Source organism: Serratia sp. 1D1416, assembly GCF_003641105.1.
Taxonomy (GTDB): Bacteria; Pseudomonadota; Gammaproteobacteria; order Enterobacterales; family Enterobacteriaceae; genus Serratia; species Serratia ficaria.
This window is the reverse complement of sequence record NZ_CP032738.1, coordinates 3,586,524-3,701,866: the sequence shown is the minus strand read 5'-3', so window position 1 is coordinate 3,701,866 and position 115,343 is coordinate 3,586,524. Positions and strand designations below refer to the sequence as shown.

General features: G+C 54.7%; 109 protein-coding genes and 3 pseudogenes (2 of these 112 cut by a window edge). 49 read left to right on the top strand and 63 right to left on the bottom strand.

Going from position 1 to position 115,343, the window contains the following annotated elements; genetic code table 11:
* The 4 genes in view from D7I37_RS17945 to D7I37_RS17930 are tightly spaced (at most 13 nt apart) and all read right to left on the bottom strand, a layout consistent with a single transcriptional unit that may run on beyond the window.
* A protein-coding gene (locus tag D7I37_RS17945; RefSeq protein WP_061799111.1) for a 5-oxoprolinase subunit PxpA crosses the window boundary here: on the bottom strand, positions 1 to 680 show its 5' portion. It extends 91 nt beyond the left edge of the window; the window shows 680 of its 771 coding nt (coding positions 1-680); it begins with the start codon at positions 678 to 680; the stop codon falls past the left edge of the window.
* A 13-nt stretch (positions 681 to 693) separates the two neighbouring features.
* On the bottom strand, positions 694 to 1,677 hold the full coding sequence (locus D7I37_RS17940; protein WP_129544127.1) for a biotin-dependent carboxyltransferase family protein: 984 nt from the start codon (positions 1,675 to 1,677) through the stop codon (positions 694 to 696).
* Positions 1,674 to 2,381: a 5-oxoprolinase subunit PxpB gene (pxpB, locus tag D7I37_RS17935; RefSeq protein ID WP_095097067.1), complete on the bottom strand. Its 708-nt coding sequence runs from the start codon at positions 2,379 to 2,381 to the stop codon at positions 1,674 to 1,676. The genes D7I37_RS17940 and pxpB overlap by 4 nt, the downstream gene beginning before the upstream one ends.
* A 2-nt stretch (positions 2,382 to 2,383) precedes the next feature.
* Entirely contained in the window at positions 2,384 to 3,223 is an 840-nt protein-coding gene (locus tag D7I37_RS17930; protein ID WP_061799108.1) for an ABC transporter substrate-binding protein, read from the bottom strand.
* A gap of 297 nt (positions 3,224 to 3,520) precedes the next feature.
* Here D7I37_RS17930 and D7I37_RS17925 point away from each other — a divergent pair, with 297 nt between their 5' ends.
* Entirely contained in the window at positions 3,521 to 4,441 is a 921-nt protein-coding gene (locus tag D7I37_RS17925) for a DMT family transporter (protein WP_061799106.1), read from the top strand.
* Between the two features lie 146 nt (positions 4,442 to 4,587).
* On the opposite strand, the gene D7I37_RS17920 is transcribed toward D7I37_RS17925, so the two are convergent.
* The 6 genes from D7I37_RS17920 to D7I37_RS17900 form a co-directional block, all read right to left on the bottom strand.
* The gene (locus D7I37_RS17920) at positions 4,588 to 7,677 is read right to left on the bottom strand and encodes an efflux RND transporter permease subunit (RefSeq protein ID WP_129544126.1); all 3,090 of its coding nucleotides are present in this window, start codon (positions 7,675 to 7,677) and stop codon (positions 4,588 to 4,590) included.
* Entirely contained in the window at positions 7,674 to 8,780 is a 1,107-nt protein-coding gene (locus D7I37_RS17915; RefSeq protein WP_061799104.1) for an efflux RND transporter periplasmic adaptor subunit, read from the bottom strand. Before D7I37_RS17915 ends, D7I37_RS17920 begins: the two co-directional genes overlap by 4 nt.
* A 328-nt stretch (positions 8,781 to 9,108) precedes the next feature.
* Entirely contained in the window at positions 9,109 to 9,861 is a 753-nt protein-coding gene (locus tag D7I37_RS17910; protein ID WP_242502712.1) for an ABC transporter substrate-binding protein, read from the bottom strand.
* Positions 9,831 to 10,064 (bottom strand): hypothetical protein, encoded by a 234-nt coding sequence (locus tag D7I37_RS27415; RefSeq protein ID WP_242502711.1) that lies wholly within the window; start codon positions 10,062 to 10,064, stop codon positions 9,831 to 9,833. Before D7I37_RS27415 ends, D7I37_RS17910 begins: the two co-directional genes overlap by 31 nt.
* 45 nt (positions 10,065 to 10,109) lie before the next feature.
* Entirely contained in the window at positions 10,110 to 11,690 is a 1,581-nt protein-coding gene (locus D7I37_RS17905; RefSeq protein ID WP_129544125.1) for a rhodanese homology domain-containing protein, read from the bottom strand.
* 2 nt (positions 11,691 to 11,692) lie between these two features.
* Positions 11,693 to 12,292, bottom strand: coding sequence for a cysteine dioxygenase (locus D7I37_RS17900; RefSeq protein WP_095097049.1), 600 nt, complete (start codon positions 12,290 to 12,292; stop codon positions 11,693 to 11,695).
* A 110-nt stretch (positions 12,293 to 12,402) separates the two neighbouring features.
* Between D7I37_RS17900 and D7I37_RS17895 the strand changes: the two genes are divergently transcribed.
* From D7I37_RS17895 to D7I37_RS17860, 8 genes are all read left to right on the top strand, one after another.
* Positions 12,403 to 13,320 (top strand): LysR family transcriptional regulator, encoded by a 918-nt coding sequence (locus D7I37_RS17895; RefSeq protein ID WP_129544124.1) that lies wholly within the window; start codon positions 12,403 to 12,405, stop codon positions 13,318 to 13,320.
* 143 nt (positions 13,321 to 13,463) lie between these two features.
* Entirely contained in the window at positions 13,464 to 14,546 is a 1,083-nt protein-coding gene (locus D7I37_RS17890; protein WP_061799094.1) for an LLM class flavin-dependent oxidoreductase, read from the top strand.
* Positions 14,547 to 14,569: 23 nt separating this feature from the next.
* Positions 14,570 to 15,736 carry an acyl-CoA dehydrogenase family protein gene (locus D7I37_RS17885; RefSeq protein ID WP_095097042.1) on the top strand — a complete coding sequence of 389 codons (1,167 nt, stop codon included), beginning with the start codon at positions 14,570 to 14,572 and terminating at the stop codon, positions 15,734 to 15,736.
* 13 nt (positions 15,737 to 15,749) lie between these two features.
* Entirely contained in the window at positions 15,750 to 16,724 is a 975-nt protein-coding gene (locus D7I37_RS17880) for an ABC transporter substrate-binding protein (RefSeq protein WP_061799090.1), read from the top strand.
* Complete coding sequence (locus D7I37_RS17875) at positions 16,721 to 17,770, top strand: ABC transporter substrate-binding protein (RefSeq protein ID WP_061799089.1); 1,050 nt, start codon at positions 16,721 to 16,723, stop codon at positions 17,768 to 17,770. The genes D7I37_RS17880 and D7I37_RS17875 overlap by 4 nt, the downstream gene beginning before the upstream one ends.
* Entirely contained in the window at positions 17,751 to 18,749 is a 999-nt protein-coding gene (locus D7I37_RS17870) for an ABC transporter permease (protein WP_095097039.1), read from the top strand. Before D7I37_RS17875 ends, D7I37_RS17870 begins: the two co-directional genes overlap by 20 nt.
* The gene (locus D7I37_RS17865; protein WP_061799086.1) at positions 18,743 to 19,531 is read left to right on the top strand and encodes an ABC transporter ATP-binding protein; all 789 of its coding nucleotides are present in this window, start codon (positions 18,743 to 18,745) and stop codon (positions 19,529 to 19,531) included. Before D7I37_RS17870 ends, D7I37_RS17865 begins: the two co-directional genes overlap by 7 nt.
* Positions 19,532 to 19,585: 54 nt before the next feature.
* Positions 19,586 to 20,383 (top strand): class II aldolase/adducin family protein, encoded by a 798-nt coding sequence (locus tag D7I37_RS17860; RefSeq protein WP_129544123.1) that lies wholly within the window; start codon positions 19,586 to 19,588, stop codon positions 20,381 to 20,383.
* Between the two features lie 207 nt (positions 20,384 to 20,590).
* On the opposite strand, the gene D7I37_RS17855 is transcribed toward D7I37_RS17860, so the two are convergent.
* Positions 20,591 to 23,152 carry a glycosyl hydrolase family 18 protein gene (locus tag D7I37_RS17855; protein WP_207205538.1) on the bottom strand — a complete coding sequence of 854 codons (2,562 nt, stop codon included), beginning with the start codon at positions 23,150 to 23,152 and terminating at the stop codon, positions 20,591 to 20,593.
* Positions 23,153 to 23,631: 479 nt separating this feature from the next.
* Between D7I37_RS17855 and D7I37_RS17850 the strand changes: the two genes are divergently transcribed.
* The 5 genes from D7I37_RS17850 (at position 23,632) to fabF (ending at position 29,203) form a co-directional block, all read left to right on the top strand.
* Positions 23,632 to 24,309, top strand: a complete 678-nt coding sequence (locus tag D7I37_RS17850; RefSeq protein WP_129544122.1) for an ABC transporter ATP-binding protein — start codon at positions 23,632 to 23,634, stop codon at positions 24,307 to 24,309.
* A 14-nt stretch (positions 24,310 to 24,323) separates the two neighbouring features.
* Positions 24,324 to 25,718, top strand: a complete 1,395-nt coding sequence (locus tag D7I37_RS17845; protein ID WP_129544121.1) for an ABC transporter permease — start codon at positions 24,324 to 24,326, stop codon at positions 25,716 to 25,718.
* Between the two features lie 22 nt (positions 25,719 to 25,740).
* Complete coding sequence (locus D7I37_RS17840; RefSeq protein ID WP_129544120.1) at positions 25,741 to 26,526, top strand: outer membrane lipoprotein-sorting protein; 786 nt, start codon at positions 25,741 to 25,743, stop codon at positions 26,524 to 26,526.
* A 3-nt stretch (positions 26,527 to 26,529) separates the two neighbouring features.
* Positions 26,530 to 27,810 carry a hypothetical protein gene (locus D7I37_RS17835; RefSeq protein WP_129544119.1) on the top strand — a complete coding sequence of 427 codons (1,281 nt, stop codon included), beginning with the start codon at positions 26,530 to 26,532 and terminating at the stop codon, positions 27,808 to 27,810.
* A 124-nt stretch (positions 27,811 to 27,934) separates the two neighbouring features.
* Positions 27,935 to 29,203 carry a beta-ketoacyl-ACP synthase II gene (fabF, locus tag D7I37_RS17830; RefSeq protein ID WP_207205537.1) on the top strand — a complete coding sequence of 423 codons (1,269 nt, stop codon included), beginning with the start codon at positions 27,935 to 27,937 and terminating at the stop codon, positions 29,201 to 29,203.
* A gap of 161 nt (positions 29,204 to 29,364) precedes the next feature.
* Here the strand turns inward: fabF and D7I37_RS17825 are convergent, their stop codons facing one another.
* From D7I37_RS17825 to D7I37_RS17780, 11 genes and pseudogenes are all read right to left on the bottom strand, one after another.
* The gene (locus D7I37_RS17825) at positions 29,365 to 29,895 is read right to left on the bottom strand and encodes a hypothetical protein (RefSeq protein ID WP_129544117.1); all 531 of its coding nucleotides are present in this window, start codon (positions 29,893 to 29,895) and stop codon (positions 29,365 to 29,367) included.
* Between the two features lie 151 nt (positions 29,896 to 30,046).
* On the bottom strand, positions 30,047 to 30,520 hold the full coding sequence (gene afaD, locus D7I37_RS17820) for an AfaD family invasin (RefSeq protein ID WP_165283110.1): 474 nt from the start codon (positions 30,518 to 30,520) through the stop codon (positions 30,047 to 30,049).
* A gap of 17 nt (positions 30,521 to 30,537) precedes the next feature.
* Positions 30,538 to 33,036: a fimbria/pilus outer membrane usher protein gene (locus tag D7I37_RS17815; RefSeq protein ID WP_129544792.1), complete on the bottom strand. Its 2,499-nt coding sequence runs from the start codon at positions 33,034 to 33,036 to the stop codon at positions 30,538 to 30,540.
* Positions 33,037 to 33,155: 119 nt separating this feature from the next.
* Positions 33,156 to 33,674 (bottom strand): molecular chaperone, encoded by a 519-nt coding sequence (locus D7I37_RS27730; RefSeq protein ID WP_371415232.1) that lies wholly within the window; start codon positions 33,672 to 33,674, stop codon positions 33,156 to 33,158.
* On the bottom strand, positions 33,668 to 33,922 hold the full coding sequence (locus D7I37_RS27725; RefSeq protein WP_371415231.1) for a hypothetical protein: 255 nt from the start codon (positions 33,920 to 33,922) through the stop codon (positions 33,668 to 33,670). The genes D7I37_RS27730 and D7I37_RS27725 overlap by 7 nt, the downstream gene beginning before the upstream one ends.
* A 673-nt stretch (positions 33,923 to 34,595) precedes the next feature.
* Positions 34,596 to 35,243: a hypothetical protein gene (locus D7I37_RS17805; protein WP_129544115.1), complete on the bottom strand. Its 648-nt coding sequence runs from the start codon at positions 35,241 to 35,243 to the stop codon at positions 34,596 to 34,598.
* On the bottom strand, positions 35,236 to 36,294 hold the full coding sequence (locus D7I37_RS17800) for a hypothetical protein (RefSeq protein ID WP_129544114.1): 1,059 nt from the start codon (positions 36,292 to 36,294) through the stop codon (positions 35,236 to 35,238). Before D7I37_RS17800 ends, D7I37_RS17805 begins: the two co-directional genes overlap by 8 nt.
* A gap of 40 nt (positions 36,295 to 36,334) precedes the next feature.
* Entirely contained in the window at positions 36,335 to 36,685 is a 351-nt protein-coding gene (locus D7I37_RS27410; RefSeq protein WP_242502924.1) for a FimD/PapC C-terminal domain-containing protein, read from the bottom strand.
* A pseudogene (locus D7I37_RS17790) lies at positions 36,680 to 38,955 on the bottom strand (fimbria/pilus outer membrane usher protein); the annotation flags it as partial. The pseudogene D7I37_RS17790 and the gene D7I37_RS27410, both read right to left, overlap by 6 nt.
* Positions 38,956 to 39,094: 139 nt before the next feature.
* On the bottom strand, positions 39,095 to 39,544 hold the full coding sequence (locus D7I37_RS27595) for a molecular chaperone (RefSeq protein WP_256369334.1): 450 nt from the start codon (positions 39,542 to 39,544) through the stop codon (positions 39,095 to 39,097).
* Positions 39,535 to 39,843 (bottom strand): fimbria/pilus periplasmic chaperone, encoded by a 309-nt coding sequence (locus D7I37_RS17780; protein ID WP_129544110.1) that lies wholly within the window; start codon positions 39,841 to 39,843, stop codon positions 39,535 to 39,537. Before D7I37_RS17780 ends, D7I37_RS27595 begins: the two co-directional genes overlap by 10 nt.
* Positions 39,844 to 40,272: 429 nt before the next feature.
* Here D7I37_RS17780 and D7I37_RS17775 point away from each other — a divergent pair, with 429 nt between their 5' ends.
* Together D7I37_RS17775 and D7I37_RS17770 are read left to right on the top strand one after the other, a co-directional pair.
* Positions 40,273 to 41,094 (top strand): hypothetical protein, encoded by an 822-nt coding sequence (locus D7I37_RS17775; RefSeq protein ID WP_129544109.1) that lies wholly within the window; start codon positions 40,273 to 40,275, stop codon positions 41,092 to 41,094.
* Positions 41,095 to 41,135: 41 nt separating this feature from the next.
* Positions 41,136 to 41,939, top strand: a complete 804-nt coding sequence (locus D7I37_RS17770; protein WP_129544108.1) for a hypothetical protein — start codon at positions 41,136 to 41,138, stop codon at positions 41,937 to 41,939.
* Between the two features lie 153 nt (positions 41,940 to 42,092).
* Here D7I37_RS17770 and D7I37_RS17765 read toward each other — a convergent pair whose 3' ends face one another.
* Positions 42,093 to 42,503: a hypothetical protein gene (locus D7I37_RS17765; protein WP_129544107.1), complete on the bottom strand. Its 411-nt coding sequence runs from the start codon at positions 42,501 to 42,503 to the stop codon at positions 42,093 to 42,095.
* A gap of 1,099 nt (positions 42,504 to 43,602) precedes the next feature.
* Between D7I37_RS17765 and D7I37_RS17760 the strand changes: the two genes are divergently transcribed.
* The 5 genes and pseudogenes from D7I37_RS17760 to D7I37_RS17740 form a co-directional block, all read left to right on the top strand.
* Positions 43,603 to 44,307 (top strand): fimbria/pilus periplasmic chaperone, encoded by a 705-nt coding sequence (locus D7I37_RS17760; protein ID WP_129544106.1) that lies wholly within the window; start codon positions 43,603 to 43,605, stop codon positions 44,305 to 44,307.
* Positions 44,308 to 44,324: 17 nt separating this feature from the next.
* Complete coding sequence (locus tag D7I37_RS17755) at positions 44,325 to 46,904, top strand: fimbria/pilus outer membrane usher protein (protein ID WP_129544105.1); 2,580 nt, start codon at positions 44,325 to 44,327, stop codon at positions 46,902 to 46,904.
* Between the two features lie 42 nt (positions 46,905 to 46,946).
* Positions 46,947 to 47,420, top strand: coding sequence for a hypothetical protein (locus tag D7I37_RS17750; protein WP_129544104.1), 474 nt, complete (start codon positions 46,947 to 46,949; stop codon positions 47,418 to 47,420).
* A 471-nt stretch (positions 47,421 to 47,891) separates the two neighbouring features.
* The gene (locus D7I37_RS17745; RefSeq protein WP_129544103.1) at positions 47,892 to 48,452 is read left to right on the top strand and encodes a hypothetical protein; all 561 of its coding nucleotides are present in this window, start codon (positions 47,892 to 47,894) and stop codon (positions 48,450 to 48,452) included.
* A gap of 85 nt (positions 48,453 to 48,537) precedes the next feature.
* Positions 48,538 to 48,645 (top strand): annotated as a pseudogene (locus D7I37_RS17740) (IS6 family transposase); the annotation flags it as partial.
* Between the two features lie 113 nt (positions 48,646 to 48,758).
* Here the strand turns inward: D7I37_RS17740 and D7I37_RS17735 are convergent.
* From D7I37_RS17735 to D7I37_RS17695, 9 genes are all read right to left on the bottom strand, one after another.
* Entirely contained in the window at positions 48,759 to 49,571 is an 813-nt protein-coding gene (locus tag D7I37_RS17735; protein ID WP_129544102.1) for a hypothetical protein, read from the bottom strand.
* 246 nt (positions 49,572 to 49,817) lie between these two features.
* Positions 49,818 to 50,390, bottom strand: a complete 573-nt coding sequence (locus D7I37_RS17730) for a fimbrial protein (protein WP_129544101.1) — start codon at positions 50,388 to 50,390, stop codon at positions 49,818 to 49,820.
* A gap of 11 nt (positions 50,391 to 50,401) precedes the next feature.
* A complete protein-coding gene (locus D7I37_RS17725; RefSeq protein WP_242502710.1) occupies positions 50,402 to 50,911 on the bottom strand; it encodes a fimbrial protein in 510 nt (169 codons plus the stop codon).
* A gap of 12 nt (positions 50,912 to 50,923) precedes the next feature.
* Positions 50,924 to 51,415 (bottom strand): fimbrial protein, encoded by a 492-nt coding sequence (locus D7I37_RS17720; RefSeq protein ID WP_129544100.1) that lies wholly within the window; start codon positions 51,413 to 51,415, stop codon positions 50,924 to 50,926.
* A gap of 10 nt (positions 51,416 to 51,425) precedes the next feature.
* The gene (locus D7I37_RS17715; protein ID WP_129544099.1) at positions 51,426 to 52,028 is read right to left on the bottom strand and encodes a fimbrial protein; all 603 of its coding nucleotides are present in this window, start codon (positions 52,026 to 52,028) and stop codon (positions 51,426 to 51,428) included.
* A 37-nt stretch (positions 52,029 to 52,065) separates the two neighbouring features.
* Complete coding sequence (locus tag D7I37_RS17710; protein ID WP_129544098.1) at positions 52,066 to 52,845, bottom strand: fimbria/pilus periplasmic chaperone; 780 nt, start codon at positions 52,843 to 52,845, stop codon at positions 52,066 to 52,068.
* Positions 52,845 to 55,397, bottom strand: a complete 2,553-nt coding sequence (locus D7I37_RS17705; protein ID WP_129544097.1) for an outer membrane usher protein — start codon at positions 55,395 to 55,397, stop codon at positions 52,845 to 52,847. Before D7I37_RS17705 ends, D7I37_RS17710 begins: the two co-directional genes overlap by 1 nt.
* Before the next feature lie 60 nt (positions 55,398 to 55,457).
* Positions 55,458 to 55,988: a fimbrial protein gene (locus D7I37_RS17700; protein WP_242502709.1), complete on the bottom strand. Its 531-nt coding sequence runs from the start codon at positions 55,986 to 55,988 to the stop codon at positions 55,458 to 55,460.
* Positions 55,989 to 56,071: 83 nt separating this feature from the next.
* Positions 56,072 to 56,617: a fimbrial protein gene (locus D7I37_RS17695; protein WP_129544096.1), complete on the bottom strand. Its 546-nt coding sequence runs from the start codon at positions 56,615 to 56,617 to the stop codon at positions 56,072 to 56,074.
* An 886-nt stretch (positions 56,618 to 57,503) separates the two neighbouring features.
* Between D7I37_RS17695 and D7I37_RS17685 the strand changes: the two genes are divergently transcribed.
* The 3 genes from D7I37_RS17685 to D7I37_RS17675 all read left to right on the top strand — a co-directional run bounded on the left by D7I37_RS17685 (position 57,504) and on the right by D7I37_RS17675 (position 60,286).
* Complete coding sequence (locus D7I37_RS17685; protein ID WP_129544095.1) at positions 57,504 to 57,914, top strand: hypothetical protein; 411 nt, start codon at positions 57,504 to 57,506, stop codon at positions 57,912 to 57,914.
* On the top strand, positions 57,911 to 59,248 hold the full coding sequence (locus D7I37_RS17680; protein WP_129544094.1) for an FKBP-type peptidyl-prolyl cis-trans isomerase N-terminal domain-containing protein: 1,338 nt from the start codon (positions 57,911 to 57,913) through the stop codon (positions 59,246 to 59,248). Before D7I37_RS17685 ends, D7I37_RS17680 begins: the two co-directional genes overlap by 4 nt.
* Before the next feature lie 87 nt (positions 59,249 to 59,335).
* Positions 59,336 to 60,286 (top strand): LysR family transcriptional regulator, encoded by a 951-nt coding sequence (locus D7I37_RS17675; RefSeq protein ID WP_129544093.1) that lies wholly within the window; start codon positions 59,336 to 59,338, stop codon positions 60,284 to 60,286.
* Positions 60,287 to 60,675: 389 nt separating this feature from the next.
* Here D7I37_RS17675 and D7I37_RS17670 read toward each other — a convergent pair whose 3' ends face one another.
* Positions 60,676 to 62,391: a M12 family metallo-peptidase gene (locus tag D7I37_RS17670; protein WP_129544092.1), complete on the bottom strand. Its 1,716-nt coding sequence runs from the start codon at positions 62,389 to 62,391 to the stop codon at positions 60,676 to 60,678.
* A gap of 342 nt (positions 62,392 to 62,733) precedes the next feature.
* On the opposite strand from D7I37_RS17670, the pseudogene D7I37_RS17665 reads away from it, so the two are divergent.
* A pseudogene (locus tag D7I37_RS17665) lies at positions 62,734 to 62,844 on the top strand (DNA recombination/repair protein RecA); the annotation flags it as partial.
* 455 nt (positions 62,845 to 63,299) lie between these two features.
* On the opposite strand, the gene D7I37_RS17660 reads toward D7I37_RS17665, so the two are convergent.
* Both D7I37_RS17660 and pgtP read right to left on the bottom strand, forming a co-directional pair.
* Positions 63,300 to 64,190 (bottom strand): YadA-like family protein, encoded by an 891-nt coding sequence (locus tag D7I37_RS17660; protein WP_129544091.1) that lies wholly within the window; start codon positions 64,188 to 64,190, stop codon positions 63,300 to 63,302.
* Positions 64,191 to 64,610: 420 nt separating this feature from the next.
* Positions 64,611 to 65,984, bottom strand: a complete 1,374-nt coding sequence (gene pgtP / locus D7I37_RS17655) for a phosphoglycerate transporter PgtP (RefSeq protein WP_129544090.1) — start codon at positions 65,982 to 65,984, stop codon at positions 64,611 to 64,613.
* A gap of 523 nt (positions 65,985 to 66,507) precedes the next feature.
* Here pgtP and D7I37_RS17650 point away from each other — a divergent pair.
* Positions 66,508 to 67,230: a phosphatase PAP2 family protein gene (locus D7I37_RS17650; protein ID WP_305792262.1), complete on the top strand. Its 723-nt coding sequence runs from the start codon at positions 66,508 to 66,510 to the stop codon at positions 67,228 to 67,230.
* 170 nt (positions 67,231 to 67,400) lie between these two features.
* Here the strand turns inward: D7I37_RS17650 and def are convergent, their stop codons facing one another.
* The 7 genes from def to hypA all read right to left on the bottom strand — a co-directional run bounded on the left by def (position 67,401) and on the right by hypA (position 74,035).
* The gene (gene def / locus D7I37_RS17645) at positions 67,401 to 68,105 is read right to left on the bottom strand and encodes a peptide deformylase (RefSeq protein WP_129544089.1); all 705 of its coding nucleotides are present in this window, start codon (positions 68,103 to 68,105) and stop codon (positions 67,401 to 67,403) included.
* A 213-nt stretch (positions 68,106 to 68,318) separates the two neighbouring features.
* Positions 68,319 to 70,382 (bottom strand): formate hydrogenlyase transcriptional activator FlhA, encoded by a 2,064-nt coding sequence (gene flhA, locus D7I37_RS17640; RefSeq protein ID WP_129544088.1) that lies wholly within the window; start codon positions 70,380 to 70,382, stop codon positions 68,319 to 68,321.
* Between the two features lie 90 nt (positions 70,383 to 70,472).
* Positions 70,473 to 71,486 carry a hydrogenase expression/formation protein HypE gene (gene hypE / locus D7I37_RS17635; RefSeq protein WP_129544087.1) on the bottom strand — a complete coding sequence of 338 codons (1,014 nt, stop codon included), beginning with the start codon at positions 71,484 to 71,486 and terminating at the stop codon, positions 70,473 to 70,475.
* Entirely contained in the window at positions 71,483 to 72,610 is a 1,128-nt protein-coding gene (gene hypD, locus D7I37_RS17630; protein WP_129544086.1) for a hydrogenase formation protein HypD, read from the bottom strand. The genes hypE and hypD overlap by 4 nt, the downstream gene beginning before the upstream one ends.
* Complete coding sequence (locus tag D7I37_RS17625; RefSeq protein ID WP_129544085.1) at positions 72,594 to 72,890, bottom strand: HypC/HybG/HupF family hydrogenase formation chaperone; 297 nt, start codon at positions 72,888 to 72,890, stop codon at positions 72,594 to 72,596. Before D7I37_RS17625 ends, hypD begins: the two co-directional genes overlap by 17 nt.
* The gene (hypB, locus tag D7I37_RS17620; RefSeq protein ID WP_207205536.1) at positions 72,881 to 73,675 is read right to left on the bottom strand and encodes a hydrogenase nickel incorporation protein HypB; all 795 of its coding nucleotides are present in this window, start codon (positions 73,673 to 73,675) and stop codon (positions 72,881 to 72,883) included. The genes D7I37_RS17625 and hypB overlap by 10 nt, the downstream gene beginning before the upstream one ends.
* 15 nt (positions 73,676 to 73,690) lie before the next feature.
* On the bottom strand, positions 73,691 to 74,035 hold the full coding sequence (gene hypA, locus D7I37_RS17615) for a hydrogenase maturation nickel metallochaperone HypA (RefSeq protein WP_129544083.1): 345 nt from the start codon (positions 74,033 to 74,035) through the stop codon (positions 73,691 to 73,693).
* Positions 74,036 to 74,263: 228 nt separating this feature from the next.
* Here hypA and hycA point away from each other — a divergent pair, with 228 nt between their 5' ends.
* The 13 genes from hycA to D7I37_RS17550 all read left to right on the top strand — a co-directional run bounded on the left by hycA (position 74,264) and on the right by D7I37_RS17550 (position 88,493).
* Positions 74,264 to 74,731 carry a formate hydrogenlyase regulator HycA gene (gene hycA / locus D7I37_RS17610; RefSeq protein WP_129544082.1) on the top strand — a complete coding sequence of 156 codons (468 nt, stop codon included), beginning with the start codon at positions 74,264 to 74,266 and terminating at the stop codon, positions 74,729 to 74,731.
* Positions 74,732 to 74,819: 88 nt separating this feature from the next.
* The gene (locus D7I37_RS17605) at positions 74,820 to 75,434 is read left to right on the top strand and encodes a 4Fe-4S dicluster domain-containing protein (protein ID WP_129544081.1); all 615 of its coding nucleotides are present in this window, start codon (positions 74,820 to 74,822) and stop codon (positions 75,432 to 75,434) included.
* Positions 75,434 to 77,278 carry a proton-conducting transporter membrane subunit gene (locus D7I37_RS17600; protein ID WP_129544080.1) on the top strand — a complete coding sequence of 615 codons (1,845 nt, stop codon included), beginning with the start codon at positions 75,434 to 75,436 and terminating at the stop codon, positions 77,276 to 77,278. The genes D7I37_RS17605 and D7I37_RS17600 overlap by 1 nt, the downstream gene beginning before the upstream one ends.
* 10 nt (positions 77,279 to 77,288) lie before the next feature.
* Complete coding sequence (locus D7I37_RS17595) at positions 77,289 to 78,224, top strand: respiratory chain complex I subunit 1 family protein (RefSeq protein WP_129544079.1); 936 nt, start codon at positions 77,289 to 77,291, stop codon at positions 78,222 to 78,224.
* 21 nt (positions 78,225 to 78,245) lie between these two features.
* Entirely contained in the window at positions 78,246 to 79,949 is a 1,704-nt protein-coding gene (locus D7I37_RS17590; protein ID WP_129544078.1) for an NADH-quinone oxidoreductase subunit C, read from the top strand.
* Between the two features lie 12 nt (positions 79,950 to 79,961).
* Positions 79,962 to 80,507: a formate hydrogenlyase complex iron-sulfur subunit gene (locus D7I37_RS17585; RefSeq protein WP_129544077.1), complete on the top strand. Its 546-nt coding sequence runs from the start codon at positions 79,962 to 79,964 to the stop codon at positions 80,505 to 80,507.
* The gene (locus D7I37_RS17580) at positions 80,504 to 81,301 is read left to right on the top strand and encodes an NADH-quinone oxidoreductase subunit B family protein (RefSeq protein WP_129544076.1); all 798 of its coding nucleotides are present in this window, start codon (positions 80,504 to 80,506) and stop codon (positions 81,299 to 81,301) included. Before D7I37_RS17585 ends, D7I37_RS17580 begins: the two co-directional genes overlap by 4 nt.
* Positions 81,298 to 81,714 (top strand): formate hydrogenlyase maturation HycH family protein, encoded by a 417-nt coding sequence (locus tag D7I37_RS17575; RefSeq protein WP_129544075.1) that lies wholly within the window; start codon positions 81,298 to 81,300, stop codon positions 81,712 to 81,714. Before D7I37_RS17580 ends, D7I37_RS17575 begins: the two co-directional genes overlap by 4 nt.
* A complete protein-coding gene (gene hycI, locus D7I37_RS17570) occupies positions 81,707 to 82,177 on the top strand; it encodes a hydrogenase maturation peptidase HycI (protein WP_129544788.1) in 471 nt (156 codons plus the stop codon). Before D7I37_RS17575 ends, hycI begins: the two co-directional genes overlap by 8 nt.
* Before the next feature lie 157 nt (positions 82,178 to 82,334).
* Complete coding sequence (gene hydN, locus D7I37_RS17565; RefSeq protein ID WP_129544074.1) at positions 82,335 to 82,877, top strand: electron transport protein HydN; 543 nt, start codon at positions 82,335 to 82,337, stop codon at positions 82,875 to 82,877.
* A gap of 11 nt (positions 82,878 to 82,888) precedes the next feature.
* The gene (gene fdhF, locus D7I37_RS17560) at positions 82,889 to 85,045 is read left to right on the top strand and encodes a formate dehydrogenase subunit alpha (protein ID WP_129544073.1); all 2,157 of its coding nucleotides are present in this window, start codon (positions 82,889 to 82,891) and stop codon (positions 85,043 to 85,045) included.
* 117 nt (positions 85,046 to 85,162) lie between these two features.
* Complete coding sequence (gene hypF, locus D7I37_RS17555; RefSeq protein ID WP_129544072.1) at positions 85,163 to 87,460, top strand: carbamoyltransferase HypF; 2,298 nt, start codon at positions 85,163 to 85,165, stop codon at positions 87,458 to 87,460.
* Position 87,461: 1 nt separating this feature from the next.
* A complete protein-coding gene (locus D7I37_RS17550; RefSeq protein ID WP_129544071.1) occupies positions 87,462 to 88,493 on the top strand; it encodes a HoxN/HupN/NixA family nickel/cobalt transporter in 1,032 nt (343 codons plus the stop codon).
* A 75-nt stretch (positions 88,494 to 88,568) separates the two neighbouring features.
* Here D7I37_RS17550 and D7I37_RS17545 read toward each other — a convergent pair whose 3' ends face one another.
* Positions 88,569 to 89,048 carry a hypothetical protein gene (locus tag D7I37_RS17545; RefSeq protein WP_129544070.1) on the bottom strand — a complete coding sequence of 160 codons (480 nt, stop codon included), beginning with the start codon at positions 89,046 to 89,048 and terminating at the stop codon, positions 88,569 to 88,571.
* Between the two features lie 490 nt (positions 89,049 to 89,538).
* Between D7I37_RS17545 and D7I37_RS17540 the strand changes: the two genes are divergently transcribed.
* The 5 genes from D7I37_RS17540 to D7I37_RS17520 all read left to right on the top strand — a co-directional run bounded on the left by D7I37_RS17540 (position 89,539) and on the right by D7I37_RS17520 (position 93,866).
* Positions 89,539 to 90,138, top strand: coding sequence for an ECF transporter S component (locus tag D7I37_RS17540; protein ID WP_129544069.1), 600 nt, complete (start codon positions 89,539 to 89,541; stop codon positions 90,136 to 90,138).
* Entirely contained in the window at positions 90,110 to 91,054 is a 945-nt protein-coding gene (locus tag D7I37_RS17535) for an energy-coupling factor transporter ATPase (protein ID WP_207205535.1), read from the top strand. Before D7I37_RS17540 ends, D7I37_RS17535 begins: the two co-directional genes overlap by 29 nt.
* Before the next feature lie 87 nt (positions 91,055 to 91,141).
* Positions 91,142 to 91,999 carry an energy-coupling factor transporter ATPase gene (locus D7I37_RS17530; RefSeq protein ID WP_165283109.1) on the top strand — a complete coding sequence of 286 codons (858 nt, stop codon included), beginning with the start codon at positions 91,142 to 91,144 and terminating at the stop codon, positions 91,997 to 91,999.
* A gap of 1 nt (position 92,000) precedes the next feature.
* Positions 92,001 to 92,792 (top strand): energy-coupling factor transporter transmembrane protein EcfT, encoded by a 792-nt coding sequence (locus D7I37_RS17525; RefSeq protein ID WP_129544066.1) that lies wholly within the window; start codon positions 92,001 to 92,003, stop codon positions 92,790 to 92,792.
* Positions 92,793 to 92,825: 33 nt separating this feature from the next.
* On the top strand, positions 92,826 to 93,866 hold the full coding sequence (locus tag D7I37_RS17520) for a uroporphyrinogen decarboxylase family protein (protein ID WP_129544065.1): 1,041 nt from the start codon (positions 92,826 to 92,828) through the stop codon (positions 93,864 to 93,866).
* A 727-nt stretch (positions 93,867 to 94,593) separates the two neighbouring features.
* Here the strand turns inward: D7I37_RS17520 and D7I37_RS27720 are convergent.
* Genes D7I37_RS27720 through D7I37_RS17505 form a run of 3 tightly spaced genes read right to left on the bottom strand, consistent with a single transcriptional unit; the run spans position 94,594 to position 96,333 of the window.
* Positions 94,594 to 94,698 (bottom strand): DUF3789 domain-containing protein, encoded by a 105-nt coding sequence (locus tag D7I37_RS27720; RefSeq protein ID WP_129544064.1) that lies wholly within the window; start codon positions 94,696 to 94,698, stop codon positions 94,594 to 94,596.
* Between the two features lie 43 nt (positions 94,699 to 94,741).
* On the bottom strand, positions 94,742 to 95,341 hold the full coding sequence (locus D7I37_RS17510; RefSeq protein WP_129544063.1) for a hypothetical protein: 600 nt from the start codon (positions 95,339 to 95,341) through the stop codon (positions 94,742 to 94,744).
* 35 nt (positions 95,342 to 95,376) lie between these two features.
* Complete coding sequence (locus D7I37_RS17505) at positions 95,377 to 96,333, bottom strand: LysR family transcriptional regulator (protein ID WP_129544062.1); 957 nt, start codon at positions 96,331 to 96,333, stop codon at positions 95,377 to 95,379.
* Between the two features lie 1,137 nt (positions 96,334 to 97,470).
* On the opposite strand from D7I37_RS17505, the gene D7I37_RS17495 reads away from it, so the two are divergent.
* The 3 genes from D7I37_RS17495 (at position 97,471) to D7I37_RS17485 (ending at position 102,045) form a co-directional block, all read left to right on the top strand.
* Positions 97,471 to 98,694, top strand: a complete 1,224-nt coding sequence (locus D7I37_RS17495; protein ID WP_129544061.1) for an MASE1 domain-containing protein — start codon at positions 97,471 to 97,473, stop codon at positions 98,692 to 98,694.
* 22 nt (positions 98,695 to 98,716) lie between these two features.
* Positions 98,717 to 99,322 carry a response regulator gene (locus tag D7I37_RS17490; protein ID WP_129544060.1) on the top strand — a complete coding sequence of 202 codons (606 nt, stop codon included), beginning with the start codon at positions 98,717 to 98,719 and terminating at the stop codon, positions 99,320 to 99,322.
* 221 nt (positions 99,323 to 99,543) lie between these two features.
* Positions 99,544 to 102,045 carry an ATP-binding protein gene (locus D7I37_RS17485; RefSeq protein ID WP_242502708.1) on the top strand — a complete coding sequence of 834 codons (2,502 nt, stop codon included), beginning with the start codon at positions 99,544 to 99,546 and terminating at the stop codon, positions 102,043 to 102,045.
* Here the strand turns inward: D7I37_RS17485 and D7I37_RS17480 are convergent.
* From D7I37_RS17480 to gspG, 16 genes are all read right to left on the bottom strand, one after another.
* The gene (locus D7I37_RS17480; RefSeq protein WP_129544059.1) at positions 102,022 to 102,306 is read right to left on the bottom strand and encodes an A24 family peptidase; all 285 of its coding nucleotides are present in this window, start codon (positions 102,304 to 102,306) and stop codon (positions 102,022 to 102,024) included. The two genes, D7I37_RS17485 and D7I37_RS17480, sit on opposite strands and share 24 nt — an antisense overlap.
* A gap of 17 nt (positions 102,307 to 102,323) precedes the next feature.
* Positions 102,324 to 102,770: an A24 family peptidase gene (locus tag D7I37_RS17475; RefSeq protein ID WP_129544058.1), complete on the bottom strand. Its 447-nt coding sequence runs from the start codon at positions 102,768 to 102,770 to the stop codon at positions 102,324 to 102,326.
* Entirely contained in the window at positions 102,771 to 103,289 is a 519-nt protein-coding gene (locus D7I37_RS17470) for a type II secretion system protein (protein ID WP_129544057.1), read from the bottom strand.
* The gene (locus tag D7I37_RS17465) at positions 103,276 to 103,635 is read right to left on the bottom strand and encodes a type II secretion system protein (protein ID WP_129544056.1); all 360 of its coding nucleotides are present in this window, start codon (positions 103,633 to 103,635) and stop codon (positions 103,276 to 103,278) included. The genes D7I37_RS17470 and D7I37_RS17465 overlap by 14 nt, the downstream gene beginning before the upstream one ends.
* A complete protein-coding gene (locus D7I37_RS17460) occupies positions 103,622 to 104,095 on the bottom strand; it encodes a type II secretion system protein (RefSeq protein ID WP_129544055.1) in 474 nt (157 codons plus the stop codon). The genes D7I37_RS17465 and D7I37_RS17460 overlap by 14 nt, the downstream gene beginning before the upstream one ends.
* 9 nt (positions 104,096 to 104,104) lie before the next feature.
* Positions 104,105 to 104,761, bottom strand: a complete 657-nt coding sequence (locus D7I37_RS17455) for a type II secretion system protein GspD (RefSeq protein ID WP_371415263.1) — start codon at positions 104,759 to 104,761, stop codon at positions 104,105 to 104,107.
* Positions 104,762 to 104,772: 11 nt separating this feature from the next.
* Positions 104,773 to 105,978, bottom strand: coding sequence for a secretin N-terminal domain-containing protein (locus tag D7I37_RS17450; protein ID WP_129544053.1), 1,206 nt, complete (start codon positions 105,976 to 105,978; stop codon positions 104,773 to 104,775).
* A gap of 4 nt (positions 105,979 to 105,982) precedes the next feature.
* Entirely contained in the window at positions 105,983 to 106,486 is a 504-nt protein-coding gene (locus D7I37_RS17445) for a hypothetical protein (protein ID WP_129544052.1), read from the bottom strand.
* A complete protein-coding gene (locus tag D7I37_RS17440) occupies positions 106,483 to 107,016 on the bottom strand; it encodes a hypothetical protein (protein WP_129544051.1) in 534 nt (177 codons plus the stop codon). The genes D7I37_RS17445 and D7I37_RS17440 overlap by 4 nt, the downstream gene beginning before the upstream one ends.
* Entirely contained in the window at positions 107,009 to 107,503 is a 495-nt protein-coding gene (locus tag D7I37_RS17435) for a hypothetical protein (protein ID WP_129544050.1), read from the bottom strand. Before D7I37_RS17435 ends, D7I37_RS17440 begins: the two co-directional genes overlap by 8 nt.
* Positions 107,504 to 107,698: 195 nt before the next feature.
* Positions 107,699 to 108,352, bottom strand: coding sequence for a hypothetical protein (locus tag D7I37_RS17430; RefSeq protein WP_129544049.1), 654 nt, complete (start codon positions 108,350 to 108,352; stop codon positions 107,699 to 107,701).
* A complete protein-coding gene (locus D7I37_RS17425) occupies positions 108,345 to 109,982 on the bottom strand; it encodes a GspE/PulE family protein (RefSeq protein ID WP_242502706.1) in 1,638 nt (545 codons plus the stop codon). Before D7I37_RS17425 ends, D7I37_RS17430 begins: the two co-directional genes overlap by 8 nt.
* Positions 109,885 to 110,298 (bottom strand): type II secretion system F family protein, encoded by a 414-nt coding sequence (locus tag D7I37_RS27395; protein WP_371415262.1) that lies wholly within the window; start codon positions 110,296 to 110,298, stop codon positions 109,885 to 109,887. Before D7I37_RS27395 ends, D7I37_RS17425 begins: the two co-directional genes overlap by 98 nt.
* A 17-nt stretch (positions 110,299 to 110,315) precedes the next feature.
* Positions 110,316 to 111,146 (bottom strand): type II secretion system F family protein, encoded by an 831-nt coding sequence (locus D7I37_RS17420; protein ID WP_242502704.1) that lies wholly within the window; start codon positions 111,144 to 111,146, stop codon positions 110,316 to 110,318.
* Positions 111,147 to 111,150: 4 nt separating this feature from the next.
* Positions 111,151 to 111,606 (bottom strand): lytic transglycosylase domain-containing protein, encoded by a 456-nt coding sequence (locus D7I37_RS17415; RefSeq protein WP_129544048.1) that lies wholly within the window; start codon positions 111,604 to 111,606, stop codon positions 111,151 to 111,153.
* 3 nt (positions 111,607 to 111,609) lie between these two features.
* Complete coding sequence (gene gspG / locus D7I37_RS17410; protein WP_242502703.1) at positions 111,610 to 112,101, bottom strand: type II secretion system major pseudopilin GspG; 492 nt, start codon at positions 112,099 to 112,101, stop codon at positions 111,610 to 111,612.
* A 159-nt stretch (positions 112,102 to 112,260) separates the two neighbouring features.
* On the opposite strand from gspG, the gene D7I37_RS17405 reads away from it, so the two are divergent.
* Positions 112,261 to 112,944, top strand: coding sequence for a response regulator transcription factor (locus D7I37_RS17405; RefSeq protein ID WP_129544047.1), 684 nt, complete (start codon positions 112,261 to 112,263; stop codon positions 112,942 to 112,944).
* Between the two features lie 266 nt (positions 112,945 to 113,210).
* Positions 113,211 to 115,103: a carbohydrate-binding protein gene (locus D7I37_RS17400; protein ID WP_129544046.1), complete on the top strand. Its 1,893-nt coding sequence runs from the start codon at positions 113,211 to 113,213 to the stop codon at positions 115,101 to 115,103.
* A gap of 170 nt (positions 115,104 to 115,273) precedes the next feature.
* Here the strand turns inward: D7I37_RS17400 and D7I37_RS17395 are convergent, their stop codons facing one another.
* Positions 115,274 to 115,343, bottom strand: the 3' end of a protein-coding gene (locus tag D7I37_RS17395) for an ATP-dependent Clp protease proteolytic subunit (protein WP_061799078.1). It continues 524 nt past the right edge of the window; only the last 70 of its 594 coding nucleotides appear in the window; the start codon falls outside the window, past its right edge; it ends in the stop codon at positions 115,274 to 115,276.

The window sequence follows — 115,343 nt, the reverse complement described above, 5'->3', positions numbered from 1 at the left end:
GGGGTATCGCTATGAACCAGGATAGAACGCGCACGTACCGGCAGCGTATTGCCGCTAAAGGTGGTCACCGTACCCTGTTGCAGAAACTGCCGTACTCTGGCGCGCACCGCCGTCTCCTCTTTGATCAGGGAACCGGCGATACCGCGCGGGACCAGCTGCCCGCGATCGTCGTAGGCCCGGTCAGCGAGAAACAGCGTCAGCGTCGGCAACCCTCTGGCCTGCGCCGCCCGTTCAATGATAGTGTCCGGCTGGCAGAAGATAATCAGTTGCGAATCGATCCGGGAGACGGCCTGCATGACTTGCAGCGCCAGGGCATCGTCGCGGTTAATCATATTCCCCATCGCCGCGTGAAAGCTCAGATGGGCGACGCGGGTGCCCTCGGCACGGGCAATGGCGGAGAGCGCGCCAAGCTGATAAACCACCTGTTGGCAGATTTCATCGGCGGAGAACGACATCTCTTTGCGCCCAAATCCCTGGCGGTCCGGCAGGCCGGGGTGAGCACCGATACCTACGCCGCGCGCCTGCGCCAGACGCACCATTCGGGTCATAATCGCCGGATCCCCCGCGTGAAAACCGCAGGCAATGTTGGCGGAGGAAACAATATTCATTAGCGCCGAGTCATCACATAACTGATAGACGCCAAAACCTTCTCCCATATCGGAGTTCACATCAATTTTCATACGGAGTTCCTTATCAACCGACAACCCTGGTCAGCGGCGCTACGCTGGCGCGCAGGCGCAGCAGCCAGCCTTCAATCTCCTGACGCACCGCGATGGCGGTACGCGTATCGCCCTGTACCAGTTGAATTGACTGACCCGCCTGCAGTTGGCCCAGGCGCCAGAGGTCTTCTTCAATCACGCAGGCAATTTTGGGATAACCTCCCGCAGTGTTGGCATCGCTCAGTTGAATAATCGGTTCGCCGGCCGGCGGAACCTGCACGATACCCGGGATCAGGCCGTAGGAGCGTATTTCAACCGTTTCGGCGGGCAGGAGCGGCTCCCCCGCCAGGCGATAGCCGGTACGGTTGCTGTGCTGCGAAATTTTCCACGCCTGGCTCCAGAAGCGCGGTGCATCGGCGGCAAACAGCGGATACTCGCCGGCGGGGATGGCGCGGATCTGAACGTCGCCCTGAGCGTTGAGCGGAAAAACGGCGCTCAAGGCCACTTCCGGCGGCTCAAGGCCGATCCCCGAGGCCGGGAGCGGCGCCCCCAGCCTCGGACCGCACGACAGCACATCGCCGCGCTGCAGCGGCCGGCCCTCGAGTCCGCCGAAGCCACCACGCAGAGCGGTACTGCGCGAGCCCAGCACCAGCGGAACATCAATACCGCCGGCCACACACAAATAGCCGCGCGCGCCGCGGCGGGGAAAGCGTAGTTCCAGCATCTGGCCTTTACGTACCGCGCAGCCCCACCAGGCCGGTAGCTCTGCGCCGTCAAGCCTGGCCCGGCAGTCGGCGCCGGTGAGCGCGATCCAGGTATCCGCCAGGAAACGCACGCGGAAGGGAAACATCTGCACTTCGATTGCCGCCGCGTTTTCCTCGTTTCCCAGCAGCGTGTTGCCGGCACGCAGCGCCAGCGGGTCCATCACGCCGCTCACCGAGACGCCAAGGTGGCGCCACGCCGGGCGGCCTAAATCCTGGATCGTATTTAGCGATGCGCTTTGTTCAATCTCAATCACAGTTCGACTCTCTCCGGCAGAAAACGGATGATATCGCCTGGCGCCATCAGCGCAGGAATGGCGGCATGGGGGTTGAATACCTCAATTTCCGCGTAGCCGATGGCGTTCCAGCCGTTCGGCCCGGTCAGCACCGAGACTCCGGCCTGCGGCCCGCCGATGGTGACCGTCCCCTTGAGCATATTCAGCGAAGGCACCTTTTTACGCGGCGTCGCCAGGCGCGGATCCAGGCCGTGCAAATAGCCGAACCCCGGCGCGCTGCCGAGCGCCACCACGGTGTAGACGCCCTGCGAATGCCGACGAACGACCTCCCGGGCGGAAAACCCGGTATGACGACAAACCGCCTCCAGGTCGGTGGCGTGTTCCCCGCCGTAGCACACCGGGATATCAATCTGCCGTCCTTCGACGTTGAGCGCCTGCGCCGCCAGCCAGCACTCGCGCAGACGGCGCTCCACCCCCGTCGGCTCCTCCGGCGTATCGCGTAGCAGCACCAGTAAATTGGTCACGCCGGGGATCAAGGACTCCACCTCCGGCCACTGCTGCAGGCTTTGCGCCAGCGACCAGATGCGCCGCTGCGCCGGAAGGTCGAAGGCGCCGGGCGCTTCGATAAGCCAGGCTCGGCTACCCATCATGGAGATCCGCGCCGGGGCGCCGGCATGAAGCTCAATGCGGCGCTCGGGTAACAAGGTTTTCGATGTCGGCGTCATACTTATTCCAGCGGTTCAAACGTGAGGCTGGATAGCGGCTGTACCCGTTCTTCGCGGGCCATTTTGTATTCGGTGTTCGGTCCAATCCAGGTATTCCAGATTTTGTCTATCGTCCCGTCGTCATCCATCGCCTTCAGGCTTTCATTGACGCTGGTCAGCAGCTGCGGTTCGCCCTGTTTCATCCCCACGCCGATGGGTTCAAGCGCCATCGGCTCTTTAATCATCGCCAGATTGATGCCGTCCTTTTTCGCCTGGCCGATCATTTTGATACCGGTCATGGTGTTGGTGACGAAGCCCTGCGCTTTATTCTGTTCAAGGGCAAGGAAGGCCGAAGCGGCGTCCTGGAAGGTAACCGGCTTGCCGCCCTTCAGCACGATGGATTGTTCTGAGGTGGTGCCCTTGGTAGCGCTGATGCGCTTGCCTTTGAAATCGGCGAGGGTTTTATCGGCATTCGCCTCTTTGACCAGCAGCATCTCTTTGGCGACGTAGTAAGGGTCACTGAACTGGATCTGGCGGCCGCGCGTTTTGGTATAGGCAAGGTTGGCGATCAGCACGTCGGCTCGCCCGGTGGCGATGACCGCGATACGCGCTTCAACGGAGGTGGGAACCAGCTGCGCCTTGACCCCCATCTGTTTCGCCAGCGCATGGCAGAGCTCAACGTCCATCCCGACCAACTGACGGGTTTGCGGATCCGGCGCAGAAAACGGCGGCACATCGGAATAGACCGCGCACCTCAGCTCACCGCGCGTATGAATATCCGCCAGCATGTCGGCGCACGCGGCGCCGGACACCGACACCAGCGTCAGAGCCAGCGCTAAACCCGCATTTCGCTTCAGTTTCATTATTGTTTCCCTCGGTCTGGATAAAAGAGTACCGACGTCCGGTAAGGGGTTCCCCGTTTCGCCAGTATGGCTAACCACTTGTCGCGACTATATCGGCATTGTTTGCGCGGCGGGTAAGAGGGAAACGCTGTCGGGAGATAGGTGATTTATATGACCGCGCCGGCGGGGAGAAATAAGCAAAAATTATCCTGACAGAACGAAATTATCTTATCTACCCACCTTGCGCACCCTCTACTGTAACGCCAAGCGCGACATCCACGCCGCGCCCCACCGCGACCGTTAACCGAAGGTAGTCACATGAATGCCCGACCTGGGATTTATCTAAAAATACTCTCCACCCTGTGCGCGACCTTAATGCTGGCCTGCGTCAAAGGGCTACAGGGGGCGATTCCGACCGGCGAAGTGATTTTCTTCCGCTCCTTTATCGCCATGTTCCCCCTGCTCATCTGGTTAAAAATTCAGGGCAACGTGCTGGCCAGCATTAAGACAAAAAATATTTTCGGCCATTTGATTCGCGGCTTTTCCGGTACCGGCGGGATGTACTTCAACTATCTGGCGCTGGTGTCGATTTCCCTCGCCGATGCCACCGCCCTGAGCTATGCCGCGCCGCTATTCACCGTCATCATGGCGGCCTTACTGCTGAAAGAGCGGGTGCATTTTTCCCGCTGGCTGGGGGTGCTTGTCGGTTTTTCCGGCATCCTGTTTATGCTCTCCGCCAGCTTGACCGCCAGCGGCTCCCTGTTCGCCGGCGGCCAGCCGCCGTCCGGAATGGCCCTCGGGGTCGTCTTCGCTCTGCTGGCCGCGCTCTGCACCGCCACCTCCAACATTCAGATCCGTTTTCTCAACGGCATCGAAAAACCCGGCGCCATCGTCTTTTACTTCTCGCTGATGACCAGCCTGATTGGTCTGGCAACCAGCCTGTTCGGCTGGGCACGGCCAACGCCGGGGCAGCTTCTGTTGCTGGTGGGCTGCGGTTTTTTCGGCGGTATGGCGCAGATTCTGGTCACGCTAAGCCTGCGCTTTGCCGACGCCTCGCTGCTGGCGCCGTTTGATTACACCACGCTGGTCTGGTCGATGGCGATTGGCTACCTGTTCTTAAACAGCCTGCCCGGTTCGTCAACGCTGATCGGTGCGGGGATGGTGGCGCTGGCGGGGATCTTCACCCTGTGGTGCGACCAGCGGCGGCGGCGGGCGCATATTGCGCGCGCCTCGTCATGATTTTGCAGATGACCCGCGCTGGCTGCGGGGGACTTGTCATCCTTCAGGCTAGCAGGACGATAGTCCGCGATCCCTACTCGCCGGCAAGAATGGCCTGTTCGTGCGAGCGCCGTTCGGACAAAGTCGCTGGGGTAAACAGGCGATCGTCACACCGCCGCCTGCGTTTCCGTACGCTTGCGATCGTCAGGACCTATCCTGAACCAGATGGCATACATGGCCGGCAGGAAGACCAGCGTGATGATGGTGCCGCCAAAGGTCCCGCCAATCAGGGTATAGGCCAGCGTTCCCCAGAACACCGAGTGCGTCAGCGGGATAAACGCCAGAATGGCCGCCATCGCCGTCAGCAACACCGGCCGGGCTCGCTGCACCGTCGCCTCCACCACCGCATGGAATGGCGCCAGCCCTTCCCGTTCGTTGTGATGGATCTGACCTATCAGGATCAGGGTGTTACGCATCAGAATACCCGACAGCGCGATTAAGCCTACCAGCGCATTGATGCCAAACGGCTGGTTGAAGAGCAGCAGCGTTGGCACCACCCCAATCAGCCCCAGCGGCGCGGTGAGGAATACCATCACCATCGCCGACATCGATCGCACCTGCAGGATGATAATCAACAGCGTCATGGCGATCATGATAGGGAACAGCGGCGCCATCGCTTTGGTGGCTTTGCCGGATTCTTCAATAGAACCCGCCTGTTCAATGCGGTATCCGGCCGGCAGCTTATCGATGACCGGCTGCAACTGTTTCATAATGGCCGTGGAGACATCCGGCGGCTGCAGATTTTCGGCGATATCGCCCCTGACGGTAATGGTCGGGGTACGATCGCGTCGTCGCAGCACAGGCTCTTCCATTTGCACTTCAACCTCCCCTATCTGTGAGAGCGGAATGCGCTGGCCGGAAGCCCCCACCAGGGTAAAGCCCGCTATTTTTGCCGGATCGAGCCGGATATCCCCCGCCGCACGCCCCATCACCTGCACCGAACGAATGTCTTCGCGCACAGAGGTGATCGGCACGCCTGAAAGCAGGAACTGCAGCTGCTGCGCGACCGCGTTCGATGTCAACCCCACCGCCTGCAGGCGGTCCTGATTGAGCGTGAAATGCAGCGTCGGCACCCGCGGCCCCCAGTCGGTGTTGACGGTTCTCATCATCGGGCTGGCCTGCATCACCTTTTCTACTTTGTCGGCAATTTCGCGCAGTTTAGTCGGATCCGGCCCCATAACGCGCCAGGCCACCGGATAAGGTGAATACGGACCAAACACCAGCTGGGTCACGCGCACGCGCGCCTCAGGTGCCAGGCCGCCGGCCGCCGCTTCGCGTAGCCGGAACTTAAGCGCCTCGCGCGCATCCTGGCTGGCCGTCAGTACGACAATTTTTGCGAACGACGGGTCGGGCAGCTCGGGCGCCATGGCCAGATAAAAACGCGGCGACCCCTGCCCGATGTAGGACGTGACGATTTTTGCCTCTTTCTGCTTTTTCAGCCAGGCTTCAATTTTCGCCGTGGTGGCACTGGTCTCCTCAATCGAGGTGCCGTAAGGCATCTGCACTTCAACCAGCACCTCCGGGCGATCGGATGTCGGGAAAAACTGTTTTTTCACCACTCCCATGCCGAGAATAGCAACGGTAAACACGGCAACAACGGTGCCGGCCACTATCCATTTTCGCGCGATAACCCGGGTCAGTATCCGGCGGAAGCGGTTGTAATGGCGGGTGTCGTAAATGGCCGCATGCCCGCCCGCCACCGTTTTGATTTTCGGCAGCATTTTCACGCCCAGATAAGGCGTAAACACCACCGCCACAATCCAGGAAGCAATCAGGGCGATACCGACAATCCAGAACATGTTGCTGGTGTACTCACCGGCAGTGGACTGCGCAAAGCCGTTGGGCATAAAACCGACGGCGGTGACCAGCGTGCCGGCCAGCATCGGCGCCGCCGTGTGGCTCCAGGCATAGGCAGAGGCTTTGATGCGGTCGTAGCCCTCTTCCATTTTCACCACCATCATCTCGATGGCGATGATGGCATCATCGACCAGCAAACCGAGCGCCAGGATCAATGAACCCAGCGTAATACGGTCGAAGTTCTTGCCGGAAGCCTCCATCACCACAAAGACGATAGCCAACGTCAAGGGTACGGCAGCGGCAACCACCACGCCCACGCGCCATCCCATACTGACGAAGCACACCGCCATGACCACCAGCAGCGCGACAAAGAATTTGATCATGAACTCGTCAACGGCTGAGCTGATGTTGACGGACTGATCGGTCACCTTCGTCAATGTCATGCCGAGCGGCATGCCTTCGTTGATTTTGGCCGTTTCCTCATCCAGCGCCTTGCCCAAATCCAGGCCGTTCCAGCCCTCACGCATCACGATCCCCAGCAACAGCGCCGGTTCATCCTGGTTGCGGACCAGGAAGGTCGCAGGATCTTCATAGCCGCGCTCAACGGTTGCCACGTCGGAAAGCTGCAGGGTTCGGCCCTGTGCGACGATGGGCGTTTCGCGGATCTTTTCCAGTTTGTCGAAGGCGCCATCAAGGCGAATAAACACCTGCGGCCCTTTGGTGTCGATCGAGCCGGCGGGCGTCAATACGTTCTGGCTGTTGAGGGCGGCGAAAATATCCTGAGGAGAAATGCCCAGCGTGGCCAGCCGGTCATGCGAGAACGAAACAAAGATGCGTTCGGCCTGCTCCCCGATGATATTGACCTTCTTGACCCCGGGGACATGCAAAAGGCGCTGGCGCAACGATTCCGCATCGCGCACCAGCCGTCGCTGCGGCTCCCCTTTCGCCTTCAGCGCAAAGAGCGCAAAGGTCACATCGGCGAATTCGTCATTGACCATCGGCCCGATAACGCCCGCCGGCAGGTTTTCGGCCTCATCGCCGAGCTTCTTACGCGCCTGATAGAATTCTTCCTGCACCTGCGAAGGCGGCGTACTGTCCTGCAGTGACAGCATGGTAAAAGCCAGGCCGGGGCGGGTGTAAGTTTCACTGCGGTCATACCACTTGAGTTCCTGCATGCGCTTTTCAAGCGGTTCGGCCACCTGATCCTGCATTTCCTGCGCAGTGGCCCCCGGCCAGGCGGAAATAATGGTCAGCTGCTTGACCGTAAAGGGGGGATCTTCAGCCCGCCCCAGCTCGAAGAACGAAAGAATCCCGGCCACGGTAATCAGGATAATAAGAAACAGTGTGATTGAGCGCTCACGCACGGCGAGCGCTGAAAGATTGAATCTCCCCTCGCTCATGGCTGGCTCCCGGCGACGCCGACGTCGCGCTGTTCGGTACGGACGGCCTCACCGTCGTGCAGCAAATGCGCCCCCAGGGCAACCACCTGTTCACCGGGTTTGAGGCTACCGGTTACCCTTGCAGCATCGTCACCCACCCCCAGCACCTGAACGGAACGCCATGACACTTTGGCGGGTTTAGCTGAAATGCTCCAGACGCCCGGCCCCTTTCCCGGATCATAAATTGCAGCCAAAGGTACCTGCATCACCTGGTGGGCCGCCTTATCTTCTGCAATATGGAGCGTAACGGTGGAGCCGAGCGGTGCGCCTGCCAGCGCCCCCTCAAGCACATATCTCGCCTCGAAGGTGCGTGTTACCGGGTCGGCGGCATCGGAGAGCAGGCGCAGTTTCGCGGGAGATGACCGTTTTCCGGTACCGTAGAGCGTTGCCTGCGCCTCGCTTCCTGGAGCCGGTCGTAACGTCTCAGGCAGCTGCACGATGGCCTCGCGTTGACCGGCTCTGGCCAACCTGACCACCGCTTGCCCGGCACTGACAACCTGCCCGGGTTCGGCCAGCGTATCCATGACCACGCCGTCGGCATCGGCCAACAGCACGGCATAGCCCGTCGCATTTTGCGCCACATTCGCCTGCGCCTGGGCAGCGCTGAGTTCTGCTTTGGCCGTATCGGCGGCGGCTTTTATCTGATCGTAGGCCGATGCCGACACCGCGCCTGTCGCGACCAGGCCGCGATAACGCGCCTCATCATCAGCGCTCTGTCTGGCGCGAGCCCGTGCGGCCGCGACGGCCTGTTGCTGAGCCTGCGCCTGCAGGCGCAGGTCAACGGGATCCAGGCGCATTAACGGCTGACCACGTTTAACGGTCTGCCCGGTATCGACCAGACGTTCAAGGATCTTGCCTGGTACTCTGAAACCGAGGTCGCTTTGCACCCGGGCGACAACGACGCCGGTAAATGCGCGGGAGGCATCGACGGCACTTGCTACGGTTGCCGCCCTGACCAGAGGCGGCTGAGTGCGAGGATCGTCGGTGCCGGAAGGCTCGCCGCAGCCCATGAGGGCAAGCGGCAACAGGCATACGGCAAAGGTGACAGGTTTGAGCCTGAGCATGGGTTCCCTTCTTGATTTGACAGGACAGTAACCGCATTCTCAGATCAGTGACCATTAATGTCAATGGTCACTCGGGATGACAGACTTCTCAATAAATGCTCGGCCGCGGCTGCCACGACCTGATCGCGGATACTGTGGCCCCATCACCTCGTGTGGGATATACATTTTCCTGCCTGGTCATTTTTCCATGCTTAGCCCAATGCCCCTGGTTGACAATGAGTAACCATCCTTAAATTAAGTCACCTCACTAAACTGAGCCAAGGATATCGGCATGATTCGCGAGAAATAACCCAGGCTATTAACAGGACAGCAAAAAATGACGCATTATTCACTTCGCCAGAGTGAACTCCTTATCGATCAAGTTATTAACATTCACCTGATGTGGCAGTATTTTTAACCGATAAAACAAATCGGCCACTGGCTGCAACACATTAATGTCCTGCTGATTGACGCTATGCGCGCCCTTTGACGTCCGATCCGCAATGTGCCGGGCGGTTTCCGGCGGCAAACGCGTCAGTTGAGCGTAAACCCTGGCGTATTCCTGCGGATGATCGATCGCCCACTGCCGCGCCCTGGCGACGCGTTCGGCAAAGTCTTTGATGGCCGCTCGCTTGTCCGGATCGGCCAACGAGGGCGTAGTGGCGGTTAAGAAACCGAGCGACGGGGTCAATCCCCGACCATCGCGCAGCAGGCGCGCGCCGCTTTGCTCCGCAACGCCCAAATAGGGATCAAAAACCGCCCAGGCCGCCACCTTGCCAGTGCTGAACGCTGCGCTGGCATCGGTGGGCATGACGAATTGAATCTTCACATCCTCCCGCTTCAGCCCAGCCTCCTGCAGCGCCGCGTACAGCAGGTTTTGCGAGATGCTGCCACGCGCCGAGGAAACCACCACCGTTTGCCCTTTCAGCTGCCGAACGCTGCGCAACGGCGAATCCTTCGGCACAATAATCCCGTTAGACTGGCCATAGCCGACGTTGGTCTGAATCAGCTTAAAATCCACCCCGCCCGCCGCCGCCATTAATACCGGCAAATCCCCGGCATAGGCCGTATCTACGGCTGCTGCGCGCTGCGCTTCAAACAACGGCGCCGCCCCTGGAAATTGGCCCATTGATATTGATAGGGCGCATCCTTCATCACGCCGGCGGCTTCTACCAGGCTACGCAGCCCACGGGCCTGATCGCCCAGAACCAGTTTGGCATCGCCGATTGCCCCCTGTGCCAGCGATGCGGTTAATAACAAGGCGCTCAGCCCCACGCCCCTCAGTAATACCGAAAAATGCGCCATACTTTTCCTCTTTGCCGGTGATGGTCATGCGTATTGTCGGATGATTCAAAGCACGGTAAAACCATGGGTTGCATCGCGCTCAAGCTGTTCCACCAGCCCGAACTCCCAGTCCAGATACGCTTGCATCGCTTCACGCGGATTGTCCGTGCCTTCGTACGGGCGGCGATAACGGTCAATGCGCGGCGCGGCCAACCGCCCTTCGCCCTTTTCCAACGGCCGATTTTCGGCTATCCACGCCTGGGTGCCGCCGGCAAGCAGCTGCACCGGCTTGCCGCTCAGCGCCACCACTTCCGGTACCGCGTAGCGCGCCAGCTGGCTGCTGCCGCAGGTCAGCACATAGCGTTTCGCCGGCGGCAGGTTTTCCAGCGCCAACGGCAACTGTGAACGAAGGACCCAATGCGCGCCGGGAATATGGCGCGCCACATAGTTGGCGCTGGTGGTGAAATCCAGCAGCACCGTGCCTTCCTGGCCCAACAGTGCGGCCAACCGCGCCGGGGCTATCTCATCCGCCGGCGGCGGCGGCGGCAGCTGCGCCGCCGGATCGCCCCGCTCGCTAAAGTCGGCGTCCTCCAGCCCATCGAGTACCGCCGCATCCCAGCCCATTTGCGCCAGCCAGGAAGCGCTCATATTGGCACGCACGCCGTCGTCATCCACCAGCACCACGCGGGCGCCGCGCACGCTGGCATAGTGATCCGTTTCCTGCACCAGCTGCCCGCCGGGCGCACCGTAACTGCCCGACAAATGCCCGACGCGGTACTCCTCGGGGCTGCGCACGTCAAACAGATAGGTGGTGCGCGCCGCATCCTGCTGCCACAGCCCAAGCGTCTCGCGGTCAATGCGCCGTACGCCGGCCGCGTCCGCCACTCGCCGCGCCCGCTGCTGCGCCAGCGCCAGGTTGTCCACCTTCTCGGTGTAACGCCGCTGCCGCTGACTTTCCAGCGCAAACCCCGCCAGCCCCCAGCCGATTGTCCCGTTGCGCAGCGCCGCCACCGGGTTGCTGATGCCGGCGTTGATCAACGACTGGGCGCCGATAATGCTGCGTGTACGGCCGGCGCAGTTAACTATCACCTGCGTATCAGGATCCGGCGCCAGCGCATTGATCCGCAGCACCAGCTCCGCCCCCGGCACGCTGGTGCTGGTGGGGATACTCATGGTTTGGTATTCATCAAAACGGCGCGCATCGACGATCACCACATCGGCATGCCGATCGATCAGGGCCTTAACCTGCTGCGCAGTCAGCGATGGCGTATGCCTGCGGCTTTCCACCCATTCGCCGAAGGCCTTGCTCGGCGTATTTACGTCCTGGAAAAGCTCGCCACCAGCGGCTTGCCACCCCGCCAGGCCGCCAGTCAGCAGGGCGACATCCCCATAACCGAACTGCCGTAGCCGCCTGGCCGCCCGTTCAGCCCGCCCATCGCCGTTGTCATAGACGGTAATCGGGGTACTGCGGCGCGGAATGCGCCGGTAGACTTCCAGCTCCAGCTTGCTCAGCGGGATGTTCACGGCGAACAGCGGGTGGCTTTCAGCAAATTCGGCTTCTTCACGCACATCGATCAGCGCCAATTCCCGGCGGGCCAACAACGCGGCGCGCAGGGTGGAAAAATCACGGTAAACAAAGGCAGGCATAATTACACTTCCTTAGAAAGGTCCCAAATATTAGGCAGTTGAGTATTGGAATAACCGGAGATAAAGGGCTTCACCGCGCCACTTTCGCCATACACGGCGCGCTTAACGGCGCCGATATTGCCGCCATACACATGAATGCTGATTGACACGCGATCGTTAAACGCATTGCGGACCTGGTGAATGTCGCCGTCCTGTTCGGACAGTTTCGCCACCTGCCCGGCGGTTAACCGCTCGGCGCCGCCTTCAGGCTGGGGCACGCCCTGGCCGTCAAGCAGGTAACGCTGGTTGATTTCAGCCCCGCGCAGCATGCCAATCAGCCCCCACACCCGGTGATCATGGATCGGCGTGACCTGCCCCGGCCCCCAAACGAAGCTGACGATGGAAAAACGCTGGGCGGAATCAACGTGCAGCAGGTACTGCTGGTAATGTTCAGGGTGTGGGCGGGAGTACTCTTCTGCCAGCCAGTCATCCTTGCCGACCAATTCGGCAAGCCATTGCGCCGCGTTATCGAGCCGCGCCGCGTCGCCCAGCGGCTGTTGGTGCAATTGGGCCAGCCGCGCGATGAACTGGCGTAAACGGTCTAAGCGTAAGGGCGTTGTCATGAGGCATTCCTGTCTGAAGGACTGCTTATCACGCTAACAAAGAACTTTTTATTATTTAAATGCATTTTTGTAATAAACTAAAATGCAAAATACACATAAAGAGAATTTCCATGCGTACAGATGATATTGACGCACTGCTGGCGGTGGTGCAATTCGCTTCGCTTAACCAGGCCGCGGAATACCTTGGCATTAGCCAATCCGCCATGACCCGCCGCCTGCAAAGCTTTGAACAGAGCCTGGGCGCCACGTTGCTGGATCGCCAAACCAAACCACTGAAGCTGACGGCCATCGGTCACCGCGTCTATGAACAGTGCCTGACGATCAAGCGCGAAACCAAGCGGCTGGAAAGTTTGCTTAATCAGGATGCGGAACCCAGCGGCCCGCTGCGCCTGGGGATCCCGCAAAGCCTGAGTGAGATAGCCCTGCTCCCGGCGCTCATTGCCCTGGGCGAGCATTACCCGCAGTTGCGCCCGCAGGTGACCTGCGGTTGGGGCGGGCAGCTGATAAAACGCCTGGAAAACGTTGAGCTGGACAGCCTGCTCGCCATGGGGCCGGCGCAGCAAATCTTCGATGACCACCTGGTGACGAAGGCACTGTGCCCGTTAGAGGTTGTCGTGATCGCCGGCAAAAGTCTTCGCATCCCCGCCGCCCGGCTCAGCGGTTGCGCCCATTATGGCTGGGTGTTAAACCCTGATGGCTGCGGCCTGCGCGCCGGGTTAGACCGCGATCTGCAGGCGCAAGGGTTAGGGCTGAAAATCAATGTGGAGACCACCGGCACCCAGTTGCAAATCGGCCTGGTGGCCCAGGGGCTCGGGCTCGGGTTGGTGCCGAAGGCAGCGCTGGCGCACAGCCCGCATCGAGGCGACATCGCGATTGTTGAGCTGAGCGATTTCCGGCCAAAAGTTCAACTGTGGCAGGTCAGCAGCCCGGGGCTGGGCAACCTGCAAAGGCCCACCACCTTTTTTGCCGAAAAGATCGTTCGGGGCTTAGCATTTAATTCCATGAATGATAAGGAGTTAACTTTATAATTAACTTTATGCATATTAAGATATGATAAAAATGCATTTAAATCATTAGACCATCGCGTATAGGGTATAAACACCATGCTGCTTATTGCCAGACATTATGGCCGGCAGCCAGACCCTATCACGATCCCTGACAAGGAGTTCTAATGAGCGTCCAATTTTTAGGCATGATCGGTCACCGTCTGTCTTCGGAAATCATCCCTCCGGCTGGCCCAATATTTGACCGCGATTACATTGTGCGTTTTGCGCAAACCCACGAGGCCGCCGGTTTTGATCGCCTGCTGGTCGGGCATTGGTCCGATCAGCCCGACGGCTTTTTAGTCACGGCGCTGGCCGGGCTATCCACGCAAAAAATCAACTTCTTGCTGGCGCACCGGCCGGGCTTCGTCTCGCCGACCTTGGCGGCGCGTAAATTCGCCACCCTGGAACACCTGTTGGGCGGACGCCTGGCGGTGCATATCATTAGCGGCGGGAACGACGCAGAACAGCGCCGCGACGGCGACTATCTCGACCACGATCGGCGCTATGCCCGCACCGAAGCATTTTTGGAGATCGTGCGCCAGGTCTGGACCCAGGAACGGCCGTTCGACGCCCATAATGACTTCTATCGGGTCGAACAGGCTTTTTCGGCAATAAAACCGCTGCAACAGCCCCATATCCCGATTTTCTTCGGCGGCTCATCCGACGCGGCGATCGCCGTGGCCGGCAAGCATGCCAATGTGTTTGCCCTGTGGGGCGAATCGCTGGCGCAAACCCGGGAAACCATCCAGCGCGTGCGGGCCGAAGCGGCCAAACACCAGCGCCAAATCGACTTTAGCGTGTCATTCCGACCGATTATCGCCGCCACCGAAACGCAGGCTTGGGAAAAAGCCAAAGAGATCCTGCATGTCGCCACTGAACATGCCGCGCAAACCGGCGCGGGCCATAAGAACAAGCCCAACAGCGTGGGCGCTCAGCGTCTGCTGCAAACCGTGGCGCAAGGCGATGTGGTGGATAAACGTCTGTGGACCGGCATCGCCAGGTTGGTCGGCGGCGGGCACAACTCCACTGCGCTGGTGGGTACGCCGGAGCAAGTGGCCGATGCCCTGCTTGATTATTACGATCTGGGCGTGCGCAACTTCCTGATCCGCGGCTTTGATCCCCTCAACGACGCTCAGGAATACGGTAAAGAACTGTTGCCGATCGCCCGCGCCAAAATCGCCCAGCGCGGCGCCAAGCAAAGCGCCTGATGGGTAACGGAAGAGACGCCGGTATGAATTCTGTCCAGTCTACCCGCCAGCTTGCGCGGCGACGGCACATGCAGCCGCCGCTTGAGCAGATCACCGAGCAACTGGCGCAGCAGGCTGCGGCGCTGGATCGCAGCGGCGCATTCCCGCACGCCAATCTGGCCTTGCTGCATGAATATGGGCTGCTGGGTCTGGCCTGCGAGCAGCGTTATGGCGGCGCCGAAGCCAACCTGTTCACTTTGCAGCAGGTTGTCGGCGCCATCGCGCAGGGCGAACCCTCAACGGCGCTGATCGTCTGCATGCAGTACCTGCACCACCTGCGCCTGGCTTCCAACCCCAGTTGGCCAGAATCGCTGCGCGGCGCAGTCAGCCACGGCGCGGTGCAGAACGGGGCCTTAATCAACAGCCTGCGGGTAGAGCCGGAACTGGGTTCCCCTGCGCGCGGCGGCTTGCCCCACACCGTGGCGGCTCGCACGTCCGCCGGCTGGCGGCTCAACGGCCATAAGCTCTATACCACCGGAATCGAAGGGCTGAGCTGGCTGGCAATCTGGGCTCGCAGCGATGATGCCGACCCGCAGGTGGGCACCTGGCTGGTTCCGCGCGATAGCCCGGGCATCACCATTAAACGCAGTTGGGATCATCTGGGCATGCGCGCCACCGGCAGCCATGAGGTGATACTGCGCGATGTGCTGGTACCGCTGCCCCATGCGGTGGAGATTTATCCGGCCGATCGGCCGCCGGCGCCGGATACGGCGCAGATCCAGGCCGCCGCCAATGCGCATGCCGCCCTGCTGCCGGCCATCTATGACGGCGTCGCGCGGGCGGCGCGCCGCTGGCTGATCGCCTGGCTGCAGCAACGGGTGCCGGCCAGTCTGGGCGCCCCGTTAGCCAGCCTGGCCCGCGTGCAGGAAAACCTTGGGCAAATCGATGGCTTGCTGCTGGTCAATCAAAGTCTGCTGCGCCAGGCGGCGGCGCGGGCATTCAGCACTGAACAAGCCAACCTGGCAAAAGTGACCATCACCGAAAACGCGATAGCGGCAGTGGAAAAGGCGCTAACCCAGAGCGGCAACCACGGCCTGAGCCGCCACAACCCGCTGGAGCGCCACTACCGTAACGTACTCTGCGGCCGGATACATACCCCACAAAACGACAGCGCATGGATCAACGCCGGCAAGGCTGCGTTAAAACCATAGGACGATAATCAACATGTTGCATATTAAACACACCCTGGGCGCCCTATTGCTGTTCGGCCTGGCAGGCCAGCCGTCGTTCGCCGACGCACGCATCACCCTGCATATCGCCGATCAAAAAGGCGGTATGCGTTCACAAATGGAAGCGGCCAACGAACTCGCCAACCTGCCTTACGACATCAAATGGGCCGAGTTCCCCGCCGCCGCACCGCTTGCCGAAGCATTGAACGCCGGCGCGGTTGATGTCGGCATTATCGGCGATGCCCCATTATTGTTTGCCCTTGCGCAGGGCGCGCCGGTTAAAGCGGTCGCGGTGGACAAAAGCAACCCGGCAGGCACCGCGGTGCTGGTGGGCGAACACTCGCCGCTGAAAAGCGGCCAGGATCTGCAAGGTAAACGCATCGCCACCGGCAAAGGTTCTATCGGCCACTTTGTGGCGTTGAAGGCGCTGCAGCAAGCCGGCCTGAGCGCGGCGGACGTACAGTGGGTCTTTTTGGGGCCAGTGGACGCCAAGGTCGCGCTGCTTAGCGGCTCGGTCGACGCCTGGGCCGCCTGGGAACCTTATACCACCCAACTGGTTAAAACCGGGCAAGGCCATGTGCTGGTCAGCGGCACCGGCCTGCTGCCGGGAAATACCTTCCTGGCGGCCACTGATGCAACGCTCGCCGATAGCGCGAAACGCCAGGCGCTGCAGGATTACCTGAACCGCCTGGCAACGGCGGAGCGCTGGGCCTATGCCAATCTCGACAGCTACGGGAACACCCTGGGGAAAATCATTAAATTCCCGCCCGATATCGCGCGCGAACAGTTCGCCAGCCGCCAACTGCGCTGGCAGCAAATCGATGAGACGACCGTACGCCAACAGCAGGCCACGGCCGATTTTTATCAGGCCAACGGTCTGATCCGGCAACCACTCGACGTTACCCATACCTTTGATAATGGCTTTAGCGTGCCGCCGTTGGCGCAGACACAACAGGAAGGTCGACCATGAACCCCATTGCTCATCATTCGCGCCGCAGATTCCTCCGGCTGGCCGGCAGCCTGCTGGCGGCCCCGGCGTTGGCCGGCATCTCGTCGCAGCTGTTCGCCCATGATATGGCAACCCGGCATCAGGGTAGCGACCACGCACTGCGCCTGCCCGAACCTTACAAGTTGAAACTCGCCATCAACCAGAGCGCGGTATGCATTGCCCCCGTCACCGTGGCGGAGCGGCAGCGCTTCTTCAGCAAGTACAATTTGGACGTAGAATTTGTCAACTTCGGCAACTCGACCGATCTGCTGTTGGAAGCGATCGCCACCGGTAAAGCCGATGCGGGCATCGGTATGGCCCTGCGCTGGCTGAAGGCGCTGGAGCAAGGCTTTGACGTAAAGCTCACCGCCGGCACCCACGGCGGCTGCCTGAATCTGCTGACCGCCAAAAATGCGCCCTTTACCAGCCTGGACAAGCTGAAAGGCCAAACCATCGGCGTGACCGATATGGCCGGCCCGGACAAGAACTTTTTTGCCATTCTGCTCAAACGCCACGGCGTAGACCCGATCGCCGACGTGCAATGGAAGGTTTATCCCGCCGATTTATTGAGCGTCGCGTTGGATAAACAGGAAATTGCCGCCATCAGCGGCAGCGAGCCCTTTAGCTACCGCTTATTGGAGACCGGCAAATACCAACTGCTGGCAAGCAATATGACCGGGGAATACGCCAACCTCAGTTGCTGCGTGGTTGGCGTCAGCGGGTCGCTGGCCCGCCAACACAAAGCCGTAGCGGCGGCGTTAACCCAGGCGCTGCTGGATGCCCACAGCTATGCGGCAGAGCACCCGGAGAGCGTTGCCGAAGCCTTTATGGCCCACGCGTTAAACACCAACGTCGAAGAAGTGGCCGGCATTATCCATGGCCAGGCCCATGGGCATCATGCCGTTGGGGAAGCCTTCGTCCAAGAGCTTACCCAGTACGTCAGCGATTTACAGCGGGTACAGGTGATTAAACCCGGTACCGATGCCCATCAGTTTGCGGAGAGCATCTATGCCAACGTATTTGCTTGATCGCACCATAAAAGGTGAAAAAAACGCCGGCGAACGATGCTGGCTCACCGGCCTGCTTGCCGCCGCGGCGTGGCTGGCGGCCGGGCTTTTCACCACCTATTGGCCCGACGCCAACCGCCAGTGGCCATACAGCCAGGCCTGGGCTTATCTGCAACTGGCGCTGGGGGTGGCGTTGCTGGCCCTGGCGCTGAGCTATCGGCGCTGGAACGGCCGCGGGCAGCGCTTGCAGCGCGCCGGACAATGGCTGGTCGCGCTGCCGCTGTTTTTCAGCCTGTGGCAGCTGCTCACGGCGAAAACCGGGGTGCTGCCGGTGCCGTTCTTCGCCCCGCCGCAGGCGCTGATTGAGGTTTACCTCACCGACTGGCCGCGCCTGCTGAACAGCCTGTATCACTCGCTATCGTTATTGTTGCTGGGGGTAGCGATCGGTACCCTGGCCGGCTTTGTCAGCGGCGTGGCGATCGGCTGGTCGCAGCGCATTGGCTACTGGGTGCATCCGATACTTCGCATTCTCGGGCCGGTGCCTTCAACCGCCTTGCTGCCGCTGTGCCTGTTTATCTTTCCCAGCAGCTTTGGCGCCAGCGTGTTTCTGATCGCTCTGGCGACCTGGTTCCCCGTTACCGTTCTCACCTGGTCGGGCGTCGCCAACATCGATAAGGCCTATTACGACGTGGCGCGCACCCTGGGCGCCAGTCAGCGCTTTTTGATTTTCCACGTGGCGATCCCCGCCGCCCTGCCCAGCGTGTTTGTCGGCCTGTTCATGGGGTTAGGGGCATCTTTCTCCGTGCTGATCGTCGCGGAAATGGTTGGGGTCAAAGCCGGCATCGGTTTTTATCTGCAGTGGGCGCAGGGCTGGGCTGCCTATCCCAATATGTACGCCGCGCTGATTGTGATGGCCTTTCTGTGCTCGGGGCTGATCAGCCTGCTGTTTTTCATACGCGATCGACTGCTCGGTTGGCAAAAAGGAGTGATGAAATGGTAGCGCAAGCCGCACAGGCTCAGATAAAAGCCACGGGTACGGCGATTGACGTGCGAAACGTCAGCCACAGCTTCACCCTGGGGAAACGGGAAATCGCCGTACTGGATAACATCAGCCTGAGCATTGCCCCCGGTGAAAGCGTCGCACTGCTCGGCCCTTCCGGCTGTGGGAAATCCACGCTGCTACGCCTGCTGGCCGGACTGGAACCGTTGCAGACCGGCCAGCTGCTTGCCGATGGCCGCCCACTCGGCGCCCCCAGCCCCGAGCGCATTCTGGTGTTCCAGGATCCCACGCTTTACCCATGGCGGACGGTGCGGCAGAACGTGCTGCTCGGGCCGCAGGCGCAGGGGCTGAGCGGCCAGGAACGGCAGGCAGACGACCTGATTAGCCGTATCGGCCTCGACGAGTTCGCCAACGCCTACCCGAAGCAACTGTCCGGCGGGATGGCCCAGCGCGCCGCGCTGGCGCGCGCGCTGCTCAACGAGCCGCGCCTGCTGTTGCTCGATGAGCCGCTGGGAAAACTGGATTCACTGACCCGTATCGGTATGCAGCGCGAATTGATTAACCTCTGGCAAAGCCAGGGCTATACCAGCCTGCTGGTCACCCACGACATCGAAGAAGCGCTGCTATTGTGCGATCGGGTGATCGTGCTGTCGCCGCGACCGAGCCGAATTCTGGCGCAGTTTGCCGTGCCGCTCGCCTACCCGCGCCACCGGGACGCCCCGCTGCTGATTAAACACCGGCAGGACATTTTGAAAATCCTGGGCCAAGAGATCGATTGGTAACGTTACTGCCCATCGCTGCCGACACTTATCAAACCACCATTAACGGGAGTTGTTATGTCTTTGGTATCTACCCCTACCGCCAATGCCGGCGAGGTAAAAAACGGCGTCAGCCAGGAAGAGTGGCAGGAGCGCGTCAAGCTGGCCGCTGCCTATCGGTTGGCTGCCCTGTATAACTGGACCGATCATATTTATACCCATTTCTCGGTGCGCGTACCGGGTGCGGAAGAGCATTTCCTGATTAACGCCTACGGCCTGTTGTTCAGTGAAATCACCGCCTCCAACCTGGTGAAAATCGATTTGGACGGCAACATTCTCGCCGACCCGACCGGGTTCGGCATCAACCGGGCCGGCTTTGTGATCCACAGCGCCATACACCGCGCCCGGCCCGATCTGAAAGCCGTGCTGCACACCCACACCAAAGACGGCGCGGCGGTATCGGCGCAAAAAGACGGCCTGTTGCCGCTGTCGCAACATGCGCTGGCTTATTATTCGCGTATTACCTATCACGAATACGAAGGCGTTGCGCTTGATCTGGATGAGCAGGAACGGTTGGTCGACGATCTGGGCCACAGCAACGTGATGATTTTGCGCAACCACGGTTTGCTGGCCGGCGGCGTAAGCATCGAGCACGCGTTCCGCGAACTGCACGGTTTGGAGCGCGCCTGCAACATTCAGGTGGCGGCGCTCGCCGGCGGACGGGACAACTTGCACTACGCGCCGCCGGTCGCGATCGAAAAGGTCAAGGCGCAGTCTGTTCGTTTTCGCGGCGGCTCGGATGAAATCACGCAAAAACACTGGGCGGCGGCCATCCGCCAGCTGGAAGCCAGTGGTTTATCCCGCTTTAACCAGTAACCTGTTATCGAGACATAACCTCCGTGGTGAACGGCGGATCCCTCTTTAACGCGGTGAGTCAGCGCAGGATGTTGTAGTGCGGGATCGGAAAGATTTGGATGGGATTTTTTAACCGCGAAAAGAAATTTTATGCCGTGCGAGATGGGCACAGCGACAGGATGTAAAAAAGGTGGCCTTAACGGCCACCTTGTGAATTAATCTTTAATGTTACTTCGCTTTCCAAACGTCGCTGGCGCCGGGCTTATCGCCTTTGGTCCACCATTTGGCGACCCAGCTTTTACCCTGATACGACACTTCGTCGCCACCGAGGTAAATACTCTTCATATTCCATTCACCGCCGATTTCCTTATCCTGGTTATCCCATACATCGTTGGTGCCCGGTTCATTATTCTGCGTCCACCATTTGGCTTTATAGGTCTTGCCATTCCAGGTCACCGTATCACCGCCATGATAGACCTTCGAACTGCTCCATTGGGTATGGTCATCGCTTTTCTCAGGCAGTACGTTGACGGTATAAATTTCAGAGGTGACGCTGTCTTTACCGTCGCTCACCACCAGCTGGAAGGTAAAGGCGGTCTTTTGGGTCACCTTGGGCGCAACGAAACTCAGCACGGACGAGTTCTTGCCTTCAAGGGCGGGATAGGTAACGCCTTTGGTCGGGGTTTCCCAGCGGAAAGTCAGCTTATCGCCATCGGCGTCGGCGGTGTTAGACGCGTCGAACACCACCTTCTGCCCACCGGCAACGTCCCGTTGTTTGGCGCCCGCAATATCAATAACCGGTTTGTTGTTTTCGATCTCGCTCTGGGCTTTGACGACCACGGTAGTCACCGCCGGTTTTGAATGCAGCTCGCCGTCACTGACGGTCAGAGAGAACTTCAGTTCACCGGCATCCGCAGGCGCAGAAAAATGCGCAACCTCGGCGGAAGCGTCATCAAGCGTCACTGCCGTGCCTGATACCTGCTTCCATGCATAGCTCAATGCATCCTGGTCCGGGTCATAAGAAGAAGAGCCGTCCAGCGTGACATCGTCATTGGCATTTACCGTTTGCGTGGCAACGCGGGTTACGGCGATCGGTGCCCGGTTTACTGGGTCAACCGTACCCTCTCCGTGGCCTAACCCTTCATGCATGGCATTCAGCAGATCGCCATTGCTGTTGCCGATTTCCCAGGAGAAGAGGCCACCCAGCTTATGTTTCTGCACAAAGTCGCCCTTTGCCTTTACCGATTGCGGCGTATCGTAACTGATTAAATCCCCGTTGCTGTCGTTAAAGATATAGGCGGCCTGCGCATTGCTATCGTAGAATTTTTTATAATCGCCCGATGAGTAATGGTTTACGATCTCGTTATACAACAAGACCCCTTTAGCATCGGCGCCCAGCGCACGGCCAATCATCGGCCCGGTCGCTTTGCCGGTAAAAGGCTGGCCCGGCTTATAGCCATGGACACCGGTCCAGGCACGGCCATACTCCGCCACGCCAACCACCAGCTTCTCTGGGTTAACCTGTTGCTTCAGCAGCGCATCAATCGCCTTCTCGGTACTGTGCTCGCTAACCGTACCGATATCGTTATTCGTATACAGCGAGGTCTGGTGATTGAGGTTGTTCAGATCGAAATGGCCCGCAAAGTCATAGTTCATCACAAAGATGTAGTCCATGTACTCTTGCGCCGCCTTATAGTCCACTGCCGCGATTTTTTGCACCCCAGCGCCGATAGCCGAAGTCAGTTCATAGGTGCGGTTATCCTTCTTCGAAAGATCATCAAGCATCGCGCGCAGTTCTTTCATCAGCAGCGTATAGGTTTGCTTGTCCCGGGCATTACCCACATCCGGGTTGGCACCGCCGCCGCCCGGGAACTCCCAGTCGATATCAACGCCATCGAAGAACTTCCAGGTCTGCAGGTACTCTTTGACCGAGTTCACGAAAGTGGTACGTTTTTTCTCATCATGCATGTCGAAGAATGGGTCGGAAAGCGTCCAGCCACCAATCGACGGGAGAATTTTAAGATGAGGGTTCGCCTTCTTCAGGGCAATAAGCTTGCCGAAATTGCCGCCAATCTGCTCGTTATACCCCAGAGCGCCGCCCATATCATGAATAGACACCGTGTAATCGGGCTGCCCATGGCAGGATTGCTGAAGCGTCCGGTAACTGCTTGGCATACCTTCAATATTCAGGCTTTCGTTATTGCCGCAGATAGGCACAAAACCGTACAGGATATGCGTCAGGTTTTGCGCAGGGATTTTGTCTACCGGGAAATGTCGGCCGTATTGGCTCCATTCGGTAAAATAGGTGCCAACCACCTTACCGGATGTGTTTTTATAAGGCTTATTATTGTCCTGCAATGGATTATCGAGCGCCTTTGCGCCGCTACCGTCGGTATCAACCACCACCATGTCCAACGCGTCGCTGAGGGTGCAGCCATCATCATTACAGACTTTTACCGTTAACTGGTAGTTACCCCCCTGGGTAATAGTCACGGGCGCAGACTTGACGCTGCCGGCCCCTTCCCAGACCGACTTTCCGTTCAATAATACGCTGGCGGTTTTGGCATTGTCATTACTCCACATGTCCCAGGCAATATTTAACTTCAGCCCGTCTGGATCACGAATGATCCGCTGCTTATAGCTTGTTGCACTCGGATTGTGTTTCAACATGCTTAAATTTTTCAATTGCCAACCGTCTTTAATCGACGGTTTGCCTGGCGCTGCAGCCATTACAGACGAGCATAGCGTTGCTCCAATAATGAGGGTAAGCAGAGATAATTTAGTTTTCACAATAATCCTTTCACAAAACACAATGGGTTAATGACTCACACAAATTGTAACCGATAGAAACAAACGAGTGCATAAGATGTCGCCCGGCAAAAAAAAGAAAGTCGATAAAAACCTTGAGAATATTCCAATCGCTAATAATAAAAATGGAATTGTACCTAAAGGAATTTCTGGCGAGGTTGCGAAAACAGGTCGTCCCGTCCTGCTAACGGCCGCGCGATCAAGATTAGCTCACCGGCAGCTCGCTCACATACTGCCAGTGTAGATCCCGTTGGGCATCACCCGTCACTTTCTGCGGAGTAGGCATTTGAACGAACCGCGTGATTTTCACGACGTCTTTCGCTGTGACTGATGAAAAATGAACGTCTGGAGCGACATAAAATTGCGAAAAATGACCGCACAAAAAATAACACACGAAAAATGTGGTTATCTGTGATTATAATAATTTGTTGATGCCAAAGAGGTAATATAAAGGAGAGCGCATGTGGGAAGTTGAGATGGAAAACATATGTAAGGATTATTACCTCGGCGAAACCAGGGTAAACGCGCTGAGAGATGTCAATTTAAGCATTAGAAAAAAGAAATTTACCGTTTTGTCCGGGCTTTCCGGCAGTGGGAAAACGACATTGCTTAATGTCATTGGCGGCATTGACAGCATAGACAGTGGAAAACTGTTTATTAATGGCCAGAATATGGCGGAGCTTACCGATAACCAATTAAGCGCCTTCCGCTCCCGTTGCCTTGGGTTTATCTTTCAGAATTTTAACCTTATCCCGGTGCTTAGCGCTTATGAAAACATCGAGTTTCCCTTGATAATGCAAGGCTCCCCCGCCGGATATCGCAGAAGGGCCGTGCTGGAAATGCTGGAAAACGTGGGTTTACAGAGCAAAGCAGGCGTATTGCCCGGCCAGCTTTCTGGCGGGCAGCGGCAGAGGGTCGCCATCGCGCGGGCCTTGGTTCACCGGCCATCGCTGGTGCTGGCTGATGAACCCACGGCAAATCTGGATAATAAGACCAGCATGTCGGTTCTGCGATTATTACGCCGATTACAGCAAGAGTACGCGGTAACCGTTATCTTCTCCTCCCACGATCCGCAGGTTATTGCTGAAGCTGATAATAGTTATATCGTGCATGACGGCGAGGTTAACCAACAGTTTTAAGGCAGGGATGCGCTATGAAAATCGTAAAGCTCGCTATTCGCAATCTTTTTCGCAATCGTCGCCGGGCGCTATCCACGCTGTGCGCCATTGTTGTCGGCATGGTGGGGATCCTGCTATTTGGCGGGTATAATCAGTCAATAAAATATAGCCTGCAAACTGCCTTTGTCAGAGATATGGGGCATCTGCAGATCCAGCAAAAAGACTACATGCTGCACGGCACCAGCAACCCGGCGAAATACAGCATTACCCATTACCAATACATTATGAAAATCTTGGCCAGCGACCCGGTATTAAAACCGCTGCTGGTTGCCAGCACGCCGGTGCTGGTAATGACCGGCATTGCAAGCCATTATTCTGCCGGCACCTCCCGCTCGGCATTGATCTACGGCAGTGAAGTCGCAGGTCAAAAATTATTAAACAAGTGGGATGAATACTCTCTCGGCGATTTACTGGATAAACGCCAAACGCTTAGCGCAACCACCTCTGACGCCGCCTTAATTGGCTCGGGTCTTGCCCAGCAGCTGCAACTTTGCGGACCAGGCCCGGTCTCATCCTGCCGGCCGCCTTCCAGGGCTAAACGCGATCGCCCTTCTGAGGTTATCCCGGCAGATCTGGCTCGGTTATCAGCGGCCAGCCGAAAGGCGCACGGCACGGATAAGGGGTCGCATATTGAACTGCTGGCGGTTTCAACCGGGGGGGCGCCAAATATTGCGCGTGTCAAGGTGGCCGGAATACAGCCCCAGCCAGCGCGGGAGCTGGATAACAGCTTCGTTGCAATTCATTTAAAACAGGCCCAGCAGCTGTTATTTGGCTTTGGCGAACCCGGCGTCACCGCCATTATTTTACAACTCCACAGCACCTCTCAACTAGCAACCGCACGGAAAAGACTGCAGCATCTTTTTGACACCACATTAAAAGCCCAAGACCTTACCGTTTATGATTTCTCAGAACTGCAACCCTTGTATTCACAGATACTCATCATGTTCGGGAAAATATTTAGCTTCTTGTTGGTGCTGATCCTTTGCCTGGCGCTTTTCACCGTGGGCAACACCATGAGCATGGCGGTAATTGAACGCACCGTGGAAATTGGTACGCTACGTGCCATTGGATTAAAGCAGCGTGATATTCAGTGGCTATTCCTTTGCGAAGGAATATGGCTTGGGATTATAGGATCGCTGTTCGGTATCATTATTGCCATAATCTCATCCTACCTGATAAATCACTCTGGATTAACATGGCAGCCCCCGGGCGTTATTGCACCAATACCGATTCAGATTAGAGTCTGGCATGAATGGACAATGATTTTAAGCGTGGTTGGCATATTACTTTTCGCGACTATTCTCTCATCCTGGTGGCCGGCGCGGAGAGCGTCGAAAATCTATATAGCACGAGCGTTGCGTCATATTTAAAATAAAAAAGGAAGGGGTTAATATGATTTCATTCCGCCATATCTATCATCTGACTATTTTTTTAACCTTAATCGCCGGCACGCTGCCTGCCTGGGCAAACAATGACGCCCAGCGCATTCTGGAAAAAAGTGACGCGGTGCGTAACCCGCAGCGCTCTTTCAGCCTGACGACAACGCTGATCAGTTATAAGGATGGGAAATTACTCGATACCAGCAAGGTGCAAATTTATTCCCGCGCGGATCCCGCAGGCGGGCAATTCCGCAGTCTGTTACGCTTTCTCGGTCCGGAACGTGACGTCGGGAAATTAACCTTAAAAAGCGGGCGCAATTTATGGCTTTACGATCCCGTCAGCCATGCCAGCGTGCCGATCTCCCCACAGCAGCGTTTATTAGGGCAGGCGTCTAATGGCGATGTCGTCACGGAAAACTGGGCTGCGGAGTACCGGGCGACGCTCAGCGGCGTTGAACAGATCCAGGATGGTGATAGACAAACCCGTGATTGTTATCGCCTGCACCTGGTTGCCCAAGGCATAGATACGACATATCCGGCAATGGATCTTTGGGTCGATAAAACCGACTTCAAAAGTCGCAAAGCCGAATTTTATGCGGTTAACGGCAGCCTGTTGAAGACCACATATTATCGCCGCTATCGGCCGGTACTTGGCGGGGTACGCCCCACAGAAGAAGTGATCATCGATGGCATCGACGCCGGCCTGGTCACCGTGATGCGCCAGCAGGATTTTACCTGGCGAGAGGTGCCGGAGACCTGGCTGCAGCGCGATTTTTTACCGCAGTTTAGGGGAAACTAACCCATGGCGACTTCCTCTGCGTCCGTCTATTTTGCCTGCTTGCCCCTGATATTTGCCTGCGGCCATCCGCTGTTTGCTGCAGATAAAGCGACCTCATCGGCGTTGAGCCTGGCCGATAACAGCAAGTTTGAAGAAACGGAATATAACGCCCTGAGCATGTTTGCAGAATCAGTCGCCCGTTTCAATCAGAGCAGAAAAGACCCGGCGCAGCGTTTCTCTCTGGATACCCGATGGGATACGCCGATATTGCGTCATGATATGAACCACTGGCGTTTGATGGTATCTCATCGCCTTGACAACTACTTTTCCCGTCGAATGCATCACAACCAAACCGTCAGCGCCCTGCGGGAAGCTTATATGGCTTATCAGCTGACGCCACAAACACTGATAAATATTGGGCGTGTCAATACCCGTTATGGCGTGGCTTTTGGTTATAACCCTACCGATTTTTTGGGCAAGGGAACGGCGCAAAAGGTGGACTCAGGCGATCCTGACGTACAACGCTTCAACCGCCTGGGGAATGCAATGATACAGCTGCAGCAACTCTGGTCCCGTGCCTCTGTCACCGCGATTATTTCTCCTGAGCTTGGCGCAGATTCCGGGAAAGGGAACCGGGGGCTAAACTGGAGAACCAGCAATCCCGATAATCGTCTGCTGCTGGTGGCAAGTTATCAGGTTACGGATAATTTCAATCCGCAGGTTTTATTTTATCAGGAGCGGCATAAATCCCCTCAGCTGGGCCTGAATATGTCATACGTATTGTCGCGCTCAACGCTGGCCTATCTAGAAGGCGCAGGGGGTAGAGAGCCCGAGCCCTGGGCAAGCATGGCGCCCGGCAGCGGTAAAGAGACGGCATGGCACAACCGGGTGGCCTTCGGCGCCACCTGGTCCGGTGCCGCCCACCAGACGCTGCGTTTAGAAGGCCACTATAATGGCGCGGCAGACAGCAGACGGGCCGACAAGGCGTTGTCCTCGCTTGCCTACTACGCTTCAACCGGCGGGCGCCCGATGCGCAGGCTCTCAGAGCAACAAACGCAGGACTACATGATGTCCCGCCGTGCCCTGTTAGGCCAGTTATTTTGGAAAGACGTCTTCGACCGGTATGACCTCAATTTTCTGTGGCAACGCGATCTGCAACGCCATAAAAATACCGGATTCATTGAATTGCGCCGCCATGCCGGCCCGGTAGACATTGCCGTTCAGTGGCAAAAAACCTACGAAATGAAAAACAACGTCATCACCCCGGATCAAATATGGCTATTGTCGGCAAGCTATTATTTCTAACAATTAATTCTTAAATATAAAACACCCCATGACACCTAATTAAACGGGGGTTATTTCCGTTAGATATGCCGGCCACTTTATGCCTACCAACTAATGAAAGGAATTAATACCCATGGAGAAAAGAATGAATAAACGCGTGGTCGTGACGGGCATGGGCCTGGTCTCCCCGCTGGCTGCTAGCCGCGAAACGTCCTGGGAAAGATTAATCGCCGGCGTGTCCGGCATTAAAGCGTTATCCGCCGATGATTACGGCAACTTCGCCGTTCGCATCGGCGGTACGGTGCCGTCGTGCCATGATGACCAGGCTGGGGGTCTGGATATCGATAAACACATTCCGCTGCGGGAGCAAAAAAGAACCGACCGTTTCATTCACCTGGCTTTAATTGCCGCCGAAGAAGCCGTTATCAACGCCGGGCTTTTGACGCTGAGCGAAGAAGAGAAGCTGGATGTCGCCACTATTATCGCCACGGGCATTGGTGGCGTGCATGCTATTACCCGCGCGGTAAACTCCGTCTACGGAGAAGGCAATAAAAAGCTGTCTCCGTTTACCATCCCTTCATTTATTGCGAATCTCGCCGCAGGGCACATATCGATCAAATATGGCTATAAAGGCCCGATCGGGACGCCGGTATCCGCCTGTGCGGCCAGCATTCAGGCGATTGGGGACGGGTTCAAAGCCATCCAGGAAGAACGCGCCAATATTGCCCTGGTGGGAGGGAGCGAAGCCTGTATCAGCCCTGTCGCACTGGGCGGTTTTCATGCCGCACGCGCGTTGAGCACCGGTTTTAATGAAGAGCCGGCCAGATCCTCACGCCCTTTCGATTCAATGCGTGACGGATTCGTCATGAGCGAGGGGGCCGGAGTCTTAATTCTGGAAGAACTGGAACATGCGCTAAACCGGGGCGCCGATATACTGGCGGAGGTTAAGGGATACGGCACCACCTCTGACGCCTGGCATATAACCGCCGGGCCTGCGGATGGCGCCGGGGCGGCGAGAGCAATGGAAAAAGCCCTTGCTGATGCAGACTTATTTGCAGAGGATATCGATTACATCAATGCTCACTCAACCTCTACCTATGTCGGCGACCTTTCTGAGATTGCCGCCATCAGAGCGGTATTTAAAAACAATTACCCCTTGATATCATCCACAAAGTCATCGACCGGGCATATGCTGGGCGCCGCGGGCGCCGCGGCATCTATATTTTCAATTATGGCCATCAACAGAGGGATCATACCTGCATCCATCAACATAGAGCAGATTGACGCATCGGCCGAATGCCTGAACATTATAAAAAACCAGCCCAGAATAGACGACGTTTCATACGCACTAGTGAATGGCTTCGGATTCGGCGGGGTAAATGCCTCAATTATCTTGGCTGCGTTTAAGCAGTAGGGGTAATGATCAGACCGGTCTCGTTCAGGATGGTCAGTTCTGAGGCTTCCTACCTTGTTGTCAAAATAAGTAAAAAACCTTTCATCTTTGGCTGGGATCGCGTTTTTTAAGATATTTGCCGGATATTTCACCGGCAAATATTCTTCACTCAACCAACGCTATTATACTGATGGTGCGAACAACTCAACGGTTGTTGTATAGCTACCGACAGGAATAACATTAGGAACAGGGTAAATATAAAACTCATCCGAACTGTTAGCTGCGACATCGTTAACCGACACATATTTATTACTGTCACTATTCCAAGAGAAATTCTGAGTACTTTTGCCCACTACTTTTGCAGGCTTGATTTTAATTTTGCTGTTATCAGCATCATTAACCATATACATATCACCATCATCGCTAACAGATGTTCCCACGCCTGTAATACTATATTTAGCAGCGGTATTTGTTAAATTCGATACTTTGAACTGAGCAAATTTCCCTCCACTGATTGAATTGGCAACCAAGGCGTTACCACTATCAACAAAAAAATTACCATCCTGAACCTTCTCAATCTTCCACTCCTGCATGGCATTCACCGTCATCTTCGCGGTCGCCGTACCGTACGACTTGTCTTCCGCATGTACAGCGGTGCTCGCCGCACACAGGGCCAGTGCCACCAGGCTCAGTTTGCTCATCATTTTCATCATTGCTCATCCTTATTCGCAGTACTCTGCGTTTACCGTGTTATCCGCGCCGGCCCGCACGTTTCGTGCAGCCGGCACATCGTGATGCGCGTTGCCGCGCCTTTTTTATCGCGGGTGCCTGTATGGCCGCCCGGAATTCTTTTTTGCCGGTCCGTCACCCCGCAGGTGCCGCCCGGACCCTCAGATCGTACTCGTCCGGCGACGCTTGCTGGTCGCCGTCCACCACTACTTCATAGCGCACCTGCTCTTCCGCCGTCCGGAGAATGCGCCCCTTGCCGTCTCGGCTGTCCGCCTCGCTGTCCCGGGCAGACAGCCGCACCCGCAGCTGGTGCGCCGGATGGTTTCTGCCGCTCAGCACGTAACGGTCCGGTGCGTCACCGCTCTTCACCGCATCCAGCCATACCTGAACCCCGGAGTGAGCCTCCCGTACTCTCACCCGGCCTTCTGCCACCAGGGCGCCGTCGCGCAGACGCGTATCCCCCTGGGTGCGCGCCGTCAGGCTGACCTCCGGCTCTGCCGCCTGCACGGATCCGGCACTGAACAGGCTGAGGCCTATCAGCAGCCCGCCCGTCAGCTGTGCCACTGCGGTTTTCAATACCCGGCTTTTCTTTCCGACTGTTCCGTTCATTTTGCTATTCCCGGTTATCATCTGCGGCATACCCCGCTGAAGCGGTATACCCCGGCCGGACCGGGCTGCGCCGGAAGGCGGTAAGCCGCCCGACACCGGCGCCCGTCGCCCCAAGCGGCGATCAGCTCGCCTTTTTCCGCCAGCCCGCTCATGTACACCTCACCATCACCGCCGACCACGCCGCTGCCCTGCCGCTCATCACCGGCCAGCGTCACCAGGGCGCCAAAGGGCACCGCACGGCCATCCGCCTGACGCAGGGCGATTACCGCCCTGCCACCTACCCGGGTAGGGAAACGCACCGGTATCACCGCCCCGTCCGTCGGCACCACCTTTATGCCGGTCTGCGGCAGCTCCGCGTCGGCCGGCAGGGTTGCCGGGTTCAGCTCCACCAGATTCTCCTGGTAGGCGCCAAGGCCACTCTGCGTGGTGTAACCCCGAAAATCGGTTTTGACACCCGGGCTGCCGTTTACCCCCACCCCGTTGATGCCCGGGGCCATCACCAGCGCCGTCGTCCCGCTTATCGGCTGGCCCAGGGTGACGCCGTGCTCATGCACCACCACCCCGCCGGACAGTCCGGCGTTCATCTGCCGGGTGTCGCCACTGTAGCTGTAGCCGCCATCCACCACGCCATAGGCCCCGTTCCAGGTCAGGTTCATCAACCCGCCGTAGCGGTTGTCGTTGGCGGCACCGGGCTGGTACTGCTGCCGGACGTTCCAGCGCAACTGCTGGTCAAATCCGTCGCCGCTCAGGCCGACGTCGTGGCGCACCCGGCCGTCGCTGCCGGACTGCATCTGGTAGGTGGCATAGCTACCGCCGCCCAGCCAGCCGGCAAGGGGAATGTTGAACCACAGGCTGACCTCCTGTTCGCGGCGATAGCCTCTGGCGTGCTGGTCGCCGTATTGCGGCGATCTGCGCTGCGACCAGTTCAGCGACCAGCCGATCCCCCGCGTTACGGAACTCAGCGAGGTGACCAGCTCATCCCTGGCGGTACCGTTGCGGTATTCTTCCCTCGACCCGGTCAGGTTGATATAGCCCAAACCGGCAAGCGACTGGCTCAGACTGAGGGTGTGCCGGGCTTCACGCTGCCGGTCACTGCGGGAATGAAAGCGCGTGCTTCCCTGCTCCCCCCGGGGCGTGTCACGCCAGCGGCTCAGTACCGATCCCAGCGAGACCTCTCCGGCCGGGGAATAGCGGCTGCTGCTCAGCGAGATACCCGTGCCGGTGGTATCCAGCACCTTGTTGTAACGCAGGCGCCAGGTCTGCCCGCTCTCCGTCGCCCCGTCCGGCAGGTCACCCTGCCCCCGGGTGCCATCCACGGACAATGCGCCCAGGTCACCCAGTTGCATTCCCAGCCCCAGCGAGGCCCCCCGGTAATGCTCCGCCCACTGCAGCCCCCCGTAGGTCGTCAGCCCCCACGGGAGGCCATACATCAGCGTCCCCTGCGCCACCGTCGCCGGCGTGACACTCCGATCATCCGGGCGATACTGGCCGGTCATCAGGCTGTATTTCAGATACCCCTCCCGCAGGGCAATGGCCGGCGCCGTCCAGGGTACCGTGAACACCTGGGGCGCCCCGTCGGTCTCCACCACCGTGACCTGCAAGTCTCCGTTACTGCCGGCCGACAGGTCGGTGAGGGCAAACGGCCCCGGCGCCACGGTGGTGGTATAAATCACATAGCCGCCCTGGCGGACCTCAACCCGGGCCTGGGTGCGGGCAATACCGCGAACCACCGGCGCGGATTCGCGCTGGTTATACGGCACCATCAGCTCGTCAGACTCCAGCATGGCGCCCCGAAACGGCACGCTGCTGAAAATATCGGATGAGGTATAGCGCTCACCCAGCGTCAGGCGGCTTTTCAGTCCGTACAGCCCGCGCTCGGCCCAGGTGTCGGCGGTCTGCCATTTGCCGGGCTGCCGGCCGGTTTTTCGCCAGGTGGTCATGTTGCGCAGGCGCCAGGCCCCCAGGTTAATGCCCGGGTCAAGACGGGCGAAATAGGCTTCGCTGCCGGGCCGGGCCGCCCGCCGGGTTTCGGTTCGGGTGGCGTTTGTCTGGTAATTCATCAGATACACCGGGGCCCCGTCATCCCACAACTGCTGCGGGGCAATGCCCTTCTGCGCCGGCGTCAGCGCCACCTGGGGCACCGACAGCAGCAGTTGCTGGCTGTTGAACTGCAGCTCCTGCGAGGCCTGCGGAATGGCCGACAGATGCGCACACTCTCCGTCAGTGCCTTTAGGAAACAACGCCGGGTAGGCTTCCACCCGGATGCCGTAACCGGCCAGCTGCGGCCGGGTCAGGCAGGTTTTCAACGCCGGGTGCCCGCCCGCGTCGGTCTCCTGATGGAACACCATTTCCCGTGAATCCACCCGCTCACCGTTAAGCATGACATCCACCAGGTAGGTGCCCGGCAGCTGGCCGCCTTGGTTGAACACGGAGATATCCACATCCTGCCCGGCCTGCCCCAGCTGCGCCGCATCAAACGACCAGCTACGGGCAGGGGCCGGCAGCGGTGACAGCATGGTCGCCAGCAGCCCACCGGCGCAAACGGCGCGGCATATCCTTTTGTTTTTATTCACGCAGTAACCATTAATTCAGCTAAAAGAACGACGGCAGGGCTACACCCCGCCCCCTGAGGGTGTTATTTCGCAGGAGCCTGCATCAGAGGGCTTTCACCGCCGTAATCGTTAATGATTTTCCAGTTCACCGCGCCGCCCACCTTCCCGCCTTTCACTGTGTACTCGTGGCTGCCGAACGGCGCGATATAATGTGGCGTATCCACGTTGACATTCCCTGCCTTCAGGCTGGTCAGGTTGATATAGAACGGGGAGTTATTGGTTCCTTTCAGTTTATTTCCCTGCCACTGCCAGCTGACATTGCGCGCCGCCTCGGTCGGCGAGCCCTTCACGGCTGCGGGGCGAACGAACAGCTTGATGCAGCTGTTAATAGACAGCTGAACATTCATTGACACTTTGTCTTTTGGCGCCGCAGGTTTACCATCGCCACCCTTTGCCCAGGCGTCATCGGCTTTGGGCGGAATGCCTTTGGCACACAGCCACTGGAGGCTTTCCCGGTCAGCGGCAAAATTGCCACCGGTACGTACAATGCGCAGGCGGCTCTGCTGCTGAGGGTCAAGGCGCATCAGGGGCGGAGTCACCATAAAATCCCCCGGTCTTTCATGTTTTCCGCCAGAGCTTCAGACTGCAGCAGGATGGGGTAATTCTGCGGGTTCACCAGCGGCAGCGTGGTGCCACCGGATGCCGGATTATAAATCACCCGGGTGGCCCCCAGGCGGACCGAAAAGGACTGCGTGGTCGTTTCCATATCGGCAGGTGCGGCAAATACAGTGCCGGCGGACTGGCACAGCAAAGCGCCGGCAATGGCTAATGTGATAATCGTTGTTTTCACCGTAAAACTCCTGACTAAAACAATACCGGCGTGAGTTGCAATGGGTAAATAACCCACCACCGTTATATTCGGTCATTATTAGCGTTGCACTTTAGTTATTACCGGGAAAGCATACGCCCCGGAAGTTGAATACGGGCAATTATCATCACTTCAAAAAAAAAGTAAATAAGCAAAATAAAAAGAATAGATTTGCAAAATGGAAAACAAATAAAAACACCACAAACAAAAAAACAATCAAAATCAACAAAAAAACAAAAAGCACAATAAAAACAACGAAATAAACTGACAGAACGGTGAGAGCAATCGGCCTAAAAGCGACATCATTCACATATTTATAAAGATATTTCTTATATATATTAACCACATTCCAATCTGATGATAGAAATAACCAAGTCAAATCACAGCCGTCATCCGCGGCGAGCAAACCCAATCCAATCAAGAGAACCGGTTGCTCCCCCCCCCAAAAAAAATGACACCCTGCAGTGTCATTTATAAAAAACCTTCTTGTCATTTCGCCATAACGCATATTTTGAATGTTTTAATAGCCGAAAGTAGCGGGTTTTCACGGCGTTCCCTTGCCGCCACGAAATATATGCAGGTGACCGGAGGAAGGTTTTCATCAAGTGCATGCTGTAGCGGCTCGCCCAGATCCCAGATCAATGAGCGATTGGCATTATCGGTAACTCACCTGCAGTGCAAACGCGGATTCGAGCTCATCATCCGCTGTATGCCCCCCCGCGCCGGTGCTGTGCAGCGACACCACAAACGGAATAACCAGTTCCCCTTGCCCCTGCGGTATCCGGTCGGCGCTGTACTCATAGACCACGCCGTTCAGATTGAAATATTGCCCTTGCGGGTTATCCCTTTCCGTCGGCGTATCCTTTACCAGTTCGGCGGTGTGTGCCGCGAGGGACAGCGGCCAGGATTGCGACTCTGCCGGCAGCCTTTCCTGCGCAGGTGCAGGCGCCAGGCGGAAATGCCATACCGCGGAAGGCCGCCGGGTACTCCTGCTCTTCAGTATTCCCCGGTCCGGATAACCCGGCCAGGTGGCGGCCCGGAACATAATGTTGAGCCCTTCGATATCACACTGGCTGAGGCGCAGAAACAGCCTCTGTGACGCCTGATCCGACAACTTGTCTTTACTGAATGTCAGACGGTCAGCGCCCGTATGGATCTTGCAGGATGGCACCACCACCGTGCCATTCAGCGAAATATCCTGCTCAGGGAGGAAAGTCTCGGCACATACCGGCTGGAAAACTATCCAGACCAGTACCACGGGGCGCAGTACCGCGCCCAGAAAACCCGTGATGCGATCAATCATAAGACACCTGGTATAATCCTCTGGCGGTGATCGCCCCGGCGCCAAGCGGCAGGCTATTGTCCGGTCTGGCATAAAAACCCTGTAATGCCACCGTAATGCCTTCGCTCAGCTCATCGCCACTCGGTGCAGGATGTGGATTGGTCAGCACCAGCGGCAGGGCGCGGTCCCAGTGGACCACCCCCTGCCAGGTTCGCCCGAACCCGCTGGCGGCATAGGTCGTCAGAAACCCGGTCCCGGTATCCCGGTTGTCGGCATCGCGCCCCACCAGTATCGTGGCGGGGCCGGCCACAGAGTCCGCCACCGCCCCGCCGGGAATGAAACGGATACGCAGATTGCGGGTGTTCTCCGAACAGTTTGCGACGACCAGCTGCGGGGCCGAGCCGAAACGATCGGCATAATGCCCCGGGACAACGTTGTTACGTAACCAACCCCGGTCGATATCAGGCAAACGGATACTCAGACTCCGCGTTGAACTGGTACAGGTCGGTACCCGAAAATCAGCGGACACCTGAAAGGTATCCCGTTGCACATATTTCACGCTGCCTGCCGGATCACGAAAGGTGGTAACCCGGGTAAAATCGGTTGCGGGCAGGTCGACTAACCCTGCCCCCACATCCCGGGCCAGTCGCACCAGCCCGACGCTGACTTCACCGTTTTCATCGAGCCGTGCGCCGGTTCCCTCCCGGGTCTGGCGCGTCCCGGGGGCCGTTCGTACCCCAATACCTATCCCTTTCAGCCCACTGTTAAACAGGTACCATCCTTTATCCAGCTGGGTATGGTCCCGGTTCAGTGAAATGTGCGATACCGACCAGTCGCGGGTCCAGCTGTCTTGCGCGGAACAGGTCGTGCATACCACCGGAGGTAACGTCAGCATCTGTGCCACAAAGGCCACCTGCGGGTTAACCTGCGTGTCCGGCGTCAGCGCCCGCACCCCGAACGCCACATTGACCGGCGTACTTTGGTGTTCGACAACGCTGTTTGCCTGTACGGGTCGTAGCTGGCACGACAACGCCGCGGCTATCAGAAGCAGCGAATATTTCATGATATCCATACTCTTCACCTTGATGTCCTCTTTATGGTGTCTGCCATCTTCACGAATGGCATACCGCCGCCACTTCAAGCGGATGCCCTTTGTCTGCGTTTGCCGGCAGTTTGTAGTCTGCAGTGCACTGTTCATCCGGAGCATTGCCCCAGTTGACAACTACGGTGCCGCCGGCAGGCATCCCCGACAGGTAGGCCTGCCCGTCTTCCCCGACGATGCCGGATATCGGGTATCCGCCGGATGTCTTTTGCTTCAGCGTCACCACCGAGCCAAAAAGAACCGGTCTGCCACGGTACTGTAGGCCCAACAAGATCCGGTATCCCGTTTTGCCGCGAAACGGCACCCTGACCAGGGCGCCGCGCGTCGGCACCACATTTTTGCTGGAAGCATCCAGCTCCATATCCTCCGGCAGCTTGAGCATATCAACGCTTACGCGGTTACGGTCATAGGGCGTCATGCCCCCGATCAAAGCCAGGCCATGCCAGTCGGTGGTGGCATCGCCAACCCGCACGCCCGGCGCCCCGGGGATAACCACCAGCGCGTTGCCCCCACCCAGCGCCAGGGATTTACCCAGCGTCACCCCCTGTGAATGCAACGCCAGCCCGCCGTTCATGCTGTATGAAAGGGTGTCGTTGCCACCATAACTGTAACCGCCGCTGAACGACGCAGACTCGCCTTCGTAACCCAGACTGAGGTTGCCCCCCCGGTTACCCTGCAAACTCTGTGACAGCGAGTAAGCCAGCCGGTTGTTCATGGCTGAACCGCTGAATCCCGCCTGCTGACTGACGCTGCCGCCAGAGCGGCTCCATGAGTAATGCCCTCTGCCGGAACCCAGCCATTTACCCAGAGGAAGGGAGATATTAAGAGCGACGGTGCGCTGCGTTTTTCTGTCTGACGCCAGGTTATATACCGGCTCGTCAGAAAATCCATGGCCTGCACTGCGGTAACTTTCCGTCATACTGCTGACGCCGGCGGACAAGCTGACCCCCACATCCTTTATGGTGGTGTTATATCCCAGCGTGACATTCTGCTGTTTTCCGCTCCCCCCCATGAGGTGGTGCGGGAACCATTCAAAACGATGCTGCCCCAGTTCCCCAGAGCGCGGGACAGGGTCAGCGCCAGGCTGTCATGCTCCCCCTGATGGCGCCCGGCGGCTTCAGCTGGGGTTTCGGCAGACAAACCCAGCAGCGTGCTGTAGCCGTATGCATTTTCGGTCAGGCTGCGGCGATAGGCGACGCCGACTGAGGTGTCGCCGAAACTGCGCGACCAATTCAGATCCTGGCTCAGGCCCCGAGCGACGCCATAGCGCCCCGGCACGGCGGCAAGGCTGGCGCGGGAGCCTTTCAGGGTGTAGGTAAATGCCCCCCAGCGCCCGGCGTAAAATCCGCCGCCGAGCGCCAGAGCCTGATAATCACGCGACAGCAGCATGCCGGTGGTTATCGTGGTATTGGCGCCGGTTCCGTAACTCCCCCCCCCCTGTATAAAACGGTCATCGACATATCCCCGGCTCTCAGAGGCTTTGCCGGCGGAGAAGCTGTAGCTGCGCGCCCCCTGCCGCATCAGTACGCCGCTGCTGGCCTGCGCCAGGGTAAAATGCCGGACTGTTCCGTCGGTCTCACGGACTTCCACCTCCACATCCCCGCTGCCGCTACGATTGAAATCTGTCAGCGAAAAAGGCCCCTGGGGAACATTCTGCTGAAAGATCACCTTACCGTACTGGCGCGCCGTGATGGTGGCCGGCGTGCCGGCAATCCCGGTAATCGCCGGCGTATACGTCGTAAAGGCCGGATCCAGCATCCCGTCATCTGAATCCACTTTGATCCCCATAAACGACACCGAATCCACGCTGCCGCCGGATGATGACGTATATCCCAGCGTCATCTGCCCGCCGCCAAAACGGGAAAATCCATGCTGGGCATACCCTCTGGACAGATTCCATTCGATCATTCCCCGCTGTTGCCGGTAAGCCGTCAGGTCATTTCGCAGACGCCATCCCCCCAGATTCAGTTGACCGTTCAACCCGACAAAATCGCTGCCGGCTTTCTGCGCCCCGCGTAGTTGCTGACTGCCGGTATAGTTGTAATTCATTAATAGTGCGGGGATCCCGTCATCCCACAGATGCGCGGGAACACGCAACCGCGAGGCCGGCCCCAGCGACGCCTGCGGAACGGTCAGAGACAACAGGCGGTGGTTAAAATCAAAGGTTTCCTGCGCATAAGGAACCAGGGCGGTAACGCCCCCGGTAGGGCAGCTGACCGCCTTTCGCTGGGCCGGCTGCTGCTCCCTGGCGCCCACGGCGGGAGGTAAAGAGCCAGCGCCCGACAGGTCTTCCTTCCCTGAAGCCATAATGCCCCACCAGTTCAGTAATTCGTCAGCGGTGACGCAGGCATACAGCTTTCCAGGCTGGTCCGGCCGGGAGCTGAAAGTGACCAGCCGGCCTTCGTCCACCGTTTTACCGTTGACGCTGACCGCCACAGAATAGCGCCCCGGGCTCATCCCCCCCCGGTGAGCGAAATAGGACAGATCCACATGTTTTTCGTCGCTGGCATCATCCTGGCCCAGGGAGAGAAAATCACTATCAAACGTCAGCGCCGGTGAATCTTCTACGGCGCTGTCGGCTACCTGCCTTGTCCCTGCCAGCGGGGGGGCAGCGACGATATCCCGACTCATCATCATGGTGAACGCGAGAATTCCGACTACATACCTGGACCGCGTCATACTCCGACATCCCAATAATCAAAAAAAACGGCTTTCCCCCCACAAAACGTGATAAGCGAGACAAGCCAAATAAAATAATGCGACAAAGCGGTCAGAATGTTTTTTTAAGCACCGGAGTGGTCATGCCACGATCGTCAATGGTGCTGTAGCTCAGGGTGCCATGAGGAGCCCCCGCAGGGAGCCGGATGTCGCCAAAGGGGGGCACCATGGTGTCTTGCTCTGTCTGAACCGGCGCGCCGTTGATGGCAATCTGACTTAGCGTGATAAAGTACGGCGTCGGGTTGTTGATCGACATCGCCTTACCCTTTACCGCGACCGACAGTTTGTTCGGCGCCCCCTTCACGGCAGCGACATTACTGACCGCCGCCGGGCGATAGAACATTTTGATACGCGTGTTAACCGCAAACTGCAGCCCGCCCTGCACTGATTTCTGGAAGTTTTTTTCCCCTTTCTTCGGCGGAATAGCCAGGCTGTTCAGGTAGAATACCGACTCGCGATCTTGTGGCAGGCTGTCCTTCATCTGGTTAACTCTCAATTGCACCGTTGCGTCTGGATCCAGCCGATACAGCGGCGGGGTAACCACGAAGGGGGCTTATTGTTTTTCCCTTGCTCTTTATCCGCTTTATCCCCATAAGGCGATATCCAAAAACGCATCAGCCAGACATCATCGGCAGCGGAATTAGTCACGGTTATGCCCGCAACATTTTTATTCCCGTCGTAGATCAGGCGAGTGCCGCTCAGCATCACGCCGCCGTTATTCGTTTCGGCCTGGGCCGCCGTGGCCCCCAGCACCGTCAAAAGAAGCCACAGTGCCGTATGTTGTTTAATTTTACTTTTCATTATCTGGTTTTATACCTAAAAAATAAATAGCCAAGCATTCGTCGGTTAACCGGCAGAGTGCTGAAAACGTTATCTTAGAAAACAGCCTTCCAAAGATCGGGGTATATTACAAACAATATTAAATTAAAAACAAATTTCCAAAATGGAAACATACTCTGCATTGAAAAATGCGAACCCAGAAAAAACCAAAAATATAATGATGGCCGTTGGGACGTATCCTGCCGCCCGCACACTGCATGAGCTTTCCATTTGGGAAATTTGTTTTTATTCTGGTTTCGTTTTACATTCGCCAGCGAGGGGGCACAATAACACCAGGAATATTCACCTATATGTTCATAACTGCATCGTTGATGTCCTCATCACGGTATATGTAATCGACCAATAATTTTCGGAATTTTTATTAACCTAAATAAGGTAATGGTAAGAAAAATGAAAAATAAACTTCACCTATCAACATTGGCCGCGCTGGTTATGGTTTGCAGCGGCGGCGTGTTTGCCGAGGGCAACTCCGTAACGCTGACTACCACCCTGAGTGTGGAAGCGGTGGACACCTGTGCTATCAATGTCGCTCCCGTGGGGAAAACCGCCTGGTCACCTAAATGGACGCTCGCTAAAAACGCCCAGAGTGGGAATTTAACCAAAGGGGAGAGCGACAGCAACAGCCCACTGCTTATCAGAGTGAAGTTAACCGATGACTCCAGCCCGGGTTGCAGCCTGGCAAATTTGAGCTTTGACGCAGATGCACCGAGTGCACTTAAGGAGCCGGATCTGGCTAAGAAGGTATACTTAATTGCCACCCAGCATGAGGGGTACTGGCGTTATATGCCGGTGGCGACCAAGCTAGCGTTGTTTACTGATACGGCAGGCACGGCAGCGAAAGCCATCGCCCTGAGTAAAGTCACGGTCAAGGATGCCGCAGGTGACAGTCATACGCAATCAGAAAGCGTTGTGCATTCAGCAATGGCGGAAGTTACCGGCGTGGCTGATTTTGGTAGCAACACCGCGATCCCGCTAACCGACAGCTATCTGGCCGCCAATGGCGTTGCCCCTCTCGCAAAAAGGGGGAACAGTGCAGCCCTGAGTTATTCGGCCACCCTGGAAGCCGGCCAGAAAGTTAAAAGTGCGCTGATTGGCGTGGGGGTGCTGCTGGCGAAGAACCCAGAAAAAAGTGATGGTACGGTGAAACTGAGGGCGGTTGAGAATGGTGAGACGATCAGCCTGCCCTTCACGCTGAATGTGACGCTGCAGTAACAGAAGCCCGAAAATTTAACGACGGGAGTGTGTGGCGTTATATGAACACTGAAAAAATGAAAAAAAGACGGTATGTTCCGCAACAACTAACCCTGGCGCTGGTGTTATCAGCAGCGGCATTACAGGCTTCGGCTGAGGGCGTGAATCTTCACTCAGATATCAGCATTACCAAGGAAGACCCGTGCGGCGTCACGGTCACTTCAGAGGGGACGACTATCACGGGGAGCATCAGGGTAGATGATTCGGGGCGGAAAGAGCTGCGACTGAATGATACCGGCGGCGCAAAGATAACGGTACAAGCATCAGGGGGAGAAGACTGCCGGGTTGGCACCCTAAAACTGGCATTTACCCCTGGAACGCAGATACGCGGCAGTTCAGCGCTTAGCTCAACCAACGGTTCTCTGTATTTTCCGTTTGACTACGCACTGGGGCCTACTCAGGTCACCAATTCCCAGGGTAAAAATGAGGATGAATCGGTGGTCTTCGCACAAATATCCACATACCGTTTCATGCTTAATGAGTTCTGCAGACCATCCTTTAGTCGGGAGATAAAAGATAGTCTCGTTCCCAAAGACCGTCAGTATCATTTACATGATGGCTATATCGGGTGGCAGACGAATGGAGAAAAAGTATATCTCGACAAATATAATATACCATTCTGGCTAAACACCATGTTTGAAACGGTGGTATTTCATGGCGAAACGAGTAAAAAAGTCAAGTTCAGTTTCATACCGGTAACAGCTTCCGATGGATACGATAAAGCAACGGGGAAACGAAACCGCGGTAAGATTAACAGTGATGAAAGTTTTTCTTACACCGCGTCATTGATTGTGACTACCATATAAATTTAGGAGTAAAAACAGGCATGGTCAGGAATTTTAGAACAGGTTTCTGACCATGAATGCCCTCTACTGTTTATAAGGGCCACGAGGTAGTGAGCAGCTGCATTACAATTAAGTGCCGCATCGGGAAATATGGCGTTTGGAGTACATTATTTTTCAGCCGGCAGCCATACCCGCCACCATGGCTGATGCCAGAGATACGGTTAAGATGGCAACAACCAGGGTGGTGGCCGCAATGCCCCCACCGACGGCCGCGCCGGTTTTCGCCGCGGAAACCGCCTGTTTTTCCAGCGAACTGAGCTCTGCTGCCGGAAGCGTTACGCCATTCTGGCCCACAATCGCCTGCGGCGTGAGGCGGGCTACGACCATCTCGCCTTTTTGCCCGTTGTTAAGCTGATAGCGTATTTTATCTCCGGCATAGAGAGGCGGATCGGTCACAACGTAGCTACCGTGGCTGAGGGGTTTATGGCTGACCGTTACCGCGTTGTAGGATGTACAGCCGTTTAACGCCACCAGCATCGCCACCAGCAACATCAGCGCCCTGATTCTGACATGTTTTAGCATCATATAGTCTCCGAACATTCAATATAATACCCCGTTGTTACAAGGATCATTTAACTAATCATCAACACCAGCCCCAGGGTGACAATTGCCCAGAACAACGCGCAAGATAAAAGCAATAACCGCCAGACGTAGCAAAATAATGTTTTTTTAAATTTCTTGGTTAACATGTGTTATTTAAACCCGTTTTTCAGATGATTGACAGGGGGTTAATGAACATCAATAAACAACCAACGCGGCTCTTACCGGGCAATATAGGGTCTCACAGAGCACACTGCCCCTGCCTTTATAACCTACCGAGCCGGCGCAGCCTGTTGGCGTATTTACCGTTAGTTAATATATATGTATCGTCTATCATATTCATTAGAACAAATCAGAAAGTCCTTAGCTTTGACCGCGGCATTCTGACACTGCCGCTATTCCGCCACGCGGCATATATCGCCACTGAGCCACCTGCCGAGAGCCTGCCGCACCATCCCATGATTGCCATGACAGTTTCCCTGAGGGTCACTGCGGCACTGGCCGCAGTGCTTTTTGTATATTGCGCTTAAAAGACGAATGCGGTGCCTGGTGCGAAACGCATGTCCGTTGACATCAGGCGGGATAACACAATGAGATACCGACGAAAAAACGTATTTTACACCCTCGCCTTCCGGCCTCTTTTTGCTTTCGTACTTGTCAGATTGAGTGTTAACTTTCTGTGTGGATAATTACCCCCATCGCAGCAGGGCAATATTCAGAGCGGCATTTCACCCTGCTTATATTATTTAACTCTGCGGTGGAATATCTGCACCGCCATGGCACCCGGGATGATTACTTTACCGACCTGAGACGGCTCCATCGGGAGCTCAGCAACGCGGTGACTCATCATCGCCGCATGCCGTTATAAACAGGCATCATGTCACCCTGCCGGACGTTATTGAAACTTCCATAGGGATACATGGCAAAAATATCTATTGTCGCAGTGAAAACAGCCGGGAAATATAAATCCTCACTGAATAACATGCCGGAGCATGGCCACGGCATAACGGGCGGACTGCGTCCGCATTCGGGAATGAGGGAATTTAATCACCTGACTGTTCATTACATAAGGTGAACTAAAACCATGAAGCATTTTTCACAGAAAATTATCGCTACCGTACTGCTCAGCCTGTCAGCCCTGTGCTGCGGGCCGGCTGCCGCCGCCGGCGGTATCTCGCTCGGCGCCAGCCGGGTGGTGTTCCCGGCGGATGCGCAGCAGAGCACCCTGTCCGTTAAAAACGGCACCGCTTCCTCCACCTATCTGATGCAGTCCTGGGTGGAAAAAGCCGACGGAACCAAGACCGGTGACTTTGTGGTCACCCCACCGCTCTACACCAGTGCGCCGGGTAACGAAAATACCCTGCGCATCATCTCTGCCGGCGTGCCGCATCCGCACGACCGTGAGAGCCTCTACTACATGAACGTCAAGGCCATCCCGTCCGTGAACCGGCAGGCCATGGAGAAAGCCCATGGCGGCCTGGTGGTGGCCACCGTCTTGCGCATCAAGCTTTTTGTCCGCCCGGCCGGGCTCAGCCCGGCCCGTGAAAAAGCCACCGATGCGCTGGAATTCACCCGCCGCGGCGGAAAGCTGGATATCCGTAATCCGACCCCCTATTACCTGACCCTGACGGACCTGCGTGCCGGCGGAAAAACGCTGGAGAATGTGATGGTTCCACCGCTGGGCAGCGCTTCCGTGGCCCTGCCGGCCAGCAGCGGCGGCGGCACCGTCACCTGGAACGCGGTTAACGACTACGGCGGCACGGACCCGGGCCGCGGCACGCTGCGCTGAGTGGCCGGGGAGACGACATGAAACTGACACGACACCCCGCACTCCGCCTGGCCGCCGTGGCTGCCGCCCTGCTCTGCAACCACGGCGTGGCGGCAGAAGACCTCTGGTTTCCGCCCGGGCTGATTTCCGAGACCGGAGAAGGCATTGACCTGGCCCGCTTCACCAAGGGGGAGCAGTTGCCCGGCAGCTATAAGGTGAGCGTTTTTATCAATCAGGAGCCGCTGGGCATCCGCGACCTGAACTTTATTGCGGCGGATACCGATGAAAAGCGTGCCGGTGTCACCGACGGCACCGGGCTGATGGCCGCGCTGACCCGTCGTGATTTGACGGAGATGGGGGTGCGGCCTGAAGCCTTCGGGGACAGTACGCCGGCAGAAAAGAATAACGGACAGCCGCTGTCGCCGGGCAGCGTTATCCCACAGGCCACTACCCGGTTCGATTTTCAGCAGATGCGTCTGGATATCAGCATACCGCACAAATGGATGCAGAAACGCCCGCGTAACTGGGTATCGCCGGAGCGCTGGGATAACGGTATCACCGCCGGGATGCTGAACTATGACTTCAGCGGCACCAACGGCGCCGGGCGCTATGGGCGCAGCAGCAGCCATTACCTGCGCCTGAATGCCGGCCTCAATGCCGGGCCGTGGCGGCTGCGCGACGAGCGCACCATGAGCGATTACCGCAGCGGCCAGACCCACAGCCGCGAATGGCGCCACGGACGCACCTGGCTGGAGCGCGGCATTCCCACCTGGCGCAGCGCGTTGGTCGCCGGCGACACCACCACGGACGGCAGTATTTTTGACTCTGCCGGGCTGCGGGGCGTCAGCCTGATGACGGACGACAGCATGTACCCGGACCAGGAGCGGGGCTATGCCCCGGTCATCCGCGGTACTGCGCTGAGCAATGCCCGCGTCCGCATCCGCCAGAGCGGATACGTGGTGTATGAGACCAACGTGGCCCCGGGTGAGTTTGTGATTGATGACATTAACCCGATGTACTCCAGCGGTGACCTGGAAGTGACGGTCACCGAAGCGGACGGCAGCGCCCGTATCTTTACGGTGCCTTACGCCACCCTGCCGGTTCTGCTCAGGGAGGGGCGCACCCGCTATGCCCTGCATGCCGGTCAGCTGCGCGAAAGTGGCCGCCATGACCCGCAGCATCCGGGCGTGGTGCAGGGCACCCTGTCACGGGGGCTGCCATACGGCGTGACCGCCTACGGGGGAATGCAGTATTCCCGGAAATACCGCTCCGCCGCCCTGGGCAGCGGTATCAATATGGGAGCCTGGGGGGCATTTTCGGCGGATGTGACCCATGCGGATAGCCGGCTTGCCGACGGCAGCTGCCACCGCGGGCAGTCCGTGCGCTTTCTTTACAGCCGGGCCTTTGACACCACCGGCACCACCTTCCAGCTAGCCGGTTACCGTTACTCCACCCGGGGTTTCTTCACCCTGGAGGAGAGCAACCGGTCGTACATGAGCGGCTGGATGAGCGAACAGCAGCGTGACGCGACGGGCAGGCTGCTGCCTCGCCCGGTGAGCGACTGGTACAACCTGAAGGACAACCGTCGCGAGAGGATGGAAATGAACGTCTCCCAGCGAATGGGAAACAGCAGTTCACTGTATCTCACCGGCAGCCGCCAGACCTTCTGGAACAGCCGGGGGGCCAGCACCTCTCTGCAGGCCGGCTACAGCAGTGCCCTGGGCCCGGTCAGCTACAGCCTGGGCTACAGCGAGAGCTACAGCCCATCGCAGCACCGTACGGACCGCGGGATGAACCTGTCGCTGTCCGTGCCGCTGAGCAGCCTGTTCGCCGGTGCCGGTAAAGCGCTGTATGCCTCCGCCAGCGTCAGCCGTGACGGCGACGGGGAAATGGCACAGCAGGCGTCGCTGAGCGGCACGGCGCTGGAGCAGAACAACCTGAACTGGACGCTCTCACAGGGCCATTCCCGCCGCAGCGGGGAGAGCGGCAGTGGCCGCCTGGCCTGGCGCGGGGCATACGGTGACCTGTCCGCCGGTTACAGCCAGGGGCGCGACCACCGCCAGTTCAGCTATGACACGGCCGGTAGCCTGCTGGTGCATCGCGGCGGGATAACGCCCGGCCAGCCGCTGGGCAGTACCAGCGTGCTGGTCTCTGTCCCCGGGGCCGCCGGTATTCCGCTGGAAGGCGGCAACGGCGTGAGAACCGACGGGCGGGGGTATGCCGTCCTGCCGTGGGCCAGCGAGTATCACGAAAACCGGGTGGCGCTGGATGTGGCACATCTGGATACGCAGACCGAGGTGGAAGCGCCGGTAACCCGGGTGGTGCCATCGAAAGGCGCCATTGTACGGGCAGAGTTTGTGGCGAAAACCGGCCTGCGGGCACTGATGACGCTGACGAAGGGCGGAAAGCCGCTGCCGTTCGGCGCGACGGTGACCGCCGGCGACAGCGGCGGCATGGTGGGGGATGACGGCCTGGTTTACCTGACCGGCCTCGCCCGCAGCGGAACCCTGACCGCGAAATGGGGAAGCGGGGCGGGCGAGACCTGCCACGCGGACTGGCACATCAGCGAAGCGGATGCGGCCCGGTCACCGGTCAGAGCCACTGCGGTCTGCCGGTAACACTGAATTTATTAAACTGACTGACAATACTGAGGAAATATCATGAAACACACGTTTAACAACAATATCCTGGCGCTGCTGGTTCTGGCAACGGCAGGGATGTCTGCCGGCGCACAGGCTAATAACAGCGCCACCGTGACCATCACCGCCAACATAACGGAGAAACTGGAGCTGGCTGTGGATAAAAACACCGTGGGCTTTACTGAAGGAAATATGGATGCCGATATTGTGATTACCACGTCAAACAACCATGCAGCAAAAATCACGGTGACCGGGGACGAGACTGCAACAGAAGACCATTTCAATCTGAAACAGGGTGATTACACCATTCCGGTGAAGGCCACCATTACAGATGATACCGGGGCGAAATTTGATGAGAAGCATGTCATGACACATAACCTGGATGGCAATAAGAATGACTTGCGGACAACGTTACATCTCACTGCGACCCCCGCAGACACTCAGGAAGGCGGTACCTACAACGGTATGCTGACCATTAAAATCGAAAAGCAGTAATCCTGCCTGCTGAACAGGCTGGGGATTACCAAGGTCAACCCAAAGTGACCGTCGGCACAGCCTGATTCATCGCCCCTCACGGCAGGCCAGGGAAGGCCGATGCCCGTGACTGACAGTATACTGCAGCGGCCCAGCATTGACATAATGCCCTGCTATATCAGGAAACAAATCATGTGCATATTAATATACCCTCTGATTCGTGCTCTGGCCCGGAAGCACCTTGTTTTAGTGACCGCGTGTTCCCGGGGCCTGCAACGAGCAATTACGCTTCTGCTCCTGCTACTGACAACCTCACCCATGGTGTCCCATGCCGTTCAGCTGGACGATGAAGTCAACCGGTGGTTCGTACGGGAAGCTGAGTCAGACAAAAGAACCGGCCAGAGAATTGGGCTGGATATTACCCAGGTGGCGGTCACGGTAAGCGCGCCGGCAGAATGTGACATGCACGTCAGCGATGTCCGGATGCGCCTTATGGACAACACGACAATACGGTCTGACTTTCACCGGGTAATTAACCAGCCTGACACGTTGATCCCGAAAGGGACATCACGCACCTTTACCGCCTCTGAAAGGATCATTACCAGAGGTTTGTGGAACACCATCCGCTTACGGTTTGCCGGTGAGGGGATCAGTATGGACTGCCCCGGGTACATTGGGTCAAATGGGGGAACGGCATTTCATGATACCATCACTTACTCTTACACCACCCAGGATGGCGTAACCTACCACTCTGGCCCCCTTGAAAACAACTTCAAGTCTACGACCTCAAAAAATTTACGTTCCTTGCACGCTTCTGTTGAAAGTACGATCCCCCTCCTGACATTGACGGGGACGCAAAAAATAGCAAGCGGTGACACAGTAAAATTCAGGGAAGCTGCTGACGGTAATATCAAGCTGGTAAACGACGCGCATCCCACCTCGACCGTCATTATCCGCTACGATGAAAAAACGGGGGAGCTGACATGGGACCTGCGACGCGCACAAGCCGGCGCCTACCACGCCGAGCTCACGGCATATATCGCGCTGGAATAAGTCGAACGGTAACCGAACAGTAACGTTACGGCCAACTGTTGTGTCGCATTAAGGACGCGTTGGGTAATATGCTGCTTTTTGTGATATGCCTCTGCTCCGAAAAGCCTTACGTCGTCTGCATTATCCCGTTGATATTATTGCTCAGTGTGTCCGCTGGTCTCTCGCGTATGCTCTCAGCCTGCGTAACCTGGAATAAATGATCAGCCCTTAACTTTGATGGCGGCATTCCCACACTATTTCCATTCCGCCATAACAAAAAAGCCCCCACCGCAAGACCGGCAGGGGCCACGTTGTGATAAAAACAATTTACGGGTATTCAAGCTTCAGCGTTGTGCTGCCCTGGTAGTTGCCGGGGGAAGTACCGGAAGGCACATGCAGGTTACTGGTTATAGTTAAGGGGTTGTTTCCTTTAATAACGGAGAACACGCCTCCCGTCCCAACATTCATACTCAGCGAGCTGGTTATTCCGCCGCCGAGGTTTACTGTTGAATTGGTTAATGACAGCATGACACTACCCGATTGATTACAGTCGACGTTAGCGTTTTTCGTGATCGTGGAGTTATGCCCTGCAGCTGTAGCAGAGTGCGTGATCTCAACAGATGCAGGAATATTGCAATGGAGGATCTTTGGGTTGTTACTAGTGCATACTGGCGTGGTGTAGCACTGCTGCCGTTCTAATCCAATGCAAAGACACATGCCGTCGATTGAACCACCGAAAGACCCGCTATACCAGTCTGCTTTCGACAATTTCCCCTGAAACGCGCCATAAAGCTCTTCCAGAGCTTTTCCGACGGTGCGAGTGTAGTGGGTATCTATTTTGACTTGCCAGCCATTCATTTCATCCATGCCACGGGTCCAGGGCTCGCCCATAGTCCAGTTTTCTCCTTTTATTTTATACCCGGCGCTCAGGAGGCCAAATGTACTACTACTACCCAATAGTACGGGAAGAGGCATCTTTTCCAGGCCAGGATTGTCGTAGTAGCTAACTGACACAGTTCCTTCTTGGTACGCCTCGTTGAATGTCATCTTAGGCGCGGTGAGTCGCGGTATCTGCGTCGCGTTGGCTTGTATCGAGACTATCCCAGCAACAATTGTTAGAGCTAAGTAGGTCCAGCGCATTTTTTAATCCTTGAGGTTTACTGTAAGTGGCAAAGGGAAGTAAAATAGGCGTCGTACACATGATATGAATCTTCCGGTCTGCAGCAGGGTGTCATCCAGTGATGTTCCGTTACAGGCCCGCTCAAAAAGCCGCAGGCTTCGCTCACGATGGGTTTACCGACGCAAAGACCGGGTGGCGCAGTCTGCGTAAACCCTAAGACATTATCTGTACATTTATCACATGGTATTTCCGGGCAGGCAGCCACCTCATTCATATTCCAGCGCGAAGGTCGCCGTGGCGCTGAACGCTCCGGGGGTAATCTTCTGCTGGGTAATCGCCTGCGGCTCACCCTGCACCCAGGCCCTGAACGGGATGCGGTTATCCCCGGAGCGCAGCGCAAATTTATCGCTCGCCTTGTTGATTTTTACCGCCTTTGCCTCCGGCGTTTCGATGCCTATCGCTATCCCTTTGGCGCCGCTGCCTGCATCCATGGCCAGCAACCCCGGCAGAGCCGCGCTCTCCGTGCCCAAAAAGGTCATCCTGACCGTTGAGCCCAGCGACAGGTCACATTCCGCCAAATGAATGAAAAAAGGCTGCGCCGGCGTACGGCTGTACTTATACAAAAACTTCTCCACCACCGTGCCAAAGCCCAGGGTGATTTCATCCTCTCCCGGCGGGATGACGCACGGCTCGGCAACCAGCGTGCCGTGCATGTACACCAGGGTTTCGCCGGCCGCCTGCGCGCCGGTGAACGGCGTGGCGGCCAGCACGCACAGCAGCGGGATAATCCCGGCGTACAGACGCCCCCGAGGGCACTGCCTGATGGTCTGATATGTCATAAAACCCTTCCTCACTGGTAGTCGGCCCTCAACGTTGTCCGTGCCACAAAGGGGCCTTTCTCCAGGGTATACGTGGGATCTTTTACCGGCACCACCTCCAGCTCCGGCGGGTTGTCCAGCCTGATGGCAATCGTGCTGTTAGGGGTGAAGGATTTGTTGTTCTGGTACATCCGGATACCCACCCCCCGGTTTGACATCAGTGCTTCCTTGTCAAAATCGGTCGGATTTCCGCCCAGCGAGAGTTTCAGGGCCCAGGCAGTACTGCCCTTTTCGCAGGTTATCCGGTAGTTCAGCTTCTGCCGGTAGTTCACCCCGTTTATCTTCTTGATCCCAATGTTGCCAAAATCAACGTCAATCTGGTTACCCTCGCTGATGGTGCAGGGCGGCGGCGAAACCAGCGTGCCATGAAAATTCATGGCGACCTCCCCCGGCGTCGCCTGTGCCGCCGGCATCACGCCCGGGCCGGCCAGCAGGGTGATGCCGATCAGCAGGGCGATGCGGGTTATTGCGTGTTTTTTCATTGCCGGCTCCTTTTACTGGTACGCCACTTTCAACGTCGCGGCGGCGGAAAACTGACCACCGGCCAGGGTCACGCCGGATTTTTGCACCGGGACCGCCCACAGCGCCGGCTTGTTCGGATAGGTGAAGTTCACCCAGCCGTTCACCGACAGGTTGCTGCTGCCGTTCTGCAGCCGGATACCCAGCCCGGAGACCGAGGTGCCCAACAGCGCACTGTCGAACCCGGCGGCGGTGCCCTGCACCTGCAGCTTCATCGCCTTGCCTCCCCCGCCCTCACACGACAGGCTGTAGCCGATCTGTTTGCGGTAGTTCGTGCCGTCCACCCGGGTGGTCATCACATCGCCAAAGTTAACCTCAATGGCCTTGTTATCGTTCACCGTGCAGGGGGGCGCGGTCACCGTGACCTTCACCGTCACGTTGGTGACGGCCTGCGCCATCAGGGGGGCAGCACACAGCACCCCGGCCAGCAGGTAGCGTCGCTTCCGCCCTGTTACTGTTTTGCCCATACGGCCCGCCTCAGTCATAACTCAGGTGAAAATCCACCACGGCGCGGTAGCTGCCCGCCACCAGGTCCGCCGGGGTACGCTCCGGGGTCACGATATAACGCAGGGTGTTTTGCCCGGGCGTCAGCGACAGGGGCTTCCCGCGTTCGCCCAGGCGCACGTCCTGGCCGTTTTCGTCTTCCAGCCGCAGCCCCAGGCCGGAGACCCCCTGCGCCTTTACCAGTGCCGGGTTGTCCGCGTCGCGCGGCGCCTGAAAACTCACCGAGACCGCCGGCTGCCCCGCCGCCCGCGTCAGCCCGCCGGTACGGTCATCCCGCACCGCGGCCTGCCCCGGCAGGCAGTCTTCCAGCCGCAGCTCGACATACACCGGGTGGCCCTGCGCGCCCGGCGAACGCAGCCGCCCCGTTCCGGTCTCGCCCAGCGCCACGTCCTGGCGCGCGCTGTTCATCGCCAGCCGGCAGGCGCTCTCCGTCAGGACGCCATGGACGTACAGCTGGCCGTGCGCCCCTTCAACCTGCCCGTTATCCACGGCCTGCGCCGGGGGCAGCAGGCAGAGCAGCATTCCGGCGACCAGCGCCGTCTGCACTACCGGCCATTTAGCTGTTCCTGTGGTCATATAGCCCTCCACTCCTGTAATAAATCCTGTCCGGTGGTTATTGGTGTGCTTTATCCGGCACCACGCGGCATGACTCCCCGGCGCAGTTAAAGGTCAGCTGCGGACGGCCGCCGTAGTCATCGACGTACGTCAGCACGGGGCTGCTCCCCAAACCGGCGGCGCTGACCGACAGCGGCTGCGTTCCCTTTGGCGGCACCATCACCGGTTCAAAATCCTTCGCCCCGGCGGCGCCCTTACGGCTGCCCGCATCCACCAGGGTGATGTAATACGGCGTCGGGTTATTGACGGTATACCTGTCCCCCTGGCGGCTGAGCGTCAGCTGCTCCTGCGGCGGCGGGGCATTCTTGTCGACCGCGACCGGCGCCGGGCGGTAGAACAGCTTGATGCGGGTCTGCAGCGCAATCTGCAGGGTATTGGGCTTGGTACTTCTCGGCGGAATTTCGCGCAGGTTGAAGTAGTACAGCGTTTCCCGGTTCTGCGGCAGTTGCCTGGCCGCCGGCAGCGCCTGGATTTTTATCTGGCTCGGCTTGCCCGGCTCAATCCGCTGTACCGGCGGCAAAACCGTCAGCGGACTGGTGATTTTGTTGCCCTTCTCGTCTTCCAGCCACCCCTGCGCCAGGTACGGCAGCTGTTTGTTCTGGTTGCTGATGTCCAGACTCACCGAGTTCATGGCGCCATCGAAAACCACCCGGGTACGGTCCAGTGCTATCGCCGCCTGGCACTGCTGGCCAACCAGCGCCGCCAGCAACAGCCCCGCCGCAGCGGATTTCACCGGGGTGGAGCGCACGGCGTCTCTGCCGCTGATGTGTTGTTTCATTACTCTGTTCTCTCTTTTAAGGTGTGTGCCTCCCCGGCACGCAGGGGATGGCAGGGCAGTAATAGCGCCTTCTCTAACATGCCGGCAGGCAACGGAGCGGGTAAACGCACCTCACACTGGGCTGCGCCGCTCCAGTGCACCGTCATCCTTTCACCGGCGTTGATGCCGGTCAGGTACACACTGCCGCCGTCATTAACCAGGCCGGTAACCTGCTTGCGGGCATTCATGACCGTGGCGCCAAACGGCGGCCGGCTGCCGTCGGCCAGCCGCAGGATGGCCATCGCCTTGTCGCCGGCGATAACGTCAAACTTCCGGTAGCCGATGGCCCCCTCCGTCAGCGTGGCCTGTACCACCGACGTGGTGGCATCCGCTTTGTCACCCAGCTGGTTCAGGTCAATACTCGCGTTGTTGCGGTAATAACTGCTGATATCGCTGATGACCGCCTTGCCCCAGGCGTTGCTCCGGCTGGTGCTGCCGTAACCATGGACCGGGACATTCGGCACGCCGCTGGTATCGACCAGCATCCGGGTGCCGCCATTCACGCCGCTGCGGTGCAGCGCCCCGCCCTGCGCCGTCAGCGTCATCCCGCCCTGCGCGGAGAGCCCCAGGGCGCTGTAGCTGCCCGCCTGATAGCCGGCATTGGCGCTGACCTGCGCAATATCGCCCTCATGGTTGTAATACGCCGCCGCATTGCCGCCGCGGCGGGACGCGCCTGCGCTCAGCTGATAGTTATCGTGTTCATTCACCCGGTCGTAGTACCCCACCTGGTGGGTAGTGTCCGAACGGCTGGCCGTGGCGCTGTAGCTGACGGTGGCGCGGTCGCTCCACGGCACCGACAGCGACAGGTAGCCCCCGTCGTCTTTCGTACCATTGAATTCGTTATGGTACGCCGACAGCGACAGGCTCAGGTTGCGCAGCCGCCCCAGGTCGAAGTAGCGCGACAGCGTCAGGTTGTAGCGGTCGCTCTCCGGCCGGTCCCAGTAAGTCTCATGGCTGTAGTTGAGGTAGGCGCTCAGCCCCTGGTCACGGAAGTTTTTGTTAAAGGAGACGGTGTACATCTCCTTGCCGCTCCCCGCCCGCTGCCCGTACTGACGGGCGTCCAGATATCCGCTCATGCTCATGAAGTTGCGCTCGGAGAAGCGGTAGCCGGCAAAGGTCACCTGGCTGTCGTACTCATCGAAGTTCTTCGAGTAGCTCAGGCGGTACGAGCCCCCGGTCAGCGCCGCCTTCTCCTGCGGCAGCTTCGCCCGAGACTGCGTCACGTCGAAGGAGAGCGCACCCAGCGCCAGCAGGTCGCGCCCGGTCCCCAGCGCCAGCGCGTTGTAGTTGCCGCCGGCCAGCGCGCCGCCGTACAGCGACCAGCCGTTACTGACCCCCCAGGAAAACTCTCCGGTACCGAACATCGGCCCCTGCAGACGGTGGTCAAAATCAGAGGGTTTCCCCGCCGCCACTTTAAAGCGGACGGAGCCCGGGCGCGTCAGGTAAGGGACATTCGCGGTATTGACGGTGAATTCCTGTGCCGTACCGTCCTGCTCTTCAACCCGCACATCGAGCCGGCCGCTGACCGAGTTGCTGATGTCCTGAATGCGGAACGGCCCGGCGGCCACCGTGGTCTCGTACAGCACCCGCCCCTGCTGGCTGACCACCACCCGGGCATTGGTGCGGGCTACCCCGCTCACTTCCGGCGCATAGCCCCGCAGGTTGGGCGGCAGCATGTTGTCGTCCGATACCAGGCTGGCGCCGGTGAACTGGAAGGTGTCAAACATGCCGGAATCCAGAGAACTCTCCCCCACCGACAGCTTCGAACGCAGGGCGGTGACGGCCCGGTAGGCGTAGTAACGGCTCCAGTCGAGCCGCTTCTGCGTCGGGCGCTGCGAGCCGGTCTGGTGGTCAAGGTTGGCCTGCCAGTCCGCGCGCAGTCGCCAGGCGCCCAGGTTGGCGCCGGCCGTGCCGTTGCCGCTGAGCGCATAGCTCCCGGCACCGCTATCCTGCTGTTTCTGGGTGCGCAGGTTGACGTTGTAGTCAAACAACACCCCCGGAATGCCGTCGTCCCAGCGGGACGGCGGGTCCCAGTTATCGGCCGTGTATTCCAGAAACGCCTGCGGAATGCTCAGGTACAGCGACGAGGTGGCCAGCTCCCCCCGGACAGACATCCCCTGAACGCTGCGTTCATCCAGGCACTCCCCGTGGTGCCACCAATTCAGTTTTTTCAATACGGCGTCCCGGAAGCCCAGCTGACCGGCCAGCGCCTTTCCGATACAGGCCCGGCTGCCCTTCGGGTCGTCCTCCGGGGCGTAAAAAGGAACAGGTTGTTCCGGCAATTCACTTTTATTGACATGCACCACCATCCCGTAATTGCCCGGCATAATATAGCCGCCACGGGAAAACTGGCTGAGGTCAATGTTATTTCGATCGTTAACATCCAGCACATCGGTATTAAACTGAATATTCTCTGCCGAATAAACGACGGTGACCGGGCATCCCAGTGCCAGAGCTACACATAATGCCGACGTCTGAATGCGTACGAATTTCCCGCCTGGCGACAGTTTCATATTATTATTCCGTTATATCCACTTTCATAATCCGGTACCGCATCCGGCACCGCAGCGCAGTCAGAAATAATCCAGCCGAAATCGTATTATCGAAGAATAATCACCGGCCTTCAGGGCATGGCGGTTCGCAACCAGTTTCAGGGTGTAATTTAACAGCATGTCGCCGGGAACAATATCCGTTGCCGGGACGACTGCCCCCGGCGTGATAACGCGTCCGTCATCGGCGGTTATCTGTAACCCCACGCCGGAAGCCTGCCCGTGAACACCGAATAATGCGCCATCCGCATCACCGTCAAACACAATCCTGAACTGGCGCCAGTTTATTTTCCCCGGTCGCTCCAGGACGCAGTTAATCAGTTTAATTGCGAAGTCTTTACTGCGCCCCTGCCCGTTGCGGATAATATCCGACAGCGGCACCCTGCCCATATCAATGGTCTGCTCCCGGCTTTCAACCGCAATGGCGCAGGCGGAATCGATAACCGCCCCCTGCATGCTGACACGCCCGTGATTGCCCTGAAACGGCGCCGACTGCGCAGCGAATGCCGCCGTAAAAAGAAAGCAAAAAAGCACATTCTTCCGGTTATTTTTCACAGTCTTCCTTTCGCTGTTTAACCGTCATCTGCAATGCATGTGAGCCGCCGCATGCATTGCAGTGATATCAGACGTTGAAGTGATCAGTTATAGGCCAGCGTGAAGTCCGCCACGGACTGGAAGTCACCTTCGGTGATGGCCACCTTCTCATCGGCGACACCCTGCACGTACGCCCCAAAGCTCAGGGTGTTGCTGCCCTCCTGCAGTTCCCGTGCTTTGGTGGCTTTGCCCAGTTGAACCACGCCACCTGAATTGTCAGTGATAGCCACGGCCACGCCCTTGGCCTGGCCGGTGGTAGCCAGCAGGCCGGTAACGGCATCAGACTCCGCGCCGGTAAAGGTGACGGTCACCTTATTCTTGGTGGCAGGCGTACCGAAGGTGCAGTTTTCCAGCTTGATGGAAAAAGGGCGCGTGGCAGACGTGCCGCCTTTTTTCAGGGCGGCGTTAGAAATCTGGCCCAGTGGAATGGTCTGGTCGAGAGAATCCGGGTGGATGGAGCAAGGCGCATCCACGACAGAACCGGTGAAGGTAACTTTACCATGCCCCTGATCGGCGGCATTGGCCATATTTGCCACCAGACCAAACGCCACCAGTGCGGCAAGCGCCGCTTTATTTAACTTTACGGACATATTTATTAATTCCCTTATCTTTCGGTTTTGGAAAAGTTATTTATTCAGAATAGACGACAGTAAATACAGGTTTTAAGCCAATTGCGCCGAACGCCTTTAATTTCAGCTAATGATATTCAATGCCGCCTTTCGTTATTAATACTCACAGAACGAAAGGGTTTAGTAAATATCAAAACACCCAACCAAACAAAAAATGAGACATTATTCTTTTTGCTGACTTACACTTATATAAAAAAAGGACAAGTGATCGTTAAAAAAATGTAATCAGCACATTATTCCGATTAATGATAATGGAATGGAATTAATTAACGGAAACCGCATCCATCCGATACAATAAATCGCAAAGGAGAGTCACACCTCCTCGCAGACGGCTCAAAAACACAACAGAAAGCTAACCCTACTGAAAAACCAGAAGTAACAAAAAATAAACATTTTGGCTTATTTATCCAAAAAGTAAAAATAAACTTTCGGAACTATAAATAAACATAATTCAGTCAATTCCTGAGTAAGCAGCCAATGAACATTCATTATTCAGTAACCTACACCGGCCCTGATAATTTACAGCTAAGCGTATTAAAATCGTTATTCAGCATAGCCTCGCCTGTCGGCGGCGGATTACCCCCGCCGGCCGACTGGCCGGGCACACGACAAATTGCCGATGCCAATGACGTCAGTATTTATCGGGCCCGGCTGCTGTTGCTCTCCCTGGTGAGTCAGGGGCGGGCCATCGTCAGCAAGGTCACCATCAACAAATCCCTGCGCTGGTACCCCGTCATCCTCTGGAACGATGTCGCCTGGTGGCCGCTGCAGGGCACCACTTTTTGTCGGAACGGAGGGGCCGTTCCGGCAGACGTATGCAGTACTGTTAAACATAAGGGAAAAATTAATGATGAAAGCCACCGTATTCACGGTCCGTACCGCTATTGTGTGCCTGCTGGCACTGAGCATTACCGCCTGCCAGAAACAGAAACTGAATCCCCTTTCGGTTACCGGGCAGAGCAAAACCGCACAGAGGCTAGCCGACGACGCCGCACGCAGACAGCGTGAGGAAGACCGGCTGCAGCTGTGCCACAAACAGCTGAGTGCGCTGCACAATATCGACGTAAAGCAGTACCAGCATTACAAACAGGCCTTCGACAGCCTGATGAGCGGTGCCTCGCAATATGCGGGGCTGCGTACCCGGGTGAACAGCGACACCCAGGATACGGTGGACGCCCTGTACCGGTATAAAGTGAGCTACCTGTGCGCCGGGGTGGACAATGCGGTGTTAACCGGGCTGGCGGGGCAGGTGAAATGAGACCGGGAAGATGGATAGGTACCGGCTGTTTGATCCTGACCTTTGCCGGTGTGGTGCACGCGGATGACGGCATGCCCGCCCTGCTGCAGTTCGCAGAAAAATATCAGCAGGGACACACGCCTCCGGCGGCGGAAAAGCCGGCCGACGACACCGAGAAAAAAAGCCGGCCCGCGGTAGCGGCGCGGAAAAAACCGGATGCGCCGCCCCGCCCCCTCCTGCAGCGTGACGGCGGCTCATTCAGCCTGCGCAGGGACCTGCAGGCGCGGGAGCAGCAGCTGGCGCGCCTGCAGGCGGAGCTGAATGCCCTGCATCAGGAGGTGACACGGCTGCGGGCAGAAAAAAAGGCCGCCCCCTTGACCAGCGCGCCGGCGCTGGCGGAGCCGACGCTACTGCGGCAGTGGGCCACAGACCTGGGGCGAGCCTGGCGCGCAACGCCGGATGAGGCACGTACCGCACTCCTGCTAAAAACGATGAAAAAGGACCTCGCCGATGTGAAACGGGACGCAGATCTTGCCCGCCGGCAGTCAGCGGCCTTGAGACAACAAGCCGAGACCGCACAGCAGGCGCTCGCAACGCAGCGGCAGGCGGACCGGAAGGCGCAGGATAGCCTGCGGGGGATCATCAGGGATAAAGAACAGGAGCTGGCCGGGCAGAAAAAGTTACAGACCCGGCAAGAGCAACAACCCTGGGCCGTTACCGCGGAACAGCTGAAGCAGAATGCACCGTTGCGCCTCTCCTACGCCGCCGGCAGTGCGCTGGGCGGTGATATTCTGGCGCTGCTGGATGAGCGAAAAAGCCAGGGCGTCCCGGTTGAAAAAAATGCGCTGTTCGCCGGGGTGTTTGACAGCGTATCGGGCCACCTGCTGCTGCCGCAGGCACAGCTGGACCAGCTGAAGACCGAGGCGGACAACGCCGCCGGGGCTGCGCGGGCCGAACAACTGCGCGTACAGCAGCTGGAGGGCAAAGACTACCTGGCTAAATTCAGCAGGCAGAAAGGGGTCAAGAAGTCGGATATGGGCTTCTGGTACCGGGTGGATTACGCCGGCAAAGGCGCGCTGACCGCGGATACCGTTGTTGATGTGGTGGTCAAAGAACAGCTGACGAACGGTACGGTGATCCAGGACATGGGGCTCAGCGGTAAAGTGCTGTCGCAGCCGTTGTCGGCCTTTCCGCCGCTCTTCCGGGAAGCGATGGGCCACCTGCAGGATCATGGCTCGATGACGATGGTGGTGCCCCCTGAGCTGGCGTACGGCGACACCGGCTATCCGCCCAAGGTACCGCCGGGCGCCACGATGGTGTATCAGCTGCGCATCGATAACAGCCAGTCCCCCTGAAACCGGCAGGCGGCGCTGACAGGAAGTCATCCCGGCAGGCCGCCGTACAAGGGCAGCAACAAATCACTTATTGATAAGGAGGGATCCATGAGAGATATCAGTAACCGGATTATGCGCGACTGGGTGGTGTTTATCACGGTGGTGGAAGCGCGCAGTTTTACCACTACCGCCCGGAAACTCCACTGCAGCATAGCTGCGGTCAGCAAGTCCATTTCCCGGCTGGAAGAGACGCTGGGCGTCATACTGCTCAGCAGAAACGCCCATAAGGTAGACATCACCGCCGCCGGGCAGGTGACCTATCTCCGGGCCAAAGAAATCCGGCAGTCCTGGCAGGAGCTGTCTTCTGAAATCAGTAACCGGGATGACTGCATCAGGGGGAAAATGCGCTTTTCTGCCCCGTCGGTGCTCTGTGAACTCGCGGCCTGTCACTGGGTCTTTGACTACATGTGCCGCAATCCGGGCGCAGAAATTCAGCTGTTGTCCCGTGACCGGACCGAGCTCACCGTGGCATCACCGGAATTTGATGACCTGGTGTTAAAAAGCGGGATGTCCGACTCGCCTGAGCTGGTGCACCAGCCCATCGGTAATGTCCGGTTCGCGCTGTATGCCAGCCCGGAGTATCTCCGTAAACACCAGGCACCGGATATCCCGGATGACCTGAATCACCACCGGATCATGAAGGTTGCTCACCCGTTTCTGCGCTATCCCCTGACCTTCACCAGAGGAGCGGATACCGCCGAGCTGACCATCGCGAACACCACCAGTCTGGCTTCCAACAACCTCCCCGCCCTGCTGAAGATGACCCTGTCGGGGGCCGGCGTGTGCCTGGCCCTGCCTGACTGGCTGGCACGACAGCACGTGCAGGCCGGGGCCCTGACGCCCGTGCTACCGGACTGGCAGCTGCCGGAGATGCCGCTCTGGCTGGTATGGCGCAGTCGCGATAACTATTCAAAACTCTTTCATGATTTCCGGAAATACATTGCCGGACAGTGGAAAGCGTTGTCCACCGCCCCCCTCCCTGAACCGGACGGGGAGTAAGGAATGACCATGGCGTACTCTGACAGGATAAAAAACATCTGCCGATTATCTGCCTGACTGACAACACCTGGATGCACATGGGGATGGTTGCCCTATTCCCGGGATGACTTTTTCGCATTAGCGTAAACAGGGTAGTTGTCGTATTTTTATGCTACCCGGCGTTCTTTTACCGGGTTTAGCGATAAGTTTTTATCGGTGACCAGTTTCGCGTTTGTTGTGACCAGCGCTCCGGATTCGTTTTTTTGCTGTTTCGTAGATAAATGTACAAATAGGTCATTTTAAATGATTAGCACCCTCCCTGAATGGAGAGTGCTAAATAATGAACTAAAATGCAATATAATCAGTACGTTATACGTATGAAGCCCCTAAGCACTTCTACATAACAACCATCAACGATAAGCTGCAACCGTGGAAGAAAATTCATTCATCGCTTTAACTGCATCAATTTTATCAGGAATACCCATGGGGATACCGTAATCCAATGTGTAACGATGAGGCGTTGCATAATAAGGAAGCGCATTGCCCCCCATTATTGTACCTAGTAAGCCATAGCCTTGATTATAAGAACTGCTCTCGCCAGCATGTTGCAATCCCATATTATGTCCAAGTTCATGCCGCATTACGGTTGTACCACAGTTAATCGATCCTGTAGCTACCATATTGAAAGAGTTAGCCTTCACCCAAGCCAAACCACAGCCATCTTCTGTACCTTCGTAATAAACCCCATCAGCCTTCAGGCTATTTCTCCATCCTTGAACGGTTGGATCGCTGCGTAAATCGCTGAGAGGATCACCCAGTGCTTTCCAACTGTCTTTGGCAGTGATTTTATTTAGCCCACGCATACGGTAACGGAAATTAGCACCTGAATTTTCCAATGCTTCATTGGTAAGATTGAATGCTTCGATTAACCGGTTACGCATGACACTTTCGCCTAAACGGTCCGCAGCTTTATCACTGTAAACCAGCAATAAATCGATAGTAATCGTTTCTTTGTTCCATATATTATTTTTATCAACACTAAAGGCGACTATTTCACCATTGGCGATACTGTAACTCTGCTCATTAGCTAGTACCATGAAATTCCACTCAGCAGAGCTTTGTACCACGATGCGTGTTCCTTCCTGTTGGTTAGATGGCAGTGTCAACACTGACTGCCAATTACCATTGGATACATTAATGAAAGTTCGTGGCCGAGTTAACTCTGGGACATTACCACCAGGAATATCTTTAGCTTGATAAACCGTGTCTGGATGTATCATTAACTGCCATTTTTTATTTTCGGCAATATAAAAAAAGTCATACTGCTCACCTGTATGCAGTTTCATAACACCAGGCAAGTTTACGTTTGATGGATCGATCGTCGCCGTAAAGGTGGCTACTGATTTCAATGAAACCTTATCTCTATCGCCTGCAGTTTCAGGGAGCTTTATTTTCTCAATCCAGTTAGCGTCTGAAAAATAAACCGTTGTGCTTTGTGAGGTTGGAGTGGGCACTTGTAACTTAATACCACCTGCATTTAACGTTCTGTTCGGTGCCGAGTCAACAACCCAGCCGGTAAAAGCCGATAAATACTTGAATACATACTCATCACCCGTGATAACTTGCGTCGTACTGGCATATAGCATATTGTCATTACTTACTTTTGAAGAATACGTGGCCAGAGAGCGGATAATGATAAATGCACCGTCTTTTGCTTTGGCAGGCAATGTTACCCGTGGTTCCCAGTTGCCGTCTGCCATTGAGTAAAAAGTAATAGCATCTGTACTTTCTGGAATTACCCCTCCGATTTTATTAGGAGTCAAGTAGCTAACATCGGTGCCACTAATTAACCATTTATTAATACCTACTTTGTATTCAAATCCATATTCGCAACCAGTCACAATTGCTAGCGAAGATAGCGGAACGTCCACATTAGTGACATCTAATTGTGCGGTGTAACTTGCTGATGAACGAATCACGACCTTGCTTTTATCTTTTGGTTGCGCTGGCAAAATAATTTTTTTAGTCCAATTACCATCTGAAAGTGTAAAGACGACTTCATCGTACCCTGATGGTAAGTTTCCACTACCGAGTTGGTTAGGTGTAGTGTTTAATATATTACTCATAGATACTCTCCAAATGTAAATTTACTTTCAATGAAATGAATTGTAATAACGTCCCATATCAGGTTAGGTCGTTTGATTGGGAAAGTTATTATGAGATAGAAAAATCACTTTTAACATTTGTCCATGTTTTGCTGTGAACCATACAAATTTATCGAACACTGATTCGATGACGCACCTATTCACGCTGTTGTGTAACCACATCCCGATGGAAACCGCCGAACGCCCCCCAGATCGTTCGCTGTCCTTTCATTTTTCCGATCTCATGCACGTACGAGTACACTCCAACCAATGCATTAATTTCTCGGTAGCTGACGGAAAGCGGTGAGGGCGTTGCTGAACGCCATTATCCCCACCGGTTCGCTCAGCCTCGACATCGCGCTCGGTGGCAGCCAGCCGGTCGGCCGCATCACCGAAATCTACAGCCCCGAGTCTTCCTGCAAGACTACCGCCGCTCCCCCTCCTCCCTGAACCGGACGGGGAGTAAGGTTCGATGCCGGCCTGGATAATCTGCGCTCGCCAAAACGCTTTGTACGCCAGCATCTGCCGGACGTGATGTTTACTGTTCCGGTGATCCTGTTCAGTCAGGTTGTTCAGCTGCTTACTCTGTCTGTTCCCGACCGACGACGCGGTGAAAAAGGGGATAAAGGGGCTAAAGGGAGTAAAGGGAGTAAAGGGAGTAAAGGGGCTATAGCTGGCAATCCAGGCGACCCCACTGCCGCTGAGGGACTGACGGATGGCAATGAGCCGCTTTATTATCGAGTTCAGTGACCGCCTGGACGGTCACTTCTGAGAAAAGTCAGTTACACAAAATCCTGTACAGGATCCTCGTTACGGAGGCCCCAATAATCACGCAGGGTGCTACATTCACGCTCAATGATCCAATTGAGACTCCTAAACCTCAAGTTCAACTACCACTCAAAATTAACGGATGCATTATACATGGTGGAGGACATTCCCCCTGCTGATGTCGCTACCCCCATCTTGGTCGCTACATTTTCACTGAACCTATACCCTGACCCAACAGCAATGGAAGTCTCCCCCTTATACCCACCGACACCTGCGCTAAAGTTAAACTTGCCAACACCATAAGGCTGAAAAAGCCCCGACAATGCAGCAGCCGAAGCCATTCCTTTGTTTACGTTGTTTTCCAGTTTCTGAATGCGCCGATCGGTGTAGGCGTTCGCTGCCCCTAGTGTCCGAGTTGTTTTGTCGTCGGTATAACCGTTGGCCGTCTTCAGCGTCTGCGTGGCTTTGTCGTCGGCATAACCGTTGGCCGTCTTCAGCGTCTGCGTGGCTTTATCGTCGGCATAACCGTTGGCCGTCTTCAGCGTCTGCGTGGCTTTATCGTCGGCATAACCGTTGGCCGTCTTCAGCGTTTCTGTCGCATTGTTATTAAGTTGGGATACATTCACCGCATCGTTATTATCCACCCCATCTTTCACGTTTTTAATTGCATTCCCTGTGACATCCAAATCGGATTTTTTTATTTTCACTCCTTCTTTATCTACAAACACCCCGGTATCCGTACCACCATAGGTAACAGCAGCCGCCTTATTGCCTGCCCACAAACCTCCTTTTTGTGAATCGTTCGTTGGTGTGACATATCCAAAACTACCCCCCATAACATCAGTCACACCTTTTCCCCAACGTTCTGTGTCCTGAATACTGCCGTTATTATAAGCATCAGACTTAGTGGATGTCTGCGTTCCTATATAAGGCATTGTTACATCCGTTTGCGCGAAAGTGCTATTGCACAGAGCCGCCCCCACCAGAAAAAGGTTTATTTTATTTAACTTCATTAATCACACCTATAAGCAACTTCATCACACTCACTCAACAATGTAATTTCGTTGCCACTAGCAAAAGATATAAAACAGTCAAAACTCACAGCGACGAACATGACCGCCTTAAGTAAAAATAACAAAACACTATATTTTTACTAGATTTTTTCTTGATATTTAATATTTCACTTTTGGAAAAGTAAAAAAGAATCATTATAAATAAACTAATTCGTTACGTATTCTAAAAGCTGGGATCATTTCGGTAACAACACCCGCCAAGCGATTTTCAGCATGACGGAAATCGATTTGAATGCGTGCTGTGTGGAGGGCGTCCGGTGTATCGCCACATGCTGGCGGGCTTGAATGAGCAGGAACCGGCAAAGGATCAGTTATACGGCAGAACCAGCCCCCCCAGGTGCTGCCGTTATCTCCGGGTTATCAGGCCGGCCTCAGCTCTCCGGCCTCTTCGCGACGCTTTTGCTCCAGCTCCAGCGCGCCACGGTGCGACAGCCAGCAGAACAGAATGCAGCACAGGGTTCCGCCCATCAGCAGATAAAATCCACCGTTCCAGCCCATCCGGTCCACCATCACACCGAACAGACTGGTTCCCAGCGATGCCCCCAGAATGTAACTCATAAAACCGCGTAATCCGACCGCCGAACCCACGGCGAAAGACGGCACAATGTCCATGCACTGCACTGAAGCAAGAAACTGTGGAACATAAATCAGACAGCCCACGATGGCGGCGAAAAACGTCACCACCCACAGTGAATCACTTTTCCAGTAGCCGATGAGGCAAAAAAATATCAGCGCCATACATATCATGGCCAGCGGCATACGACGCCCTTTGAACAGTTTATCGGACAACCAGCCGGCAAGGAGTGTGGAAGGAATGGCGGCCCATTCAAAAAACAAGAACGCAATGCTCATTTGCTCTCTGGAGAATTGTTTTACCGACAGCAGGTAAATAGGCAGCCAGCTAATCATGCCAAAGCGTACCATGTAGACAAAAACATCCACCATCGAGACATACCAGGCATGCTTGTTTTTCAGTACGTAAGTGCAGAATATCTGAAACGAACTCATGTTCTCCGGCGCCAGGGTGTTTTTACCGGTACCGAGCACCACTTTTTCTTCCGGCATCATTTCCTCCAGTGAAGGCAGGCCTTCACTGCGTGGTGAGCCCTTCCCGAGCATCAACACCACGGCAGCGAACAATATCGCCACCACGGCCGGCACCATGTAACTGGCGACCTGCCAGTGTTCGGCACCCAGTACGGCAAAGGCTGCACCCACAACGGGTGCGACAATACCGCCCCCCACATTATGGGAAATGTTCCAGAACGCACCAACGCGGCCTCGCTCCCGTCGTGGAAACCAGCCGGCAATGGTGATGAATGAAGGGCCTACCCCCATTCCCTGAAACAGACCATTAATCACCACCAGTACGGCAAAAATCCAGAAGGCGCCGCTGAATCCCAGCCCCAGGTTTACCAGGGCACACAGCACCAGGCCCGTCGCCATAAAGACTTTCGGACTGGCCTTGTCCGCCAGACTACTCATAATGCCTTTGCTGATACCGTAAGCAATCAGCATGCAACTGCTGAGCATCCCGATTTGCGTGGCGCTCAGCTCAAGGTGCTCCTTAAGATAAGGCGTCGACAGGGTGAAATTATTACGGACGATGTAATAGGCAAGATAGCCGAGAAAGACACTGAGCAGCGCCTGTAGCCGGTATCGCTTATAGGTGGCGTTTATCTGTTCGTCAGGAACGGTAAGCGACTTATTTTTTTGTTTTAAAAATGAGAGCATAGAGACTACCTGTGGTTGTTATCAATATGGGAATAAATATCATTCCTGGCAGAAAAGACGTAAAGCAGACCAGGCATCGGTGGGAAACACGCTTGATTTACGTTCGAAGCATCCTGCGGGTGGCTGGACTGTCATTAATATAATACCGGGATACTGCCTGAAACATTATTTACCATAACGCCCTCGGCAGGTACATAAGCATATTCTCCCTCAGAACAAGAATCGTCTTGATGCAAAACACCGATTACTGATTCTGCTTTCCCCTATGGTATCCTCCGCCAGAAACAGACTGGGGAAATTTCTACGGATATCTGTGGGTATGTTAACTCCATCACATTAACCACCCTGAACATAACACTAATATAAATACTCACAGGCAAATTCCTTTCCAAAATGGAAAGTATATATTCAGCATTATTTTCAGTTTTTTCGCTCAAAGAAAGGCGGAACTTTATTCGTCGGAGTGATTGCCACGGAGCGCTTGACTCCGCCATGTTTAATCATCATATACAGGAAAGTTGAAGTGAAATTTAAGATCTTATTTCTGTCCTGCATTGCAGGTAGCCTGATGTTCACCTCCAGTGCCCATGCCCTGAAAAACGAAGGCTTTCTGAGCCGCCAGGCGGCTCCCGACAGCCTGGCTATCTTGCCGCCACCGCCACAGGAAGATTCGGTGGCATTTCTTGCCGATAAAGTGCGTTACGAATCAGGGCATGTGCTCCGCAATCCACAGCGGGTAAAGCTGGCGGCAGAGGATGCGCATTATACACATTTCGGGCGCGCCTTTTCTGCCGCCTTCGGGATGGAAATTTCACAGAAGAATACCCCGGAACTGTATCAGTTACTGAGCCGAGTGTTACAGGACAGCCATGATTACGCCATGCGCGGCGCTAAAGATCATTACAAAAGGGTACGCCCCTTTGTTATCTACAAAAATGCCACCTGTACACCGGAAAAAGATAATAAAATGGCCGACACCGGCTCTTATCCGTCAGGCCATGCTTCCTTCGGCTGGGCTGCGGCGCTGGTGTTGTCGGAAATCAACCCACAGCGTGAAACTGAAATACTGCGCCGGGGGATTGATTTTGGTGAGAGCAGAGTGGTCTGTGGCGCGCACTGGCAAAGCGATGTGGAAGCCGGAAGGTTAATGGGCGCCGCCGTTGTTGCCGCGCTTCATCATAATGCCGGGTTTACGCAGAAGCTGGATGAAGCCAAAAAAGAATTCGCAACGCTAAGCAAAAAGTAAAACGGAGAAGGTTTCTGACTGATAAGGAGCGCGGCGACCGGGTTCATCATGTACCCACGCCGCTTCCTTTTTTATGGTTAATATGACCATAAACGGCAGTATGCCGTTAGCCATCATAATGATGACAAATTAACCAGCCAGTCCAGCGCCATGAATGACGCAGGCAAATGCTATTTTTTCCAGACTGGCCGGGAGTGTGAAATTTCATTCTCCCAGGTAATTTTACCGATCGTATCCTTCCAGGTGAAGTTGTCTATATTACCATGCTCCTTTCTCCAGGTACCGATCGCCTCTCTGTAATCATGAAATCTTTTCTGCTGGTATTCAACAGGATCATAAGCATGGCTTAATAAATGCAGGCCTTTAGCGTGCGGATTATGCCTGAATATTACATCAGGATACAAAATACCATTAATATGATCTATTTCATGTTGAAAGACTCTGGCGGAAAATCCAGACAGTTCCAGAAGTACTTCCTTGCCCGTCTGGTCCCTGGCTCTCACCGTTACATTTTTTGCTCTGGGGACCACGCCCACCATCCCCGGAACAGAAAAACACCCTTCGGAATCCAGTTCGCTTTCTCCGGAAGATGTCAGTATTTCCGGATTGATGTAAACGTCAAATGAATCCGGATTTGTGCCATCAGGAATCGGCCTTTGAGATTGCATTGATTTGCTGTTGATAATAACAATCGGCAACGATATACCAATCTGAGGAGCAGCAAGCCCCGCCATGCCAGGTTCCTGCTTTCCGATATCGAGCATCGCCTTGACATAATCCTGAATTGTCCTGTTCGCTATTTCTTCCACAGGGATAGGGCTTGCAACAGTTCTTAACACGGGATGATTGGTAGGGACATAATGAGAAGGTGTCATTTAATGGTTCCTGTGTAGAGTTTAAATGTCATAAATATGTAGTTTCATAAGACAGCGATACCAACCCTCTTTCGCCTTGGGTTATCAGCCCTGCGTTGACTTCTGCACCTCCTGTTTATTTTTGGGTATCTGGGAAAATAAAATCATGATGGATGACGTTGGTACGGAATAAACCGCCATTCACAGCCGGTGTAATGCCACTATAGGAGCTCTTCACTTGACCATAATATTCCACTTTTTCATACGTGAAAGCAGCGTGGTGCGCTTTAGCCCCAGGCGCTGTGCGGCACCGCGCGGGCCGGCAACCACGCCGTTGGTTTCCTTCAGCACCCGAATAATCCGCCGGCGCTCATCCTCTTCCGGTAATCCGGGTTCCGCCGCCGGGGGCAAAACCATCGAGGGAACCGGATATTGCAGTTCGGGCAGCTGTAAATTAAGCACCGTGCCGCGCGTTAGCAATACCGCACGTTCAATGACATTTTCAAGCTCGCGCACATTGCCCGGCCAGGGCATTTGGCTCAGCAGGCGCAAGGTCTCCGCCGGGATACTGTCGATGGTGCGCTTCATCCGCCGCGCAATTTTGTAGGTCAGAAACTTCACCAACTGCGGGATGTCTTCCGGCCGTTCACGCAATGGCGGGATGACGATCGGGAACACGTTCAGCCGGTAAAACAGGTCGCTGCGAAACTCGCGGTCGGCCACCATTTGCTGCAGATCCCGGTTGGTAGCGGCAATCAGGCGTACGTCCACCGAGATCACCTTGTTGCCGCCTACCCGCTCAAACTCCCTTTCCTGCAATACCCGCAACAGTTTTGGTTGCAGCTCGACGGGAATTTCCCCCACCTCATCCAAAAACAGCGTTCCCTTGTCCGCCAGTTCAAAGCGCCCCATCCGTTGATGAGTCGCCCCGGTAAACGAACCTTTCTCATGGCCAAACAGATCGCTTTCCAGCAGCCCGGCGGGCAAGACCGCACAGTTCATTTTCACCATACGCCGATCGCTTCGTTCGCTCAGGTTGTGGACCGCGCGGGCAATCAACTCTTTACCGGTGCCGGTTTCGCCAAGGATCAGCACGGAACAGTCGCTTTTCGCCACCATTTCAACCTGTTTAAGCACCGTGGACATCCCCGCGCTGCGCCCAACTATCTCGCCGAAGTCCGGGTTGTTACATTCAATGTGCTCGGTCAAATAGAGGTTCTCATGCACCAGCCTCTCTTTAAGCCGGTTGATCTCCTGGTAGGCCAGCGCGTTGTCCACCGCAATCGCGATACGTTCGGCGATCTGCCGCAATAATCGCAAATTGGCGGCGTTGAAGTTGTCCGGCTGACATTGCGCCAGCTTCAATACCCCCAGGGTCTTATTGCCAAACACCAGCGGCAATATGCACAGCGTTTGACGTTGGTGATGCCCAAGATCGAACAACTGGCGTTCATCGTCTGCCAGACGATCGGCCTGCTGCAGATTTAACAGCAGCATTTCACCGCTTTGCATCACCTGTTCCAATAAGGTTCCTACCAGCGCCGCGCCGTACTGCCGGCGCTCAACCTCGCCGGCGTGCAAATAACGTGTGGAATAAACCGTTACCTGCTCGGTTTTACCGCTGCAGAGCAGGATGCTGATGGCGTCGATGTTGAAAAAACGGTGGATCTCCGTCGAGATCTCACCGATCAGATCATCCAAATCGAGCTTCGACAGCACCGCGTTGGTGACGTCGACCAAGATACGATAATCGTCGCGCTCATCACTTAACTGGCGCAGGCGTAACCCGGCCTCTGCTCGCAGGGTCAGCTGCTCTGCCGCCAGTGCAACCCACTCCATCAGCGTTTGCAACTGCCCCAGACTGGCGTCGCTGAACGGTTTTTGCTGACAACGCAACAGTTCGCAGCCGCCGATCAGGGTGCCGCCGGCATGCAGCGGCATCAGGCAATATTGGCTAAACGGCTGATACAGCGCCAAGGCGTCGAGTTGCGGATAGCGAGCCTGCAGCTCATCACTCTGCCAGCGCTGTGGCGATGGGCTTTGCCGCAGCCGACTTACCGGACCATGCGCCAGCAGGGTCTCATCCTGATAGTTCAGCGGCTGTTGGCGCGCATCCAGGCCATAGAAGCTCACCCGTTCGCTGCCGGGATCAAACAAAACCAGCGTAATCTGATCTGCCAACTGCCAGCGCTGCAACACCTGACGCAGTTGCAGCAATAAATCGCTGAAACTGCGCTGGCTCAGCAGCGTGCGGGTAATTTCCACCAGTTCTTGTTTTTCTGATTGTGCATTCGACATTGTTTTTCACTTGCCTGAGTCGCGATGGTACTTTTGTGAGTCATAGGGTAAATGTGTCCTGCCGGGAGCGATGTTCTCCCCCGAAGCGGATCAACAAATCCGCGGCAAAGGTTCGGCATGCGGCAAATCCAGCAGGCGGCTGATGCCGTAAGCGCCCTGCAATCTCACCTGTCGCCCGGCCGTCACTCTGCCAATCAGCGCCGCCCCCGCCCCCAAAGGATGAGCATGCAAGGCGGAGAGCACGGCATGCTCGGCCTCCGGCGCGGTCACCAGCACCAGTTTGCCCTCGTTGGCAAAGTTGACGGCATCCAGCCCCAGCAGTTCGCAAATGCCCCGCACTGCCGGTGCTATCGGCAAGTCGTTTTCTTCAACCTCGATCCCAACCCCCGCCGCGCGGGAAAACTCATGCAATATGGCGTTCACTCCACCGCGGGTGGCATCCCGCATCGCCCTCACGCCGTTGATGGCGCGTAACGGCGCGATTAACGACGTTAACACCGCGCAGTCACTGCTCACCGCCAGATGCATGCCCAGCTTTTCGCGCAGATTGAGGATAGTTGCCCCGTGGTCGCCCAGCGTGCCGCTGACTATCACCGCATCACCGACGCGGATGTTTTGTGCCGCCCAATCCAGCCCGGGAGGGATCACGCCGATACCGGCGGTATTGATGAATATTTTATCGACGGCACCGCGCTGCACCACCTTGGTATCGCCGGTCACGATGCGGATACCGGCCTGCTGCGCGGTCAATGCCATGGAGGCGACCACCCGTTGTAACTGCGCCAATGGCAAACCTTCTTCGAGGATAAACCCGCAGGAGAGATAGCGTGGCAACGCGCCGCTCACCGCCAGATCGTTGGCCGTGCCGCAAACCGCCAGTTTGCCGATGTCGCCGCCCGGAAAGAAAATCGGGTCAATCACATAGCTGTCGGTAGTAAACGCCAGCCGATCGCCCTGCTGCGTCAGTTCGGCCAAATCCAGTCGAGCCTGATCTTCGCGCCGATCCAACTGCGAGTTCGAAAAGGCCGGCAAGAAAACATCGTCCAGCAACTGCTGCATCGCCGCGCCACCGCTGCCATGAGCCATAGTAATCACGTTATTCATGCCGGCGTTTCCTCTGTTTCGCGGCGATATTGGTACCAGGCGGCGCAGGCGCCTTCCGAAGAGACCATCAAGGCACCCAACGCGTTTTGCGGCGTACAACCCTGGCCCAATAACGGACAATCGCGCGGTTTGCACCGCCCGGTGAGCACCTCTCCGCAGCGTGAGCGCGGATCGTCGGCCACCTGCCTGTGTTGTGGGCGGAAACGCCGTTCCGCATCGAAGGAACGGTATGTGGGCGTTAAGGCAATGCCGGAGTCGGGGATGGTGCCAAGCCCGCGCCATTCGCTGCCGCCGCCCGGTACAAAAACTTCACGCATCGCCTGCTGCGCCAGCAGGTTTCCCTGCTCCGGCACCACCCGGCGATATTGGTTTTCGGTCTGGCTCTGCCGACGAATAAACTGTTCGACCAGCATCATCACCCCTTGCAAAATATCCAACGGCTCAAAGCCGGTTACCACCAAGGGTTTGCGATATTGCCTGCTGATGAAACGATAAGGCTCGGTGCCGATCACCATGCTGACATGGCCCGGCGCCAGAAAACCGTCAATGCGTACATCCGGTTGCAGCAGCAGGCTGCGCAACGTCGGGATCAGGCTAATGTGTTGGCAAAATACGCTGAAGTTGGCCAACCCCTCCAGCCGCGCCTGTTGCAGGGTAATTGCCGTGAGCGGCATGGTGGTTTCGAAGCCCAGGGCAAAGAACACCACCTGCCGCTGCGGATTTTGCCGCGCCAACGTCAGAGCATCCAGCGGCGAGTAAACCACCCGCACTTCGGCGCCCCGTTCGCGGGCTTGCAGTAGCGATCCCTGCTTGCCCGGCACCCGCAGCGCATCGCCGAAGGTGCAAAAAATCACCTCCGGGTGTTCGGCAATTTCACTGCAGGCATCGATACGTCCCATAGGTAAAACGCATACCGGGCAGCCCGGGCCGTGAATGAACTCAATTTGCGGCGGCAGCAGTTTGTCCAGGCCAAAGCGGAAAATGGCATGGGTGTGGCCACCGCATACCTCCATGATTTGCAGAGGCCGTTCTGCGGTGAAGGACAGCAGCGCGGCGCGACGCCAAATATGTTGCAGCAAGGTTTTCACCCGCTGCGGATCGCGAAATTCATCTACGTAATCCATGGCTGCCCTCCCCGGTCAAAAACAGCGCCACGTCCTGTTCCACTTCCCCCATCGCCTGCAGCGCCGCCAGCATCTCTTCGGCTTCTTGTTGATCGATACGGCTCATCGCGAAACCCACATGGATCAGCACCCAGCAACCTATCATCGCCTCTTTGGCCTCCCCCTCCCGATGAACCAACGCAATGTTCACCTCGCGCCGCACGCCGCAGACCTCGGCCCAGGCATGCTGAGGCTGATGCTGAGCCAGTGCCACTATCTGCCCGGGAATACCTATGCACATAGCTGCCGCTCCAGCCAGGCCAACCACTGTTCCATCCCTGCCCCCTGAACGGCCGAAAGGGGGATTATCTCGATGTCGGGATTGACCAGGCGGGCATTGGCGATACAGGCGGCCAGATCGAAGTTCAAATACGGCAGCAGATCGACCTTGTTCAGCAACATCAGGCGCGCGGCGGCAAACATATGCGGGTACTTGAGGGGTTTATCTTCCCCTTCGGTGACCGAAAGCACCGCGACCTTATGCCGCTCCCCCAGATCGAAACTGGCCGGGCAAACCAGGTTACCGACGTTTTCGATAAACAGCAGGCTGCGGGGTTTGAGTCCCAGACGCTGGGTAGCCTCATGAACCATCTGCGCATCCAGATGGCAGCCTTTGCCGGTATTGACCTGGATCGCCGGGACGCCGGTGGCGCGAATGCGATCGGCATCGTTGGTGGTTTGCTGGTCGCCCTCTACCACCGCGCATTCACGTACGCCACGCAGCCGCAGCAACGTTTCGGTCAGCAGCGTGGTTTTGCCCGACCCCGGGCTGGAAACCAAATTCAGCGCCAGGATCTGTCGCTCGGCAAAATATTGGCGATTGCGTTCCGCCAGACGGTCATTTTTATCCAATACCCGGGTTTCGATTGCCAGCATTTGCCGCTGACTGATCCCCGGCGCATGGGTGCCCGCCACCCCCAAGCCATAATGCAGGTCGCCTTGCCCCTGCCGCTGCGGGCGAAACGGCACCTTTACTTCCCCTTCAGTCGTCGGCTCCCCATGGGCACAACCGCAAGTACTGCACATTTTCATCCCCTTACGTTATTCAATTTCCAGGCGCTTTATTTGCAAACCATCATCGGCCTGCACCCGCAGATTTCGCCCGGCACAGTGCGGACAAACCCAAACCTGCGGGCTCAACAGCTCGACATCGGCCTGGCAGTCATAACACCAGGACAACGCGGGCTGTTCGATCAGATGCAGCTCGCAACCTTCGGCCAGGGTGTCGCGGCACACCATGTCAAAACAGAACCTCAGCGATCCCGCCTCCACGCAAGAAAATGCGCCAATCTCGAACCACACCGCGGTAATACGTTTGGCATGATGTTGCCGCGCCTGTTGTTGCATTATTTCCATCGCATATTGACACAAGGTTATTTCGTGCATCCGGCCTCCGATACTGGCGATAAAATACGCGACACAATCATTGCAAATATGATACCAAGCCAGACGCCGCATATTTATCGAGCAGCATAACGCCGCCATAATCCAAATGATTGCAGACGGTTGACTCAAAAGAAACGATTAAAACCCATCGAGCCTGGCACGCTTTATGCTTATAAGTCGCCGGCCCGAGTTATTTTCGACAATGAACCTAAACCTTGAGCGACGACAATGAGCAGAATCAGTGAATTAACCAGCCAGGCTGATTATATCGCCAAAAAAAGCAACCGCCTGACGACCCAATGGCAAACCTACCGCAATACCTTAACTAAAGCAGTAACGACCAAGAAAAACAAGATTAATCATAAATTTACTTTTGGTAAAGATAAGGACCTGCGCTTTGTTTTGTTCAACCACTTTACGGTCAGCATTGCGTTAAGCGAAGGGTTTTACAGCCGAGATATTTGCTACCGTATTAATTTGGCGATGGCACATGAGGCGGAAAACTTCGTCCCTTTCGCCCATGCCACATTGGATGAAAACGGAAATATTGACGACGTAATAAACAACCGTGACATGCAGGCGGTATTTGAACACTACCTGGATAAGATCGCCATTATTTATCAATGCCTGTTTGATTCTCTGCATGACGGCCATGCCATTCGCGATGCACTGAAGAAATTAACCTTAGCCGTTTGACTGTCAGTCATTATTCACCAACAAAAAACTGTCGAAACGTCATTTTCTACTGACGACCTCGTCAAAAATGACGAAGCAAGGAGTGTGCATGAACCGCTTTATTATTGCGGACCCCAAATTGTGTATTGGCTGTAATACCTGCATGGCCAGTTGTTCCGCAGAACATCGGCAGCAGGGTTTGCAGGCGTTACCCCGTTTGCAGGTGATACGTAACGCCCGCGATTCGGCACCGCTAATGTGCCGTCAATGTGAAGACGCGCCCTGTGCGCAAGTGTGCCCGGTCAACGCCATTCGTCATCAGGACGACGCCATCGTCCTGAGCGAGAGCCTGTGCGTCAGTTGCAAACTCTGCGGCATTGCCTGCCCCTTCGGCGCCATTGGCTTCGGCGGCAGTACCCCGATGGCGATCCCGGCGGGCTGCAGCACGCCGCTGGCGCTGCCGGCGGCCGGAGCGCCGCGGCCGATCGGCCCGTTCCTCGATTGTGTACCCGGCGTTCGGGCCGTGGCGGTGAAGTGCGATCTCTGCGCTTTCAGCCCCGAAGGCCCCGCCTGTATCCGTACCTGTCCGACCCAGGCCATTCGGCTGGTCAGCGACCGCGACGTGCGTAAGGCCGGCGAACAAAAAAGACGCAACGCCATGCAGGCGCTCAGCGCCGAATTGCCGTTCACCGCCGCCCCTGGATCCTGTAAGGAGCCGAATTGATGATCTCCGACCCATTGTTGTTGCTGACGCCGGCCCTGGCTGGCTATGCCCTTGTCGCCCTGTTAAGCTGGCTGCTGCCACTCTGGCCTCGTGCCAGTGCCATGCTGGGCGCCGGTACCCTGGTGTGCGCCATCGCCACACTGCTGGCCGCGGGGGCAATGCTGTTCGCACCGCGGCACAGCGCCCGCCTGCCCTGGCTGAATTATGCGGTGGAAATCAGCGGTCTTAATGCGTTATTGCTGCTGGTGATAGCCCTCTGTGGAATTTGCGCCGCTTTGCATCACATCGGCAGCCTCGCCAAACCAAACGCCGGTGCGCGCGGCCGGTTGGCTGGGCTGGCCAACCTGATGCTGGCGGCGCTGAGCGCCGCCGTGATGGCCGATAACGCCCTGGCTTTGCTGTTGCCGTTAGAGCTGGCGGCGCTGTGCGGTTATTTCCTGATCGTTCATACCCCGAATGCCAACAGCCTGCGAGCCGGGCACAGTCAGTTTCTGCTGATGCGGTTAGGCACGCTGCTGTTGGCGATCGCCTTCGCGCTGATATATTCCCATAGCCATAGCCTGCAGTTCAGCGTGATCCGCGCAACGCCATTACCGGACGCATTGCGTAACGGCGTTTTCCTGCTGGCCCTGGGCGGGTTTGGCATTTTTGCCGGGATAATGCCGTTGCATGGCTGGGTTCCCCAGGCCCACAGCAGCGCGCCCGCCTCTGCCGCCATGTTGTTTTCCGGCGCGCTGATGAAAGTCGGCCTGCTGGGCATTCTGAAGATGGGGCTGGATCTGTTGGGCACGCCGCCGCTGTGGTGGGGGTTATTGCTGCTGTTGCTGGCCGCCGGCACCGCGTTTTTCGGCGGCCTGTACGCGTTGATGGAACACGATCTGCGGCGTTTGCTGGCTTATCACACGCTGGAGAATATCGGCATCATCCTGCTGGGCATCGGCGGCGCCATGGTCGGCATAGCGCTGCAACAGCCGCTACTGACGGCGTTCGCCCTCACCGGTGGCCTGTTCCACCTGCTGAACCACAGCCTGTTCAAAAGCGCATTGTTGCTGGCGGCGGGCGCCATCGAGCAACAAACCGGGCTGAAGGACATAGAGAAAATGGGCGGTCTGGCACGGCTGATGCCCTGGACTGCCGTTTCTCTGCTGATTGGTCTGCTGGCGATGGCCGCACTGCCGCCGTTGAACGGTTTCGTCAGCGAATGGTTGATCTATCAGGGGCTCTTCCATTTCAGTGCCGTCGCCGGCTTTATCGGGCATCTGTTCGGCCCGCTGCTGGCGGTGGCCCTGGCGCTCACCGGCGCGCTGGCGGTAATGTGCATCAGTAAAGTGTTCGGTGTCGCCTGCCTGGGAGCGCCGCGCTGCGCCGCCGCGGCCAACGCCGTGCAGGCTGGCCTTTGCCTGACGCTCAGCCACCTGCTGCCGGCGTTGTTGTGCCTGATTTGCGGCTTGGGAGCCCCGTGGATCCTGCCGCTGTTTACCCGCCTGATCGGTGTGACGCCCGAACAGGCATTGTCCGTGTCCAATACCCCGCTGATCGCCATGTTATTGCTGGCGATGCCGCTGCTGCCGTTATTGATTGCGGCCCGCTACCGGACGCATCGCCAACCGCGCCGAGTACAAGGCAGCGCCTGGACCTGCGGCTATGGCCATGAGGATGCCATGGTGATCACCGCCACCGGCTTTGCTCAACCACTGCGGGTGATATTTGCGCCGCTGTATCGACTACGCCGCCGACTGCCGGGATCTTTCGTCAATCCATTTCACCGTAATGCCTTCGTCGCTTTCTGCCGCGGCCTGGCCGCAGTAGAGCTTGCGGTGCTGCTGGTGGTTACCTTTGCCTGAGGAGATGACAATGACCAGTCCCAATGTGTTACTCGGCCTGGCGCAGGCCCTGCTGTTACTGGCCATAGCCCCGCTATTCGCCGGAATTAGCCGGATGCTGCGTGCGCGTATCCATGGCCGCCGAGGCCCCGGTGTATTGCAGGAATACCGTGATATCGGCAAATTGCTTAAGCGGCAAAGCGTAGCGCCGTCGGCTTCCGGTCCGGCCTTTCACGCCATGCCTTACCTGCTGACAGGCACCCTGCTGACTATCGCTTGCGCGTTGCCGATGCTGACCACCGCCTCGCCGCTGCCCGCCATCGGCGATGTGATTACCTTACTCTATCTGTTCGCCGCGGTGCGCTTTGTATTCGCCATTGCCGGTCTGGATACCGGCAGCCCCTTTACCGCCATCGGGGCCAGCCGCGAGGCGGTGCTGGGCATTCTGGTTGAACCGATCCTGTTGCTGGGGCTGTGGGTGACGGCTCTGGTCGCCGGCTCGACTCAGCTGAGCGCCATGGCGCAGAGCCTGCTGGCGTTGCCGCATCGCGCCTGGCTGCCGCTGCTGCTGGCCGGTTTGGCCTGCGCATTCGCGACCTATATCGAGATGGGCAAGCTGCCTTTTGATATGGCAGAGGCCGAGCAAGAACTGCAAGAAGGCCCACTGACGGAATATTCCGGCGCCGAACTCGGCATTCTGAAGTGGGGCATCAACCTCAAACAGCTGGTGGTGCTGCAACTGTTCCTCGGCGTGTTCCTGCCCTGGGGGCAAGCGGCCCAGATCACCGCTATTCAATGGCTGCCGGCGCTGGAGTTGGCGCTGCTCAAGCTGCTGTGTGCGGTGATCCTGATCGCGGTAATAGAGAATAGCGTGGCGCGTTTGCGTTTCCTGAAAACGGCACCCGCCACCTGGGCCGGTTTTGGTCTGGCTTTTCTGGCGCTGGTTTCCTGGCTGGTCGTCGGCTGAAAATGATTAAGGCAATCAAGAATGACTAACGAATATCAAGGACGGCACTATCTGGCCGAGCTGCAGCAACAATTCCCTGCGGCAATACTGGCAGCCGAATGGCAAACCGCCGATCAGTTGACGGTCACCGTCAAACTCAATACGTTGCCGGAAGTGGTGGAATGGCTGTATTACCAACGGGGTGGCTGGTTGTCGGTGCTGTTTGGCAACGACGAACGCACGCTGTGCGGTCATTACGCACTGTATTACGTGCTGTCGATGGAGCAAGGCACCAAATGCTGGATTACGGTGCGTGCCGAAGTGGATGCGCAAACGCTGGAGTTCCCGTCGGTGACACCGCGGGTACCTGCCGCCGTCTGGGGCGAACGCGAAGTGCGCGACATGTATGGTTTGCGCCCAATTGGCCTGCCGGACGAGCGCCGGCTGGTGTTGCCTGACGACTGGCCGGACAACCTCTACCCGCTGCGCAAAGACGCCATGGATTACCGCCAGCGGCCCGCGCCGACCACCGACGTAGAAACCTATCCGTTCGAGAGCCAGGCCGGCGCCAACGCCAATGTGGTGCCGATCGGCCCCTTGCATATCACCTCGGATGAGCCCGGCCATTTTCGGCTGTTCGTCGACGGCGAAGACATTATCGACGCCGACTACCGTTTGTTTTACGTGCACCGCGGAATGGAGAAGCTGGCAGAAACCCGTATGGGCTACAACGAAGTGACCTTCCTGTCGGATCGGGTGTGCGGCATTTGCGGTTTTACCCACAGCGTGGCGTACACCAGCTCGGTCGAAAATGCCATGGGCATTCAGGTGCCGGAGCGCGCTCAGATGATCCGCTCGATCCTGCTGGAAGTGGAACGGCTGCACAGTCACCTGCTGAATTTGGGATTGGCCTGCCATTTCGTCGGCTTCGACTCCGGCTTTATGCAATTCTTCCGCGTACGCGAACAGTCGATGAAAATGGCTGAAATACTGACCGGTGCGCGCAAAACCTATGGTTTGAACCTGATCGGCGGCATTCGCCGCGACATTTTGAAAGATGACATGCTGCAAACCCTGCGGCTGGCCGGGCAAATGCGCAGCGAACTGACGGATCTGGTCGATATTTTGCTGAGTACGCCAAACACCGAGCAACGCAGCCGGGGAGTTGGCCGCCTCGATCCTCAGGTGGCCCGCGACTACAGCAACGTCGGGCCGATGATCCGTGGCAGCGGCCACCGTCGTGATACCCGCATCGACCATCCGTTTGCCGGCTACGCCAAACTGCCGGTAGCGCTGTGCGTGGAAAGCGGCTGCGACGTCTATTCACGGCTGAAGGTGCGCATTCACGAAGTGTTCAACTCGCTCGGCATCATCGAATTCGGGCTGCAGAGCTTGCCGGGCGGGCCGCTGGCGGTAGACGGGTTCACTTATATCCCCCACCGCTTTGCCCTGGGCTTTGCCGAAGCGCCACGGGGCGATGATATCCACTGGAGCATGACCGGCGATAACCAAAAGCTGTTCCGCTGGCGCTGCCGTGCCGCCACCTACGCCAATTGGCCCACCCTGCGTTACATGCTGCGCGGCAATACGGTTTCTGACGCCCCGCTGATCATCGGCAGTCTGGACCCCTGCTACTCCTGCACCGATCGCATGACCATCGTCGACGTACGCAAACGCCAGTCAATCATCGTGCCATACAAAGAGATCGAGCGTTATGGCATCGAACGGAAAAACAAGCCGTTCTAACCGGAGCCCACCATGCTGAAACTGATTAAAAAAGCGTTGAAGGCCGGGCCGGCCACCGTCGATTATCCGGCCCAGCCGTTGGTTGTTGACCCGAACTTTCGCGGCAAACCCGAATACACCCCACAGCAGTGCATTGCCTGTGGAGCCTGCGCCAATGCTTGCCCATCCAATGCGTTGACCATGAGCACCGACCTGGCCTGCGGAAGGGTACGCTGGCAGCTGTTTCTCGGGCGCTGCATCTTCTGTGCCCGCTGCGAGGAGGTGTGCCCAACCGCCGCCATTCGGCTTTCGCAGCAGTTCGAACTCGCCGTATGGCGTAAAGAGGATCTGTTCGAACAGGCCGATTTCGCCCTTTGCCACTGCCGTCAATGCGGCAAAGCCTATGCGTCGCAAAAGGAAATTGATTATGCCATTGCGTTGCTCGGCTTGAGCCGCTCGGAAGCGGCAAGCCGCCGCGCGCAGTTTGAAACCTGCCCGGCCTGCAAGCGGCAGCAGAACCTGGCCCAGGCCGATCGCATTGACGTTGGTCGCCATTTGATCCGGGAGGTCATTTTATGAATCAGCCATTGATTGGGCCTCGCGATGAGCATGGTCTGCCGGTGCCGATCACCCTCGACGAAAGTATCGCCAGGCTGAAAACCACCCTGTTGCGGGATATTCGCCGTTCCGCCTACGTTTATCGGGTGGACTGCGGCGGCTGCAATGGCTGCGAAATTGAGATCTTTGCCGCCATTTCACCGCTGTTTGACGCTGAACGCTTCGGCATCAAAGTGGTTCCTTCTCCGCGCCATGCCGACATTTTACTGTTTACCGGTGCGGTTACCCGCGCCATGCGCATTCCGGCAATCCGCGCCTGGCAGGCTTCGCCCGATCCGAAAATCAGCATCTCTTACGGTGCCTGCGGCAACAGCGGCGGCATCTTCCACGATCTCTACTGCGTCTGGGGCGGCACCGATCGCATCGTACCGGTGGATGTCTATATTCCCGGCTGCCCGCCGACGCCGGCGGCGACCATTTACGGCTTCGCCATGGCGCTCGGCCTGTTGGATCAGAAAATAAAAGGCCGGCACCATGACGAAACCCGGGGTGAAGCGACCCGCCTGCGGCATCCGCAACTTCCCCAGCCGCTGCGGGTGCTGCTGGATCGCGAAGCCCGGCGCATGGCCGGTTACCGCTACGGCCGCCAAATCGCCGACCAATTTATGCAGCTGCTGGCAACGAACGGCCCAGAGTCGGTCGAACGGCGAATTGCCGCTTACCTGCAACAGCAAGACGACCTGCGCCTGAGCGAAATTGTCGGCAACCTGCTGGCTATTTACCAACGGGTACTGCGTGGGGAGCTGCGGTTATGACGGGTTCTCAAGGTCAGGTGGTATTTTACTCCCTGAGCCGCAAATTTGTGCAGGAGAAAAAGGCGCCGCCGAAAGCACAGGAGGTGATCTATTACAGCCTGGCCATCGGTCACCATCTGGGGGTCATCGACTGCCTGGAAGCCAAATTCAGCTGCCCACTAGCGGCTTTCCGCGCCTGGATCGCGCAATTGCCCGCCGGCAGCAGCGCACGGCGCAAGCTGGAAGGCGTCGACCGCTTTGGTGAAATCTGCATCGACAACAGCCACACCCACCTGCTGGCTAATGCGTTAAGCCGTGCGGCCGTGCAAATGAATGCGGAGCAGCAGGGCTACAACCAACAGCTGCTCTCCCTGCTGCAATCGATAGAAAACGAACCTGCCATTTACCTGATGGTGCGGAGGCATGATGACTGACGTTTTACTCTGTGTGGGCAACTGCATGATGGGCGATGACGGTGCCGGGCCGCTGCTGGCGGAGCTCTGTGCCCGCACCCCTCCCGCCGGCTGGACGGTGATTGACGGCGGTGCCGCGCCGGAAAATGACATCGGCCATATCCGCGAACTGAAGCCGAAACGGTTGGTGATCGTCGATGCTACCGATATGGGGCTGGCGCCGGGGGAAACCCGGACGATCGACGAAAAAGATATCGCAGCCATGTTTATCGTGACCACCCATAACCTGCCGCTCAACGTTCTTATCGACCAACTGCGCGAAGACATACCGGACATTACATTTATCGGCATTCAGCCGGAGGTGGTGGCGTTTTACCACCCGATCGGCGCGGCGGTACAGCGGGCGGTAACGATCCTGCATCAACGGCTGCATAACTGGCCTGCCCAAGGGGGCTACCCACGACTGGTGGTGACGCATGCCTGACGCGACATCGTCATTTATGTCGATTCGCCGTCGGCCATCTCATCACTGCCGAGATAACCATCTGATTTTTATCGCCTTACAGGATTGGCGCGCTTTATGCTTAAGCAGGGTTCCCTCTTTTGCCATACCCGGACAAAGGGTATCCCAGGAGTTATTGATGAACCGGTTTATCATCGCCGATCCTAAAAAGTGCATCGGCTGCCGTACCTGTGAAATTGCCTGCGTGATGGCGCACAGCGAAAACCAGGATATTTCGGCGTTGAACGCCGCCAGCTTTGCCCCGCGCCTGCATGTGATCAAAGGCGTCAACGTCAGCACCGCCGTACTCTGCCGCCAATGTGAGGACGCGCCCTGCTCCAACGTCTGTCCAAACGGCGCCATCAGCCGCACCAACGGCATGGTACTGGTGATGCAGGAACGCTGCATCGGTTGCAAAACCTGCGTGGTTGCCTGCCCTTACGGCGCAATGGAGGTGATCACCCGCCCGGTTGTCCGCCAAAGCGGCGCCATGATGAGCGCACCCACTGAGAAAGCCGAAGCGCATAAATGCGACCTGTGCATTGAACGCGATAGCGGACCAGCCTGCATGGAAATCTGCCCAACCAAGGCGCTGCACTGCGTCGATCGCAACATGCTGCAGGAAATGAACGCCGAGAAGCGCCGCCGCGCCGCGCTCGACACTATGTCATCCCTGTTTTAGGAACTGAACCGATGAAAAAAATCACGACCGTCTGCCCCTACTGCGGTGCAGGCTGCAAAATGAAACTGGTGGTCGACAACGGCAAGATCATCCGCGCCGAAGCGGCCGACGGCGTAACCAATCAGGGCGAGCTGTGCCTGAAAGGCTATTACGGCTGGGACTTCCTTAACGATACCAAACTCTTGACCCCGCGCCTGAGCCAGCCGCTGATCCGCCGGCAGAAAGGCGGCAAGTTTGAAGCCGTCAGCTGGGACGAGGCGATCCGCTATACCGCGCAACGGCTGCAACAGATCAAAGGTCAGCACGGCGCCGGCGCCATCATGCACACCGGCTCATCACGCGGTACCGGCAATGAAACCAACTACGTGATGCAGAAATTCGCCCGTGCGGTGATCGGCACCAATAACGTCGATTGCTGCGCCCGCGTCTGCCACGGCCCCTCGGTAGCGGGTTTGCAGGCCACGCTGGGCAACGGCGCGATGAGCAACTCGATTGGCGATATCGAAAATTCCAAATGCCTGCTGATCATCGGCTACAACTGTGCCGATTCGCACCCTATCGTGGCGCGCCGGGTACTGAAAGCTAAAGAAAAAGGCGCGAAAATCGTCGTGTGCGATCCGCGCCGCATCGAGACCGCGCGTATTGCCGACCAGCACTTGCAGATCAAGAACGGCTGCAATATGGCGCTGGTGAATGCCTTCGGCTACGTGCTGATTGAAGAAAACCTGTATGACCGCGATTACGTCGCAAAATACACCGAGGGATTCGACGCTTACCGCCAGCAAGTGGCGGATTATGCCCCAGAGGCGGTGGAACACCTGACCGGCGTCACCGCTCAGCAGATCCGCCAGGCGATGCGCACCTACGCCAGCGCGCCATCGGCCACCATCATGTGGGGCATGGGCGTGACCCAGTTCGGCCAGGCGGTTGACGTGGTCAAGGGCCTCGCCAGCCTGGCACTGCTCACCGGCAATCTGGGGCGTGCCAACGTCGGCGTCGGCCCGGTACGGGGGCAGAACAACGTGCAAGGCGCCTGCGACATGGGCGTGTTGCCCAACGAGTTTCCGGGTTATCAGGCGGTCACCGATGCCGAAGTGCGCGCCAAATTCGCCGCGGCCTGGGGTATCGACGCCGCGCAGATGGATCCGAACATCGGTTATCGCATTACCGAAATCCCTCATTTGGTCCATGAGGGCAAAGTGAAGGCCTACTACATCATGGGGGAGGATCCGCTACAAACCGAGGCTGATTTGAGCCAGGTGCGCAGCGCGTTTGAAAAGCTGGAATTTGTGGTGGTGCAAGACATCTTTATGACCAAAACCGCCGAACAGGCGGATGTGATCTTGCCCGCCACCTCCTGGGGCGAACATGGCGGCGTGTTCTCCTGCGCCGATCGCGGGTTCCAGCGCTTCGAAAAGGCCATTGAGCCGCAGTACAACGTCAAGCGCGACTGGGAAATCATCAGCCTGCTGGCCAGTGAAATGGGCTATCCGATGCATTACGAAGACAACCAACAGATCTGGGACGAAATGCGCGAACTCTGCCCGCTGTTTTACGGTGCTACCTACGAAAAAATAGGCGAGCTTGGCCACGTACAATGGCCATGTACCACGCTGGAAAGTCAGGGAACGCCATACCTGTATCAGGGGAACCAGTTCACTACGCCATCCGGCAAGGGCCAATTGTTCGCCACCCCCTGGCGGGCGCCGGCGGAGATCCCGGACGCCGCTTACCCGCTGGTGCTCTGTACCGTGCGTGAGGTCGGCCATTATTCTTGCCGTTCCATGACCGGCAATTGTGCGGCCCTGCAAACGCTGGCGGATGAGCCCGGTTTCGTGCAAATCAATCCTCAGGATGCCGCCGCGCTGGGCATTGCCGATCAGCAACTGGTGTGGGTTTCCTCACGTCGCGGCAAGGTGATCAGCCGCGCCAACTATAACGAGCGCATCAACCTGGGGGCGGTTTATATGACCTACCAGTGGTGGATCGGCGCCTGCAACGAACTGACCCAGGAGAATCTGGACCCGATCTCCAAAACGCCGGAAACCAAATACTGCGCGGTAAAACTGGAGGCGATTGCCGATCAGCACTGGGCAGAAAGCTATGCGCAGCAGAGCTACAGCGAGATGAAAGCTCGCCTGCGCAGCGCAGCGGAAGACGTGATGTAATCCGCTCATCTTGGCAAGGGGGCGAATATATTCGCTCCCCTTAACGCGAATGCAGCGTCTGCTGAGCAATAAGTTTCCCGGGGGCCGACCGGCAGCCCCGGCAGAAGGTAATAAAAAATGTCCCAATCAGGGCTACTGCTGCGGATCAGCGGTAAAGTACAAGGGGTGGGCTTTCGGCCTTTTGTCTGGCAATTGGCCGAACAGCTCAACCTGCGCGGCGAGGTCTGGAACGACAGCGCCGGAGTGGAAATTCGCCTGGCGCAGCCCGTCGATCTTGAGATGTTTCTGCACGAGCTGTACCAGCAGGCGCCGCCCCTGGCGCAGATCGAGGGTATCCACAAGCGCCTTTTTAGCTGGCTGCAAGCGCCCGATGATTTTCGTATTCGCCCCAGCCAATGTGGCGCCATGATGACGCAGATTGTCCCGGATGCGGCAACCTGCCCGCAATGCCTGCAGGAAATGAACGATCCGCAAGATCGACGCTACCGCTATCCCTTTATCAATTGCACAGGCTGTGGCCCGCGTTTCACCATCATTCGCGCCATGCCTTACGATCGGCCGGCAACCAGCATGGCGCCCTTCTCCCTTTGTCAGCCATGTGAGCGGGAATACCTCTCGCCGCACGATCGGCGTTTTCACGCTCAGCCTGTAGCCTGCAGCGACTGCGGACCTCGGCTGTTCGGCCATGATGCGCAAGGGCACCTCCGGCATCGGGGCGAGGAAGCCTTGCAACAGGCGATAGCCGCATTGGCCGCCGGGCAGATTGTGGCCATCAAAGGGATGGGCGGATTTCACCTGGCTTGCGACGCCACCGATACACAGGCCGTCGAACGTTTACGATGGCGCAAACGCCGCCCCAGCAAACCTCTGGCGGTGATGTTGCCGCAGGTCGACTGGCTGGCTCGTTGCACCCATGGTATTGATTTGGCGCAAATGCAGGCATCGTTGACTTCTGCCGCCGCGCCCATCGTGCTGGTACCCCACTCGCCCCATTCGCCGCTGTCTGAGGCTATCGCCCCGCAGCTGGATGAAGTGGGCCTGATGTTGCCCGCCAACCCCTTGCACCATTTACTGATGCAGGGGATACAACGCCCGCTGGTGATGACATCCGGCAATGCAGCCGGCCGCGCACCTGCGTTAACCAATAACGAGGCACTGGCTGATTTGGCCGGAATTGCCGACCTGTGGCTACTGCACGATCGCGAGATTGTACAGCGCGCCGACGATTCTTTGGTGCGTCTGCTACCCGAAGGTCATGAAATGCTGCGTCGGGCTCGGGGGTTCGTTCCCGATGCCTTGCCGCTGCCCCCCGGTTTCCCTTCCCAACGCCCATTATTGGCGGTGGGCGGCGATCGCAAGAGTACCTTTTGTTTAGTGCAGGGAGATCAAGCCCTGCTTGGTGCGCATTTTGGCGATTTAGAACCAGAAGATATTCAACAGCAGTGGCAACAGGCGATACAACATTTTATCGGCTTATACCATTGCCAGCCACAGCGGCTGGCCAGCGACGCCCACCCCGATTATGTCAGCCACCGATGGGCCGCAAGGCAGTCGTTGCCGGTGACCGCGGTGTTGCACCATCACGCGCATATTGCCGCTTGTCTGGGTGAACACCATTGGCCGCTGGAAGGCGGTGCGATCATCGGCCTGGCGCTGGATGGCCTGGGATACGGGCAGGACGGTGCCCTATGGGGCGGAGAATGCCTGTTGGTTGATTATCGTCGCTGTCGGCACCTGGGGGGATTACCGGCCGTGGCACTGCCCGGAGGCGATTTGGCCGCACTACAGCCCTGGCGCAACCAACTGGCGCATTTTGCGCGCTTCGTACCGGGCTGGCAAAACTGCCCGCAGGCTGAACGGCTATTGACGCGTGCCTGGCGCCCCCTGCTCCAAGCCATTGACGCCGGCATCAATGCACCGCTGGCCTCCTCTTGTGGCCGTCTGTTTGACGCGGCCGCCGCCGCGCTGGGATGTGCGCCCGATCGGCAAAGCTGGGAGGGCGAAGCCGCAAGCATTTTTGAGGCTCTGGGCCACCAAAGCGGCCCTTGCTCCCATCCTGTGACGCTGCCACGTTGCGCAGAACAGCTCGATTTGGCCGTGTTTTGGCGGCAATGGCTGGCCTGGCAAGCACCGGCCGTTCAACGGGCCTGGGCGTTCCATGATGCCTTGGCGCAAGGATTTGCCCAGCTGGCCAAACATTTTGCCGCTCAACAGCACATTGAGCATGTGGCGCTAAGCGGCGGCGTTCTCCACAACCGGCTGCTGCGCCAACGGCTACGGCATCACCTGGCACCCTTGCAGGTGCTGCTGCCGCAACGGCTGCCTGCCGGCGATGGCGGGTTGGCGTTCGGCCAGGCGCTGGTCGCCTGTGCGCAACATTCCCCCGCTTCTTCTGCAAACTTTGACAGGATGTGACATGTTGAACCGCGAGTTTTTCCGCACGCATACCCGCGCCTTTTGGCTATTACTGGCATTAGTGGCGCTGAACCTGCTGGCATGGGCCGCCGCCTTTGCCGCCTTCCACCCCCATCCGACGCTGATTGCAGCCGCCCTGTTAGCTTATGGCTACGGCCTGCGCCATGCGGTGGATGCCGATCATATCGCCGCTATCGATAACGTCACCCGTAAGTTGATGCAGCAAGGCCAGCGCCCGGTTTCCGTCGGGGCATTTTTCTCGCTGGGGCATTCCAGCATCGTGATGCTGGCCTGCATGGCGATTGCCGCCACCTCGATGGCATTTGGCGAGCGTATCGGTTGGCTGCATCAATACGGCACGACCCTGGGCACGCTGATCTCCTCGTTGTTCCTCCTGGCGATGGCGTGGTTGAACTGGCTGATATTCAGAGACGTTTACCGCATTTTCCGCCGGGTGAAGCGCGGCGAGAAACTGGTGGAACAGGACGTTGCGCTGCTGGTTAACGGTAGCGGCGGTGTAATGACGCGCCTGTATCGCTTTGCCTTTAACCTGGTCAATAAAAGCTGGCATATGTATTTGGTCGGTTTTTTGTTTGGTCTGGGTTTTGATACCGCCACCGAGGTGGGGTTGCTGAGTATCTCCGCGAGCGGTGCCACCTCCGGCATGCCGGTCTGGTCGATCATGGTTTTTCCGGTGCTGTTTGCCAGCGGCATGGCGCTAATCGACTCACTGGATAACTTTGTGATGGTCGGCGCTTACGGCTGGGCGTTCAATAAACCGATCCGCAAGCTGTATTACAATATGACCATCACCGCCGCCAGTGCGACGATCGCTTTGGTGATCGGTGGGTTGGAAGGCCTGGGATTGTTAGCCGACAAACTGAAACTGCAAGGCGGGCTATGGTACGGCATTGAGATCCTCAATGACAACCTGGGGAGCGTCGGTTACGCCGCTATTGCGCTGTTTGTGGTGCTATGGATCTGGTCCGTGTTCAACTATCGCCGAAAAAATTATGATTCGTTAATCGTCTAGTTCTCCTCAGGCGTGCAGCTCCAGCCAATGGCGAGAGCTGCCAATAACGTTATCGCTAACCCTTTAATTGCCAAATTACGGCTGACTTTTCCCCGGCGTCAACAGTGCCTTCGCAATGCAGGCCGGCTGGTGAAATTCATGTACTTTAAAAGCGCTGCCGAGCGTGTACTTAAAGCATAAATCAGAGGTTACCGGTACCGGGACCCGGTACCGCCACACGCCGGACTTGCGGTTTCCGGCAATCAGACGCTGGAGCGCATCCGCCTCTGAGGCGACAGTAGACTGGAGTTTAGATGTCACGGGCGGAAAAAACTCGTCCTCGCCGTTGATGTTTGCAAGTAGGCCAACGTCCTGTTGCTCGCAGTTTCCGCCGGCGCAGGGAAGCCTGAACTCACCGCGTTGCGGGTCAGAGGCCATTTTCCCCCAGTCCACGGTGACAAGGAGGGTACCCGGCCGGTCCGGCGCCACCGATATCAGCTGCGGGCCGGCGGCACAGGTAAAGGACAGCGCCAGCCCGGCGAGCAAGAGCGCACATTTTTGGGATATTTTCTTCATGCAAGGGACTCCGTTCAGTATGGAATTTCAGGTAACGGTTCCTGTTCAGTGAACCGCACCGCATTCGTTACAACCGGTGAAATTAAATATAAAAATTCGCTGCTACCAGTGTAGCCTATAATTAATTTTAGGCACAGTAATCCCCTGACCCAATGCGTAACTTTGCCTTTATGGCATTTCAATCTTATATAATCACTCGACACTATTGCAGCGAGATACGCTTGGCAAGCCGGAAATTCGAAATATAAAATTTCATAATTGGAAAACTGTTCGCCCGATCTCATATTTGCAATAACGCTTGATTAATCACTATTGAATATAGTCAGTGATGGTAGACTGGCTTTTGCACCCTCTATATTTTCGCGATCCCAACCCACCGGGAATCTATGTTGCAGGCATCGCACACCTCCGAATGAAAAATAGGGTCTGGATTAACTAAGATAGTCCTACCCCTAAGAAAAAAATATTGAAAAATAGGAGAGAGGATAAAATGACAGAAAAAAAAGAAAATACGCCTAAAATCATAAATCAAGGCGTTTCCGTTACCAATATCGTCCTTGTCGGCTTATTTGCCGCCATTATTTATGTCGGCATCCAGCTTTTCCGCATCCCATTGCCCGCAGCAGTAGGAACACCGTTCATTCATTTTGGCAATTCGCTGGTAGTGCTCGCTGTCTTGTTTCTTGGGTTTTCGAAAGGGGCGATTTCAGGCTCCATCGGCCTGGGAGTCTTTGATGTATTAAACGGCTATGCCTCATTCGTTGCGATCACCATTATTGAAGTGATCATCGTGGCCTTTCTCGTGGCTCTGGTATTTAACCTGCTGGGCCGTAACGACCAGAAAAGCGTCAATATCACAATCGTTGCGATTGTCGCCGGCGTAACCAAAATTGTGTTGTCTTTTCTGGAAGGTTTCATCCTGCTTTTGCTTCAGGGAAGTGGCATCGCTGCTGCCACGACGAGTTCGTTTATCAGCCTGCCGGCCGCAATCATCAATTCTGTCTCCACTATTATTATTGTTAGATTGCTGTACAGACCGATTAAAAAAGCACTGACTATTTTTGCTGAACAAAACGGCGCTGCTTATTGATGAATGCAGAAGGAAAATGGCAACCGGCATGACGAAAAGTATTGAAACACACCAACTGCGTTTTGGTTATAAAAATAGTGCGCAGCCGCTTTTCCAAGATCTGAATATTTCCATTGAAGAAGGCAGCCTTACCGCCCTGCTCGGCTCAAATGGTTCAGGGAAATCCACACTGCTGCAGCATTTCAATGCTTTGATCATGCCGAAAAATGGTACCGTCATGATTCAGGGCAAATGGAATACACGGGATCCCACCACATGGTTGAATATCCGCCAGTGGATCGGGTATGTGTTTCAGAATCCCGAAAATCAGATCATTTCGACGTTAGTCGAGGAAGACGTCGCCTTTGCGCTGGAAAATCTTGGGGTACCGCAGGCTGAAATCCGCTCGCGCGTTGATGATGCGTTGAAAAGAGTCGGTATGTACGAATACCGCCTTCATCCGTCTTATCAGCTCTCCGGCGGCCAAAAACAGCGTGTGGCCATCGCAGGCGTTCTTGCGATGCACGCTCGTTGTATTCTTTTTGATGAAGCCACCTCCATGCTCGATCCTTACGGACGCAAGGAAGTGCTGCAAATCATTAAAACGCTCAACAAAGAGTACGGGGTGACGGTGTTGATGACGACGCATTTACTGGAGGAAGTCGTTGAGGTGGGTCGGGTGGTCGTGCTGCATCAAGGCTGCATTCTGTTCGATGCCGCACCTGAACAGGTCTTCACCCAGGTAGAAACACTGGAGGGCATCGGCCTTACGGTCCCGCTGATGGCCAAACTCGCCGATGCGTTAGCCAGACAAGGGATGGAGCTTGCTCAGCAAGGAACTGCGCTCCTGTCCCAGGACGAATTTGTTCAGGCGCTGCTGCGATATCTGAAGAGAATCGATAAACCGGCTCCTGAAGCATCGCCCCTTTCCTCCTAAATACAGGCTTAAAACCAGTATTCAGGTGACGTGGGTAACCCGACAGCGATGGCGTCGGGCAATGAGTATGGGGGAAAATCCAACCTAATGCCGATTCTGGAACTAAGAAACATCAGCCATATCTATAATCAAGGAACTCCTTTTGAAAAACAGGCGTTACAGGGCCTGAACCTTACGATTGAAACCGGCGACTTTATCGGCGTTATCGGTCAAACAGGCAGCGGGAAATCAACTTTATTACGGATGCTGAATGGGCTTTTGCGTCCGACAACGGGAACCGTTGCCTACTGCGGTCAAAACATCTGGATGAAAAGGTTCAACCTGCAGCAGCTGCGCTTTGATGTGGGTGTCTCTTTTCAATACCCGGAACATCAGCTTTTTTGCGATACGGTCCGGGAAGAACTGGCTTACGGTCTAAACAACCAACGTGTGCCGCCAGTTGAACAAACCGAACGCATCAGCGCGACAATGGCCATGCTTGATCTGGACGAGAGTTATCTGAAGCGCTCACCTTTCCTGTTATCCGGTGGAGAAATGCGCCGCGTAGCTTTAGCCAGTACCATGGCGTTACACCCCAAAGTTCTGGTTTTAGACGAACCGACCGCCGGCCTCGATCCCAAAAGCAGAGAGCGCATCTACAGCAGTTTGAAAAACTATCAAAAAGAGCATAACAGCAGCATTGTCATCGTTTCTCACTCTATGGACGATGTCGCTGAATATGCTCAAAAGTTAGTTGTGCTCCACCAGGGTAGGTTATGGCTGGAGGGTCCGATATATGAAATATTTGCTCAGGCCGAGCGGCTCACTGAAGTGGGGTTAGCACTGCCAGCCATCACCCAATTAATGCGAAAAATCCAGCAAGCAGGCCTGCAGGTTCCTACCGATGTCTATGATTTTAAAACGGCGCAAGCTGCATTGTTCGCTCTCGTAAAAAAGGAGGGATAACTTGGGTAATATTCTGGTCGGTCAATACATTCCTGGAAATTCGCGTATTCATCGCCTGGATCCGCGGACAAAAATTTTGCTGACGGTTTGCTGGATTGTACAAATATTCTTAACCAACTCAGTTCAGGGATTTGGTATAGATATTCTCTTTCTATTCACCGTCATTTTACTGGCGCAGGTGCCGGTACGGACGGCTTTTAACAGCCTGAAACCTATCCTGCCGATTATTTTATTTACGTCATTTTTTGATATGTTCTATAACGGCGGTACCGTTTTGTGGTCATGGGAATTTCTGCACATTACTCAACAAGGGCTGCAAAACGCTCTGTTTTTAGCGTTGAGAATTGCGTTAATGATTATTGGCAGCGCCCTCTTGACATTTACCACCTCACTCAATTCATTAACAAACGGCCTGGAAAAACTATTGGCACCTGCAGACAAACTTGGCGTAAAAGTCAGTGATATTGCTATGGCGATTACGTTGGCCATTCGTTTTATCTCAATCTTTTCAGAAGAGTTTAATAAAATAAAAGATGCCCAGAAAGCCCGGGGGGCACGTTTTGACAGCAAAAAAATAGGTGACAGGATCTGCAGTATATTGCCTATCATCCTTCCATTGATCTACTCGGCATTTCGTCGGGCATTTGATTTGACTAATGCCATCGAAAGCCGTTGTTACAATCAGCAAATCAAACGGACTAAATTAAACCCACTCCAGTTTAAAAATCCGGATGGCGTTAGTGGGATCCTGTTTCTTGCCGTCGGTATACTTACCCTGTTTTTACGACAGTAATAAAAAACTTGAAAAGAAAGAGAGATACACTTTATGAATAGACGTTTTCAGCAATTGTTTACAACCGTCGGCCAGTCCCGTCCCTTGGTGAGTGTCTGGAAGCACTTTATAAAAGCGGAACAGGACCCACAGGCGTTAGCTGCGCAAACCATCGCCTTTCAAACCCTCTATCAATGGGATTTTGTCAAAATAAATCCGCGTGCAACCTATTACGCGGAGGCTTTTGGTAATCGCTACGACACAACTGACTATACCGGTGTACTGCCTAAACTGGACTACTATCCTTTTCACCAAGCCGCTGATTTAACTGACTGGGCCAACACAATATGGGTAGATTATCAGCCCTTCGCAGAACAGATCCTGGTAGCGAGGCAAGTACGGAACAAGATTGCACCGGAAACACCGATTATACAGACGCTTTTTTCACCGCTTTGCATTCTGACATTTTTAGCGGGGCACAATCCTTATCCAGGCGCCCCCGCTGAACCGGCAAAAAATGCCAGCCAGTTGCGTACGCTGCTGGAATTAAATCCCAAAGGAGTGAAGCAAGCACTGGCGCTCATTACAGATACCTGCATTCGCTATGTTCATGACACCCTTGAGCAGGATATCGATGGTTTTTTCTATAGCATATTTGGGCACGGTAACCCGCAGGCGCTTCCCGGTGCTTATTATGATGAATTCTCAGCGCCTTATGACCAAAAAATTTTTCACGCAATTAAACAACGGCAAGGCTTGCTCATGTTCCATACCTGCGGTGCCGATGCGCATCCACAAAAATTTGCGGAAATTCCAGAAATCGACATCCTGCATTGGGCCGATCACGACGAGAGAAATCCTGCTTTGAGCGAATGTTCGTGGCTACAAGGGAAAATTGCCGCCGGCGGCATCGATCAGCGGTTATTTGCCAGCGCTCGGCAACTGAAAACCATTAAGAAGCAGGCACAACAGGCCACCCTGGCGCAAACCGGATCGTCTTTTGTTTTAACGGCTGGCTGCGGCCTTCCTATTGCAACAACCGCAGCGGCGTTGTGGGCACTGCGCCTTGCCACCATCACTCCTGCTGAGCGTTGATGATAGGCAACTGCTGCACCAGTCCAAAAAGGAGCTGCTCTCCCCTGACGACCGGGGCTTGAGAAACTGACCATGCGACAGGCATCAGACCCGCAGGTAAGTCATCGGGGGCCGTTATCCGCGGAGGAAACATCATCAGTCAGTTGTCGGTGGATGAATCAATGCGTAAACTGGCGCAAACGATCAGGCGAATTAAAAACTAAAGGAAGAAATAGCCAGCATAAAAAGAGCGTTCGAAATCGCCGGACTTACTGACCGAAACTATCGGAACATGTATATATCGAATAATATATACTAATAATGGCTGGCGAGTTTTTCGGTTAACTCTTCGCAAACCCTTCTTAGTTCAGAGAAATAATCATTTTGATTATCATGTATATCCAGACATTGTTGAACTTTATCTCGAATATATCGCAGCTCGCACACCCCAGGCTCATCATTGCAGATAATTTGCAAGAATGTCACCAATTCAGCGCACTCAATAAAACCATAAAACCCCAATCTCTTTATCAAAGCATTACGTGCTACTGGTGATGCTGAAACACCTGGGATGATGAACTTACTTTCACTATACACATTTACCTCAATGTAATATCAGTATTGACATAGTCATTATCCACACGGAAGCATGGAGTTCAATCTGACAAATACGAAATAAAAACTTAGCATGTAAAAATGGTGGCTCTATTTCTATATATAACACCGATAGTTGTTTATGTCATGGTCGTTACTTTTCAATTTCACTTTCGGCAGACACTCGGCATAAACACATGACGAAAACACCTATAAACGTCCCTACAAACACACCTGATATAAAACAAAGTATTAACATAACATGTTACCCTACGATAATTAACTAATCTTTGCACAAATATTCATTTATGGTTCAATAAGTGAAGATTTTTTCTGAAAACTAATTGCATCATATCCAATCGAGAAAAGCCTGCCTTTTTTAGTATTTCACGCCGGTGGTGATAAAATGTCTTCATGGCAATCCCTGACCATTTGGCAGTGAGTCGAATATCCAGATCATGAATTAAATAAAGTAACAGGCTGCTTTCTTTTCTTGTCAGAACAAAAGGCTCAACAAAGTCACCTGTTTTATCTTGTTGCGAGCAGAACACACACCCTCTGAGTTGTTGATATACGTTACGGAAATCTTGTTTCTGTTCAATAATAGGATCCCCAACACGCGTCTCTGGAAAAATCAGGCCTGAATCAGGTCGTTTAAGCCAGATAACCTTTGCTTCAGGTTTCTGTCCGATAATGTTATTAAATGCCGTCCACTCACCGCTTAGAAAAACCGACATATCCATGATAAGGGTTACTTTTTTATTTTGACTCTGCGCTGAAACAAAAAAATTGGCGTCGTTATAAGCTACTCTTACGACATTCATCTCAGGCAACATAGCCGCCACTCCTCGATATAACCAGAAGTTGTCAGTCAAACAAATAATCAGAGATTGTCTTTTCATGTCCCCATTCCTACCTGGTACTATGCTATGAAGCATTACGCACTGTCAGATTGCATGCCGGATAAAGGCGCCATGGACAACGTCTTCCACTGCCCGGCAATGAAATTCCGGAAGTCATGAAACAGGGCTGAATAATTCTCACGATAGCGCCATACCAACCAAACCGGCATTTCCGGTAGTTTCCATTCCGGCAGGACCATTTCCAGCTCCCCGGAACTGACGTGGCGTGAGGCCACCCAGTCCGGCAGAGCCAGACACACCCCGGCTCCAGACAGAGCCATGTTCAGCATTGCGGGTACATTATTTGATGTCAGGCTGGTATCGTTCAGGATAGTCAGTTCAGATGTTTCCTCGCCATTTGTGAAGGTAAGAGGATAACGCAGAAACGGATGGTCGACCTTCATTATCCAGTGGCTGTTCAGGTCCTCTGGGCTTTTTATTAACTCGTTTTTGCGTATATAGTCCGGACTGGCATACAGGCGGAACCGGACATTCCCTATGGACTGATGCACCAGGTCTGGCGAGTCTGTTACGCCACTTTTTAGCACCAGGTCATCAAACTCTGGTGAGGCCAGGGTTAGTTCCGTTCTGTCCCGGGATAACAACTGAACTTTTGCTGCAGGATTACGGCGCATATAGTCTAAAGCCCAGTGGTTGGCAGCTAACTCACAAAGCACCGAAGGGGCAGAAAAACGAATTTTTCCCTTAATCCGATCATCCCGATTACTGATTTCAGAAAAAAGCTCCTGCCAGGACTGCCGGATTTCTTTTGCCCGAGTATAGGTCACATATCCAGCTGCCGTAATATCCACTTTGTGGGCATTCCTGCTAAGAAGAATGACGCCAAGTATGTCTTCCAAACGAGAGATTGTCTTGCTTACCGATGCAATACTGCAATGAAGCTTCCGCGCGGCGGTGGTAAAACTGCGTGCCTCAACGACCGAGATAAATACCACCCAGTCGCGCATAATTCGATTATTCACATCTCTCATAGCTGCCACCCTTAATATTTGTTATTTATTTTTCGTTGCATCTATCATCATTCTGATAACTAACGTCCAAGCGAGATTGTTTTATACATTCCAGGAATACCAAAAAAACGTCCTTTCGTTCAGCGAACGCGACTATATTGATCGGCGAATGGCTCCAGAGGTGTATGTAATTACCTGGAGTTATACCGGCATAGCCAGCAGGGTTACTTATCTACAGTGAATTTTTCTGATACATCGGCGGTACTTTTTTGGTAATTCTGCGTTATACCGGTTACCGATGTACCCACTCTCCCCCATCCTTTATTCAGATGCTCATTACCATCCAGGGCTTTCTCGCTCTTCCACTCCTCAGCGGCGTTAACGATCCTCGTCGCCAGAGCATTCATTGGAACCTTGTCTTTTGGCACAGCAGTCTTGCCGTTACTGTCCTTTCCGTAGGTACGGCGACCGTACCGGCTGTGTGAAACCACAGGGTTTCAGCGTTTTCCCGTGTGTTCACCGTAAAAATCCTGTCTGAAAATAATGCACTGCGAGAGATATCACGAGAAAATAAAAGCCCACCACTGCACACGTGGATTATTAATGGCGCACTCTTCTGTTACCGGAAGAGAATACCTCCGGATTTCTAATGTGTCAGTGATTATCATCAATCCGAAGGAAAAGGTAAATAAGGAAATTACAAAGAAAAGATTAACCAAACAGAAATCTAAATAAGAAATGTGGTCTGTCACTCTGTTCCAGGTCAATAAAAAACAAAAAACAGCATAAAAAACATGTAATTAAAAAAACATAAAAACAAGAACATCCTAAACAAACAAACCACATTCGCATATTAACAGAGAAGTTTCTTATTAATAAGGCAGATAATCTCGTCAGGCAGAACAAATAACATCCTCAAATCATGCCCCGAGGATTAAGTCATCTTACCCACAAGAGGTATCATGTTGTAATTTCCCATATGCCGCCCGTCAGGCATGGTGTAGTAACGAAAACTCGGTTCTGCTATTTTACCGGAAGGCTTCACAGGCCCCTGTCAGCCGATATCTGAAAACAGGCGTGTTTCATGTAGGTGAATTTTCCATAAAACGAGGTATAATACTTACAGATCGTTTACATTTTAAGCAGAGAGAGCGCGAAATGGTCGGATGGCGTAAAGCCCTGTGGTACTGGCTAGCATTCAGTATCTTTTATTTTGGGCTGGCCATGTTCAGCCTCGAAACGCGCGATTCGTGGAGTTTATCCAGCTCGGTCTGGCTACCTGCAGGACTCGTTTTGGGGGTATTATGTACCTCTCAACCGGTTTACTGGCCACTCTGGGGAATGAGTGCCGGGGTGTTGCATATTCTGACCAGTTTGCTGTACGGCCGCTCATTCGATGTTGCTCTTACCTTCGCTTTAATCGACCTGTCGGTCCTGTTTCCTCTGGCGATCATATGGCGCAGTACGTGCCGCTATCCCGGTCATCACTCTTATCGAACCGAGGTGTTTTTCCTCCTTGCCGGTGTATATACAACCAGTATCATCGGGGGGCTTCTCAGCATATTCATCCTGAAGTTACTGAACTATCCAGTTTTGATATCTCATTTTTCGACCTGGGCACTCTCTAACGCTACAGGGTGCTTGTCCGGAGCTTCTTTTTTCATATTTCGTCGTTTCTTCAGGGAGCCACGTCATCATTTCAACGGGCTCCAATACGCTCTGCTGTTCATTATATCCGTCATTTTCATGTTACCGCCGGAGCTTATTTCCCCCATTCTGATAAAGCAGGCACTGCTTTATCTGGCTCTTGGCGTGTCTTTGGTTCTGAGCGTATCATTACCCCTAAATATATTAACGGTTTATTTATTGTATCTGACCTTGCTGATTAACCTGACAACATTATTGGGCTATGGACCGCTGGTCGTCAATGAACCCCAGGGAATGCAAGCTTCGCAACTCTACCTGCTGGTAGTCGTTAGCCTCGGGCTGATTTTTGCTGTATATAAAAAAGAGAATTCAGCCAGGTATGAAAAACTGCGTCAGCAGCTTACCTTGCTTTGCCATTTACTGGAAAGCCAACAACCCGTTTTTTTTCAGTTTTCTTCTGGCACCGAGCGGTTTCGTTGGTCAGGTAACCAATCAGTTTTCGGTATTGCTTGCCAAGAGCTTCCCACTTTGCTGTTGCTGCAAGCCAGACTGCATCCGGAGGATCAGAAGGCATTTGCCGAATACCTCTCCGCATGTCATGGCAATGCAAATGGCACTAATCAGTATTCTGTTCGTTTATTACTTTCTGATCAAAAATACCATATCGTACGCTGTAGTATTGCACCGGATCATTCGGTACTGGGAACTATTGGCGTATTGATGCTCAAAAACTAATATGATTTTCATAGGAGCTTCCATGCGACAACGTATCGTGATTGCAGATGACCATCCTGTCTTCCTGATAGGGCTTAGGGCAGTGATAACGTCGGCGTTTGGTGAACACTATATTGTCAGTGATGAGGCCACCCATGTGGATCAGTTACTTCAATCGTTAGAAAAAGAGCTACCCGATGTTTTACTCACAGATTTCAATATGCCCGGGGAACAGCAATCAGATGGGCTGCGCTTAATAGAAACGTTGCGTCGAAAATACCCTTCACTACCTATTGTCGTTGTCACGGTACTCGCCAATCAAGGTCTGATTAACACCCTGCTGGCCAAGGGAGTCTATGCCGTAATCAATAAACAAAGCCTGACGACGGAATTAACACTTTGCCTTAAACACTTATTGCAAGGACGTCGCCACCCTGTAGCGATCGTATCCGATACACCGAAAGAGATGAGCCCGCGTGAAATGGAGGTCGTTCGACTCCTGGCCCAGGGGAAAAGTGTCAATGACATCGCTGCTATACTTAACCGGACCAAGCAAACGATAAGCGCCCAGAAAAAAAGTGCGATGAATAAAATTGGCGTCAATTCTATGACTGAGCTACTGGAATATGTGCACAATGTGGGGCTGTAAGGTGATGAGATGGTTACTGCTGTTAGTGCTGCTCCCCCCGCACTGGCAACCGCCGCTGACAATGTTGAAGTTGGCTTGCTCGACGATCGTGCGCCGTACAGTGATTTCTCCCTATGGGGACGCGCAGAAGGTGCGCTGCCAGAGTTATTGAATCTGCTGTCAAGACCCGGGCAGCTTCAGTTTGAGCTGAAACCTGCATCAAGCCTCCCCAACTGGAGACCATGCTGCAGGAGCGTAATATTCGTATGGTATTACCCCCTCCTTTCAGTACACCACCGCCTGGAGTGTTGGTTTCCCATCCTTTATTGCAGCAACATTGGGCATTGATCACACGTAATAACCGTCTCCCGGTCTATTCGCACCAGAAACTTAATCTCAACCAACAACGTATATTGTTACTGCGTAACAGTCCCGTTGGCCCTAAAATTTCAGCTATCTGGCCAAATGTCTTTCGGGAAGAAGGGTTACAATTGAGCGAAGCGTTAAAACTCCTCAATGCCGGCGCTGCGGATGGTATTGTCTGTGATGCGGCATTGGCGGATATGCTTGTTCATAATCTTTACCCGGGGATCCTAAATAGCGTGACGCTACCTGATATCAGCAATAATCAGGCATTATGGCTCTCTCCGGGTGAGGAAGACCTCCTGAAAGAGATCAACGCGCGTATTGAGGCTCTTTCCCCTGGAGATGCGTCGTCCGTCACCACCCGTTGGTTATTAAATGCGGCACTGAATGAGATACACCCCATCAATGAAAACACGGATGGCATTATCGACTCTTTTGCCATCATTGCGGGCACTCTGCTGTTGTTCCTGGTTGCTTTTCTGCTGTCGCAGATTTTACGGCGTCGCCGTGCGGAACAGGACTTGCTGGATGCGCTGACATACTGGCAGACGTTACTTAACAGCATTCCGACACCGCTCCTTGTATGTAATCCGGTAGGAAAAATAACGCACTGCAATCAGACACTGCTGTCATCACTGCAGGTAAGCACTGACCAAGTGATCGACATGACGCTGGAACAATTCATGACGCATAACGCAATGGCTCCACCATTGGAGCATCATGAATGGGTGGAGGCAATTTGTTCGCTCTCCCCGCAATTTTCGGACCGTACCCTCCGTATCCGAGGAAAGATGTGCGAAGTAGTACAATGGCTCGCCGTTTATTGTGACAGCCGCAATGTACCACAAGGGCTGCTGATCGGTTGGTATGATATCAGCGAACGTAAAAGGCTGGAGCGTGAACTGGAGATCTCCTCTCAGGAAGCCATCAATGCCAGCCGGGAAAAAAGTCAATTTCTGGCCAGAATGAGCCATGAAATCCGTTCTCCGATGAATGCGATCCTCGGCATACTGGAGCTGGAACAACAAAAACAGCATACCCCCACCGGGTCTTCTCTCAATATCGCCTATGCAGCCTCTCGTCAGTTGTTACAGATTGTGGGGGGCGTGCTGGATATTTCGAAAATCGAAGCGGGTGAATTGAAACTTCAGGTACAAAATGGTGCTATTTATCCACTTTTAACCCAGGTGGTGAACACTTATTCAACTCTGGCGTTGCAAAAAGGACTACAACTGGAAAGCGTTCTTGAGATCGGGCGAGCAGCACATTACCGCATGGACGGGACCAAGCTAAGTCAGGTTTTGAGCAATTTACTCAGTAACGCAATCAAATACACCAAGCAAGGAACCATCAAGCTAACTGTGGTCGGAAAGCCCATTGCTACGGGAACTGACAGTTTGACATTTAGGGTACAGGATAGTGGACCGGGTATTGCCACTGAGATGCAGGAGAGGATCTTGCAGCCCTACGTTCAACTTGATCCTGATTCACCGGCCAGTACCGGGCTGGGACTGGCAATTTGTGCTCAGTTTCTAAAGCTAATGGGAAGCAGACTACATATTCAGTCTACTCCCGGTGAAGGTTCCTGCTTTTCTTTCTCGATAAGTCTGGAAAAAAGCCCTGAGCAAACGACGGCAGGCGTCCCTGAAAACAAAAATAGAACAGAAAAGCCATTGCACATTCTGGTTGTGGATGATCAACCCGCAAATCTGGTGGTGATGAAATTACAGCTGGAAACCCTTGGGCATCAGGTCACAACCTGCAATGACGGGAAACAAGCGCTGCAACACCTCCGCCAGCACGCATTTGACCTGTTATTAACTGACTGCCAGATGCCGCTCATGACAGGATATCAACTGGCACAACACCATCGGCAACGGGAACAGGAAGACGGGGGGTATCTGGTTATTATAGGCTGCACTGCTAACGCTTTTAGCGATGAGCAAAAGCGTTGTCTTGAATCAGGTATGGATGCAGTGTTAATCAAGCCTTTGACCCTCCAGGATTTACGTCAGGTGCTATCAGAACAACAACAGATACGCCTTGATATGGCGGAAATTCATGCGATGACAGCAAACCAGCCCCAGGTGATGACAACCATCCTTGATGAACTGCAGCGAACCAGTGAACATGATCGTCAACAGCTGCTTGGCCTGTCTACGGGGCAATCAGAACAATACAAAGTTCTTTTACACCGACAAAAAGGCAGTTTTGCCTTAGCGGGATTCCAGGCGGGAGTTAACTTGTGTAAAAGAATGGAAGAAATACTACAGGGAGATAAGGAAGAGGATAATACATTCCCTCTGCGCTGCCTGCAGCTTAATGCGCTGATATTACGGTTTATTGCCCTGCTTTCATCCCAGAAGAAAGGGCTGTAAATATACAACCAATGTACCGATGATCAGATAAGGGCCGAACGGGAAAACGTCGGTTCTTTTTTTTCGTAAAATCACCACGGCCATAACCATTGCCATCAGGGAAGCCAGCAACATGATATGTATCAGTGCTTCATATCCTAGCCAGGCGCCTACGCCAGCAAACAGTTTCATGTCCCCCATTCCCATGCCATACTGCCCGGTACGCCACAGATAAAATCGGTCCAGTAACCAAGGGATGCCAAACCCCAAAACTGACGCCATCGCTGCCTCGGAGAGTTCTATCCGCCCCTCCCAAGCCCTGCCAGAACGAGGGAGCTCAGCATTACCGTAAATGTCAGCCGGTCAGGCAACAATAAACAGGTCAGATCAATAATAAACAACGGCAGTAAACAACTTAAAACGATTAAATCCACCAGGCTTTGCCATGACATTCCACATAATGAAATCATGGTAGGAAACAAAATTGCCATTATAAGCTCAACCAGGAAATAACGAACCGGAATTGGACTATGGCAACGTATGCAGCGCCCCCTCAACCATAGCCATCCCAAAAGTGGAATATTATGATAGAATCTGATGTTGTTTTTACATATCGGACAATGCGATGCCGGCCAACATAATGTCAGCGATTCCCCCGCTAAAATGCGGGGAAGACGATAGATCACAACGTTCAGAAAGCTACCTGCAATCCCTCCAATCAGTGCAAAAAATAACGTTTCTTCCATTTAATGATAACTCTTGTTATTGCTTTTACAGACCGATGGATGAGGCGCATTGGCATCAGGTTTAACCGCAAATACCCATTCGGAATAGCTCTCTGCTTTTTTAAACTTGTGAACATCGACTTGCGCGTTAAACCCCGATTTACGGAGGGGGCGGCCAGACCCAAGGCTATGCACGCCAATCCAGCGCCCCTGAGGGTCGAAATTCATTCCCCATTGCGGATTGCCTGTAAGAGGATCGCTAAACCAGCGGCGCAGATGATGATGTACCTGGCTTCCCCGGCGATCTTCCAGCAGTTGTTCCAATCTGTCAGGATAGCAGCCATTAGCATAAGGAGCTTTCTGATAGCGGCTTATTGCTTTACGGATTTGTTCCCCTCGAAATAAAAGTTCTTCTTCCTGCTCCTGTCGATGATGTATCTGTGCAATCTCACGGCTTTTTAACAACATGCCAGCGATCAAGGTTAGAGCCAGCAGTACAAATAAATAAGTAAAGCCCCCTTGCCTTTTAGCGGTTACCATCGGCAGCTCCATTCTCCGACGGTGGCGATATAATATCAATAACCTGTCCTTCGTCGTCGATGATAATTTGCCAGCTTTCACGGCTATTACTGACGGGATCCAACGGTAGCTGACGCAGATATCCTTCCTGAACAAGCTCATCCAGACTGGCTGGACCGACAAAACGATCGCGTCTGAACGCCTCAAGCGCCATATGTAGCGCATTCAGATTATGCGCCTGTACTATTTGTTTTGAGCGTTCCGTCTGGCTGAAAAATCGAGGTGCCACCAGGGTCATCAGCGTGGCGATGATAGCCATGACCACCAGCAATTCAATCAGCGTGAATCCTTTTTCACCATTGCGCATAAGGAACTCCATTAAGGCCAGTAGCGTTGCTACTGGAACGCACGTCGTAAACATCCTTCCCCCCCGTGAAATCACTGGGGGGCTGTGTTGTGCCGCGTGTTTTCCAGGTCTCGGTATCAGAAAGGCCCTCACAGTCACAGAATGGGTCGCGCGGAATACGCCGTAAAAAATAGAGATATGTTTTATTTTTCGCCGTTTTGTCCACAACACCTTCCACCAGACTTTCCAGCGTAGCCGGATAAGTAGAGCCCCCCACCGCAGGTTCTATGCGCCCCTCCTCCACAGCCTGGCTGTAACGGTCCAATGCCGTGCGGATTTGACGTAACGACTCCTGTAACTGCCGTTCGTTGCGGTGCTGTTCCTGATGTTTCACCAGCGGAATGGCCGCAGCTGCCAGTGAGGCTAGTATTGTCAGCGTTATCATCATTTCAATTAAGGTAAAACCGCGCTGAAAAGTCATCGTTTGACCCTATAAGGTTGCCACTTGCTGGCTACTCAGCGGAACCGGAAGCGCACCGTTTTTAGCCGGAAACTGTGCGGGAGGAGCCAATGGCGGCAGCTCGGATTGACTCTTTTTGATAACGCTATCCGGGTCGCGGAACTGAAGGCTGCTGTCCCCTTCCATTTCTTCTGTTCCCATATCAATGGTGCTGACATGGCTACCGGGCAAATCGAGATTACGCTCAATAACAGGGGTAATCAGCAATACAACTTCGGTTCGTTCATGATCTTTCTCGTTGCTGCCGAATAGTTTTCCAACTCCTGGAATATCACTTAAGTAGGGAATGCCGGACGTTCCGCTTTGATCTTTCAGCTTGATAAGCCCTGCTAACATTTGTGTTTCACCACTTTGACTACTCAAGACCGTGTTAGCTTCCCTGTTGTTGGTACGATAATAATTCACACCGTCTTTAGAGCGTTCAGCACTCCCCTGAGAACTGAGTTGGAATTTCACGTCCATCGAGATCATGCCATCCACGCTAATCTCAGGCGTTACCTCCAGCTTTAAGCCCACATCCTGATATTCTACTTTTTCCTGCGAAATACCGTCAGACACCGAGCTGGTCAGCACCGGGATCCGCTCGCCAATATCCACGACAGCCTTCTTGTTATTTTTGACACGAATACGTGGATTCGCTAATACTTTTGCATTCGTGCGTATCTTTTGCAGATCTGCGCTGACGCCCTGTGTCCCCCCAGATTGACAAACATGTTGCCTGAATTGAAAGCATTCATGGCGATATTTTCTACTTTTCCATCAATACTGTTAAAACCGACACCAATCTTGCCTGGGTAATTGATCCCCAATTTCTCGACATCCTTCGAGTAAACTTCCAGAACGTCCACGGCCAAGGTAACCTCCGCCTCAGGACGGTCCAGCGTCATTAAAAGTCTCTCGGCCTTTTCAACACTGTGCCTTGAGCCACGTACCGTGACGGAGTTTGTCCTTTCATCGATGTGAATATCGCGTAATTTAACCAGGTTACGTAATGCCGGGTTTATATCTTTAGCTCGCGCATAACCAAGAAATATGGTTTTCATAACGACATCACGATACAGCTTATCCTTCTGTGGCGATGCCGGATAAACCAGAATGGTATTACCGTCAAGAACTTTTCTTTTCAAGTTATTGGATAACAATAACAAATTCAAAGCATCTTCCGCCGTGGTTTTGCGCGCAACCAAACTTGCCGTCATGCTTTTTGGAACATCTTTGTCATAGGTAATATTCACACCGGTCAATTGACTGATGGTGTCAAGAATAGACATCAAGCTGTGATGCCTGAAATTCAGCGAAACCGGTTTTTTTAATTCTCGCTTTAACTTTACTTCTGGCTGATTTTGCATTGCTATTTCACGCAGAAGGTGATCTTGCATAGCCCGGGCCTTTGGCCAGTTGGGATCTTCTTCCAAAATCAGGCGGATTTTATACAGTGCCTGTTCCGGGTCCTCAGAATGTAATTGCATTGCCTGCTGATACAGCTTGTCCATAGCTCGCGCGCCTTCAATTTTCCCCAATCCCTGGAGCGCTTTCTGGTTCCCGGGCTGATAACTGAGCACGTTGTGCCACAGGACAGAGGCACGGCTATAATTGTTATTCGCAACGGCGCGCTCAGCCTCCTGCAAGTAGCCATTGACGAGATTATCCGTCAACTGGACTTGCCGGCTGCGTAATGAGATATCATCAGGTGAAAGTATACGCGCCTGGTCAATTTGCTTCAGGGCAGCGATCAGCGTTTCTCTCCCCTGAGGAAAGTCAGTCTGTTGAGTATCAGGTTTCTGATCGGCACAACTTGTCAAGAATGAACACAAGAGCGCCAGGGTCACTATATTTTTTTTCATTTTATCATGTCGGTTTAGTTGTTAAATCACCAAGTTCAATACGTTTTTTGATATGGCTCGATGTCGATTCCACGACAAGATGATCATCTGCCAGGATATTCAGCTGCCAGTCTGGAATAATCATTTTCCCAGGCTGGATATAGTCTTTACCCTGACATTCTCTGCAGAGCAGGAAATTCCTTTCGGTATCGCTCAATACGATTATTCGCTTGCCACTTTCCCACCACCCCCCGACCACTTTCAGAGGAAAAATCAACTCCTTTTTCCTCTCTGGCTGAGGTGTTTTTATTTCTTTAGCGTTATTACCTGTCATTTTCCTGACTGGGAACAAGTCAACGATGTGGGCCTCTTTATTCTTTTTATGTTGGATATTAGACAGGGTATAGACTTTCGGCTCTGTCAACTCAGATAAGATGGGTTCCTCTTGAACATCATCACTTAACATTCCCCACATCAAGAGCCCCAACGTCATTATAAGTAAGATAATAAGATAAGGCGGGAGCTTCATGATTGACCTCTTCTTAGTATCAGTTGTAGCTTAATCGATAACAAATCGGTATCCGGTTGGGAACGGCTGATATGCAACCTTTCCACTTCCAGTGGTAATGCACGATTAATATCACGCAATGCCCGCGCGAGGGACATCCATGTGCCATTGAGAGGTATCGTTAATGTCATGGCTCCCGGAGAATTATTCTCTGTTGACTTGAGTTGATAGCTCCCGCTATCTATTTTCAGATGGTATTGATGAAAAATATCAAACAACATTTTAACTTGTTGATATTCGGTAATGCTTAACTTATCATCTTGAATATGCAGTTCATTTGGTATTAATGGAGCCGGTACAAGTAATTTATGTTGCACATCAGATAGTGACTGTTTTAACTCAATTTCTTGAGGCTGTAATATCACCACCCAATACCCCGCCAGAAATATAGGTATTAAACATGCCAGCAAAGGGGCTCTCCCAGTCTTTTCTATCAGGCAGGCTATTTTCCATCGACAAAAGTGCCAAAATTTTGATATTTTCCTACTCATTTGATTTTTCTTTTGGTAAATAGACTTTCATTGTTGCCCTGACTGGCCATGCTTGGTTTTTTTCTTTTACATATTGATGGTTTTTCAGCTCCACCCGCATGGGAATATGCTGAACTCGAGAAACAAAATCCAGTAATTCAGGCAGCGACGTGGCTACCACTTCAAAATCAACCGTCTGGCTTTTGAAATCAGAGTCCAACCTTAATAAAGAAATCTCTTCATTTAAAACCAGGCCAAAAGGATACAGCTTTTGGAAAGAGGGAGAATTGCTCATAAACTTATTCTTTTGGCGCGCATTAGCTTTAATTTCCGCCTCTACCTTCTTAATCTCCTGAAATCTGAGCTGTGCATTTTCGTGATCGCTCGCCAAACAATCAATCTCCAACAAAGAATATCCTAAGCAGGCAATTAACGGCAAGCAGAGTAATATCACTATCAAAGATATCCGACATGCCCAGGGGGGAAGCGCATCAATTCTCGAATTCATTCATCCTCACCTTTGCAAAAGACAGCATTATCTTATGTTTTTAAAGTTAACCGAAGAGTGGTTGCATCATACGAGGAGAGGGAATACATCACTATAGAACTAGTCAGAAATGTGTCAGACAGATATAAAAACCACGCATCCGGTTGGCTCGTGGTTTTAATCTGACGCGAACGTTTTTTCGTCGATATAACCCTGTTATTTTTCGACACCGGTTATAGTGGGAGCTTTATTTTTTCCCGCTAAGCGAGAGACCAATTTCACTTGTTTTTCAAGTGGCATATCAGGTAACACCATGCGATAGACTTGCTGCCATTCACTTTCGGAACGGCAGGCGAAAATATTTCCGCTGTCACCAGAAAGAACAAAAATACCCTCTTCAGCCAGACCATTCTGTTCGGTAACAAGAAGATCTCTCAACGGCGTTGTTACGCCAGAAAACCTCAATTTCAGGTCTCGGGTTATCTCGTAAAGACTTTGCCACAGGGTATCTTCGAGAACGAATGCCAGAGCGTTCCGCTGGTACCTGCAATCTTCAAAACCCACCCGGAGAGGTTTCCCGGAAAGATGGGGAAATTTTTGCCGGGCAAGCATTATGGTGTAATTGCGCAGCTCGGAAGGCGTGCGGACTCCCTCAGGCCAGGGAACAACAAGATGGTTAACCAGACTCGTATCCAGTACGAACCTTACCGCGCGAAACCAGGGCAATTGGCTACAAATGCTCTGCAGCTGCATTGGCAACGTATTTTCCAATGCTTCATTGGCCTGTATTTCTGAACAGGCAATTTGCTGCTCCCTGCGAGAAATACGCACCTGTCGAGAGAGTATTTCACAAGTATATATATCAGTCATGCACGATAACACGGCTAATCTCCTGCAATGTCGTTTTACCTTCCAGTACGGCGCGCAATGCGACATCTTTCAGTTGAATAAATCCCTCGGCGATTGCGATTTCGCGAAGACGAACGGCTGAAGAACGGGCCAAAAGCGCATCTTTCATGTTATCACTAAAGGTAAGAACCTCCGCAAGAGCAAGGCGCCCATGATATCCAGTATGACGACAACGCTCACACCCCAGCCCTCGAACCCAGCGTGGGGAGACATCTCGCAGATTGCTTTTTTTCCAGAAAGCCGTTTCCTGCTCGTCAGGCGTAACCTCAGTTGCGCAGGAAGAGCAAATTTTGCGTACCAAACGCTGGGCAACAACACCATTTAACGCCGTTAGCAGGCTTGCAGGTTCGACCTGCATATACAAAAAACGCTCCAGCACGCTAAATACATTATTAGCATGCACCGATGACAGCACAACATGCCCTGTCAGCGCGGCCTGTACTGCAATCCCTGCGGTTTCGCTATCGCGGATCTCACCGACCAGAATAGTATCCGGGTCGTGTCGTAAAATTGCGCGTAATCCACGTGCGAAAGTTAATCCCTTTTTATCATTTACGGGAATTTGCAATACATCATTAATTTGATACTCCACGGGGTCTTCGATGGTAATAATCTTGCTTTCGCCACAATTGAGCTCGCTCAGTGCAGCGTAAAGCGTTGTGGATTTGCCGCTGCCTGTCGGCCCCGTGACCAGCACCATGCCATGCGGCATACGAGTCAGCTGTCGTATTGACCCTAAAGTTTGATTATCGAAGCCCAGAGACTCAAGGCTTAATGTTTGCTCGTGTGATTTGTCCAGAACCCGGAGTACAGCATCCTCGCCATGGCTCCCCGGTACGATTGAGACCCGAAAATCAACGGGTCGTTGATGAACCAATGCTTTAAAACGACCGTCCTGAGGAACACGTCGCTCAGCAATATCCATGCTGCTCAACACTTTTAACCGCGAAATAACCTGTTCGGCATGTTGAGAACCATTGCAATGACGAATGAAATGTAGCACACCATCAATACGATATTTAACGGCCAAGCCATCAGGCACTGCGGAAAGATGTATATCGCTTGCCCTGCTCTGCAATGCATCAAATAAGGTAGCATTGACTAATTTGACGACATCATTGCTTTCTTGCGCAATGGTCGAGGGAGAGATCTCCAGCAGAGAGTCGTCAGAGCTACTGTCGCTGTTCTGCTGCTCAAGCTGGTCCAGTATACGTTGGCTCTTTCCCAGCACGTTGAGTTGTTCATTAACCCAGGCCGGAGGCGCCAGCACCGGGCGAAGCGGAAACCCATGCATCCATTCACGTAAGGCAAGCGAAAAAGGATCTGCGGGTACCAACCATCCCTGCTGCTGATACTGCAATGGTAAAACGCGCCGCTCCAGTGCCTCACTCAATGATACATGGGTGAAATCTGGCTCAGCATTCAGTAACTGTTCGGGAGCCAGAGAAGACAGACCCAGTTGATTCGCTAACTCTGGCAAATATTCCGGATGATCATTTAACAGGGCATCCAACGCCAGATCGCTTTTTACCTTCGGGTCGAGGAGCGTATCCAGTATATCCATGTCGGGTGGCAAAGGGGATGGCATCATGAAAGACCTCCTGCAAGTTCAAAAATTGGCATATACAACAAGAACACCACCAGGCCGACGATCCCCCGACGACCATCATCAGGACAGGTTCAAATACCTTGCTAAAAGTTTCGATTGCCCGTTCAAGCGCTTCGTCATAAAACGCCGCAATACGCTCGCACATTGCCGGCAATTCGCCACTTCGCTCCCCTGCCTGCAGCAGCCGGCTGGCAACCGGGGTAGTCAACCGTTGGCTCTCTAGCATCACGGAAAGCGCCTGCCCCGAATTGACCCCCTGCAGTACCTGATTTAACGACGTATGGTGGCTTTCCGGCAAAATACTGCGTGTCAGATTCAATGCCTGCGTAACGGAAAGCCCCCCTGCAACAGCAGGCCGAGAGTGCGATAAAAACGCACCAGAATGGTTAAATGATACTGATTACGTAACTGCGGCAATTTCAGTAACAGCAGTGCCAATGAACGGCGAAAAGAAGCGTGACGGAAAAAACTGATGGCGCTGATACCGGCAATAAAAATGGCCAGCAGCAGAGTAACGCCATGATGTTCAACCAGGGTCCCCCACCACAAAATAAACTGTGCGCTGCCGCTGGGCGTTTTCATACCCGCAAATACCTGTGCAAAACGCGGAATGACAAACCCCAACAGGAAAAAAAGAATCAGTCCACCGGCGCTGATGACTATCGTGGGGTAAAGCATCGTCGCTTTCACCCGCTTCCGGAGAATATCCATGCGTTGCTCATAGTGCTGAAAACGCGTTAGTGCGACAGGAAGATGTCCGGTTTGTTCTGAGGAAGCAACCGTGTTTTGCAGCAACTCAGGGAATATTGACGGTAGAGTGGCCATCGCCTGAGAGAGTTGATACCCTTGATAGAGTTTCTCAAGCAAGCAACTATAGATATTGCGAACATACGCCTCACGGCAGCTGGCCTGAAGGGCCTCAATAGCCTCGGTAACAACAAGACCGGCCTCCAGCAAAGCCACCAGCTCCTGGACGAATAATCCCACAGCAAACGAGCCTTCGCGAAGACTTTTACACCGGGTGACTCGCGTCACGAGATACCCATTGTCAATAAATCTGGTTTTAATCTCTTCAGGCGAATCCGCGCTGAGCTGCATTTTCTTCCGCTGCCCATTATCAAGGTAAACAATATCATACAGTTTCATGCCGTCATTTACCTTTATCTTTATTCATTTTGATTTGATGATAACGAAGCGCCACTTTTTCAATATACTTTTTTCTAAGCGCTTGCTTCCCCGGGCTATTGCCATAGCCTGCGTTATATGCACCGACAGCGTCCCAGGAATAACCAAAACGCCGTATATTTCCTGCCAAAATCCATGCTCCCGTCATCAGGTTATGACAAGGATCTTCCAACAGATGTCGGGAGGTGATATTGAATTTTTTTAGCGTATGAAGATGCGTACTGTTAATCTGCATCAGGCCATAGTCAGTGGTACCGTTACGATTAGTATTCGTCGCTCTGAAATTCAGGTCAGATTCAACCATAGCAATCGCCTGTAACAACTCCGGCTCAATGCCATAGCGCTCACCGGCCTGAACCCAGCAATCGGCAAAAGATGATGACGATAACAACAATAAGGTAAAGAAAAGTAACTTTTTCATCGTTCAGAACCGGTAGATCAACGCTTTCCCATCCTTGCCATTAGACGTAATATCCACCTCCGAGAGACCATCCGTTGTCTGCGTTGGATTATGCCATTGATATGCATTTCCCCATGGATCGAGCGGAACTTGCTGGCTGAGGTATGGGCCATTCCAGTTAGAAATACCGCTTGGCTTTTCCGTTAAAACCTTAAGCCCCTGGGTCTCGCTTGGCCATAACCCGGTATCCAGACGGTACTGAGTCAGAGCATCCCCCAAAGCACGCATCTGACGCTGTGCAGTCTTTTCTTTCGCTTGATCAACGTTAGAAAATACTTTGGGGCCAACAAAACCAGCCAGTAGGGCAATAATCATTAGCACTACAAGTAATTCAAGAAGAGTAAAGCCGCCTTGAACATACCGATAATTAAATTCTCGTTTCATAAACAATCTCTTCATATCTATTAGTTGATTAGAACGAGACCATTTTAATGTAAAAACCAGAAAATAAAACATGATTGCCCTTTGATTGTGTTAGATAAAAGAAAATTGAGTTGAGATTTTCCTTTTTTTGAATTTTTTCTGACTAATACTATAGAAATGCCTCATGCATCATTTTAAAATGGCACCATTATCAATATCCATCCATTTAATTTTACAATACAGGATTGATTCATGACTGTAAATATCGTTATCGCTGACCAATACACGATCATTCGTCGAGGTGTATTATCCATGATAAACAATATGCCGACGTCTGAATATGGCATGGATGGCGTAAAGCTTAACATCATTGGGGATACCAACTCACCCAATGATATAAATCAATACCTTACCGAGAATCGCATCGACATTTTATTGCTTGGATTTTCTTTAAAAACCCAAAAAACAAAAAACCCGATTTCTGAACTCGACGGGGCATCTTTGGTTAAGTGGCTGGCAAATAAATTCCCACAGACAAAAGTTATAGTTTTATCCCCCTACCGTAACAACAATATTGTACGCCATGTCATTCAGAATGGTGCCGCCGGGTACATCAGCCGCGATACTTGCGAGCAGGGGTTGTGGCGAGCAATTGCTGCCGTACTCAATGGGGAAACTTACATTGAGAGAAGCCTGATGAATTCTCTTTTTCGCAACGACTGCCTTATGGATAGCGAGTTGAGCCTGCGAGAAAACGACGTTTTACGCATGCTTTGCAATGGCCTTTCCTTGACGGCAATTTCCAGCAAGCTGAATTTAAGCAATAAAACGGTCAGTGCGCATAAGTTGAAGGCAATGGAAAAACTGGGCGTAAAAACAGACTGTCATCTGTTTTTTTTACTGTCGCAAATAAAAACTTATGACATTACAATATAAAGTTAAATTATAGCTCTATCGTTGCCGTCTTCAGTATGTTTTATATAAAAAATAAAAACTTCCAGGATTCTTGTTCAAATGGAGAAAAATCCATTCAGAGATCTTGCTAAAATAATCTCCGAGCGTGTTCATGTTAACTTTAACAACCCAGGAGTTATATTTTAACATGCTAAATTAGCTGCCTGGCAGGCATTTGTCATGCACAAACAAAATATCCAATATTTATAATTTACTGCAAGCCATTCAATCATAGACTGGAAAAGAAAATGAAACATAAATTTAAACATACTGCAATTGCTACCAGCCTGTTATTCTGTGGATTATCTTCCATGGTACATGCAGGTACGCAAGATGATGCCTCAAAAATCCCGGATCTTAATGGAAAGAATATTCTTGTCGGGTTCTGGCATAACTGGGCAAGCAAATCCGACGGCTACCAGAAAGGAAGCTCTGCTGAAATTCAGCTATCAAAGGTACATGCCGATTACAACGTGGTCACGGTATCATTCATGACTGGCGATGGGATCCCCACGTTTAAACCCTATAATATGACCGATCAGGCATTTCGCAATGAAGTAGCAAAACTTAATGCACAGGATCGGGCCGTATTGCTCTCTCTCGGCGGGGCTGACGCACATATTCAATTGGCCCATGGAGATGCGCCAAAGTTTGCAAATGAAATAATTCGCCTGGTCGAACTGTATGGATTTGATGGGTTGGATATCGATCTGGAGGGTGGCGCAATTACGGCAGGCGCGAACGTAACGGAAATCCCAGCGGCCCTGAAATTAGTCAAGAAAAAATTCCCTAACTTTATCATTAGCATGGCCCCCGAGTTCCCACATTTACGCCTGGGCGGCGCTTATGAAAAACTGATTAAAAACCTGGAGGGATATTATGATTTTATATCCCCTCAGTACTATAATCAGGGTGGCGATGGCGTCTCGCTTGACGACGCCCCTTATTATTTGGCACAAAACAATGACGCAAAGAAAGCTGACTTCCTGTTTTATCTGACTGATTCGATTGTTCATGGCACTCGGGGGTTTGTCAAGATTCCTGCAGATAAGTTTGCTATTGGTTTGCCAAGTAATCCGGATGCTGCGGCTACGGGTTATGTAAAAAATGAATCGGACGTTCGCACCGCGATGGAAAAACTCGCTGCACAGGGCACCCCGATTAAAGGGTTGATGACCTGGTCGATTAACTGGGATGCAGGTCACGACAAGAGTGGCAACAACTACGGCAACGAATTTGTAAACCGCTACTCTGATCTGATACATAACTCTCCGCAGCCCACACCGGATATTGAAGCACCGACAATGCCGGGAAAACCACAGGCAAAAGCAGCCCCTGATTTAATTAACCTGCATTGGTCAGCGTCAACAGATAACGTAGGGGTTGCACATTACGAAATCTGGCGAAACGGCGTTAACATTGCACAGTCAACCGCACCGGAATGGCAGGATAAGCAAATTAAGCCATCCACTCAATATAGTTATTATATTGTTGCGGTAGATAAAGCAAATAACCGTTCAGAAGCCAGTGAATCGACCCAGGTGCTGAGTGAAGAAAAAGTGAAGCCGGTTGAAGACACCGAAGCGCCGAGTATTCCACAAAAGCTGGTTATGTCAAAAGTGGCTGAAAAAAGTGCTTCCATAAGCTGGCAGGCTTCCTCTGATAATGTTGGCGTAGCCAGTTACCAGATATGGCGTGATGGTAAAATGCAGGCAAATACAACACAACTCCACTGGACAGATACCGGCCTGAAAGCAGACAGTGAATATCGATATCAAATCACCGCGAAAGATGCTGCCGGCAATCAGTCTGAAAAAAGCCAGACGCTGGTGGTAAAAACTCTTTCGGAATCAGGACGAGGAGATGATGCAACCCAATGGAGCAATACGAAAGTGTATCTTCGCGACGCAGTGGTTAGCTGGAATGGCAAAAACTATAAAGCCAAATGGTGGACTCAGAACAATGAACCTGGTGCGAGCGATGTCTGGGAAAATCTGGATAAAGAGAGCGGCGGTGACTGGAATGCCGGCAATGTTTATGTAGGCGGCGATGAGGTTTCCTATCAAGGGAAGACCTGGATCGCCAAATGGTGGACAAAGGGCGACAAACCCGGTGCCAGTGACGTCTGGAAACGAAAATAAACTGTACTAGCTCAGTTCTGAACTGACCGGTATCAGTGTTTGTAGGGCTCCGTTGATGAAACGGAGCCCTTTAAATGCAAGAGCCTGGCATCAGATCCGATGAGAGTGTTTACGATCGCACCGCGTGAAAACGTTAACCGCCAAGCTGATCCCATCGGCTTCGCATTATTTCACCGCGCCCGCAGCACCCGGTCCACCAGCCCCCATTCCACCGCCTCGTCGGCGGTCATAAAGCGGTCC

Coding starts and splice junctions, on each gene's coding strand:
- pxpB (WP_095097067.1), bottom strand. CDS start 2,381: ATGACGCCGACATCGAAAACCTTGTTACCCGAGCGCCGCATTGAGCTT.
- D7I37_RS17930 (WP_061799108.1), bottom strand. CDS start 3,223: ATGAAACTGAAGCGAAATGCGGGTTTAGCGCTGGCTCTGACGCTGGTG.
- D7I37_RS17925 (WP_061799106.1), top strand. CDS start 3,521: ATGAATGCCCGACCTGGGATTTATCTAAAAATACTCTCCACCCTGTGC.
- D7I37_RS17920 (WP_129544126.1), bottom strand. CDS start 7,677: ATGAGCGAGGGGAGATTCAATCTTTCAGCGCTCGCCGTGCGTGAGCGC.
- D7I37_RS17915 (WP_061799104.1), bottom strand. CDS start 8,780: ATGCTCAGGCTCAAACCTGTCACCTTTGCCGTATGCCTGTTGCCGCTT.
- D7I37_RS27415 (WP_242502711.1), bottom strand. CDS start 10,064: ATGGCGCATTTTTCGGTATTACTGAGGGGCGTGGGGCTGAGCGCCTTG.
- D7I37_RS17905 (WP_129544125.1), bottom strand. CDS start 11,690: ATGCCTGCCTTTGTTTACCGTGATTTTTCCACCCTGCGCGCCGCGTTG.
- D7I37_RS17900 (WP_095097049.1), bottom strand. CDS start 12,292: ATGACAACGCCCTTACGCTTAGACCGTTTACGCCAGTTCATCGCGCGG.
- D7I37_RS17895 (WP_129544124.1), top strand. CDS start 12,403: ATGCGTACAGATGATATTGACGCACTGCTGGCGGTGGTGCAATTCGCT.
- D7I37_RS17890 (WP_061799094.1), top strand. CDS start 13,464: ATGAGCGTCCAATTTTTAGGCATGATCGGTCACCGTCTGTCTTCGGAA.
- D7I37_RS17885 (WP_095097042.1), top strand. CDS start 14,570: ATGAATTCTGTCCAGTCTACCCGCCAGCTTGCGCGGCGACGGCACATG.
- D7I37_RS17880 (WP_061799090.1), top strand. CDS start 15,750: ATGTTGCATATTAAACACACCCTGGGCGCCCTATTGCTGTTCGGCCTG.
- D7I37_RS17875 (WP_061799089.1), top strand. CDS start 16,721: ATGAACCCCATTGCTCATCATTCGCGCCGCAGATTCCTCCGGCTGGCC.
- D7I37_RS17870 (WP_095097039.1), top strand. CDS start 17,751: ATGCCAACGTATTTGCTTGATCGCACCATAAAAGGTGAAAAAAACGCC.
- D7I37_RS17865 (WP_061799086.1), top strand. CDS start 18,743: ATGGTAGCGCAAGCCGCACAGGCTCAGATAAAAGCCACGGGTACGGCG.
- D7I37_RS17860 (WP_129544123.1), top strand. CDS start 19,586: ATGTCTTTGGTATCTACCCCTACCGCCAATGCCGGCGAGGTAAAAAAC.
- D7I37_RS17850 (WP_129544122.1), top strand. CDS start 23,632: ATGTGGGAAGTTGAGATGGAAAACATATGTAAGGATTATTACCTCGGC.
- D7I37_RS17845 (WP_129544121.1), top strand. CDS start 24,324: ATGAAAATCGTAAAGCTCGCTATTCGCAATCTTTTTCGCAATCGTCGC.
- D7I37_RS17840 (WP_129544120.1), top strand. CDS start 25,741: ATGATTTCATTCCGCCATATCTATCATCTGACTATTTTTTTAACCTTA.
- D7I37_RS17835 (WP_129544119.1), top strand. CDS start 26,530: ATGGCGACTTCCTCTGCGTCCGTCTATTTTGCCTGCTTGCCCCTGATA.
- fabF (WP_207205537.1), top strand. CDS start 27,935: ATGAATAAACGCGTGGTCGTGACGGGCATGGGCCTGGTCTCCCCGCTG.
- D7I37_RS17825 (WP_129544117.1), bottom strand. CDS start 29,895: ATGATGAAAATGATGAGCAAACTGAGCCTGGTGGCACTGGCCCTGTGT.
- afaD (WP_165283110.1), bottom strand. CDS start 30,520: ATGAACGGAACAGTCGGAAAGAAAAGCCGGGTATTGAAAACCGCAGTG.
- D7I37_RS17815 (WP_129544792.1), bottom strand. CDS start 33,036: ATGCTGTCACCGCTGCCGGCCCCTGCCCGTAGCTGGTCGTTTGATGCG.
- D7I37_RS27730 (WP_371415232.1), bottom strand. CDS start 33,674: ATGGTGACTCCGCCCCTGATGCGCCTTGACCCTCAGCAGCAGAGCCGC.
- D7I37_RS17805 (WP_129544115.1), bottom strand. CDS start 35,243: ATGATTGATCGCATCACGGGTTTTCTGGGCGCGGTACTGCGCCCCGTG.
- D7I37_RS17800 (WP_129544114.1), bottom strand. CDS start 36,294: ATGGATATCATGAAATATTCGCTGCTTCTGATAGCCGCGGCGTTGTCG.
- D7I37_RS27410 (WP_242502924.1), bottom strand. CDS start 36,685: ATGGAGCTGGATGCTTCCAGCAAAAATGTGGTGCCGACGCGCGGCGCC.
- D7I37_RS17780 (WP_129544110.1), bottom strand. CDS start 39,843: ATGAAAAGTAAAATTAAACAACATACGGCACTGTGGCTTCTTTTGACG.
- D7I37_RS17775 (WP_129544109.1), top strand. CDS start 40,273: ATGAAAAATAAACTTCACCTATCAACATTGGCCGCGCTGGTTATGGTT.
- D7I37_RS17770 (WP_129544108.1), top strand. CDS start 41,136: ATGAACACTGAAAAAATGAAAAAAAGACGGTATGTTCCGCAACAACTA.
- D7I37_RS17765 (WP_129544107.1), bottom strand. CDS start 42,503: ATGATGCTAAAACATGTCAGAATCAGGGCGCTGATGTTGCTGGTGGCG.
- D7I37_RS17760 (WP_129544106.1), top strand. CDS start 43,603: ATGAAGCATTTTTCACAGAAAATTATCGCTACCGTACTGCTCAGCCTG.
- D7I37_RS17755 (WP_129544105.1), top strand. CDS start 44,325: ATGAAACTGACACGACACCCCGCACTCCGCCTGGCCGCCGTGGCTGCC.
- D7I37_RS17750 (WP_129544104.1), top strand. CDS start 46,947: ATGAAACACACGTTTAACAACAATATCCTGGCGCTGCTGGTTCTGGCA.
- D7I37_RS17745 (WP_129544103.1), top strand. CDS start 47,892: ATGGACAACACGACAATACGGTCTGACTTTCACCGGGTAATTAACCAG.
- D7I37_RS17735 (WP_129544102.1), bottom strand. CDS start 49,571: ATGCGCTGGACCTACTTAGCTCTAACAATTGTTGCTGGGATAGTCTCG.
- D7I37_RS17730 (WP_129544101.1), bottom strand. CDS start 50,390: ATGACATATCAGACCATCAGGCAGTGCCCTCGGGGGCGTCTGTACGCC.
- D7I37_RS17725 (WP_242502710.1), bottom strand. CDS start 50,911: ATGAAAAAACACGCAATAACCCGCATCGCCCTGCTGATCGGCATCACC.
- D7I37_RS17720 (WP_129544100.1), bottom strand. CDS start 51,415: ATGGGCAAAACAGTAACAGGGCGGAAGCGACGCTACCTGCTGGCCGGG.
- D7I37_RS17715 (WP_129544099.1), bottom strand. CDS start 52,028: ATGACCACAGGAACAGCTAAATGGCCGGTAGTGCAGACGGCGCTGGTC.
- D7I37_RS17710 (WP_129544098.1), bottom strand. CDS start 52,845: ATGAAACAACACATCAGCGGCAGAGACGCCGTGCGCTCCACCCCGGTG.
- D7I37_RS17705 (WP_129544097.1), bottom strand. CDS start 55,397: ATGAAACTGTCGCCAGGCGGGAAATTCGTACGCATTCAGACGTCGGCA.
- D7I37_RS17695 (WP_129544096.1), bottom strand. CDS start 56,617: ATGTCCGTAAAGTTAAATAAAGCGGCGCTTGCCGCACTGGTGGCGTTT.
- D7I37_RS17685 (WP_129544095.1), top strand. CDS start 57,504: ATGATGAAAGCCACCGTATTCACGGTCCGTACCGCTATTGTGTGCCTG.
- D7I37_RS17680 (WP_129544094.1), top strand. CDS start 57,911: ATGAGACCGGGAAGATGGATAGGTACCGGCTGTTTGATCCTGACCTTT.
- D7I37_RS17675 (WP_129544093.1), top strand. CDS start 59,336: ATGAGAGATATCAGTAACCGGATTATGCGCGACTGGGTGGTGTTTATC.
- D7I37_RS17670 (WP_129544092.1), bottom strand. CDS start 62,391: ATGAGTAATATATTAAACACTACACCTAACCAACTCGGTAGTGGAAAC.
- D7I37_RS17660 (WP_129544091.1), bottom strand. CDS start 64,190: ATGAAGTTAAATAAAATAAACCTTTTTCTGGTGGGGGCGGCTCTGTGC.
- pgtP (WP_129544090.1), bottom strand. CDS start 65,984: ATGCTCTCATTTTTAAAACAAAAAAATAAGTCGCTTACCGTTCCTGAC.
- def (WP_129544089.1), bottom strand. CDS start 68,105: ATGACACCTTCTCATTATGTCCCTACCAATCATCCCGTGTTAAGAACT.
- flhA (WP_129544088.1), bottom strand. CDS start 70,382: ATGTCGAATGCACAATCAGAAAAACAAGAACTGGTGGAAATTACCCGC.
- hypE (WP_129544087.1), bottom strand. CDS start 71,486: ATGAATAACGTGATTACTATGGCTCATGGCAGCGGTGGCGCGGCGATG.
- hypD (WP_129544086.1), bottom strand. CDS start 72,610: ATGGATTACGTAGATGAATTTCGCGATCCGCAGCGGGTGAAAACCTTG.
- D7I37_RS17625 (WP_129544085.1), bottom strand. CDS start 72,890: ATGTGCATAGGTATTCCCGGGCAGATAGTGGCACTGGCTCAGCATCAG.
- hypB (WP_207205536.1), bottom strand. CDS start 73,675: ATGTGCAGTACTTGCGGTTGTGCCCATGGGGAGCCGACGACTGAAGGG.
- hypA (WP_129544083.1), bottom strand. CDS start 74,035: ATGCACGAAATAACCTTGTGTCAATATGCGATGGAAATAATGCAACAA.
- hycA (WP_129544082.1), top strand. CDS start 74,264: ATGAGCAGAATCAGTGAATTAACCAGCCAGGCTGATTATATCGCCAAA.
- D7I37_RS17605 (WP_129544081.1), top strand. CDS start 74,820: ATGAACCGCTTTATTATTGCGGACCCCAAATTGTGTATTGGCTGTAAT.
- D7I37_RS17600 (WP_129544080.1), top strand. CDS start 75,434: ATGATCTCCGACCCATTGTTGTTGCTGACGCCGGCCCTGGCTGGCTAT.
- D7I37_RS17595 (WP_129544079.1), top strand. CDS start 77,289: ATGACCAGTCCCAATGTGTTACTCGGCCTGGCGCAGGCCCTGCTGTTA.
- D7I37_RS17590 (WP_129544078.1), top strand. CDS start 78,246: ATGACTAACGAATATCAAGGACGGCACTATCTGGCCGAGCTGCAGCAA.
- D7I37_RS17585 (WP_129544077.1), top strand. CDS start 79,962: ATGCTGAAACTGATTAAAAAAGCGTTGAAGGCCGGGCCGGCCACCGTC.
- D7I37_RS17580 (WP_129544076.1), top strand. CDS start 80,504: ATGAATCAGCCATTGATTGGGCCTCGCGATGAGCATGGTCTGCCGGTG.
- D7I37_RS17575 (WP_129544075.1), top strand. CDS start 81,298: ATGACGGGTTCTCAAGGTCAGGTGGTATTTTACTCCCTGAGCCGCAAA.
- hycI (WP_129544788.1), top strand. CDS start 81,707: ATGACTGACGTTTTACTCTGTGTGGGCAACTGCATGATGGGCGATGAC.
- hydN (WP_129544074.1), top strand. CDS start 82,335: ATGAACCGGTTTATCATCGCCGATCCTAAAAAGTGCATCGGCTGCCGT.
- fdhF (WP_129544073.1), top strand. CDS start 82,889: ATGAAAAAAATCACGACCGTCTGCCCCTACTGCGGTGCAGGCTGCAAA.
- hypF (WP_129544072.1), top strand. CDS start 85,163: ATGTCCCAATCAGGGCTACTGCTGCGGATCAGCGGTAAAGTACAAGGG.
- D7I37_RS17550 (WP_129544071.1), top strand. CDS start 87,462: ATGTTGAACCGCGAGTTTTTCCGCACGCATACCCGCGCCTTTTGGCTA.
- D7I37_RS17545 (WP_129544070.1), bottom strand. CDS start 89,048: ATGAAGAAAATATCCCAAAAATGTGCGCTCTTGCTCGCCGGGCTGGCG.
- D7I37_RS17540 (WP_129544069.1), top strand. CDS start 89,539: ATGACAGAAAAAAAAGAAAATACGCCTAAAATCATAAATCAAGGCGTT.
- D7I37_RS17530 (WP_165283109.1), top strand. CDS start 91,142: ATGCCGATTCTGGAACTAAGAAACATCAGCCATATCTATAATCAAGGA.
- D7I37_RS17520 (WP_129544065.1), top strand. CDS start 92,826: ATGAATAGACGTTTTCAGCAATTGTTTACAACCGTCGGCCAGTCCCGT.
- D7I37_RS27720 (WP_129544064.1), bottom strand. CDS start 94,698: ATGTTAATACTTTGTTTTATATCAGGTGTGTTTGTAGGGACGTTTATA.
- D7I37_RS17510 (WP_129544063.1), bottom strand. CDS start 95,341: ATGAAAAGACAATCTCTGATTATTTGTTTGACTGACAACTTCTGGTTA.
- D7I37_RS17505 (WP_129544062.1), bottom strand. CDS start 96,333: ATGAGAGATGTGAATAATCGAATTATGCGCGACTGGGTGGTATTTATC.
- D7I37_RS17495 (WP_129544061.1), top strand. CDS start 97,471: ATGGTCGGATGGCGTAAAGCCCTGTGGTACTGGCTAGCATTCAGTATC.
- D7I37_RS17490 (WP_129544060.1), top strand. CDS start 98,717: ATGCGACAACGTATCGTGATTGCAGATGACCATCCTGTCTTCCTGATA.
- D7I37_RS17485 (WP_242502708.1), top strand. CDS start 99,544: ATGCTGCAGGAGCGTAATATTCGTATGGTATTACCCCCTCCTTTCAGT.
- D7I37_RS17480 (WP_129544059.1), bottom strand. CDS start 102,306: ATGGCGTCAGTTTTGGGGTTTGGCATCCCTTGGTTACTGGACCGATTT.
- D7I37_RS17475 (WP_129544058.1), bottom strand. CDS start 102,770: ATGGAAGAAACGTTATTTTTTGCACTGATTGGAGGGATTGCAGGTAGC.
- D7I37_RS17470 (WP_129544057.1), bottom strand. CDS start 103,289: ATGGTAACCGCTAAAAGGCAAGGGGGCTTTACTTATTTATTTGTACTG.
- D7I37_RS17465 (WP_129544056.1), bottom strand. CDS start 103,635: ATGCGCAATGGTGAAAAAGGATTCACGCTGATTGAATTGCTGGTGGTC.
- D7I37_RS17460 (WP_129544055.1), bottom strand. CDS start 104,095: ATGACTTTTCAGCGCGGTTTTACCTTAATTGAAATGATGATAACGCTG.
- D7I37_RS17450 (WP_129544053.1), bottom strand. CDS start 105,978: ATGAAAAAAAATATAGTGACCCTGGCGCTCTTGTGTTCATTCTTGACA.
- D7I37_RS17445 (WP_129544052.1), bottom strand. CDS start 106,486: ATGAAGCTCCCGCCTTATCTTATTATCTTACTTATAATGACGTTGGGG.
- D7I37_RS17440 (WP_129544051.1), bottom strand. CDS start 107,016: ATGAGTAGGAAAATATCAAAATTTTGGCACTTTTGTCGATGGAAAATA.
- D7I37_RS17435 (WP_129544050.1), bottom strand. CDS start 107,503: ATGAATTCGAGAATTGATGCGCTTCCCCCCTGGGCATGTCGGATATCT.
- D7I37_RS17430 (WP_129544049.1), bottom strand. CDS start 108,352: ATGACTGATATATATACTTGTGAAATACTCTCTCGACAGGTGCGTATT.
- D7I37_RS17425 (WP_242502706.1), bottom strand. CDS start 109,982: ATGATGCCATCCCCTTTGCCACCCGACATGGATATACTGGATACGCTC.
- D7I37_RS17420 (WP_242502704.1), bottom strand. CDS start 111,146: ATGAAACTGTATGATATTGTTTACCTTGATAATGGGCAGCGGAAGAAA.
- D7I37_RS17415 (WP_129544048.1), bottom strand. CDS start 111,606: ATGAAAAAGTTACTTTTCTTTACCTTATTGTTGTTATCGTCATCATCT.
- gspG (WP_242502703.1), bottom strand. CDS start 112,101: ATGTTTTATTTTCTGGTTTTTACATTAAAATGGTCTCGTTCTAATCAA.
- D7I37_RS17405 (WP_129544047.1), top strand. CDS start 112,261: ATGACTGTAAATATCGTTATCGCTGACCAATACACGATCATTCGTCGA.
- D7I37_RS17400 (WP_129544046.1), top strand. CDS start 113,211: ATGAAACATAAATTTAAACATACTGCAATTGCTACCAGCCTGTTATTC.